We start from the raw sequence: 115,343 nt of genomic DNA, 5'->3' as shown, positions 1-115,343 counted from the left end.
CTGCGCCTTCCTCATCCACGGCGCGCGGCTGCTGCATCTGGACCGGGTGCTGGAGCGTGAACTGGCCGTCGTCGCCGCCGAGAACGAACTCGCCGCCCACACCGCAACCGCACGCCGTCCCGAGGACCTCACGTGATCAAGTCCGAGTACTTCTTCTGGCTGGTCGGCGCGGTCTTCCTGGTGATGGCGGCGCAGATGACCGGCGACCGCACCAACCCCAGGCGCTTCGGTTCGGCGTCCTTCTGGGGCCTTCTGGGCGCCTCCTTCTTCTACTCGACCGGTGTGGTCGACAAATCGCTTCCTGCCGAGCCGCTCGGTGCCGCCGTCCTGGTGCTGATCGTCCTCGGCGGCTTCGGCCTCACCGGCAAGGGCACACCGCACACACCGCCCCGCGAGGAGCGGGCCGCTTCGGCCGCGCGGCTCGGCAACAAGCTGTTCCTCCCGGCCCTCACCATCCCGGTCGTCGCGATGCTCTGCGCGACGCTGCTGAAGAAGGTGAAGATCGGCGGCGAACCTGTCCTGGAGCCGGGGTACGAGACGATCCTGGGCCTCGGTATCGGGGCAATCGCCGCGCTGGTGGTCGGCATGATCGTCCTGCGCGAGCGCCGCATCACGGTCCCCCTGCACGCCGGGCGCAACATGCTCGAATCCATGGGGTGGGCCCTGGTGCTGCCCCAACTGCTCGCGGTGCTCGGGACCATCTTCCAGACGGCGGGCGTCGGCGACCAGGTCGGACGGATCACCGAGGCGATCCTTCCGGACGGCCAGCGTTTCATCGCGGTGCTCGTCTACTGCTGCGGCATGGTCCTGTTCACGATCGTCATGGGCAATGCCTTCGCAGCCTTCCCCGTCATGACAGCGGCGGTCGGCTGGCCCGTCCTGATCCAGCAGATGCACGGCAGTATCCCGGCGATCCTCGCCATCGGGATGCTGTGCGGCTTCTGCGGCACCCTCGTCACGCCGATGGCCGCCAACTTCAACCTGGTCCCGGCCGCGCTGCTGGAACTGGACGACCAGTACGGGCCCATCAAGGCCCAACTGCCCACGGCGGCGGCGCTCCTTGTCTGCAACATCGCCGTCCTCGCGCTGTTCGCCTTCTGACCGCCACGCCCGCCTTCTGACCGCACCGCCCTCCGAAACGAGCCCCGCCTTCCGAATCGCCCCGCCTCCTCCTCAGCTCCGTTCAGCTCAGTTCGTTCAGTACCGCCCCGCTCAAGGAGTACCGCCATGCCCCCCACCTCCCCGGTCCCGGCCTCCGTGCTGCCCCGTGAGTACGCGCGTCCGTTCGCGGAGCTGGCGCTCCACAACGTGGTGCGCGAGTACCCGAACGCCCCGGCCCACCTGTACGCAGGCCCTGAGGAGATCGTCGCGCCGCGCGAGCTGCACCCCGCGTTCTACGGGTCGTACGACTGGCACTCCACCGTGCACATGCACTGGCTGCTCGTCCGGCTGCTGCGCCGCTTCGGCCCGGCCGCGCACGGCGGGGACCGGAGCGGCGCGGACGCGCTGCCCGCGACCACGGCGAGCCGGATCACCGAGGTGCTGGACGTCCATCTGACCCCCGCCAACATCGCGGTCGAGGCCGCCTATCTGCGCCGCCGCCCGTCGTTCGAACGCCCCTACGGCTGGGCCTGGCTGGTGGCGCTCGCCGCCGAATGCCGGGCGCTTGGCGGCGCGGCGGGCGACCGGTGGGCCGACGCGCTCGCCCCCGCCGTGGACGCCGTCGGGGATCTGCTCCAGTCCTGGCTGGCCAAGGCTACGTATCCGGTCCGGCACGGAGTGCACAACAACAGCGCCTTCGGGCTCGGGCTCGTCCTGGACGCGGGCGAGCGGGCCGGGCTCGCCCGTCCGGTGCTGGACGCGGCGGCCGGCCGGCTGACCGACTGGTTCGCCGGGGACCACGACGCGCCGCTCCACTGGGAACCCTCCGGCCAGGACTTCCTGTCGCCCGCGCTGACCGAGGCGCACGCGATGCTGCGGGTCCTGCCGGCCGCGGATTTCCCCGGCTGGCTCGCCGGTTTCGTACCGGCGCTGACCAGCGGTGACCCGTGCTCCCTGCTCACCCCGCCGGTGATCTCGGACTACGCCGACCCGCAGATCGGGCATCTGCTCGGCCTCACCATGAGCCGGGCGGCGGGGCTGCGCGCCATCGCGGCCGCGCTGCCCGCGGGACCGGCGCGCGAGGCCGTGGAGGAGTCGGTCGCGGCCCATCTGGCGGTGGGGCTCCCGGCTGTCTCGTCGGGCGAATTCAACTCCGACCACTGGCTGGCGACGTATGCCGCGCTGGCCCTGGACACACCGCCCGGACACTGACCCTGATCACCGGCGCGGCACTCCGGCGCCGGCTCCGCAGCCGTCCGTCCGGCAGACCCGATGTCAGTGGGGTCTGGTAGGAATTTGGCTGTGAGCAGCGACGACGAGCAGCCCGGGACCCCTGCCGACGGGGGCCCCGAGCAGCTTGCCCTCATCAGGGAGACCGTACGGCGCACGAAGGTGCCCCGGGCCAAGCCGCGCACCTGGCGCGGGGCCGCTCTCGCCAAGGAGCTGCCCGTGGCGAGGGTCGTGGTGAACAAGGGCGTGCTCCACCTCGACCAGTTCTTCGACTATGCCGTACCGGAAGAGCTCGACGAGGCGGCCCAGCCGGGTGTGCGGGTGCGCGTCCGCTTCGGCGCCGGCAGCCGCAATGTGCGTGCCGGCCGCCGGGAGGGCGGTGGGCTGATCGACGGGTTCGTGGTCGAGCGCCGGGCCGATACGGACTACTCGGGAGCGCTCGCCGCGCTGGCCGGGGTGGTGTCGCCCGAGCCCGTCCTCAGCCCTGAACTGCTCGGGCTCGCGCGGGCGGTCGCCGACCGGTATGCGGGCAGCCTCGCCGACGTACTGCAACTGGCCGTGCCACCGCGGAACGCGCGGGCCGAGGGGAAGCCGTCCCCCGAGCCGCTGGAACCACCGCCCGCACCGGAGCCCGGCACCTGGGCCCGGTACGGACAGGGGCCGGGCTTTCTGCGGGCGCTGGCGTCGGGCGGGGCGCCGCGGGCCGTGTGGACCGCGCTGCCGGGACCGCACTGGCCGCAGGAGCTGGCGCTCGCCGTCGCCGCCGCGCTGTCCTCGGGGCGGGGCGCGCTCGTCGTGGTGCCCGACGGACGTTCGGCGGCCCGGGTGGACGGCGCGCTCACGGAGGTCCTCGGCCCCGGGCACCACGCGCTGCTCACCGCCGACGCAGGACCCGAGAAGCGGTACCGGCAGTGGCTCGCGGTGCGGCGTGGCGCCGTGCGGGCCGTGGTCGGCACCCGGGCCGCGATGTTCGCACCCGTCCAGGATCTCGGTCTGGCGGTCATCTGGGAGGACGGGGACGCCAGCCACAGCGAACCGCACGCGCCGCTGCCGCACGCCCGCGAGGTCCTGCTGCTCCGCGCCGCGCACGACAAGTGCGCCTTCCTGCTGGGCAGTACGAGCTGCACGGTGGAGGCCGCCCAGCTCGTCGAGACCGGCTGGGCCGCCCCGCTCGTCGCGGACCGGGAACAGGTGCGGGCCGCCGCTCCCCTCGTACGGACCGTGGGTGACCTCGATCTGGCGCGGGACGAGGGGGCCAGGGCGGCCAGGTTGCCCAGCCTCGCCTGGCAGGCCGTGCGGGAGGGCCTCAAGAGCGGCCCGGTCCTGGTGCAGGTGCCGCGCAGAGGCTATGTGCCGAGACTCTCCTGCGAGCGCTGTCGTACGCCCGCGCGCTGCGCGCACTGCTCGGGCCCTCTGGAAGCACCGGACGAGCGGGCGCTGACCTGCGGCTGGTGCGGGCGCGACGCGGCCGGCTGGCACTGCCTGGAGTGCGGCCACACGAGACTGCGGGCGCAGGTCGTCGGCGCGCGGCGGACCGCCGAGGAGCTGGGCCGGGCGTTTCCGGCCGTGCCCGTACGGACGTCGGGACGCGACCAGGTCCTGGACACCGTGGACGGGCGGCCCGCCCTGGTGGTGAGCACACCGGGCGCCGAACCGGTCGCCGAAGGCGGATACGCGGCGGCGCTGCTCCTTGACGGCTGGGCGATGCTCGGCCGGCCCGACCTGCGCGCGGGCGAGGAGGCGCTGCGCCGCTGGATCGACGCGGCCGCGCTGGTACGGGGGCAGAGCGAGGGCGGCACGGTGGTGGTCGTCGCCGAGCCGACACTGCGCCCCGTACAGGCACTGGTCCGCTGGGACCCGGCCGGGCACGCGGTGCGCGAGCTGGCCGACCGGGCCGAGCTGGGCTTCCCGCCCGTCTCGCGGATGGCAGCGGTGTCGGGGAGGGCGCAGACGCTGGAGGAGTTCCTGGAAGCGGTCAGGCTGCCGCAGGACGCCGAGGTACTGGGACCCGTGCCGATCGTCGCCGCCGACCCCAACAGGCCCCGCAGACCCGGCGATCCGCCACCGGGCGAGAGCTGGGAGCGGGCGCTGGTCCGGGTGCCGCCGGGGAGCGGAGCGGCGCTCGCATCGGCGCTGCGGACGGCACAGGCGGCACGTCTGACGCGGGGCAGCGACCCGGTACGGATCAGGGTCGACCCGCCGGACATCGGCTGACGCCGAACGGCCCTTCGGTGCTTGCCGGTTGGGGTGCCTGAGCCACGGGCGGCATCTGCGTTTCCTGCGGCACCTGCGTTTCCTGCTTCACCTGAGTCTCCTGCGACACCTGAGTTCCTGCGAGACCTGAGTTCCTGCGAGACCTGAGTCCGGGAACTCCGTCGGCACCGGAGTCCGGGAACTCCGTTGAGTCCGGGAACTCCGTGCTCCCGGCACGCGACTGCCCCCGGCGCGGTCCGGCGCGAGGGGCAGTTGATGCGGGTGGGCAGCGGCGAAGTGCCGGTGCCGAGTGGCCGGGTCAGCCGTTGCGCGGCCCCGGGAAGGCACTCGGGCGTGCCTCTTCGCGCAGCGAGTGGCCGCCCGCCGTCGGCTGGGGCGGCATCGAGCGCGCGGCGGGCACCGACGGCAGGGCGGGTGACACCGGCAGGGCGTGCGGCGGGGCGGCCGGCTGACTGTCCTCGTCGGTGGCGGTGTTCTCCGGCTCGGCGTTCGCCGCAGCCGCGACCGCGGCGGCCGCCGAAGCCCGCCGGGTGCCGTATCTGCGGTGCACCGCCTGCTTGGTGACGCCGAGCGCCGAGCCCACCGCGTCCCACGAGAAGCCCAGCGATCGGTCGAAGTCCACCGCGGCTGTCACCAGGGTCTCGACGCTGTCCCGGAGTTCCTGGGCCAGGCGGACGGTCGGGGCGGGAGCCCTGCCGTAGACGACGAAGCCCGTGGAAGGGCCTGAGCGGCGCGGGCGGTAGACATTGCCCAGTTGAGCGGTGAGGGTGCGCAGTGCGTCCACCTGTCGGCGGACCCGCTCGATGTCTCTGACCAACAGGTGCAGGCTGGCCCGCGCTTGGGCGTCGTGGGTTGCGTGGTCGGCCATGAACAAGCCTCTCGAACCGGCGTTGAAAAGGATCGGGCCGCGCATACGGCCCACTTTCATTTCGGTCAATCTCTCTTGACCAACGCTCCACCTGCTGTTCTGGTCACGCTGCGGGGGCGTATGGGCATATGCGAGGGGCGCGCGGCGGTGCGTACGCCCCCTCTGAACGGGCCCGTAGACTGGTGCGCTGCTCGTAGTCGTGCGCAGTCGGTCCGAGAGGCATCCAGTGAAACTCGTCTTCGCAGGCACCCCCGAGGTCGCCGTCCCCGCCCTGGACGCCCTGATCGCATCCGGCCGGCACGAAGTGGCCGCTGTGGTGACCCGCCCCGACGCCCCCGCCGGGCGCGGCCGCAGGCTGGTGGCGAGCCCGGTCGCGCAGCGCGCCGAGGAGGCCGGCATCGAGGTGCTGAAGCCGGCCAGGCCGCGGGACGAGGACTTCCTGGCACGGCTGCGGGAGATCGGCCCCGACTGCTGCCCGGTCGTGGCGTACGGGGCGCTGCTGCCCAAGACCGCCCTCGACGTGCCGGCGCGCGGCTGGGTCAATCTGCATTTCTCGCTGCTGCCGGCCTGGCGCGGTGCGGCGCCCGTGCAGCACTCGATCATCGCGGGCGACGAGGTGACCGGTGCGTCGACCTTCCTGATCGAGGAGGGGCTCGACTCGGGTCCGGTCTACGGGGTGCTCACCGAGGAGGTGCGCCCCAGCGACACCAGCGGCGATCTGCTCACCCGGCTGGCCTTCGCGGGATCGGGCCTGCTGGTGGCGACCATGGACGGGATCGAGGACGGCACCCTGCACGCGGTGCCCCAGCCTGCCGAAGGGGTCTCGCTCGCCCCGAAGATCACCGTCGAGAACGCCAGGGTGGACTGGTCCGCCCCCGCGATGCGGGTGGACCGTCTGGTGCGCGGCTGCACGCCCGCGCCCGGTGCCTGGACCGTCTTCCGGGAGGAGCGGCTCAAACTGGTCTCTCTCGCGCCGGTCACCGACCGCACGGACCTGGCCCCCGGCGAACTGGCCGTCGCCAAGAACAGCGTCCACGCGGGCACCGGCTCGCACGCCGTGGAGCTGCTCTGGGTCCAGCCTCAGGGCAAGAAGCCGATGCGCGCGGCCGACTGGGCGCGCGGTGTACGGATCGTCGCCGGGGAACTGCTCGGCGAGTAGGCGCGCGGCGCAGCACTCCGCCGTACTCACCGGAGCGGCAGGAGTGGCAGGAGCGGCCGAGCGCGCGGCCGGAGCGTCACGCGCGGCGGGCAGGGGGCGCCCGGGTGAACGGCCCGCCGTGCCAGACGTACGCTGAGAGGGTTCGTCCCCCTCACCCTCAGCGGAGCACCTTTCACGTGACCGACCAGCCTCGTCGCCGTCCCACGCAGCAGCCGGGACAGCAGCGGCCGAAACAGCAGTCGAAGCCCTACCGCCGCCCGCAGAAGGACCCGGTGCGGCTCCTCGCCTTCGAAGTGCTGCGGGCGGTCGACGACCGGGACGCGTACGCCAACCTCGTGCTGCCGCCCCTGCTGAAGAAGGCCCGCGAGAAGCCGGACTTCGACGGGCGGGACGCGGCGCTCGCCACCGAGCTGGTGTACGGGACGCTGCGCCGGCAGGGCACGTACGACGCGGTCATCTCGGCCTGTATCGACCGCCCGCTGCGGCAGGTCGACCCGCCGGTGCTCGATGTGCTGGCACTCGGTGCGCACCAGCTGCTCGGTACCCGTATCCCCACCCACGCCGCGGTCTCGGCGAGCGTGGAACTGGCCAGGGTCGTGCTCGGCGACGGTCGGGCCAAGTTCGTCAACGCCGTGCTGCGCAAGGTGGCGGCGGACGACCTCGACGGCTGGCTGGAGCGGGTCGCCCCGGCCTACGACGAGGACGCCGAGGCCCATCTCGCCGTGGTGCACTCCCACCCCCGCTGGATCGTCTCCGCGCTGTGGGACTCGCTGGGCGGCGGCCGCGCCGGGATCGAGGACCTTCTCGAAGCGGACAACGAACGCCCCGAGGTGACCCTGGTCGCCCGGCCGGGCCGCTCCACCACCGACGAGCTGATGGAGACCGTCGGCGAGGACTCGGCGCTGCCCGGCCGCTGGTCGCCGTACGCCGTCCGGCTCGCGGAGGGCGGCGAGCCCGGTGCGATCGAAGCGGTGCGCGACGGGCGGGCGGGCGTCCAGGACGAGGGCAGCCAGCTGGTGGCCGCCGCCCTGGCGAACGCGCCGCTGGAGGGCCGCGACGAGCGCTGGCTCGACGGCTGCGCGGGTCCCGGGGGCAAGGCCGCCCTGCTGGCCGCGCTCGCCGCGCAGCGCGGCGCCCTGCTGCTCGCATCCGAGAAGCAGCCGCACCGGGCCCGCCTCGTCGAGCGGACGCTCGCGGGCAACCCGGGCCCGTACCAGGTGATCGCCGCCGACGGCACCAGGCCGGCCTGGCTGCCCGGCTCCTTCGACCGGGTGCTGATGGACGTGCCCTGCACCGGGCTCGGCGCGCTGCGCCGCAGGCCCGAGGCCCGGTGGCGGCGGCGCCCCGAGGACCTGGAGGGGTTCGCCCCGCTGCAGCGGGGGCTGCTCCGCGAGGCGCTGAGCGCGGTACGGGTCGGCGGTGTCGTCGGATACGCGACCTGCTCACCGCACCTCGCCGAGACGCGGATCGTGGTCGAGGACGTCCTGAAGGGCCGCGGCGGTCAGCCCGTCGAGGCCGAGTGGATCGACGTCAGGCCGCTGATGCCGGGGGTCGCGGCGGTGGGCGAAGGCCCCGACGTACAGCTGTGGCCGCACCTGCACGGCACCGACGCCATGTACCTCGCACTGCTGCGGCGCACTGCCTGAACCCGACGGGCAGTTGCTGCCGTGAGCTCATCGCTCCGTGTCCATGTGGGACATGGTGCAAGGGCGCAGTTACGGCAGGTCGCGGCGCATCAGGTCGGCGTAGGTCTCGCGACGCACGACGGCGCGGTGCTCGCCGTCGCGGACGAAGACCACCGGGGGGCGGCGCGCGCCGTTGTAGTTGTTGCTCAGCGCGTAGGTGTAGGCGCCGGTGACCGGTACGGCGATCAGGTCGCCGACGCTCGGGTCGTCGAGCGGGACGCCGGCGCTGAGGGTGTCGCCCGACTCACAGTGGCGACCCACCAGTCGGCACATCTCGCCCGCGCCGGTCGGGCGGGTGGCGACGGCGGCCTCGAAACGCTGCTGGTAGAGGGATACCTCAAGGTTGTCGCCCATACCGCCATCGACGGCGACGAAGGTGTGGCCGGCGCCGCGCTTGACGGAGACGACGCGGTAGAGCGAGACGCCGGACTCGGACACCAGCGAACGGCCCGGCTCGATCAGGAGGCGGGCGTCGGCCGGCAGCAGCCGCTTCGCGACGTCGGTCATGGCGTCGAGGTACGCCTCCACCGTGGGTGGCCGGTCGGTGTAGGTGTACCGGGAACCAAGGCCGCCGCCCAGGTCGTAGACGGCGAACTCGCCAAGTTCGGCGACTGCCTCGACGGCCTGCGCGAAGGGTTCGAGGTCCAGGATCTGGGAGCCGATGTGGACGTGGACGCCGTCCAGCCGCAACCGGTCGCCGGCGCGCAGCCGCGCGATCGCCTCCCGGGCCTGCGGGAGGAGCAGGCCGAACTTGGAGCCGTTCTGGCCGGTGGAGATGGCCTCATGCGTGTCGGGGTGGATGTCGGGAGTGACCCGGACCAGCACGCCCTGCTCGCCGCCGGTGTCGGAGAGGATCTTCTCCAGCTTGTCGATGTCGTCGAAGTTGTCGATGACGATCTCTCCAGCGCCCGCCTCGACGGCGAGGCGCAACTCCTCCTCGGTCTTGGCGTTGCCGTGCACGACCAGACCGGTCGGGTCGGCGCCCGCGGCGAGGGCGAGGGTCAGCTCGCCGCCGCCGACGACGTCGATGCCGAGGCCCTCCTCGGTGAGCAGCCGGTAGACGGCCGTGCAGGGGAAGGCCTTCGAGGCGAAAGTGGCCCGGGAGTTCGGCCAGCGGGCGGCCAGACCCTCGGCATACTGGCGGGCACGGGCGCGGATTGCGGCCTCGTCGACGATCAGCGCGGGGGTGCCGTAGATCTCGGCGAGTTCTGCCACCGGGACACCGCCGAGTACCAGCGCGCCAGTCCCGTCCTGGGTCGTCCCCGGGGGGAACAGCCCCACCAGCTCCCGGCCTGCCTGCGTCGCCGCCATCCGCGCTCCTCGTGACATTGGTTGGTCCCGCTCTCCGAAGTGACTCCCCTTATATTTGGGCTTTCGTTGGGTCGAAGCATCGTTGACATCATCAATATGGGGCGCTCAGACTTGGTGTCTGCAACAATCGCTGAGCCGGAGACGCACATGCAGGAGTCTGGCGCGCGGCGGCACCTGCCCGCCCGCCAACTGGTGGACAACATCGGCCCGGCGCTGCTGCGCTTGATCCAGGAGGGGACCGGCTGCGACGGGCCGCTGACCGAGATCGCCATCTACGCCCCGGGTGCACCGACGCAGCTTGGGCCGGGGTGTGTGGTGCTGGGCGTCGGCGTGACCACTGAAGCCGAGCTGCGCGAACTGACCGCGGCGATGGAACGTGGCGCCGCGCGAGTGGTGGCGGTGAAGGCCCCGGTGCCACCGTCGGCGGACGAAGAGCTGACGATCATCGAGGTCAACCAGAACGCGTCCTGGATGCACGTCGCGACGACCGTTCGTGAGCAGTTGCTCGAATACGCGAGGATGCGCGTGCGCTCCGTCAGCAGCGGCTCGGAGCTGTTTTCCCTGGCGAACGCGATCTACGAGGCTCTCGGCGCCCCGGTCACCATCGAAGACCGCTTTTCCGCGCTGGTCGCCTGGTCGGAGGGCCAGGACAAGACCGATGCCGAGCGGATCGAGACCATTCTGGGGCGGGCGGTGCAGCCGAGGACGCTCGCCGAACAACGCGAGCGCCATGAATTCGAGCGCCTCCATGCCAGCAGCGAGCCGGTGTACATGGAAGCGACCGAACCGGACCAGCTGCCGAGGGTAGCCATCGTTGTCCGGGCCGGCTCGGATGTCCTCGGCTACATCTGGGCCGCGGTTGCCGGGCCGCTCGACGAGGCGGGCACCGCTCGGCTGCGCGAATTCGCGTCGATGGTCGCGTTGCAGATGGTCGGCTTGCGAACCGAGACCAGCTATGCCCGTCAGCAGCGCGGCGAGCTGGCTGCCGCGGTACTCGGAGGGTCGGCCGATCGAGTGGAGGCGAGCCGGCTGCAATTGGGCTCTGGACCGGTCTGTGTACTGGCTGCGGCCCCCAGGTTGATCGGGACCACGGACGCCGACGCGGCGACCGCTGACGAGCTACGCCGGTTCGCTGACACGTTGGAGTACTTTCTGGCGGCCGTGCACTCCCGGTCTGCCTCGGTGGTGGGCACAGGCGCGGTGTACGTACTCGTTGCCTGGCCTCCGGAACACACCGCGGCACTTGAGTCGACCATCAACCTGGCACGTGATTTCCTCGGGCGGACACCGCTGGCCAGTGACTATGTGGTCGCCATCGGCGGCCCGGCCGACTCGCTGGGCCGGATCGCCGCCGTGCGGGCGCAGACAGACGCCGCACTGCGGGCGCTACGGCACCCGACCTTCCAGGGGCCGGCTGTGCGCACCGTGGAGGACATGGCGCTGCCGGTGTTGTTGCTCCATCTCGCCGACGTTACTGAGTCGCTCGGCCTCCCGGATACCAGCGGAGCTCTGCACCGGCTGTGTCAGGAGGATGGCCAGGACGGTCTGCTGACGGTGACCCTGGCCGCCTATCTCGCCGCCGCGGGGGCCACGGACATCGCGGCGGCCAAGCTGCACATCCACCCCAACACGATGCGCTACCGGCTGCGCCGGATCCGCGAGGTCTCCGGGCTGGATTTCACTGATGCCGACGCCGTGCTGCTCGCGCACCTCCAGCTTCGGGTGCGCGAGCTGCGGATGAGGATTGCCTGATTGCTCACGCTATGGACGGAATGAGCGCGTGTAGCGGCATCCATCCAGGTCGACCCACAGCACTGAGCCGTTGAGGGCGGGGCCGGCTGTCAACCGCTCCGGCAATCGCGGATCGGCTCCGACGCGGAACGTTCCGTCATCGAGTGCGATGAGTTCCGGTTCATCGCACGGCGCTTCGACGCCGGTCGCAGCGATCATGTGCAGTCGCCCCGCCCGTTGCACGATCCTGAAGCTGGGATACCAGGGCGTGTAGCTCCGGTAGTGACCGGCGAGCGGATGCGGGGTTGTGGCCGGCGTGGGGTCAGGACCGAGCGTGGGGTCGGGACCGAGCGAGTCGGGTCCGCAGAGCCACTGCGGCTTCCCGGCGACGGTGCTCAGCGAATGGTGGTAGTCGGACCAGTCCGGGTGATCACATGCCAGCCGCCCGTCCCCTGCGTCGTACAGCTTGCCTGTTGTCCCGTTCGAGGTGAGAGAGAGGCCATGGTCCGCAGTGGCGTCGACCCGGATCCGGCGCGATCCCGCTCCGTAGCTTCCTGTGTAGCGATGAGCGTCTGCGATTATCTCCCGGTCGAACAGCGCCGGTTCCGGCGAGGCGCCTTGTACGACGGAAAGCACATGCCGGCCGAAACGGTCGATTATCTGGCAGTCGCCGGGCGCATTGGTCAGCACTGCGACGCCGTATCCACCGTCGATATCGGCGGCGAGAAACGAGCGGTATCCGACCATTCCGCCGGCGTGCATCAGCCAGGTATGGCCGTCGATGATTTCCACGTCCACGCCAAGTCCATAACCACTCCGATGTTCCGCCGAACCGCCTGCGTCGACACGGTCTGTGATGATCTGCTCGAACCGCTCCGGGCTGAGGATCCTGGTGCCGGCCACGGTGCCGCGCCCCAGGAGCATTCGAGCGAACACGCCCAAGTCGGATGCGGTTGCAGTCACATTCGCATCGGCCGCCGAATAATCGAGAAAGGTGGCAGGCGTGAGCGGGGCCGACGGCAGTGGCGGTGCGGCGTCGTGCCGGAACCGGTATCCGGTGGCGAGGTGGGCTATGTCTTCGTGAATGATGTGCGCTGTCGATTCACGCATTCCCAGCGGGTGCAGCAGCCGCTCGGGCATGGCGTCCGCGAGCGATTTCCCTGTGACATGCTCGATGATCAGCCCCAGCAGGTTATAGCCTTCGTTGGAGTAGTGGAACATCTGCCCCGGTTCGACACACGTCGTCGCATCACGCAATGCGTAACCGCGAGCGGCGGCATCGGGAAGCGCATCAGCCCCGGCCACCAGACCCGAAGTGTGCTGCATAAGGTGGCGGACTGTGATTTTTCGCGACCCGCCGTTCGGGGTGAACCACGGCAGATAGTCAGCAACCTGCGCCTCGAAATTCACCTTCCCCTCATCTGCCAATTGCCCGAGCAGGAACGCGGTGAAGGTCTTGCTGACCGAACCGATCTCGAACCGCGTGTGATCAGAAACTGGAGCACCGGATTCCGTGTCAGCGAATCCCTCTGTGATGAGCATGGATTCGCCGGTTGCGGTGACAATGCTGATGGCGAGCCCGGGCACCGGCCACGATGTGCGCAGCTGCTTTGTCAGCTGGGAGATCATGGGTCGCATGTTCATCAAATTCCCGCCTTCTGTGAACCGGATCCTGTGTACCTGTCAGGCCCGAGCTCGACGTTCGAGTAATCCATTTCCGCGTCCGGTCGGTGGCCCTTGACGAATCGGCGACACAGCGGGTACAGCGCCACGCCCAGGAGTGCCACCGCGAGACTCGTGAGGAACGTAGCGGTCTCATCGACTGCTGAAATCCACGCCAGATACACGATCATTCCGGTAGGGAGCGCGACCACCAGGACAGCGCCGGGCCAGCCGCCGGGAACACGAACCGGTCGGCGCATCTGCGGATACCGCCAGCGAAGGACCAGGAAGGCGACGAATTCAAGCAGGATGGACGACAGGGTGAGGAGCACCGTGGCCCGCAAAATCGAACTGAAATCGACAGCAGCGAGGACAATCACGACAATGCTGCTCGCCAGAAGAGCACCTACCGGCGTGTCGAATCGTCTACTGTCTCGTGCCATCCAACGAGGCAGATAAGCATCTGCTGCAAGCGCGCGCGGAATTCGTGTGCTCGTCAGGAGGATCGCCATGAACAAGCCGGCCAGGGAAAGCGCCGAGCCCAGGGAGATCAGCACCTTGAGCCAGCTTCCGCCCAAGATATCGCCGACCGTGATGAAATCGCCTTGAGCCCAGGCGGCGGGCGAACCCCGATGAAGGCCACTGCTGATGGCGGCGATCGTGGGCAAGAGGTAGGCAGCGATGATCAGCGGAACCGAAATGATCAGGGCGCGCGTGTAGGTTCGGTGCGCGTCGGCAACCTCACCCAGCACGGTACTCGGACCGTCGAAGCCAAGGTATAGCCACACGATCACGCTGAGCGCGCCGGCCACCGACGAGCGCGCGCTTTGACCTGGAATCATGAAGGGTGAAAAAACATCGGTTCCGTTGTTGATCGCTTGATAGACACCGATAACTGCCAACACGGCGAACGGTGCGAGAATCAGCACCATCATCCCGACTGAATATTCGCTCACGGCCTTGGAGCCGCGATAGTTGAGGTAGGCCATCGGGATAATGAGGGCGACGGTGACGATCCAGTGCAGGTCCACCACGAAGCCACCATGGAACAGGGACAGAATTACCAGTCCCTTCCCGCGCGTGATGGCGGGTACCCAGGTCGCCAGGTAGTCGACGAGCAGGATCGGATACAGGGTGAGATTCAACACTGAGCCGACCGTATTCCAGATACCGAACACAAATGCCGGAAAATTTCCGAGCGCGAGTTTTGTCCAGTAATAGTAGCCGCCGTTGACCGGTATCGCGGCGCTGAGTTCCGCTGCCACCAATGCGTTCGGGACACCGAAAATAATTGGCACCAGGATAATCATCATCAAGGTCATGCCCGGCCCGGCGCTGGAAATAGAAGCTTCCAGCCCGAAGGGACCTCCGGAAACCGTGAAGAAGAAGATGCCGACCAGTGGCAGCACGCCGATCGCACGTTTCCCCGTCCCCGGCGCCGATGGCGCGATATCGGTTGGGGTCAGTTCAGTCATACTGGTCTCCGCTAGTCGATCCGAGCCGGGCATCTGCCCCTATAGGAGCCCTTAGACCCTGAAGAAGTAGCTGGGTCACGTCAGATATGGGCGGTTGGGCACCTGATCGACATAACGTATGGGGCATCGTCGAAGCGGTCCTCGTCGTGCGCGTCAAAGCCGTACCCCGGTAGTTGTCGCTTCCACCAAACGCTGGACTCCGCAGCCCCTGTCACCTCTGGTGCACTCGATGGCCAGGATCGTGAGACCAAACCGGGTCGACCACGGATGAGACACCTGAGGACTTCCGGGCCAGGCCATCGGCTGTGGTAGGGAGAAGCGGGAACCTGCACCTCCCGGCGCCGGTGTATGCGAGGTTTGCGCGGTGTGTGCGGATCCCCGGTCCACCGCGGTCCCTGCCGTGGCGGGCAACTGCGCCGGGGCATGGCAGGCTTGGGGCATGGCCGTGCAGATCAACCCCAGCATCCTGTCCGCCGACTTCTCCCGACTCGCGGAGGAGGCGAAGGCCGTCGAAGGTGCCGACTGGCTCCACGTCGATGTGATGGACAACCACTTCGTCCCCAATCTGACCCTCGGGGTCCCTGTGGTGGAAGCGCTCAGCCGGGCCTCGGACACGCCGCTGGACTGCCACCTCATGATTGAGGACGCGGACCGCTGGGCGCCGCAGTACGTCGAGGCGGGCGCGGGCTCCGTCACCTTCCACGTGGAGGCCGCCGCCGCCCCCGTACGGCTCGCGCGCGAGATCAGGGCCAAGGGCGCACGCGCCTCCATGGCGCTGAAGCCCGCGACGCCCATCGAGCCCTACGAGGACCTGCTCCCGGAGCTCGACATGCTGCTGATCATGACGGTGGAGCCCGGCTTCGGCGGCCAGTCCTTCCTGGACATCATGCTGCCGAAGATCCGCCGCACCCGTGAGCTGATCTCCAAGCACGGACTCGAACTCTGGCTCCAGGTCGACGGCGGGGTCTCCGCGTCGACGATCGAGCGGTGCGCGGAGGCCGGCGCGGACGTCTTCGTCGCGGGCTCCGCGGTGTACGGCGCCGACGACCCGGCCGCGGCGGTCCGGATGCTCCGCCACCAGGCGCAGGAGACGACGGCGACGGCGGGCTGGGCCTGCGGCCACTGAGCGGCCAGGAGATGAACGCGGCCTTTCGGGGCTGATCAAGTGATGCCGGGTCTGACAGGATGGCGGGTCCGGGAGTGAACAGCAGTAGTGAGGAGATCGCGGTGTCTGCAATGTCGGCGGGCAGATCAGCCCTGCGGATGGGACCCGCGGAGCTGGTGCAGGCGGCGGCCATGGCCCGTCGCTTCTACCTGGAGGGAAAGTCCAAGATCCAGATCGCCGAGGAGTTCGGCGTCAGCCGGTTCAAGGTCGCCCGGGTCCTGGAGACGGCGCTGGAGCGCGATCTCGTACGGATCGAGATCCGGGTCCCCGCCGAGCTGGACGCGGAGCGCTCCGACGCGCTGCGGGCCCGTTACGGGCTGCGCCACGCGGTCGTCGTCGAGTCCCCGGCGGACGCGGCGGACGACGCCCCCGATCCGGAGAACCTGGGTGAGGTCGCCGCCGATCTGCTGGGCGAGCTGGTCACCGAGGGCGATGTGCTGGGCCTCGCCTGGGGTCGCTCCACCATCCACATGGCGGCGGCGCTCAATGTTCTCCCGCCGTGCACGGTGGTCCAGCTGACCGGTGTGTACGACGCGGGGACCGCCGAGCGCGGCTCCGTCGAGGCGGTACGGCGTGCCGCCCAGGTCTCCGGGGGCGAGGCGCACCCCATCTACGCCCCGATGCTGCTGCCGGACCCGGCCACCGCCGCCGCGCTCCGCAACCAGACCGGTATCGCGCGCGCCTTCGAGTACTTCGACAAGGTGACCGTCGCCGCGGTGTCCATCGGCTCCTGGGAGCCGGGCATCTCGACGGTCCACGACATGCTCAGCGACGCGGAGCGGGCGCACTACGCCTCGCTCGGGGTCGCCGCCGAGATGTCCGCGCACCTCTTCGACGCCGAGGGGCGGCGGGTCGGCCGCGACCTGGGCGAGCGGTGCATCACCGTCGAGGCCGACCGGCTGCGCCGGATCCCCGAGGTCGTGGCCATCGCGGGCGGCCAGCGCAAGGCGGCGGCGATCGGGGCCGTCCTGAAGTCGGGCCTCGTCACCAGCCTGGTCACCGACACGGCGGCCGCCGACTTCCTGCTGACGGAGACCGGACCCGGACCGCGCCCGGCGCTGGACCGCGCGGACCCCGACGGGGTCTGACCCCGGACGGGTGCGCTGACCGGCAGGCCTCGCGCCCCCGCGATCAGGCCCGGCCGCGTGCCTGCTTGAAGCGGGCCAGGCCGTCGGAGAGTTCGAGCAGGGGCCCGGGATAGTCGTACGCGGCGCGCTCCGGCCCCCGGAGCTTCCACGGCTCGTGCGCGGCCGCCCCCACCAGACCGGCCAGCTCGGGCACCCAGCGGCGGACGTAATCCCCCTGCGGGTCGTACCGCCTGCCCTGGGTCACCGGGTTGAACACCCTGTTCGGCCTGCTGTCCGTGCCGGTGCCCGCCACCCACTGCCAGTTGAGCTGGTTGTTCGCGACATCGCCGTCCACCAGCAGCTCCAGGAAGTACCGCGCACCGACCCGCCAGTCCACGTACAGCGTCTTGGCGAGGAAACTCGCGGTGAGCAGCCGCCCCCGGTTGTGCATCCAGCCCTCGTGCCGCAGCTGCCGCATCGCGGCGTCGATCACCGGATATCCGGTGCGTCCCTCCTTCCAGGCCGTGATCTCCCGCGCGGCGGACCGTTCGGAACGCCAGCGGTCGTGCTGCGAGCGGTAGTCGGCGGAAGCGGCCGCCGGGCGCGCGGCGAGCACCTGGTGGTGGAAGTCCCGCCAGCACAGCTGCCGTACGAACGCGTCGGCGCCCGCACCGCCCCTCCGGGACGCGCCGTGCACCAGCTCCACGGGGGAGAGGGTGCCGAAGTGCAGATGCGGCGACAGACGGGACGTCAGATCGCCCGGCAGGTCGTCGTGGTGGTCCTCGTACCCGGCGAGCCCGTTCCGCTGCCAGGCCGACCAGCGGGCGCGGCCCTCGCGCTCGCCGCCGGCGGCGAGACCTTCCGAGACCCCGGACACGTCCGTGCGGGACGGCAGCCGCTCCGACCGGGCGGCCCCGGGCACCCGTACCGTGCGCGGCGCGCCCTGGACGGTGCGCAGCCGCTCCTCGGACCAGCGCCTGAAGTACGGGGTGAACACCGCGAAGTGGTCCGACGACGCGGGGGTGACCGCACCCGGCGGCACCGCGGTGATCACCGCGTCATGGACGCACAGACGCCTGCCGTCCGCCTCCAGCGCCGCGCGCAACCGCTCCTCCCGGTGCTGCGCGTACGCGCTGACCCCGGCCGCCATGTGCACATCGGCGGCGCCCGTCTCCGCGGCCACCCGGCAGACCTCATCGGTCACGGCGCCCGACCGTAGGACGAGCCGGCCGCCGCGCTCCCGCAGCCCCGCGTCGAGGCCGGCCAGGCAGTCGGCCAGGAACGCCTGCCGGTTGGGCGCGGCGAAGCCCGCCGACTCGATGGCCCGGTCGCGGACGAACAGCGGCACCACCTCGTCCGCCGACGCGAGGGCCGCGCGCAGCGGCGGATTGTCGTGCAGCCGCAGGTCGGAGGTGAACAGGGCGACCGACACGCTCATGCGCCACTCCTCTTCGGTTTCCTGGCAGATTTCAGCGGGCGCCGGGGGCGGGCTCCTGACGGCCCTGGCTCGCGCGGTCCGCCGCTCCGGCGATATTGCGGGCCATTCCGCCGAAGACGACGGCATGGAAGGGCGCGACACTCCACCAGTACGCGTGTCCGAGCAGCCCCCGGGGGTGGAAGAGGGCGCGCTGCCGGTAGCGGGTGCGTCCCCGGCTGTCCCGGTCCACGGACATCTCCAGCCAGGCGAGTCCCGGCAGCCGCATCTCGGCCCGCAGCCGCAGCAGGCGGCCCGGCTCGATCGCCTCGACCCGCCAGAAGTCCAGCGAGTCGCCGACTCTGAGCCGCTGCGCGTCCCTCCGCCCGCGGCGCAGGCCGACCCCGCCGGCCAGCCGGTCCAGCCAGCCGCGCACGGCCCAGGCGAGCGGGAAGGAGTACCAGCCGTTGTCGCCCCCGACGCCCTCGACGATCCGCCAGAGCGCTTCCGGGGCCGCGTCCATGGTGAGTTGGCGCCGGTCCGTGTAGAGGCTGCCGCCCGCCCAGCCGGGGTCGGTGGGCAGCGGATCGCTCGGGGCGCCGGGCAGCGAGGCGGACGACCAGCGGGTGGTGACCTGGGCGTCCTGGACCCGCTGGAGCGCCAGTTGGAGCGCCCTGGCGAAGCTGAATGGCACACCGGGGCCGTCCGGCACATACCGCGCGATGTCGTGTTCGCGGCACACGACTTCGTAGCGCAGCGACTCGGCGAGCGGCCGGGCGAGCGAGCGCGGAACGGGGGTGACCAGGCCGATCCAGTGGCTGGACAGGCGCGGCGAGAGCATCGGCACCGGCAGGATGAGCCGGTGCGGAAGGCCGGCGACCGAGGCGAACCGGCGCATCATGTCGCGGTACGTCATGATGTCGGGTCCGCCGATGTCGAAGGCCCGGTGCACATCGGCCGGCATCAGCGCACTGCCGACCAGGTACCGCAGCACGTCCCGGACGGCGATCGGCTGGATCCGGGTGCTGACCCAGCTCGGCGTGACCATGACCGGCAGCCGCTCGGTGAGATACCGCAGCATCTCGAAGGACGCGGAGCCGGAGCCGATGATGACCGCGGCGCGCAGCACGGTGGTCGGCACCCCCGACGCGAGGAGGATGCGGCCGACCTCGGCCCGCGAGCGCAGATGCGGTGAGAGCTCCTGCTCCGGTACGCCGTCGGGGGTGAGGCCGCCCAGATAGACGATGCGCCGGACACCGGTGGCCCGGGCCTGCTCGCCGAAGATCCTGGCCGCCCTGCGGTCCGTCTCCTCGAAGCCGGAGCCGGTGTTCAGCGCGTGCACCAGGTAGTACGCCACGTCGATGCCCCGCATGGACGCGGCCACCGACGCGGCATCGGTGACATCTCCCCGTACGGCTTCCGCCCGTCCGGCCCAGGGGTGGTCCCGCAGTCTGTCCGGGGACCTGGACAGACAGCGGACGCGGTGGCCGGCATCGAGCAGTTCGGGCACCAGCCGGCCACCGATATAGCCCGTAGCCCCGGTCACCAGGCAGTGCAGGGCGGGTGAGCCGGGCGCGGGTGCCGCTTCACCGTCGCTCATGGAGACCTCCGTGGCATGTCGGTTTCATGGTCTTCTGTGCTGTTCTCTTCCTCCACTGTCCCTGCTTCTTCCCGGCAGGGGCGTCCGGCGAGAGAAAAGCGCCCCGAGGACGTCTACTGAGAAGTCCGGACGAGTGAAGGGTTGCCACCCCATGACGGACCACCGGGGCCGCCGCTGCGATGTCATCGTGATCGGCGCGGGGCTGGCCGGCCTCGCCTGTGCCGCTGATCTGTGCCGGGAGGGTCTGTCCGTCAGCCTGCTGGAGGCATCCGACACGCCCGGCGGCAGAATGCGCACCGACCGGCACGAGGGATTCCTCCTCGACCGGGGCTTCCAGGTCTTCAACACGTCGTACCCCCAGGTCAAACAGCGGATGTGGCTCCGAGGGCTGCGGCTGCGCCCCTTCACGCCCGGAGCCCTGGTGTACACGCCGTCGGGACGGCTGCGGTTCAGCGACCCGACCCGGCGGCCGGGCGTGGCGGTGGATCTGCTGTCGCTGCGGCCGGTCGCGGGCCGCCGCGACCTCCTGGCGCTCGGGCTGCTCTCCGCGCGCGACCTGTTCGGGCCGGCCGGCGCGGTGAAGCGTGCGGCGGACCGTACGACGCGCACGGCGCTCGCCGACGCCGGGATCTCCGAGAAACTGATCGACACGTTCTTCCGGCCCTTCCTCTCCGGTGTCTTCCTGGAGGACAGCCTCGAAACCTCGTCGCGCTTCTTCCATCTGGTCTGGCGCAGCATGCTCCGGGGCACCCAGTGCCTGCCCGCGGCGGGGATCGGCGCCGTACCGGCGCAGCTCGCGGGCGCGCTGCCGCCGGGGGTGCTGAGCCCCGGCACCCCGGTGCGGGCGATCACGGACGCAGGTGTCGAGCTGCCGGACGGCACGGAGCTCCACGCTCCCTGTGTGGTGGTCGCGACCGGGCCGGCCGCGGCGGCCCGGCTGCTGCCCGGCCTCGTCGTACCGGACACCCGCACCGTCACGACCTACTACCACGCGGCCCCGCAGCCGCCGCTGCACGAGCCGACCCTGCTGGTCGACAGCGCGCGGCGCTTCCTCAACACCTGCGTACTGAGCGAGGTCGCCCCCACCTACGCCCCGGCCGACCGCTCCCTGATCTCCACATCGGTCCTCGGTCCCGGCGGGCCGGGGGAGGAGGAGAGGCTGCGCGGCGTGCTCGCCGAGGTGTACGGCACCGACACGTCGTCCTGGGAGCTCCTCGCCCCGTACACGGTGGAGGGCGCCCTGCCCGCCATGACCGCGCCGTGGCCGCTGAGCCGCACGACGCGGGTGGCCGCCGGGCGTCATGTGTGCGGAGACCACCGCGCCACCGGGTCCGTGCAGGGCGCGCTCGCCTCCGGGGCACGTGCGGCGCGCGAGGTGCTCGCGGACCGGAGCGGACAGCACGGAGAGCACGAAGAGCACGGGCAGCACGGGCAGTACGGGCAGCACGGGCAGTACGGACCGGTCTGAGCCGCGCACCGGTCCGCGACACGCACCGCCGCCCCGGCCGGTTCGGCTGAACATACGAGCCGCCGTACCCCGCCCCTGGTGGAAGCCACAGAAGAGGGGGCGCGCATTCGCCACTCGGGGTCCCATCGGCGATGATGGCCTAGGAGCCGCAGCCTGATCCTGTGCCGGACGGCGCTGACTTCCCGCCCGCCCATTCTGTATAACCGCAGGTGAGAGAGTTAGTATGCGTTTCCTCAATGATCTCAAGCCGCCGTACGACCTGACGTACGACGATGTGTTCATGGTGCCGAGCCACTCCGCTGTCGGCTCACGTCAGGGCGTCGATCTGTCCGCCCCCGACGGCACCGGCACCACCATCCCGCTCGTCGTCGCGAACATGACGGCCATCGCGGGCCGCCGGATGGCCGAAACCGTCGCCCGGCGCGGCGGCCTGGTCGTCATCCCGCAGGACATTCCGATCGAGGTCGTCACCGAGGTCATCTCCTGGGTGAAGACGCGTCACCTCGTGCTGGACACGCCCATAGTGCTCGCCCCGACGCAGACCGTCGCCGACGCGCTGTCCCTGCTGCCTAAGCGCGCCCACAACGCGGGTGTCGTGGTGGACGAGGACAGGCGGCCGGTCGGTGTCGTGACCGACGAGGACCTGGCGGGCGTCGACCGCTTCACCCAGCTGTCCGAAGTCATGTCGTCCAAGGACCTGGTGCTCCTCGACGCGGACATCGACCCGCGTGAGGCGTTCAACCGGCTCGACGGCGCCAACCGCCGCTACGCGCCCGCCGTCGACACGGACGGCAGGCTGGCCGGCATCCTGACCCGCACGGGCGCTCTGCGCGCCACCCTCTACACCCCGGCCGTCGACGCTCAGGGCAGGCTGCGGATCGCCGCCGCCGTCGGTATCAACGGCGATGTCGCGGGCAAGGCCAAGCAGTTGCTCGACGCCGGCGCCGACACGATCGTCGTGGACACCGCGCACGGCCACCAGGAGTCGATGATCGCCGCGGTCAGGGCGGTGCGGGCACTCGACCCGCAGGTGCCGATCGTCGCGGGCAACATCGTGGCCGCCGAGGGCGTACGTGATCTCATCGAGGCCGGCGCCGACATCATCAAGGTCGGCGTGGGCCCGGGCGCCATGTGCACCACCCGGATGATGACGGGCGTGGGCCGCCCGCAGTTCTCCGCCGTGCTCGAATGCGCCACGGAGGCGCGGAAGTTCGGCAAGCACGTCTGGGCCGACGGCGGGGTCAGGCACCCGCGTGACGTGGCGATGGCGCTGGCCGCCGGTGCGTCGAACGTCATGATCGGCTCCTGGTTCGCCGGGACGTACGAGTCCCCGGGCGACTTGCAGCAGGCTGCCGACGGCCGCTGGTACAAGGAGTCGTTCGGGATGGCGTCGGCCCGCGCCGTCCGCAACCGTACGAGCGAGGAGTCGGCCTACGACCGTGCCCGCAAGGGCCTGTTCGAGGAGGGCATCTCCACGTCGCGGATGTTCCTCGACCCGGCCCGCCCGGGTGTCGAGGACCTGATCGACTCGATCATCGCGGGCGTCCGCTCCTCCTGCACCTACGCCGGTGCCAACACCCTGGAGGAGTTCGCCGAGAAGGCGATCGTCGGGGTGCAGAGCGCCGCAGGCTACGCCGAGGGCAAGCCGCTGCACGCCAGCTGGGGCTGACCGGTTCGGGCTGACCGTACCGACGCCGAGCCGGCCTCCGCACCTGCGGAGGCCGGCTCCGGCGTTTCCGCGCTCCGACGCGCTCTCCCCATATCCCCTCGCAACCCCTCGCGCCCCCCGTATCTCCCGTAGCACTGCTGTCCCCGCGTCTCCGATCACCGCTCTCTGTCACCGCCTTGTGTCACCGCCTGTGTCATCGCCCTGGCCCGTCGTTGACGGCGCAATGGCCGGATTCCCGCGTATGGAGTGCCCCGTAACGGGTAATCGGGAACTGCGGAAGCTGCCGGAGAACGAGAGAGGGAGTACACCGTGCCCCTGGCGACCACTGTCCCGGCCGGATTCGCCCCGCACGCCGGCCACCAGCCCGTCGGCCATCCGCACGCCGGCCACCCGCCGGGCCGGGCGCCCGGACAACTCCCTTACGTGGCATACCCGTCGAAGGTCGCGTCGTACGAGGCGCGCGAACTCTCCCGGCTCTTCTTCGCCACCCTCGACACAGCGGAAGAGGGCACCCACGAGCACCAGTACGCGCGCAACACACTGATCGAGCTGAACCTCTCGCTGGTCAGGTTCGCTGCCACCCGCTTCCGCAGCCGCTCCGACCAGATGGAGGACATCGTCCAGGTCGGCACCATCGGGCTGATCAAGGCGATAGACCGGTTCGACCTCTCCCGCGAGGTGGAGTTCGCGACATTCGCGATGCCCTGCATCATCGGTGAGATCAAGCGCTTCTTCCGTGACACCAGCTGGTCCGTCCACGTGCCCCGGCGCCTCCAGGAAATGCGGATCACGCTGGCCAAGGCGTCCGACGAGCTGTTCCAGACCCTGGACCGTTCCCCGACGCCCTCCGAACTGGCCAGGCACCTCGGGATGGACGAGGAGGAGATAGTCGAAGGGCTGGTCGCGGCCAACGGCTACACCGCCGGCTCCATCGACTCCACCGTCGAGGACGGCGCGGACAGCGGCGCCAGGACCCTGGCCGACCGGCTCGGCGAACCCGACAGCGGCCTGGACCTCGTGGAGAACCTCGCCGTGCTGAAACCGCTGGTGGCCCGGCTCGGTGCCAGGGACCGGCGCATACTGCGGATGCGGTACGGCGACGAGCTGACCCAGTCGCAGATCGGAGCCGAACTGGGCATCTCCCAGATGCATGTGTCCCGGCTGCTGGCACGGATCACCGCACAGCTGCGGAGGGAACTGCTCGGCCCGGAGTGACCGTCTCAGCCGACCGCCTGCCCGGCCGGCGGATGCGACCAGATCGCCCGGACCGTTTTGCCGGACGCGCGCGGGCTGATCTCGACCCGCCCGGCCAGCCGCAGCACCATGTGCCACCCGAACCCGCCGCCTCCCGAGAAGTCGGGCTCACGGGCGACGGGGTGCGCCGGGCTGTCGTCGTCCATCTCCACGACCAGCACGCCGGGCTCGGCGCTCAGCCGCAGGTGCCACCAGCCCGCGGTGTGACGTGCCGCGTTGGCGGCGAGTTCGCTGATCACGAGCAGCACAGCGTCGACATCGGCCCAGGGGCAGTTCTGGGACAGAAATCGGCTGGCGGCATCGCGGGCCGTGGCACTGTCTGCCAACGGCGAATCCATGACAACCACGGGCGGCTCCTCAGCATCTCCCGCTCGCTTACCCCGCCAGTGCCAGTCCATCACTCCCGGGTTCCGGGTTCGCCCCCAGCGGAATCGGTACGCCGCGGAGCCCTGACCCGCTGCCCGCTCGCGGGCACGCAACGGATCGCCATCAGCAGGCACAGAGACGCAACGAATCGTGCAGTGATGCGCAATGGAGGCGCCTTGTCCGCATGGAGCCGCTGAACGTACCGTCGGTCTGTCCCCAGAATCCCCTTCTGTACCGTCCGAGGTCTGCCATGCCGCCGCTGCGCACCGCCCTGCTCCAGAGTTCCGGCCGTCCCGGCGACGTCGCGGGGAACCTCACCGCGCTGGACGAGGCAGCGGGCCGGGCCGCGGCCTCCGGCGCCGGACTGCTGGTCTGCCCCGAACTGTTCCTGACCGGATACGCGATCGGTGAGGACGTGCCCCGGCTGGCCGAGCCCGCCGACGGCGCCAGTGCGCTGGCCGTCGCGGACATCGCGGTACGCCACGGGATCGCCGTGCTCTACGGCTACCCCGAACGCCACGGCGCGCAGATCCACAACGCGGCCCAGCTGATCGACGCCGAAGGCCACCGCCTGGCCAACTACCGCAAGACCCATCTCTTCGGCTGCTTCGAGCAGAAGTGGTTCACGCCGGGGGACGCCCCCGTCGTCCAGGCGGAGCTGGCCGGGCTCCGGATCGGGATCATGATCTGCTACGACGTGGAGTTCCCGGAGAACGTCCGGGCGCACGCACTCGCCGGCACCGATCTGCTCCTGGTCCCCACCGCCCAGATGCACCCCTTCCAGTTCGTCGCCGAGTCCCTGGTGCCGGTCCGGGCCTTCGAGAACCAGCTGTACATCGCGTACGTCAACCGCACCGGCCCCGAGGGCGACTTCGACTTCGTCGGCCTCAGCTGTCTGGCAGGCCCCGACGGGACCGTCCGCACCCGCGCCGGACGCGGCACCGAGCTGATCACCGGCGACGCCGATCCCGCGCTGCTGCGCGCCTCGCGCGAGAACAACCCGTATCTCCGCGACCGCCGACCGGACCTCTACCACTCGCTGGTCTGAGCCCCGCTCGTACCGCGCGCCCCTGCATCAGCCACTTCAGCACTTCCGCTACTTCAGCCGCTTCCGCGACTTTCCGTGCAAGGAGCCCGTACCCCATGACGTCCACGGTGCCCAACACCGCCGTTCAGCACGCCGACGGCCAGCCGCCGATCACCATGTTCGGACCGGATTTCCCCTACGCCTACGACGACTTCCTCGCGCACCCGGCGGGCCTCGGCCAGATACCGGCCACCGAGCACGGCACCGAGGTCGCCGTCATCGGTGGCGGGCTTTCGGGGATCATCACCGCGTACGAGCTGATGAAGATGGGCCTCAAGCCGGTGGTGTACGAGGCTGACCGGATCGGCGGGCGGCTGCGCACCGTGGGATTCGACGGCTGCGACCCCTCGCTCACCGCGGAACTGGGGGCCATGCGCTTCCCGCCGTCCTCCACGGCGCTCCAGCACTACATCGACCTGGTGGGTCTTGAGACGAAGTCCTTCCCCAACCCGCTGGCCCCCGGCACCCCTTCGACAGTGGTCGACCTCAAGGGCGAGTCGCACTACGCCACGTCCGTGGAGGACCTTCCGCAGGTCTACCGCGATGTGATGCACGCCTGGAACGCCTGCCTGGAGGAGGGCGCGGACTTCTCCGACATGAACCGCGCCCTGCGCGAGCGGGACGTACCGCGGATCCGGGAGATCTGGGCACGGCTCGTCGAGCAGCTGGACGACCAGACGTTCTACGGCTTCCTCTGCGGGTCCGAGGCGTTCTCCTCGTTCCGGCACCGGGAGATCTTCGGCCAGGTCGGCTTCGGGACGGGCGGCTGGGACACCGACTTCCCCAACTCGATCCTGGAGATCCTCCGGGTCGTCTACACGGAGGCGGACGACCACCACCGCGGGATCGTCGGGGGCTCGCAGCAGCTGCCGATGAGGCTCTGGGAGCGCGAACCGCAGAAGACCGTCCACTGGCCGTCCGGCACCTCGCTCGCCTCGCTGCACGGTGGGGAGCCCCGCGCCGCGGTGACCCGGCTGCACCGCACGGCAGGCAACCGCATCACCGTCACGGACGCGTCCGGCGACATACGCACCTACCCGGCGGCCGTCTTCACCGCGCAGTCCTGGATGCTGCTCTCCAAGATCGACTGCGACGACACGCTCTTCCCCATCGACCACTGGACGGCGATGGAGCGCACCCACTACATGGAGTCGTCCAAGCTGTTCGTCCCGGTGGACCGGCCCTTCTGGCTCGACGAGGCGCTGGACGACAACGGCAACCCGACCGGCCGCGACACGATGTCGATGACGCTCACCGACCGGATGACGCGTGGCACCTACCTGCTGGACGACGGCCCGGACCGGCCCGCCACGATCTGCCTCTCGTACACCTGGTGCGACGACAGCCTCAAGTGGCTGCCGCTCTCCGCGCACGAGCGGATGGAGGTCATGCTGAAGTCGCTCGGCGAGATCTACCCGAAGGTGGACATCCGGAAGCACATCATCGGCAACCCGGTCACCGTCTCCTGGGAGGACGAGCCCTACTTCATGGGCGCGTTCAAGGCCAACCTGCCCGGCCACTACCGCTACCAGCGGCGGCTGTTCACCCACTTCATGCAGGACCGGCTCCCCGAGGACCGGCGCGGGCTGTTCCTCGCGGGCGACGACATCTCCTGGACGGCGGGCTGGGCCGAGGGCGCCGTGCAGACCGCGCTCAACGCGGTCTGGGGCGTCATGCACCACTTCGGCGGTACGACCGACGCGGCCAACCCCGGGCCCGGCGACCTGTACGACGAGATCGCGCCGGTCGAACTCCCCGAGGACTGAGCCCCTGGACCCCCTGGGCTCTGAGCACGGGGGAGCGCGGGGAGGCCGTGCGCCGGCCGGCCGGTCAGATCCCGGCCGCGCGCGCTGCCGCGTACACCTCGGCGGCCACGTCGGTCAGTTCGTGCGCGTCACGCATCGTGCTCTGGAGGTCGAGCAGGAACTCGGTGGCCACCCCGGTCTCCGCATGGGCCGCCAGATCCTCGACGATCTGCGCGGTGCTGCCCTGGAACGGCTTGCGGTCCCCGCCCTCGTACGGCTTCACGCTGTGGGTCGCGTTGACCCGGACCGTCACGGTCAGCGGGCGCTCGCGGCCCCGTTCGCCCGCCAGGTCCTGGATCTTCCGCCACTCCTCGGCCAGGGCGCCGGGCCCCAGGGCAACCGGAATCCAGCCGTCCGCCCGGTCGACCAGCCGCCGGAGCGCGCGCGGGCCGCCCGCCGGCAGCCGGACCGGGATCGGGCGGGCCGGCTTGGGGCCGACCACGGCGGGCGCGATCGTGGTGAACTCCCCTTCGTACGCCACCGGATCGGGACCCCACACCGCTGCGAAGACATCGAGCAGCTCGTCCAGGAGCGCGCCCCGCTTCGCGAAGGGGGCCACGGCCGCCGCCGCGTACTCGTCGTGGGACCAGCCCGTCCCGATCCCGGCCACGACCCGGCCGCCGCTCGCCGCGTCGAGCGAGGCGAGGGAGCGGGCCAGCTGGAAGGGCACATGCAGCGGCGCCACCAGCACACTGGTGCCCAGCTCCGCCCGGCCGGTCGCCGCGGCGGCCAGGGTCAGGGTCACCAGGGGATCGGCCACCGAGCGGTACTGCTCGGGCCAGGGCAGCCCCGGGACGCCGTACAGCCCCTGGGTCGCGGGCTCCGGGAAGAGGATCCGCTCGAAGACCCACAGCGACTCGAAACCGGTCTCCTCGGCCGCGCGCGCCACCGCCGGGACATCACGCCCGATGGCGTACTGCTTCATCTGAGGAAGGCCGAGACCGAGCGGGACCGCCATGGTGAACTCCTTCGCCGGGAGAGCCGGCGCTGCCGGGTGGGTCAGCGCAGGGGGGTGAGCAGATACCGGCCGACCAGGCCGGCACTCGCGTCCATCCCCTCTCTGAACTCCTCGGCCAGCACCGGTTGTTCCCGCAGGCTCCAGAGAATCCGGGCGGCCGACCAGGCGGCGTCGCGGGCCCGCTCCAGACTCCACGAGCCGATGAGATGGGTGAGCGGGTCGATGATCTCCAGGAGGTCAGGACCCGGCATCAGCTCCTCGCGGATCCGCTCCTCCAGCCGTTCGAGTAGCTGGCCCACCCGGTGGAAGTCCCCTTCGAGCGCGGCGGGTTCGCAGCCGAGGAGACGGCAGGCGTCGATGACGGCGAGCGCCAGATCGTGGCCGATGTGCGCGTTGATGCCCGCGAGCGCGAACTGCAGCGGCCGTACGCCGGGATGGTGGCGGTACTGGAAGAGCGGCCGCCAGCAGGCGGGCGGCCGGTGCCCGTCGGCCACCGCTCCGACCGCGGCCAGATAGCGCTCCGCGAACACCACGTCGAGCGTCGTGGCGCGGCGCGGATCGGGGAACTGCCGTCCCTCGATGCGCTGTCCGACCTCTTCGGTGACCGTCAGATAGATGTTGTTGAAGACCGCCACCCCGTCCGCGGCCGGCCACGACGAGCGCAGGGCCCGCATCCTGGCCACCACACCGTCGACCGAACGCCGCTCGGGGACGGTCCGGGCCGCGCGCTGTTCCGTCTGTGTCATGGGGGCAGCCTGGCAGCAGCGGGCCGCCGGACGGCGGCATCACGCCCGTACTTCCTCAGAACGGGCGAAGCCGGAAAGGCTCCAGCGAAAGGCCTCAGGCGTCGCTGCCCGGCTCCGGCTCCGCGCCGCCCTCCGGCTTCTCGTACGAGGAGGTGCCCGAATCCAGCAGCGGCGTCTGCGACTTGAGGTGCGGCGGTGCCATGGCCCGCAGCGCGTGGTAGCCGGTGATGACCACGATGGTGCCGAGCGCGATCCCGCTGAGCTGGAAGTTGTCCGTGATCTTCAGTGAGACACCGCCGACACCGATGATGATGCCCGCGGCCGCCGGTACGAGATTCAGCGGATTGCGCAGATCCACCTTGCCGTTGATCCAGATCTGCGCGCCGAGCAGGCCGATCATGCCGTAGAGGATCACGGTGATCCCGCCGAGCACGCCGCCCGGGATGGCGGCCACCACGGCACCGAACTTGGGGCAGAGGCCGAAGAGCAGGGCGAAGCAGGCGGCCGCCCAGTACGCGGCGGTGGAGTACACACGGGTCGCGGCCATCACGCCGATGTTCTCGGAGTACGTGGTGTTGGGAGGGCCGCCCAGACCGGTGGAGAGCATGGAGGCGACACCGTCGGCGGCGATGGCGGTGCCCAGCTTGTCGTCCAGGTTCGAGCCGGTCATCTCGCCGACGGCCTTGACGTGCCCGGCGTTCTCGGCGATCAGCGCGATGATGACGGGCAGCGCGACGAGGATCGCCGACCACTGGAAACTCGGGGCGTGGAAGTGCGGCAGCCCGACCCAGTCCGCGTGGCCCACTGCGGAGAGGTCGAGACGCCAGTGGTCGGTGACCTTGCCGGCCGAGTCGACCGAGTGGATCTTCCCGAAGACCCGGTCGGACAGCCAGGAGAGGCCGTATCCGAAGACCAGCCCCAGGAAGATCGCGATCCGGGACCAGAAACCGCGCAGGCAGACGACGGCGAGACCGGTGAAGAGCATCACCAGGATCGCCGTCCACTGGTCCTGCGGCCAGTACGTGGACGCGGTCACCGGCGCCAGGTTGAAGCCGATCAGCATGACGACCGCACCGGTGACCACCGGCGGCATCGCGGCATGGATGATCCGCGCGCCGAACCGCTGGACGGCCAGACCCGCCGCGAAGAGGACCGCACCGACGACGAAGACCGCACCGGTGACGGTGGCGCTGCTGCCTCCGGTGGCGCGGATGGTCGCGGCGACGCCCACGAACGAGAGCGAACAGCCGAGATAGCTGGGGACCCGGCCACGGGTGGCGAGCAGGAAGATCATGGTCGCGACACCGGACATCATGATCGCGAGATTCGGGTCGAGCCCCATCAGGACGGGCGCCACGAACGACGCACCGAACATCGCCACGACATGCTGCGCGCCGAGCCCGGCGGTGCGCGGCCAGGTCAGCCGTTCGTCGGGGCGTACGACGGCCCCCGGGGCGGGGGTCTTCCCGTCCCCGTGCAAGGTCCAGCGCACGCCCAGGCCGCCCATGATCGCTCCCATTCGTTCAGTTCTCTGCTGATTCTCTGTCTCGCCCGGCAGCTGATCGTGCACTTCGCGGCAGAAATGGCCAGAGCAATGTTAATCCGGAGCCCGGCCCTCCCTTTACCGCCGGGAAGCAGGTCCGGTCACCGCGGGGAAGCGGCTCCGGTCACCGGCGGAGAGCGGCCCCGGTCAGGCCTCCTGCTCAGCCCCGGCCACCGCCACCACGCGGTTCGTCGAGCGCAGCACACCCGCGGCCAGCACCAGGCCGAACGCCAGCACGGTCACCAGGATGAAGGAGCCCACCAGCGAGGTCGCATTGGCGATCCCGCCGATCGCCGACGGCGCGATGAGCCCCGAGGTGTACGTGATGGTGGCGACGCCCGCGATGGCCTGGCTGGTGTTGGGGCCGCTGCGCCCGGCCGCCGCGAAGGCCAGCGGGACGACCACCGCGACCCCGAGCCCGATCAGCGCGAAACCGCCCACCGCCGCCCAGGGGTTGGGGGCCAGTACGACCCCCAGCCCGCCCAGCGTGGCCAGGACCCCGCCCGCGCGTACCGTCCGTACCGCGCCGAAGCGGTCGACCACCCGGTCCCCGGCGAGTCTGGCCACCGCCATGGTGAGCGAGAAGGCGGTGGTGGATCCGGCGGCGACGCCCGCCGATGTGTCCAGCGTGTCCCGCAGGAAGACCGCCGACCAGTCCAGGCTCGCGCCCTCAGCGAAGACCGCGCAGAAGGCGACAGCGCCGATGACCAGCGCGGACCTCGGCGGCAGCGCGAAGCGCGGCGGCGGTGCGTCGTGCTCCGTGCTCCGCAGGTCGAGTACCCCCTGGCAAGCGGCGAGTCCCAGCACGGTGAGGGCCGCGGCGGCGATGCAGTGATGGAGCCTGGCGTCGCTGCCCAGATGGGCGGCGAGCGTGCCGGCGGCCGACCCGATCAGGGCGCCCGCGCTCCACATGCCGTGCAGCCCGGACATGATGGACCGGCCGAGCCGGTTCTCCGTCTCGACCCCCAGTGCGTTCATCGCCACGTCCGCCATGCCCGCGGCGGCGCCGTAGAAGAAGAGCACGGCGCAGAGCGTCACCAGATTCGGTGCGAAAGCGGGCAGCGCCAGTGCCAGCGTCCACAGCGCGAGCAGCCCGCGCAGCGCGTTGCGGGCCCCGAACCGGTGGGTGACCGCACCCGAGACCGGCATCAGCAGCGAAGAACCGATCGCCGGAAAGGCCAGCGCCAGACCGAGCTGGCCCGCGCTCACCCCGGCGTGCTCCTGGATCCAGGGGACGCGGGTCGCGAAGCTGCCGGTCACCGCGCCATGGACGCAGAACACGGCAGCCAGGGCGTACCGCGCCCGCTTCACTCTGCGCAGGCTGAAGCCCGCCTCGGCAGTCATGCGCCCTCCCCGAGCGTCGTTCGCTGTCCCGTACCCCTGATGCGGCTCCCGGTACCGCCGGGTGCCGTGCCCGGCCGTAAACTATCAGGCAACCTGCCTGATAAATAGATCTGGAAGGATCCCGGCCATGCCCGCATCCTCGATCACCGCTCGGGCCGTCAACGACCGCATCGCCCTCGACCTGCTCCAGGGAGAGGGCCCGTTGACGGCCGGGCAGCTCAAGACGCTCACCGGACTCTCCCGGCCGAGCGTCGCCGACCTCGTGGAGCGGCTTCAGACGGCCGGGCTGATCTCCGTCGTCGGCGAGGCGGGCGCGGAGCGGCGCGGCCCGAACGCCCGGGTGTACGGGATCGTGGCCGACCGGGCGCACCTCGCGGCCCTCGACGTACGGACGGGAAGCGTCGCCGTGGTCGTCACCGACCTGCTCGGCGCGGTACTCGCCGAGGCCACGCTGCCCATCGGAGACGGTGCGGGCCCCGGCCCCGCCGACGCCGTGGAGGAGGCGGCCGCCCTGCTGGAGCGCACCGTGCGGCAGGCCGGCGCGGCCCGGCTGCACAGCGTCGGGATCGGCGCCCCGGGCCTCATCGACCCGGCCACCGGCGAACTCCGCAACTCCAGCGGGCTGCCCGCCTGGCACCGCAGCCTGGTCGGCGCGCTCCAGGAGCGGCTGCCCGCCACCGTCCTGGTCGAGAACGAGACCAATCTCGCCGCCCTGGCCGAGCAGCGGACCGGCGCGGCCCGCGGGCTCGACACCTTCGTCCTGCTCTGGCTCGGGCACGGCGTCGGCGCCGCCCTCGTCCTCGAAGGGAAACTGCGCCGGGGCGCGTCGGGCGGCGCGGGGGAGATCGGCTTCCTCCCGGTTCCCGGCGGGGGGCTCCCGTCGGCCACCGACTGCGGCGAGGGGTTCCATGGCCTGGCGGGCAGCGCGGCGATCTGCGCGCTGGCCGACCGGCACGCCGTCACGGCGGTGCCGGAGGTACGGGAACCCCCGGCGGCCGCCGTCGTGCGGGCCGCTCCGTCGGCGGGCCGCCGCGGCGAGGACTTCCTGGAGGCGCTGGCCGGGCACATCGCCCTCGGCGCCGCAGCCGTCGCCGCGGTGGTCGACCCGGGCTGTGTGGTGCTGGGCGGCGAGATCGGCCACGCGGGGGGCGCGGACCTCGCGGCCCGGGTGGAACGGCGCCTGGCCGCACTCTCCCCGCTGCGTACCGAAGTGCGGGCCGGGACTCTCGGCGGCGCGGCGGTGCTGCACGGCGCACTGCTGACGGCGCGGGACGCGGCGCAGGACGATCTGTTCGGCGGCTGACCGGCCGCCCGGCACGCGCTGTGACCGGACGGTCGCAGTTGCCTGTGAGCCAGCCCACATCGGCTCGCCCGCATGGCCGACGGCCGGACGTGGCAGACTTGCCGTGTACCAGCAGCAGCGCACTCCGGGGTCGGTGTAATTCCGAACCGGCGGTTATAGTCCGCGACCCGTCCGCATCCAGTGGGCGGTTGACCAGGTGTAATTCCTGGACCGACGGTGAAAGTCCGGATGGGAGGCAGTGCGCGGCGGGCCGTATTGGTACGCCGTAGCCGGTGGCGTGTCGTCTCGACACAGCCTCCTCCGGTCCCGGCGTTCCTGTGTGGTCCCGCTCTCTGTCGTCATCGACAGGCCCCGGAGTCCGTGCCCGAAGAGGCAGGAGGACCCGGTGGCCACCGCAGCCGTTCCGTCGCCACAGGCGGTCGACGCCATGCGCCGAGCCATCGCGCTCGCGGCGCGCGGACTCGGATCCACCAGCCCCAACCCCGTCGTCGGGTGTGTCGTCCTCGACGCGTCGGGCGAACCGGCGGGCGAAGGCTTCCACCAGCGGGCAGGCGGTCCGCACGCCGAGGTCAACGCACTCGCGGCGGCAGGTGACAGAGCGCGCGGCGGCACCGCGTACGTCACGCTCGAACCCTGCAACCACACCGGCCGCACCGGCCCCTGCTCCCAGGCGCTCATCGACGCCGGCGTCGCCCGCGTGGTGTACGCGGTCGCCGACCCCAACCCGCAGGCCACCGGCGGCGCCGACACCCTGCGCGCGGCCGGGATCGCGGTCACGGCGGGCGTGCTGGCCGACGAGGCCGAAGCGGGCAACACCGCCTGGCTCACCTCGGTACGCCTCGGCCGCCCCCATGTGACCTGGAAGTACGCGGCGACGCTCGACGGCCGCACCGCGGCCGCCGACGGGACGAGCCGCTGGATCACATCGGCCGAGTCCCGCGCCGACGTCCACCGGCTGCGCGCCGAGTCCGACGCGGTCCTCGTCGGCTCGGGAACCCTGCGCGCCGACGACCCGCACCTCGCCGTCCGCGGTATCGAGGGTGCCACCCAGCCGCTGCGGGTGGTCCTGGACACCCACGCCCGCTCCCTCACCCGCACCGCCCGGGTCCTGGACGACGCGGCACCGACGCTGGTCGTCGTCGGCAAGGGCGTCACCACGCCCCCGCTCCCCGGAGCGAGCGCCGCCGAAGTGGCGCGGCTGCCGTACGACGGGGCCGGTATCGCCGTCGACGCGCTGCTCGCCGAGCTGCACGCGCGCGGTGTCCGCTCCGTACTCCTCGAAGGAGGGCCGACGCTGGCCGGCTCCTTCGTCGCCGCGGGCGCCGTCGACCGGGTCGTCGGCTATCTCGCCCCTGTCCTCCTCGGCGCGGGCCCCGCGGCCCTCGCCGACGCCGGAATCACCACCATCACCGACGCGTTGCGACTCGACGTCACCGAGACCGTCCGCATCGGCCCCGATCTGCGGATCACCGCCACCCCGAAGGAGCGCTGAGCGCCGTGTTCACCGGAATCGTCGAAGAACTGGGTGAGGTCACCGCCGTCGAGAACCTCGGCGACGCCTCCCGCTTCCGCCTGCGCGGACCGGTCGTGACCGAGGACGCCAAGCACGGCGACTCCATCGCCGTCAACGGCGTCTGTCTCACCGTGGTCGAATCCGGCGGTGGCGAGTTCACCGCCGATGTCATGGCCGAGACACTCAACCGCTCCAGCCTCGGCGCGCTCGCCACCGGCTCCCGGGTCAACCTGGAACGCCCCATGGCGCTCGGCGGCCGCCTCGGCGGACACCTCGTCCAGGGCCATGTGGACGGCACTGGCACGGTCGTCGAACGCAAACCGTCCGACAACTGGGAGATCGTGAAGATCTCACTCCCGTCGGACCTCTCCCGGTACGTCGTGGAGAAGGGCTCCATCACCGTCGACGGAGTCAGCCTCACCGTCGTCGACGCCGGGCCTGACTACTTCACCATCAGCCTCATCCCCACCACCCTCGCCCTGACCACCCTCGGCATCAAGCAGGCGGGCGACCCGGTCAACCTCGAAGTGGACGTACTCGCCAAGTACGTCGAGCGGCTGCTCGGCGCCGACGGCACCCGGGCCACACCCGAACCGGAGGGCCGCTGAAGTGAGCGCACTGACCTGGCTGAACACCGAGGCGTTCACCGTGCTCGGCCAGCACATCCTGTGGTCCGACATGATCGGCAACACCATCGGGCTGATCGCGCTCGCCCTCGGCTGGCGCCGCTCGGTGCTGACATGGCCCGCGCAGTTCCTGTCCGGCGTCATCCTCGTCGGCGCATACTCATCGGCCCATCTCAGCGGCGGAGTCGGCAAACAGCTGCTGGTCATCGGGATCGCCCTGTGGGGCTGGTGGTCCTGGACCAGGGGCAGGCAGCAGGCCCAGGACGGCAGCATCGCCGTGCGGTTCGCGACCTGGCGTGAGCGCGGGCTGCTGCTGGCGGGCGCCGTGGTCGGCACCGTCGCCGTGGCCGCGCTCTTCCTGGCCGTTCCCTCCCTGTCCTGGAGCCCGTGGGCCGACGCCTACATATTCGTCGGCACCCTGGTCGCGATGGTCGCCCAGGCGCGCGGTCTCGTCGAATTCTGGTTCGCGTGGCTGCTCGTCGACCTCGTCGGCGTCCCCCTCGCCTTCCACAGCGGCCTGGCCTTCTCCGGTCTGGTCTACGTGGTCTACTTCGCGCTCGTCCTCTGGGGCATGCGCGACTGGTGGCTGCGATCCCGTACGAGCGTCAAGCCCGCCCTGGAAGGAGCAGCAGCATGACTGCCGAGCCCGTCTGGTACTCGACCGACAACGCCGAGGACCTCTCCCTCGACCCCGTGGAACAGGCCGTACGCGACATCGCGGCGGGCCGGCCGGTGGTGGTCGTCGACGACGAGGACCGCGAGAACGAGGGCGACCTCGTCATCGCGGCCGAGAAGGCCACCCCCGAGATCGTCGCGTTCATGATGAGCGAGTGCCGTGGACTGATCTGCGCACCCATGGAGGGCGACGAGCTGGCCCGGCTCAACCTCCCGCAGATGGTCGAGAACAACACCGAGTCGATGAAGACGGCCTTCACCGTCTCCGTCGACGCCGCCACCGCGCACGGGGTCACCACCGGAATCTCCGCCGCCGACCGCGCGACCACCCTGCGGCTGCTCGCCGACGGCCGGGCCGGCGCCGGGGACTTCGTACGCCCCGGGCATGTCTTCCCGCTGCGGGCCAAGCCCGGTGGCGTGCTCGTGCGCAACGGGCACACCGAGGCGGCCGTCGACCTGGCCCGGCTGGCCGGTCTGCGCCCGGCCGGCGCGATCGTCGAGATCGCGGGGGAGGACGGGGTGATGCTGCGCCTGCCCGAGCTGGTCCCCTTCGCCCGCAAGCACGGCCTCACGATCATCTCCATCGAGGACCTGATCGCCTACCGCCGCAGCTCCGAACCGCGGGTACGCCGCGAGGCGACCGTCCGCCTCCCCACTGCCTACGGCGAGTTCACCGCGTACGGCTACCGCTCCATCGCCGACGGCATCGAGCATGTCGCCCTGGTCCACGGGGAGATCGGGGACGGCGACGACGTCCTGGTGCGGATCCACTCCGAGTGCCTCACCGGCGACATCTTCCACTCGCTGCGCTGCGACTGCGGCCCCCAGCTGGAAGCCTCCATGGAGCGCATCACCACCGAGGGCCGCGGCGTCGTCGTCTACCTGCGAGGCCACGAGGGGCGCGGCATCGGGCTGCTGTCCAAGCTGCGCGCCTACGAGCTCCAGGAGCGCGGCCGCGACACCCTGGACGCCAACCTGGAACTCGGGCTGCCCGCCGACGCGCGCGACTACGGCGCCGGAGCGCAGATCCTGGCGGACCTCGGGGTACGCAGCCTGCGGCTGATGACCAACAACCCCGAGAAGACCGCCGCCCTCGTCCGGCACGGCCTGGACGTCACCGGCCGGGAGGCCATGCCCGTCCAGGCGGGCGAGCACAACCTCCGGTACCTGCGCACCAAGCGGGACCGGATGGGACACGACCTGCCCTGGCTGGACACCACGTCCGCCTGCGGCAACCAGTAGGACCGGGCCAACAGCAGACCAGCCGGCCCGAGAACGAGAAGCACGAGGAGAGACAGACATGAGCGGCAAGGGCGCACCCGAACTCACCGTGAAGAACTGCGGCGACCTGCGCGTGGCCGTCATCGCGGCCCAGTGGCACGAGAAGGTCATGGACGGCCTCGTCGACGGCGCACTGCGCGCCCTGGGCGAGCTGGGCATCGACGAACCGACCCTGCTGCGGGTCCCGGGGAGCTTCGAACTCCCGGTGGTCGCCAAGGTCCTCGCGGGCCGCGGCTACGACGCGATCGTCGCTCTCGGCGTGGTCATCAGGGGCGGCACCCCGCACTTCGACTATGTCTGCCAGGGCGTCACGGGCGGCCTCACCCAGGTCTCGGTCGACACCGGCGTCCCGATCGGGTTCGGCCTGCTGACCTGCGACACCGAGGAACAGGCGCTGGACCGGGCCGGCCTCGAAGGATCCAACGAGGACAAGGGGCACGAAGCGGTCACCGCTGCTGTCGCCACCGCGACCACACTGCGCACGGTCAGCGAACCCTGGCGCTGAGTGGGGACGGGGACCCCGTACTCTTAGCAGCATCATGGCGAACAAAACCTTCGAAGAGCTCTTCTCCGAGCTCCAGCTCAAGGCCGCCAACGGCGACCCCTCCACCTCCCGCACCGCCGAACTGGTGGGCAAGGGCGTGCATGCCATCGGCAAGAAGGTCGTCGAGGAGGCAGCCGAGGTGTGGATGGCAGCCGAGCACGAGGGCAAGGAAGCCGCAGCCGAGGAAATCTCGCAGCTGCTGTACCACGTTCAGGTGATGATGGTCGCCCGTGGGATCTCACTCGACGACGTCTACGCCCATCTCTGAGCACCCGCCCTCGTAGATCCAGCACGCTCTCCGTCTCCGTACGTCCAGACAGTCAGCACCCCAGCACCTCAGCACCCCGTAATCACTCCGCACGAAGGAAGCCGACCTCATGCTGCGCATCGCCGTCCCCAACAAGGGTTCTCTCTCCGGGCCTGCGATGGCGATGCTCCATGAGGCCGGCTACCGGCAGCGCAAGGAGTCCAAGGAGCTCGTCCTCGTCGACCCGGTGAACCAGGTCGAGTTCTTCTACCTCCGCCCGCGCGACATCGCGATCTACGTCAGCTCCGGCAAGCTCGACATCGGCATCACCGGCCGCGACCTGCTGCTGGACTCCGGGGCCGAGGCGGAGGAGATCCTCCAGCTCGGCTTCGCCCGCTCGACCTTCCGGTACGCCACCAAGCCCGGCACGGCGAAGGGCCCGGCGGACTTCGGCGGCATGACGATCGCGACCTCGTACGAGGGAATCGTCGCCAAGGCCCTCGCCGAGCAGGGCGTCGACGCGGCAGTCGTCCACCTCGACGGCGCCGTCGAGACGGCCATCGAGCTGGGCGTCGCCCAGGTCATCGCGGACGTCGTGGAGACCGGCACCTCACTGCGGAACGCCGGACTCGAAGTCATCGGCGAACCGATCATGAAGTCCGAGGCCGTCGTCATCCGCCGGATCGGAGCCGACGCCGACGAGCCCAAGGCGCAGCAGTTCCTGCGCCGCCTCCAGGGCGTCCTGGTGGCCCGGAGCTACGTGATGATGGACTACGACTGCCGGGTCGAGTTCCTGGAGCAGGCCGTGGCCCTCACGCCCGGCCTGGAGTCGCCGACCATCTCCCCGCTGCACCACGAGGGATGGGTCGCCGTCCGCTCGATGGTCGCGGCCAGCGAAGCCCAGCGGATCATGGACGACCTCTACGCACTCGGCGCCCGCGCCATCCTCACCACGGCCATCCACGCCTGCCGTCTCTGACCAGCACGAAGGACGAACGGATCATGACCGCCCCCGAACTTCCCGCCCTCCCGGTCACCTTCAGGCCGACCCGTACGCGGGTGGTGCTGCTGTCGGTGGGGACGGTCATGTTCGTCGTCCTCAGCGTCGTCTCCCTGATGCTGGAGACCCTGACGCCGGGTGAGCGTGTCTCGTTCATCTTCACCGCGGCTGTCTTCTTCGGGGTGCTGGCGCTGCTCAGCCGCCCCAAGGTCGTCGCGGACGAGGACGGCGTCACCGTCGTCAATCTCACATCCAGGCGCCGGCTGGCCTGGCCGGAGATCCTGCACGTCAATCTGCGCCCCGGCGACGCCTGGGTCTTCCTCGACCTCAGCGACGGCACCAGCCTCCCCGCCCTCGGCATCCAGCCCGGTATCGGCAAGGCCCAGGCCATCCGCGACGCCCGCGCCCTGCGCGCCCTGGCGGACGCACGCGGCCCGGCCACCGACGACCGGAGCACCCCGGCGGAGTAGCAGGATCCGCCCGCCGGACAGGTACGGACGGCTGAGCCCCTGACGCGCCGGGCCGCTGTTTGATTACTCTGGGGCGGGGCGCCAGGTGCGCCCCGCCCCGCATTCTGTGACCCACGCGGTCCGCGGGGCACCCCTGCGACATGAGGAGTGATTCCTTCCAGCAATGGACGGATCATCCGGTAGTACGTGCGCCGCCCCCCTCCTGGAGGCGGCGGCATGACCATTCCCCTTCTGCTCCTCGGAGCGGCTTTCCTCCTGATCCTCGCCAACGGATTCTTCGTCGCGGCCGAATTCGGCCTCGTCACCGTGGAGCGGCCGGACGCCGAACGCGCCGCCGCGGACGGCGACCGGCGGGCCCGCACCGTCGTACGGGCCCTGCGGGAACTCTCCTTCCAGCTCTCCGGCACCCAGCTCGGCATCACCATCACCTCGCTGGTGGTCGGAATGCTCGCCGAGCCCGCGCTCGCGGAGCTGCTCGAAGGACCGCTCACCGCCACCGGGCTGCCCGCGGGGGCCGTGTCCGGGATCAGCGTGGTGCTCGGCATGATGCTCGCCGCCGCCGTGCAGATGGTGCTCGGCGAACTGGTCCCGAAGAACTGGGCGGTGTCCAGGCCGCTCCAGGTGGCCAGGTTCGTCGCCGGCCCCCAGCACCTCTTCTCGACCGCGTTCCGGCCGGTGATCAGTCTGCTGAACACCGTCGCCAACCGGCTGGTCCGGGCGCTCGGCGTCGAGCCCGCCGACGAGCTGGCCTCGGCCCGTACCCCCGGCGAACTCGTCTCGCTGGCCCGCCACTCGGCGCAGGCCGGCACGCTGGAACAGGACACGGCCGACCTCTTCGTCAGGACCCTCTCGCTGGCCGGGCTCACCGCCCAGCACGTCATGACCCCCCGGGTGAAGGTCAGCGCACTCCAGTCGTCGGCGACGGCGGCCGACGTACTGAACCTCACCCGCGCCACCGGCCTCTCCCGCTTCCCCGTCTACCGGGAGCGCATCGACGAGGTCGTCGGCATGGTCCATCTGAAGGACGCGCTCGCCGTGGCGGTGCAGGCCAGGCACCGGACCTCGGTGGGACGGGTCGCCGTCGCACCGCTCCTGGTGCCCGAGACGCTGCCCGTGCAGCAGCTCCTGGAGCGGCTGCGCACCGAGCAGCCGATCGCCGTGGTGGTGGACGAGTACGGCGGCACCGCCGGAGTCGTCACCCTGGAGGACATCGTCGAGGAGCTGGTCGGGGAGGTCAGGGACGAGCACGACGGCGCCGACGCCGACCGCCCCGAGCTGTCCCCGGCCCCCGCCGAGGACGGCAACCCCGCCTGGGAGGCAGACGGCAGCTGCCGGGTCCTCACCCTGCGGCGGATAGGTCTTGAGGTCCCCGAGGGCCCGTACGAGACCGTCGCCGGACTCGTGGCAGACCTGCTGGGACGCATCCCCGCCCCGGGCGACCGGGCCGAACTGCCCGGCTGGCGGCTCTCGGTCCGCAGGGTCGAGCGCTACCGCGCCGAGCGGGTGCGGCTGGTCCGTACCGCCGATGTGCCCGTCCCGGTCATGGAGGGCGTGCGATGAGCTTCTTCCAGCTCCTCTTCGCCGTCGCCCTGGTACTCGCCAACGGCTTCTTCGTCGGAGCGGAGTTCGCACTCGTCTCCGTACGCCGCAGCCAGGTCGAGCCGCTGGCCGCCGAGGGCTCCGCACGGGCCCGCAAGGTGCTCTACGGCCTGGAGAACCTGCCGCGGATGATGGCCGCCGCGCAGTTCGGCATCACCGTCTGCTCACTGACACTGGGCGCTGTCGCCGAGCCGACCGTCGCCCACCTCCTGGAGCCGGTCTTCCAGGCGGTCCGGCTGCCCGGCGGTCTGGTCCATCCGCTGGGGTACGCGATCGCTCTCGCGCTCGTGGTCTCGCTGCATCTGGTCATCGGCGAGATGGTCCCGAAGAACCTCGCCATGGCCGCACCCGAGAAGACCGCGCTCTGGCTCAGCCCCGGACTCGTCGGCTTCGCCCGGCTGTGCCGCCCGGTGACCGTCGCACTCGGGGCCTGTGCCCGGCTGGTGCTGAAGCTCTTCGGCGTCGAGCCCAAGGACGAGGTCGAGGCGGTCTTCACCAGCGAGCAGCTCAACCGGCTCGTCGAGGACTCGGGCCAGGCCGGCCTGCTGGACTCGGAGGCCCAGGAGCGTCTGGAGGACGCACTGGAGCTGGGCAGCAGGCCGATCGCGGACGTGCTGATCGCCCGCGCCGAGCTGATCACGGTCGCCCCGTCGGTCACCCCGCTGATGATCGAGGAGCTGACCGTGCGCACCGGCTACTCGCGCTTCCCCGTCTGTGCGGACAGCGGCGCCTTCATGGGCTATCTGCACGTCAAGGACGTGCTCGACCTGGAGGACCGGGAGCGGGCCGTCCCCCAGCAGGTCTGGCGTCCGATGGCGACGCTCCGCGCGGAGCTGCCGCTGGACGACGCGCTGACCGTGATGCGGCGCGCGGCCACCCATCTGGCCCAGGTCGCCGACGGATCGGGGAAGGTGCTCGGTCTGGTCGCGCTGGAGGACGTGCTGGAGAAGCTGGTCGGTGAGGTACGGGACCCGGCGCACCGGGAAGTCCCGGCACCGCAGGTGACCCGGGTGTCCGAGCCGCGCACCGACCGCAGCGAACAGGCGCTGGCCGGGTAGGCCCGGCCCCCGGGGCGGGGACCGTTCAGAGCGGCGGCTCCTGCTGCCCGCGACCGACCGGTCCCCGCCCCGAGAGCACCTCCCCGTACGCCTGCATCAGGTCCGGCAGCCGCAGCGTCGACAGATCGTCCCTGCCCGGTGTGGTGGCATACCCGGTCAGGCGCAGATCCCGGTAGGCGCAGCTCTTCTCGTACAGCGTGCGCAGGAACCGGCCGTTGCCCAGCTCGTCGATCCATCCCTGGTCCACCACATGACCGGCGATCGAGCGCAGCTCGTCCAGCGACTCCGCGTCCCACACATCGCCGTTCTCCGTCGCCAGCACCTCGCCGATGGCGGTCAGTTCCAGCGGCCGGTAGCTCGGGAAGTCGACGCGTGAGGTGAACCGCGACGAGAGCCCCGGATTGGTGGCGAGGAGGCGGTCCATGCCCTGGGGGTAGCCGGCCAGGATGACCACCAGATGGTCGCGGTTGTCCTCGGCCCGTTTCAGCAGGACCTGGAGCGCCTCGTCGCCGTAGGCGTCGCCTTTGCTGTAACCGGAGTTGGCGAGGCTGTACGCCTCGTCCACGAAGAGCACCCCGCCGAGCGCGGAGTCGATCAGCTCGTTCGCCTTCACGGCGGTCTGTCCCAGGAACTCGCCCACCAGATCGGCGCGCTGGGCCTCGATGAGATGGTCGCCGCCGAGCAGCCCGAGCGCGTAGAACACCCGGCCCAGGATGCGGGCCACGGTTGTCTTGCCGGTGCCCGAGGGGCCCGAGAAGACGAAGTGGCGTTTCGGCGGCTGCACCGGCAGCCCCTGGCCGGCCCGCAGCCGGGCCATGTTGAGCTGTGCCGACAGCGCTTTGACCTGACGTTTGACCGGTTCCAGGCCGACCATGCGCTCCAGTTCGTCCAGTGCGCACGCCAGCAGTTCGGGGTCGGTGGGCCCGGCGGGCAGATCCGGCGGGAACTGGCCGGCGGGGGAGGGATCCCGGTCCCGTACGGTGCCGGAGGGCGGAGCGGAGCCGCCGAGCGGATCGCCGCCCGGACTCCCGGGGGTCCCGGGCCGGGGATCCCGCCCCTCGGCCGGATCGCCCTCCGCGAAGGCGCTGTCCGCCTGCCCGTCCACGGCGTCCTGCCCGAACCCGGCCAGTGAGACCGCGGCGTAGTCCACCGCGTCGTCGTACCCGTCGCCCTCGGAGATCGCGGCGAGCCGGGCAGCGGTGTCCATGAACGCGGGATCCACCCGGTGCACCGCCCGGTACAGCGGCAGGGCCGCGGCACTGCGCCCGGTCCCCTCATGGGCGCGGGCGAGCCAGTAGCGCAGCTCCTTGCGCTGCGGCTGCTCGCTGCGGCAGCGCATCAGCGCCGCCGAGAGCAGTGGTTCCGCCTGCCCGTACATCTCCAGGCGCACCCGCGCCATCCCGCCGAACAGCCCCGCCTCGATCCCCAGGACCGGATCGTCGACCAGCGAAGCGGTGTAACGCACCAGCCGCTCCCAGTCCTTGGCGAGGTACGCGCGGCAGGCGTGCAGGAACCGCACCTGCGGATCGGTGTCGACCGGCGGCAGCCCCGCCAGCGCCCGGTCCAGCTCCGGCACATGGCGTCCGTCCAGCCAGTGCGAGGCGTGCGCGAGGAGCAGATCGCGCGGGCTCTCAAGGACCGGCTGCACCCACCAGCCCAGCCAGTACCAGGAGTTGAGGGTGCGGCGCAGCCTGCCGCGCTGCTCGCCGAACCGCTCCCGGTGCCGGAACATCCGCAGTAACGCGGTGGTGGTGTCCACCCGCAGCGCATGCAGTCCGAGCCAGCCGTCCGCCATCCCCGGATCGAGCCGCACCGCGGCCCGGAACTCCTCCTCCGCCTGTGGGTACGCCCCCATCGTGTAGGCGTCCACGCCTCTCAGCCAGGCAAGATCGGCCGGGGCGTGCGAGCCCTGCGTGCCGAAATCCATCACGTCCCCCACAGACCGTGCCCCCGTACCGTGCCGCCGGGCTCGGCGCCCTGCGACCTGTGAACCGCTGTGCAGCGGACGGGAATTGACCGGCGCCGCCCGAAGGGCATCGTACCTGCGCAGAGGCCCGGTACCGAAGGGTGCCGGAGTACTGGGTGCCAGGGGGAGAGGGCTTGCTCACGGTGACCGAGGGTGAGCGATCAGCGAGACCGGGAGTCCGGTTGGGGAGGGAATGGGCAGAACGAAGCCCCCGATCACGGGGGAACAACCGGGGGCTTCGCGTCTGCGGCGGCTTCGAAAAGCCGCACATTGAGAACGTAAGACCTGTACGGGCCCTGGGTCAAGCGGAGTTGAAGCACTGGAACGGCGGTTTTCCGCCGGGCGCCGGTCCTGGGGAGAGGTCATGACTATGCGTGACCAAATGGATCGCTCACGCGGTCACTGAGGGAGTCCGGAACCACTCGTAACCCTTGTAACACTCACGTACCAGCAGATCCGCGAATGGCCGGGAAGGGTCCCCGGCGAAGTGCCGGGCCTCCGCCGCCGTCCAGCCGTCCCAGAAGTCCGTCAGGGCCGGGCCGTCGCGGTGTCGGCCCCGTGCCCAGGACGCGGCAGCGCCCCGGTCCATCCAGAGCAGCTGGGCGAGATACGGGCGCAGGGCCCGGCGGCCCGCGCCCACCCCTTCGACAATGACGACGTCAGTGGCGTCGATGGTCCGCTCGGGACCGAAGCGGCGCAGCGTCCAGTCGTACGGCGCGTACCGTGCGGCCTCGCCGCGGGTGAACGGTACGATCACCTGCGCGTGCAGCCGCCCGGTCCAGTCGAACAGTTCCTGGTGAGTGGCGAGATCATCCAGATGGAGTACGGGCACACCACCCAGCGCTTCGGCGAGCGTGGCCGAGAACGTGCTCTTCCCCGAGCCCGCGTGGCCGTCGACCGCGATCAGGCGAACCGGCCCGCAGGAGACGGGCCGTGCACGGATCGCGGCGGCGAGGTGGTCGAGGTCTCCCATGGGGCCAGCCTAGGAGCAGTTGGCGGCGCCGCAGGTCACGCCAGTGGTCGATACCAATATTGGTGGCAGGACGCGAGGCGAATCACTGGCAGAAACGCGTCGTGAGCCGGGATAGTTGCCCCACTGTCGCGCACTCGCCGCCCCATCCGTATCCGACTGGGGGTCCATCAAAGTGACCAGTACCACTCCGCGTAGAACCGTCCTCGCCGCGGCGGTCGCCGCCGCGGCCGCTGCCGCAGGTGCCGCTGCCGCCGCACCCGCCGTCGCCGCCCCGGCCGCCCCGGACGGCGCGCCCGCCACCCCGCACACCCCGCAGGCCGCCGGGGGAGGGCCCGTGACCCCGCTCGTGGACAACAGCGCCTGGGCCTCGTACAGCGACTGGCGCTCGGGAACGGCCGACGGCACCAAGGCTGTTCCCGGCCGCCGCTCCGGGCTGGTGATCACGGCCCCCGCGGGCCGCACCGACTACACCGATCCGCACACCGGGAAGACCGCCGCCTGGGAGTACGCGACCTGGACCTCACCGGTCCACCGCTCACGCGTCCCGGCCACCGAGGCCGTCGCGTCCTGGAACGCGCACACCCCGGCAGGCACCTGGATCCAGGTCGAGCTGCGCGGCAGCTACACCGACGGCACCGAGACCCCCTGGTACGTGATGGGCCGCTGGGCCTCCGGCGACGCGGACATCCGCCGGACCTCACTCGACGGCCAGGGCGACGGCAAGAGCTCCATCTCGACCGACACCTTCGCCATCGGCGACGCCGCGAGCGGGCTCCGGCTGGTCTCGTACCGGCTGCGGCTGACGCTGTACCGCACCCCGGGCACCCGGGTCACGCCCACCGTCCGGCGAGTCGGGGCGATGGCGTCGGACATCCCGGACCGGTTCACCGTCCCGCCGTCGGTGCCGCGGATCTCCCGCGAGCTGACCGTCCCGCGCTTCTCGCAGGACATCCACGCGGGCCAGTACCCGCAGTACGACAACGGCGGCGAGGCCTGGTGCAGCCCCACCTCGTCCTCGATGATCATCAAGTACTGGGGGCGCGGGCCCACCGCCGCCGACCTGGCCTGGATCGATCCGTCGTACGCCGACCCCGAGGTCTGCCAGGCGGCCCGCTACACCTATGACTACCAGTACGAGGGCTGCGGCAACTGGCCCTTCAACGCCGCCTACGCGGCGACCTACGAGGGCATGAGCGCGGTGGTCACCCGGCTGGGTTCGCTCGGCGACCTGGAGACCCTGATCAGGGCGGGTATCCCGGCCATAACGTCACAGTCCTTCCTCAAGGAGGAGCTGACCGGCGCCGGTTACGGCACCTCGGGCCATCTGATGACGGTGATCGGCTTCACGGCCGACGGCGACGTGATCGCCAACGACCCCGCCTCACCGGACGACAACGCGGTCCGCCATGTGTACCGGCGCGCCGAGTGGGAGAACATCTGGCTCCGCACGAAGCGGCACGACGCGAACGGCAAGGTCGTGAGCGGCACGGGCGGTGTCTGCTACCTCTACTGGCCCACTGACCTGACACCGGGTCAGCACCGGGTTCTGCGGTCGCTCGGGCTGGTGTGACCATGCGGGGCCCCGCACGGGTGTGACCATGTGGGGTCCCACGGCCGCCTCGACGCCTCGACGGCGAAAGACGCAGGAGTCGTCAGTGGACGGACTCGCCACGTACGCATGGACGTACTCGTGTCTATGCCATGCGCTCAAGCAGGCGGGCCGAGACGGGGTGGTTCAGCGGCCGGCTGTCGGCGAGGCGCTCCACCTCACCGACAGCCAGCTCTCCCATGCGCAACAGCTCGGTTCCCAGGGAGCCCGCGACGTGAGGCGTCAGCACGACATGCGGGTGATTCCACAGCGGGCTGTCCGCGGGCAGTGGTTCCGGATCCGTGACGTCGAGTACCGCGTACAACTGTCCGCTGCCCACCGCGGCCGTCAGCGCGGCGGTGTCGACCAGCTCCCCCCGCGCGGTGTTGATCAACGTGGCACCGGGACGCATCGACGACAGCCGCCGCGCGTCCATGAGATGCCGCGTCTGCGGTAGCGAAGGCGCGTGCAGGGAGACCACGTCGCTGGTGGACACGAGCTCGTCGAGCCCGAGCAGCCGTGCGCCCAGCGTCCCGGCCTCCGCCTCCGTGAGGTAGGGGTCGGCGACGACGCGTTCGACGTCGTAGTTCCGCAGCAGGGCGAGGACGCGGCGGCCGACGGCGGAGGCGCCGACGACCCCGATCTGCTTGCGGTAGTTGCCCACCGGAACGGAGCTGCCGGGCGGGTCCGTCTGTGCGTGGCCGGACGCCTGCCGCGCGAGCAGCGGCAGGACACGCTTGTTGGCCAGGACGATCATGGCGACCGTGTACTCGGCGACAGGGACGGCATTGGCGGCGGCGGCCGAAGAAACGGCGATACCCCGCTCCCAACAAGCTGCCGTGACATGGTGTTTGACCGATCCGGCGGCATGGACAACGGCGCGCAGGCGTGGTGCCCGTGCCAGTACCTCGGCTGTGAGGGGCGGGCATCCCCAGCCGGTGACAAGGATGTCGACGCGCGCGAGAGAGGCTTTCGACCGGGGCGAGGAGAACTCGTGGAGCACCGGAGCCGGGTCGAGGTCCGCGGCCCTGCCGAGACGCCGCAGCTGCTCGTCGTCGAACAGGCGCCCTGCCAGGCCTTCCTGCATGGCGAGGGCAAGTCGGGGTCGGTTGTCGCTGGTCACGCGTCTCCTCGGCCGGGGGCTTGATGTGCAGGTGCCGGGACAATCCAATGACCGGTCGGTCGGCAGCGTCAACGATCACCCGGCTGACCGAAAGGAACCGAAAGCGAAGGGACGGGATGGCCAACAGGCGGGCGGCCGGCTCTCAGACGGCGCCGCAGGAGGAGCGGACCACGAGCTTGGGCAGCAGCGCCATGCGCCGGGTCGCCACCTCATCACCCGGCGCGGCGATGCGTCGCATCACGGTGTCCACGGCGGTGCGGCCCACATCGAACTTGGGCGGGGCCACCGCGGTCAGCGGCACCTCGGCAAGCGCTGCCACCTCATCGTCGTAGGAGATGACCGCGAAGTCACCGGGGACATCCAGCCCGCGCTCCATGACGGCCCGTACGACCGCCGCCGCGTTTCCGTCCGCGTGCACGACGACGGCTCGGGTCCCGCTGTCCAGACAGCGGTCCACCAGTGATGCGACGGCGGCTGCGTTGCCCTTCGGGTCGAGGTCGCTGCGCGGCAGTTCCGTGCGTTCCACTCCGCCGTCGGTGAGCCCCAGCCTGGCCAGCGCTTCCGCGTGGCCGTCGAAGAGCCACCGGGCCGTGGGGCTGCGGAGCCCGCCCGCCGCGGCCACCCGGGTGTGCCCCAGGGAGACCAGATGTTCCACCGCGAGTTCGGTGCCCGCCGCATGGTCGGTGCGCACGTACTCGATGTGCGCGGCGGCCGTCCCCGACAACGAACGCTCGACCAGTACGGTCGGCACGTCGAGTCCGCTCAGCCACTGCGTGGTCTCCGGATCCTCGTCAGGGGGCTGGGCGGTCGCGATCAGCAGTCCGTCCACCCCGCGGTTCAGCATCCGGTCGACCTGCTCGCGTTCGATGCCGTGGTCGTAGTGGTTGATGGCCAGGACGATACGGGCACCGTGCTGCCCGGCAGCGGACTCCGCCCCCCGGAGCACAGCCGGGTAGTAGTACACGGAGGACGGGACCACCAGGCCCACGGTGGCGCGGTGGGTGTCGCGCCCGCCCGCCTGCTTGCCCCGCGCCGTCCTGCGAGCCGGCTGCGACTGCTTGCCGGGGATGCTCGCTCCGCCGTAGACCCGCTCCAGCATGCCGCGGTCGACGAGCGTGCCGATGTCCCGGCGCAGGGTGACCGTGGAGACGCCGAGCCGACCGGCCATGTCCGTCACGCGCACACAGCCCTGACTCCGGGCCACCTGCATGATCGCCTCGTGGCGCTCGACCGCCATCATCACGTGCTGTCCCCCCGAATCGGCTGACACTTACCCGGCCATGGGCTCCCCGGTCACCGGGCGTGGAGCGTACTGGCTTTTCCAACCGATCGAAAGCCTCCGCTTTCACTCTCCCGCACCTTTCTTCGTTTCCCTTCGACTTATTGCCACCTCCTTGACCGAACGGTCATGCTGGCGATCATTTCCGTACCGCCGCGACTCAGAACGAAATCGAGGTGCCGCGCATGAACCTGTCGCACCAGCCCTTGCCCCCCGAGGTGCGGGAACTCTCCCCGTACACCGGGTTCGGGCGGGCCCACTGGCTGGCACTCGCGGACCAACTCCTCGTGGACGCACACCGGTTCGCCACTCCGTCGGGCGCGCGCATCGTCCTGCCGGGCCGTGCCTCGTCCTCGGGTCGGGACTCGGACCAGCTGGAGGGTTTCGCACGGACCTTCCTGCTGTTCGCCTTCCGCGTGGCGGGCAGTGCGGGAGAGGCACCGGCCGGGCTGCTCCAGTCGTACGCCGACGGTTTCGCGGCAGGTACCGACCCCGCTCATCCCGAGGCGTGGCCGAGACTGGCGCAGGACTGCCGTCAGACACTCGTGGAGGCGTGCTCGCTCGCGCTCGGTCTGCACCTGACCAGGCCGTGGCTGTGGGACCAACTGCCCTCCGCAGTGCGGGAGCGGATCGTCGCGTGGTTCCAGGGTGCCTGGGGGCTGGGCATCCCGGACAACAACTGGCACATGTTCCGGGTGATCGTCGGCGAGTTCCTGGCGAGCGTCGGCGGGGCGCACGACCGCGCCGAGATGGACACCGACCTCGCCAGGATCGAGGAGTTCTACGTCGGAGACGGGTGGTACCGCGACGGCGGCGATGCCCGGAGAGCCGACTGCTTCGACCACTACTGCGGCTGGGCCATGCACACGTATCCCGTGCTGTGGGCCTTGATGGCCGGGGAGCGCGGCGAGGCACGACTGCCTGTCCTGCGAGAGCGGCTGAGACGGTTCCTGGGCGACTTCACGCTGTTCTTCGGTGCCGATGGTGCGCCGGTGCACCAAGGGCGCTCCCTGATCTACCGGTTCGCCGCCGCAGCGGCCCCCTGGGTCGGTGCGCTGGCCGACGCCACACCGCTCACTCCGGGCCAGACCAGACGGCTGGCCAGCGGCGCGTTGCGGCACTTCACCGACCGCGGCTTCCGCGACAGCCAGGGGATCGCCACGCTGGGCTGGTACGGGGAGTTCCCGCCGCTGGTGCAGGGCTACTCGGGGCCGGGCTCGCCGTACTGGTTGTCCAAGGGCTTCCTCGGCCTGTTGCTGCCGGCGGATCATCCGTGCTGGACCGCGGTGGAGGAACCGCTCCCCGTCGAGCGCGCCGACCAGGTCAGGTCCCTGCCGGCGCCCGGCTTCGTCCTCTCGGCCACACGAGCCGACGGAGTCGTCCGGCTGTTCAACCACGGCAGCGACAACCGGCTCCTGCCCGGCGCCGCCGCCGACCCTCACTACGCGCGTCTGGCGTACTCGACAGTCACCGGCCCCGCCCATCCGGAACCCGGGCAGCAGCACGCGGACAACCACGTCGGTCTGCTGGACAGCGAGTGGGGGCTGTCCCAGCGCCACCGCATCCACCGGCTGCGCGTCGTCGACCGCCACGCCGCGTCGTGGCACCGTCCGCGCTGGCCGGCCGCGCCGGACGGACAGGGCCCCGCCGGTGTGGCGGACGCCCGTATCGAGACGGCGAGCGTGGTGTGGGGCGCGTACGAACTGCGAGTCCATCTCGTGGACGCTCCTCCCGGCCTGCCGCTCTACGAGAGCGGGTGGCAGGTCGCCGGGGAAACGCTCGTACCGCAACCGGTCGGCGGGGACCGGTCTTCGGCCGTCACCGCCGCGGGGCTCACCAGTAACTTCGTCGCTCTGCACGGCCATGGCCAGGTACGGCTTGCGAACGACGGAACCACGAGCGCGTTCGGAGCGAAAACCGCGTTCCCGTACACCACCACCGAGCGCGCCGAACGCCGCACGCTGCATGTGGCCCTGGTGGGGCTCACCGGACAGGGCGCGCCGGCGCAAATCCCCGACGTGCGGTGCCGGATCGACGGAACCACGGTCACTGCACGGTTCCCCGACGGGACCCGGGTCCTCGTCGCCCTGGGGCCGGTACCCGCGCGCTCGCCCCAGTTGGGGGGACGGGTACTGGAGGGGCCGGTGCGGTACGCGCGCCTGACTCCCGGCGAGCGTTCGGTCGTCGTCGCCCGTTGAACGGTCGTCGCCCAGCGGACGAACGACCCAACGGCCCGAGCGTGCGGCGGCTTTGATCATCCTCCGGATGATCGATGTTGAACGGTTGAAGCAAGTTTCTGGCCGAGTTCCGAAGCGATCTCGTACAGTCCGGGCACTGCTCACCCGCGCAGTGGCGCAGCCCGGACGAGTTGCCGCCGCTGCCGTTCCGCTCCGTCTCCCCGACGCCGTGGCCCGGGTGCCCGTCATTCCCGTATCGCAAGGAGGACATCGTGTTGTCCATCGGAAACGGTCGGCGCAGGCTGAACACCCTCGCGGTGGCCGTCTGCCTCGTGGCAAGCCTCGGGGCCTGCACCGGCGGGACCACTGACATCAGCGGGGGCACGGGCGGCAACGGTGCTGCGTCGCTGACCATGGCCGCCGATGCCGCCACGACCTGGGCCCGCAACTTCAACATCTACTCACCCGCCAGCGACAAGAGCCCCGCGCTGCGACTGCTCTTCGAACCGTTGGTGCGCGTCGACTACACCCATGGCGCGAAGGCGGACCCCTGGCTGGCCAAGTCCTTCGACTGGAACAGCAAGGGCACCGAACTCACCTTCCACCTGCGCACCGATGTCGCCTGGTCGGACGGCAGGAAGTTCACCGCCGACGACGTCGTCTACACACTGCGCCTCATGCTGGAGCACCCCGAACTCAACCGCGCCGGCGTCACCTACAAGAAGGTGACCAAGGTGGACGGTTCGACCGTCAAGGTCACCTGGGACCACGCGGCCTACTCCGAGCTCAGCAGCTTCGGGACCGGCAGTCTGGACATCGTTCCGCGGCACCAGTGGGCCCACAAGGACCTCAAGACCTGGACCAACAACAATCCGGTCGGTACCGGGCCGTACACCCTCGCCGACTTCAACAGCCAGCAGGTCACCTACAAGGCCCGCGACGACTACTGGGGTGCCCGGGTGGCCGTACCGGCCATCAAGATCCCGGCGGTCCTCGGCGACGCGACCAAGCCCAAGATGCTCACCGGCGAACTCGACCTGGCCACGACCGCATGGGCCGGCGCCGACAAGGACTTCGTGGCGAGGGACCCGAAGACGAACGTCTACGCGGTGTACGCGACGGGCGGCAGCACGGCGCTGTACTTCAACAACGCCGTCGCCCCTTACAACAACGTCCATGTGCGGCGCGCCCTGTCCGCGGCGGTGGATGCCCGGAAGATGCTGTCGCTCAACGACACCGGCCAGGCACCCGCGAACATCACCGGGCTCGACGAGCAGGCCTACGGCGACGTCATCGCCCGCGAGTACCGCGGCAAGGTCAACCGGCAGGACATCGCGCTGGCCAAGAGGGAACTCAAGGCCGGTGGCTACACGGTCAGGAAGGGCGAGCTCGTCAAGGGCGGCAAGTCCTATCCCCTGGAACTGAAGATCATCCAGGAGTACGCCAACTGGCAGGCGTACGCGCGCGGCTTCGCGGACCAGGCGAAGCAGGCCCTCGGCCTGAACGTCAAGGTGCTGCCGGTGCAGTCCTCCAGCTTCGACCCCGAGGTCAACGAGGGCGACTACGGCATGGCCTTCAACTATGCGGGGAGCGGCACCGGGGTCTTCAACTCCTACTCCGCCATGCTCGACAGCTCGTACGCCCAGCCGATCGGCAAGAACTCCAACTTCGACAACACCGAACGCTGGAAGGACCCGCAGACCGACCGTCTCCTCCACCGGCTGAGCGAGACGGACGACCCGGCACGGATCAAGGAGATCTCGGCCGAGCTGGAGAAGATCGTCGCCGATCAGGTGCCCCTGCGCCCGCTGTTCCAGAGCGTGTGGTTCCTGGACATCAACACCAGCCGCTGGAAGGGCTGGCCCAAGCCCGGCGTCGACAACTACGTCCCGCACTTCATCAACGGACCGGACTTCACCCTGACCCTCCAGCACCTCAAGCCGGCCGAATAGGAACAAGGACCGCGCCATGACCGAATGCACCGCGGAGGAGAACCCCTCCGCTGCCCCCTCCGCCGCGGCCGGGACCCCTCCTGCTCCGGCCGCAGCGCCCCGGCGCCACCGTTTCTCCGGCCGGTGGCGGCCGCTGCGCAGACGACTCGGCTTCTACCTGGTCGCCGCCTGGGCCGCGATCACCGCGAACTTCCTCATTCCGCGCCTGATGCCCGGCGACCCCGCGGAGGTAATTCTCCGCCAGTTCCAGAAGACCTCCGGGGGAGAGCCGCTGCCGCCGGGGGCCATCGACAACATCCGGGCCCTGTTCGGCGACCCGAAAGCGAACCTGTTCCAGCAGTACGCCGACTACCTCGGCAACCTCGCGCATCTGAACCTCGGCGTCTCCGTGAGCCGGTTCCCCGTGCCCGTCTCCGACCTGATCATGACGGGCCTTCCCTGGACCCTGATGCTGGCCGGGATCTCCACAGTCCTCGCCTTCGTCATCGGGATCGTCCTCGGCGTCGTCGCCGGATGGCGGCCCGGGCGCCTCGCCGACTCGGTGATGGCCCCGCTCGCGATGTTCACCACCTCCGTGCCGTACTTCTGGATCGCCCTGCTCGCGGTGTGGTTCCTCGGCTTCAAGCTGCGCTGGTTCCCGCTCTCCGGCGGGTACGCACCCGACGCGACTCCCGGATCGATCGGCTACGTCCTGAGCGTGCTGCACTACGGAACTCTGCCGGTGGCGACGATCGTCCTCGCCTCCGCCGGAAGCTGGCTGGTGGGCATGCGCAACATGACGGTCACCACAGTCAGCGAGGACTACGTCCAGCTCGGGCGCGCCAAGGGGCTGTCCCCCTGGCGGGTGATGACCCGCTACGGCGCCCGCAACGCGATCCTGCCCAGCTTCACCAGCTTCGCCCTGGCTCTCGGTTCTGTCGTCGGCGGCTCCCTGCTCACCGAGATGGTCTTCTCCTACCCCGGTATCGGATTCCTGCTGTTCGACGCCATCGACAAGCGGGACTACCCCCTGATGCAGGCGGTTTTCCTGCTCGTGACCCTGGCGACCCTGTTCACCAACTTCGTCGCGGACTCCCTGTACACCCTGCTCGACCCGCGCACCCGGGAGGTGAGCTGAACCATGAAGGACTTCCTGCACAGCTGGAAGGTCCGCACGGGCCTCGCGATCCTGTGCCTGTACGGCCTGTTCGCGATCTTCGGCCCCGGCCTCGACGCACTCCTCGGCCTGGACCCGCACGCCATCGACTACACGGCCATCCAGCAGCCGCCCTCCACGGCGCACTGGCTGGGCACGACGACCGGTGGGGAGGACGTCCTCGCGCAGCTCCTCGTCGGAACCCGCGGCTCGATCACGGTCGGGCTGATCGCCGGGACCATCAGCACCGCCATCGCGGTACTGGTGGGAGTCATCGGTACGTTCGCGGGCGGCCACGCCGACGGATTCGCCAACTTTCTGACGAACCTCTTCCTGGTCGTCCCCGTCTTCCCGCTGATCCTCGTTGTCGCCGGATATCTGCAGGGCGGCGGGGTGCTGATGATCGGGCTCCTCATCGGCTTCTTCGGCTGGCCCGGTGGCGCGCGTACCCTGCGGGCGCAGACCCTGAGCCTGCGCCGGCGGGACTTCATCATGGCGATGCGCATGCTCGGTGAGCGCCGATGGCGTCTGGTCTGGGTCGAGGCGATGCCGCACCTGGCCGGCTGGATCTCCGCGATGTTCCTGCATGCGGTGGTCGGGGCGGTACTCGCCGAGGCCGGGCTCGCCTTTCTCGGCATCACAAGCCCTGACGCGGTCAGCTGGGGCACGATGATCCAGCAGGCCAACCAGCAGTCGGCGTTGCTGCGCGGAATGTGGTGGTGGTTCGTGCCGCCGGGAGCTTGCATCGCCCTGCTCGGCCTGGCCGCCGGTCTGGTGAACTTCGGCATCGACGAGATCGCCAACCCCCGTCTCAAGGCAGCACGGCGCAGCCTCGTCCGCCAGGTCGACCGGCGCGCCGGGGCGGCTGCCCGGCCGGCCCCGACACCGGCCGCCCCGCGCACCCAGGAGGTCCCGTCATGACCGGCGCCGTACACCCCGACAGCACGGGCGCGGTCGACCTCGCACAGCGCCGGCACGACCTCCTGCTCGAAGTGAAGGACCTCACCGTCGAGTACGTCAGGCCCGCGCCCGACCCCGGCGTCGTGGCCTGCCGTGAGCTGACCTTCCATCTGCGCCGGGGCGAAATCCTCGGTGTCGCAGGTGAGTCAGGATCGGGCAAGTCGACGCTGATCACCGCGCTGACCCGCTTGCAGCGGATGCCGGCTGTGACCACGAACGGCTCGATCCTCCTGCACCGAGAAGGCTCCGACCCCCTGGACCTGGTGGCGCAGCCGGAGCGCGTGCTGCGCCGCCTGCGGTGGAGCGAGATCGCGATCGTGATGCAGTCCGCCATGGACGCTCTCAACCCGGTGATGCGGCTCGGCGCGCAGTTCGCCGATGTCCTGCGGGCCCACGATCCGACGATGGGCAGGAAGGCGGCGTGGGAGCGGGCAGCCGAACTGGTCGCCCTGGTCGGCATCTCCGCGGACCGCCTTCGCGCCTATCCGCACGAGCTGTCCGGCGGCATGCGCCAGCGCGCCTCGATCGCGCTCGCCCTCGCCTGCGAGCCGTCCCTCATCGTGATGGACGAACCCACCACGGCCGTCGACGTGGTGATGCAGCGCCAGATCCTGTCGCAGGTGCTCCGGATGCGCGAACGGCTCGACTTCGCCGTGGTCTTCGTCACCCACGACCTGTCCCTGCTGCTCGAACTCGCCGACCGGATCGCGATCATGTACGCGGGACGCATCGTGGAAGAGGGCCCGGCGAAGGCTCTCTACGCCGACCCGCAACACCCCTACACCCGTGGTCTGCGGGACTCGTTCCCACCGCTCTTCGCGCCCAAGCGGCAGCTGACCGGAATACCCGGCGTTCCACCGAGCCTGCTGTCTCCTCCTGCGGGATGCGCCTTCCACCCGCGCTGCGATCGGGCGTTCGCACCGTGCGACACCCGCACCCCCGAACTCGTAACGGCGGGAGACCGCCAGGTTGCCTGCCATCTGCATACGAGCGACGCGCCGCCGGTGGCCGAGCGCGCGGAACAGTCCGCCCCACACGAGGAGTTGAACCGGTGACGACCGCCGTTCCCGCGCAGGCCCGTGGGCTGGTGCCCGTACTCGAAGCGGTCGGGGTGAGCCGCCACTTCGACGTCACCCGTGGCCTCGGCCGACACCAGGTGGTGCGCGCCGTGGAGAATGTCCATCTCACGCTCCACCGGGGTGAGATCGTCGCGCTGGTGGGCGAGAGCGGCAGCGGCAAGACCACACTCGCCCGGCTCCTCGCCCTTTTCCACGGTGCCACCGCGGGGGAGATCCGGCTGAACGGCACTGCCGTGCAACCGGATACCAAGGCTGCGCGGGCCTATCACTCGGCCGTGCAGATGATCTTCCAGGATCCCTTCGGCTCGCTCAACCCGCAGCGCAGGGTCCGGCACAACCTGGAACGAGCACTGCGGCTGCACGGCCATGCGGCGGCCTCGAAGAGCGAACGCAGGCTCCAGGTCCTCGATCTCCTGGAGAAGGTCAACCTTGCACCGGCCGGGCAATTCATCGACAAACTGCCCCATGAACTCTCCGGCGGCCAGCGTCAGCGCGTCGTGATCGCCCGCGCTCTCGCGGTCCGTCCGAGTGTCCTGATCGGTGATGAGCCGATCTCGATGCTCGATGTGTCGATCCGCCTGGACATGCTCAATCTCCTTGCCCGGTTGCGGGACGAGGAAGGGCTCAGCCTGCTGTACATCACCCACGACATCGCCAGCGCCCGCTATCTCGCGGACCGTATTCATGTGATGTACGCGGGACAGGTCGTCGAGTCCGGGCCCACCGAAGACGTCATCCAGCACCCCAAACACCCCTATACGAAGCTCTTGCTGGATTCCTCTCCCGACCCGGAGCGGCTCCTTTCCCCCGACGCGGGCAGCGCCTTCGACATCACCTCGTCGCAGGGGGAACCACCGAGCCTCATCACCCCGCCGTCGGGCTGCCGTTTCCACCCGCGCTGCCCGTTGGCGCATGCCGAGTGCGGGCAGGTCGCACCGCCCCGGGTCACCTTTCCGTCCGGGCAGGAGGTGGACTGCGTCCTGCACGCCTGAGACCGTCCGGCCCCCGGTGACCTCCACCTGCCGCGACGAGTGGTCAGGGGGCGCCGCCCGGCCGCGGGCCCCGGTAGCCCGGCAGGGAAGACCGGTCGATGCCGACTTCGTAGCGGATGCGGGAGCTGACCTTGTTGCCCCTGACCTGGGCGCCCGTGGAATGGATCGCCAGGCCGATGGCATGGTCGGGGGCGGCGGCGAAGACGTTGCCGGTGACGGTGGCGTGCTGGACGTCCTCGAACATCAGGGTCTGTGAGGCCTTCAGGGTCCCGCAGTAGTTGTTCCTGACTCTGATGTCGTACGTGTGGCCGCGGCCGTCGCCCTCGCCGTCGTTGGGGCCCTCGGCCATCAGGCACATGTTGTCGATCCGCTCGCACCGGTTGCCCTCGATCAGGACGTGGTGGCTGGGCGGGGTGTCGCTGGCGAAGGTCTGCATGCAGTCGGCGTGGCCGTACCGGTTGGAGGCGCCGGTGATGGTGTTGTGCTGGATCTTCAGGTCGTCGCCGAAGAAGCGCAGGCCATCACCGTCGCCGCCGTGCGGGCGGGTCACGGTGTTGTTCCGTACGGTGATGTCGTGGCCGGTCATCTCGATGCCGGGGGCCTGCGGGGTGTCGACGGCGTACCCCTCGACCACGACGTGGTCGGCCTCGACGGTGATGCCGTCGACGGTGCGGCCGTTGCCGCGGTGGACAGCCGGGTGCCCGGCGGTGCCGCCTTCGGTGATGACGAGCCGTACGGATCGTGACACCACGGAGTCTGCGGCGGAGGCCGGGGCCAGGGGCTGTGCGGTCGCGGCCGTGAGCGTCGCCAGCAGGGCGGCTCCGGGGAGGAGCCGGCTGCGGATGCCGTTCGGGCGGCGGGTCGTGGTCGTCATGGTGCGTGAGCGTAGGAGCTGTCCCGGGGAGGGGTCCCGAGGAGGAGCCCGGGCCCGGCGGCCGGCGTCAGCGGGGCATCAGGCGGCGTCGATCAGCGACAGGTCCATCGGTACGAGACTGGTCGACACCATCAGGGCGCGGATCAGGTGGTCGTTGAGCGCGTTGCCGACCGGCTCGCCCACCTCCTCGCGGGTCAGCCAGGGCACCCCGTCGCGGGACAGCCGCAGACGTACGGCGTTGACCAGGTGCTCGACGCGTTTGTCGGTCCAGCCCGCCCCCGGCTGCAACTCAGCCAGCTGGGCGGCTGTCTGCTTCCACGTCAGCGGCTGCGGGCGGGGCTCGTGCAACAGGTAACGGCGTCCCAGCGCGATGAGGGCCAACTTCTCCTGTTCAGTGAGCAGCCACACCCGGGGCGGCCGGGTGACGTCACCGTGGCGCGGTGCCGGACGCTCGTCCTCGGGACCGGTGACGAAGACCTCCAGCAGGTGCTCGCGGCCTCGCGAACCACCCGCGAACAACGGGGTGTAGCCGGTCGCGAGGGGAAACGGCTCCTCGCCCCCGAACAGCAGCCGGGTCCCGGCGCAGCGGATCGGCAACCGCCCGTCGTTCCGTACCCACCACTGCCCGCCCCGGTGGGTGAACGTGCCCTGGTGACGGCTCACCCGGGCATCGTCCTCGCCCAGACAGATGTGCACATCGGGCCGGTTGCGGCCGAACAGCACCTCACGGCCCTCACCCGGGCCCAGTGCCATGCCGCCGGTGAGCGCCAGTGCGTAGAGCGTCCCGGGCACGGGGCCTGAGGCGCCCCTGGCCAGACTGCCGTAACCGGCGGGCAGGGTGCGCCCGTCGGCGGGGCGAGCCGTCGTGGGGCGCACGGTCACTTGCTCTCCGGCAGCTGCTCGGCGAGGTTCTGCACCACGGTGGCCGACAGCTTCTTGGCGGTGTCGCAGAGCCGGCCGGCCGACTGCGGTGCGTATACGGTCAGTTCGACGAACTCGACGATGTCGTCGCCGACGGCGGTCGTATACGTACGGTGCGGGGTGCGCACGACACAGCTGTCGTCGCCGGATTCCCCCGGGGACACATAGCTCTTCCGCCCGGCGACCCGTGCCGGCTTTCCGTTGTCCGACAGTTCGTTGTCCCGGTTGAACAGGACGTCCACGCCCGCGTCGCCGGTGGACGAGGACCACCCGCACTGCCAGTTGCCGAAGCCCCGCTCCGGGTGCTGCGTCTCGACACCGGCCGCCTTCTCGATGGCGGACGCGTCCAGCAGTGAGCATGCGTCGCGACGGGCCAGGGAGGCCGCGGCGGCGGTTGAGGAGCGCCGCGGAACCGCGCCCCGGTCCAGCACACCCACCGCCACGTCGGTGCCCGCGTCGGCCAGTTCGCACGGTTCGGGTGCCCCCGCCGCACGCCGCTTTGCCACGATCACGACCTGTTCGTGGTCAGCGGTCGCGATGTGCCGCTCGCACTCGTCCCCGTCGCGTGCGTACGACCCGACGGTGACGTTGCCGACCCGCCGGGTGGGCACGTCGCCACCGAACTGTGCCGGGGCCCTGTCGAAGGCGAGTTCCAGGTCGGCGAGTTCGTCCCCGTTGCCGGTCTCCACCACGACGTCGCAGCGGTTGAACTCTCCGTAGGCCGGGTCGAGCCGGGTCTCGCCGAACCGGCTCAGCGACGCCGCGTCGAGCAGTCCGCAGGGGGCCGCCGTAGCGGCGTCGCCGATGGTCCCGGCCCGGCCCGCGCCGGCCGTGGCCGAGGACTTGGCACCGTCCGTATGCGTCCGGCTGTCTTCCCCCGCGGTCCACGGGTGCAGGCCGGCGGCCGCGATCGCCGCCGCCGCGACCAGCGCCCCCGACGTGATCGCGAGCGCTCGGCGCCGACGGCGTACGACCCGTGGCAACCGGCGTGTGACGGACAGGAGGGGACCGATCGGCAGAGTGCGGCCGTCGTTCAGCTTCGCCGTGATCTCCGGCGCAGGCGGGGCGGCCCGGGTCAGCAGCTCGTACGCCCCGGTGGCGTCGGGCCGGTTCCGGGGCTCCAGCTCCAGCAGCGCGGCCAGTGGCCCGGTGAGCAGGCCGGCCCGGACCGCGGGTTCGAGGTGCCCCTCGATCGCCCGGGCCACATACGCCATGGGGTGCTCGGCCTGCCCGTACGGCGACTGGCCCTCGACCGCCGCGTACAGGGTCGCGCCCAGGGAGAACACATCGGACTTCTCGTCTCCCCGCTTCCCCCTGACCAGCTCGGGCGCCAGATAGCGGGGCTTGCCCCGTACGACACCGGTTGTCGTCCGGGTGGCCTCGCTCCACAGCGCCCGGGAGATCCCGAAGTCGGTGAGCCTGGCGATGCCTTCGTCGGTGACCAGGATGTTCTCCGGGGTCACATCGCCGTGCACCACGCCCGCGCTGTGGGACTTCGCGAGCGCGGCCGCGATCTGGCTGCCGATCGCCCCGGCCTCCTGGGGCGGGAGCAGACCCCGCTCGTGGACGATCTGCGCCAGGCTCTGCGCGGGCACGTACTCCATGACGATCCAGCAGGTGTCGGCGTCGTGGTCGTAGTCGAAGACCCCCACGATGTTCGCGTGGTGCAGCCGCCCGGCGTTGCGCGCCTCCTTCATGAGCTGCTGCGTGGACCGGTCGTCGTCCGGGTGGGCGAACTTGACCGCGACCTGCCGCTCCAGCCGTTCGTCCCAGGCCCGCCACACGACGCCCATCCCGCCCTTGCCGATGGTCTCCTGCAACAGATACCGGCCTGCGACCTTGATTCCTGCCTCTGGCGTCATCAGCACCGCCCCGTCCTCACCCCTCGCGCCGCATGACACCACACGGTCCTCCGTCGGTCACGGAGTGTACTCGGCGGTGATCTGTCCAGCAGGGCTTCCGGCGGACCGGCACAGGATCCCTCCAGGGCACGGCGATTACCTCCCCGTTGACCCAACTGGGGCGCGGCGCAGAGCATTTGAGGTGTCGTTTGATGCCGTGCCTCACCTGCCGCCGTCCCTTCGGCGGCGTCGCATCCGGCGGGCCGTTCCCAGGTCAACGGCTCCACGGCCTGAAGAACTTGGCCCTGAGCGGTCTGCCATACTTCGGGCCTACGAGGGCAGTGGCAACCTCCTGAGCAGTGGCGGAACAGGGCCGGACGTGAACCAGAGCGGACCGTACATACATCAGCGCACCCCGACCGAGCGTTCCCAGCTCCGTCGCACGGACCTCATCGCCACCGGGCGGAGACTGTTCGCCGACACGTCGTACGACGCACTGTCGATGGACGACATCGCCCGGCACGCGGGGGTCGCGAAAGGGCTCATCTACTACTACTTCAAGAGCAAACGCGGCTACTACCTCGCCGTCGTCGAGGAGTCGGTGGCCGAGCTGGTCGCCCGCGCGGCCGGCGAGACCGAGCTGCCCAGGGCCGACCGCGTGCACCGCACCGTCGAGGGCTATCTGCTCTACGCCCAGAACAACCGGGCGGCCTTCCGCACCATCGTGACCGGCGGCGTCGGCTTCGACACCCAGGTGCAGGCGCTGCGCGGCGCGGTCCGTGAGGAACTCATCGCCACCATCGCGGAGGGCGCCTACGGGCACCGGGACATCCCGCTCCTGGCCAGGCTCGCGCTGCTGGGCTGGCTGAGCGCCGTGGAGGGCATCACGCTCGACTGGCTCGGCCACCAGGAACTCGACCGTGCGCAGATCCGTGAGCTGCTGGTGCGGATGCTGCGCAACACCCTGGACACCATCGGCGAGTTCGTCGCCGAGTGCCCGTCGCCGCCGCCCCCGGAGTGAGGCCGGGGGACGCGCTCAGGGGGTGGAGGCCGGCCGGCCTCCACCCCCTCATGCGGAGAGGAGCTAGCTGACGGCGTGGATCAGTTCACCGTTGGAGGTGTCGCCGCTCAGCTCCCAGAGGAAGGTGCCGCCGAGGCCCTGCTGGTTCTTGTAGGCCATCTTCCCCGCGATGGTGGCCGGGGTGTCGTAACTCCACCAGTTCGAGCCGCACTTGGCGTACGCGGTCCCGGCGACGGTCCCGGTGGCCGGGCAGCTGGTCTTGAGGACCTTGTAGTCCTCGATCCCCTGCTCGTACGTGCCGGGGGCCGGGCCGGTCGCGGTGCCGCCGGGGGCGTCCTGGGTCACGCCGGTCCAGCCGCGGCCGTAGAAGCCGATACCCAGCAGCAGTTTGTCCGCGGGCACGCCCAGGCCCTTGAGCTTGGTGATCGTGGCGTCGGTGTTGAAGCCGGCCTTCGGGATGCCGGTGTAGGAGGTGAGCGGGGAGTGCGGGGCGGTCGGCCCCTGTGCGTCCCAGGCCCCGAAGTAGTCGTACGTCATCGGGTTGTACCAGTCGACGTACTGCGCGGCCCCCGCGTAGTCGGCGGAGTCCATCTTGCCGCCGTCCGAGGCGTCGGCCGTGATCGCCGCGGTGACCAGCGACGACGAGCCGAACTTGGCGCGCAGCGCGGCCATCACGTTCTTGAAGGCCTCCGTTCCGCTGGTGTCGCAGGAGAGGCCGCAGTTGTTCGGGTACTCCCAGTCGATGTCGATGCCGTCGAAGACATCCGCCCACCGCGAGTCCTTGACCAGGTCGTAGCAGGACTGCGCGAAGGCGGCGGGGTCCTTCGCGGCCTCACCGAAGCCGCCGGACCAGGTCCAGCCGCCGAAGGACCAGAGGATCTTGAGGTTGGGGTGCAGCTTCTTCAGCTCGCGCAGCTGGTTGAAGTTGCCCGCCACCGGCTGGTCCCAGGTGTCGGCGGTGCCGTCCACGCTGGAGGACGCGTCGTACGTCTTCTGGTAATCGGCGTAGGCGTCGCCGATGGCGCACTTGCCGCCGGTGACGTTGCCGAACGCGTAGTTGATGTGGGTGAGTTTGTCCGCCGAACCCGAGGTCTGGATGTTCTTGACCTGGTAGTTGCGCTGGTAGACGTCCCAGTCTGCGAAGTACCCGACGACCTTGCTGCCCGCGGCCGCCGCGGTGCCCGCCTCGGTACTCGCGGCCGTCCTGGTGGCCGTCCCGGCACGGTGCTCGCCGGCGGACGCCGTGCCGGCGCCCGCGAGCAGGGAGACGCCGAGGGCTGCCGTACAGGCGGCGGCGAGCAGGGACCGGACCCGGGCCCTTGGGTGGAATCGTCCGAACATGCTGTCTCCTCGTGGGGGAGGGGGACGGAAGGTGGGGGGAGCTGTCTGGTGCATGTGTTTGGCATGAACGCGGAAAGCCGATAGCGGGAAGATAGAAGGACTAGACCAGTGCGGTCAATGGTTCGGACCAATTTCCGCCCCGTGACGGAAGTCCGCCGATCGGGCATACTCAAGCCGCCACAGCCTCTGGTCAGCCTCTTCCGCGATCCGGGAGGGCAGCATCGGCTGAAGGCGAGATCCGGCGGCGTTGCCACACCCTGGCCACGCGTACGCCGCAGCGCCCGACAGGGAGGAGAGCGTCGCCATGTCCGACCGCGCCCCGCAGTTGGTGGACCGTCAGTTGCCCACCGAGGAGTCCCGGGACCTGCTCGCGCTGGTGCGCGACATCGTCCAGCGGGAGATCGTGCCCGGTGCGGCCGCCGAGGAGGAAGCCGGCCGGTTCCCCCGCGAGGTCTTCACCCTGCTCTCGGATGCCGGACTGCTCGGCCTCCCCTACGACTCCGCGTACGGCGGCGGTGACCAGCCGTACGAGGTCTACCTCCAGGTGCTCGAAGAGCTGGCGGCGGCGCGGCTCACCGTCGGCCTCGGCGTCAGCGTCCACTCGCTCGCCTGCCACGCCCTCGCCGGATACGGCAGCAAGGAGCAGCGGTCCGCGCAGCTGCCCGCGATGCTCGGCGGGGGACTGCTCGGGGCGTACTGCCTCTCCGAACCCGCCTCGGGCTCGGACGCCGCGTCGCTCCGCACGAAGGCCGTGCGGGACGGCGACGACTGGGTCATCACCGGCACCAAGGCGTGGATCACACACGGCGGGATCGCCGATTTCTGCACGGTGCTGGCGCGCACCGGCGGCGAGGGGGCGCGCGGGATCTCGGCGTTCCTGGTGCCGGGCGACGCCGCGGGGCTGTCCGCCGCCGTCCCCGAGAAGAAGATGGGGATGAAGGGCTCGCCCACCGCCCAGCTGCACTTCGACGCCGTACGGGTGTCGGGCGACCGGCTGATCGGGGAGGAGGGCCAGGGCTTCGCCATCGCCCTCTCCGCGCTCGACTCCGGGCGGCTGGGGATCGCCGCCTGCGCCATCGGCGTCGCCCAGGCCGCGCTGGACGAGGCGGTGCGGTACGCCACGGAGCGGCAGCAGTTCGGCCACCCCATCGCGGACTTCCAGGGGCTGCGCTTCATGCTCGCCGACATGGCCACCCAGATCGAGGCGGGCCGGTCCCTCTATCTCGCGGCCGCCCGGCTGCGGGACGCCGGGCGGCCCTTCTCGCGGCAGGCGGCCATGGCCAAACTCTTCTGCACGGACGCGGCGATGCGGGCCACCACCGACGCGGTCCAGGTGCTCGGCGGCTACGGCTACACCGCGGACTTCCCGGTCGAGCGGTTCATGCGGGAGGCCAAGGTGCTGCAGATCGTCGAGGGCACCAATCAGATCCAGCGGATGGTCATCGCCCGCCACCTCGCGGGTCCTGAGTCCCGCTGAACTGACCCGGCTGGACGGTCGTCGCGGTCAGGCGTGCCCACTCCTGGTCGCGGCGGCCCGGGAGGGTCCGGCCGGCCCGTCCCCACTGGCTGACCAGGGCCTGGTAGATCGGCGCTTCCGCGCTCTGCGGAAGGGATTCTTGAGGGGCGGACGGGAGGAGCCGGCGCAGTCCGGTCCCGGTCCGGGTCCCGTAGTGCAGAAGAGTCATGCACGGTCAACGCGGAGCGGCGGCGCGCGGTCACCGCCCCGCGCCGTCGGGCGTCTGTTCGCGCCGTCAAGGGCGGTGCGCACGCCGCCCGTCCGGGGCCGGCCGGATCCCGCCACTCCGCGGGCCGGCCGGATCCGGTGCGATCCGGGTCTGGCAGTACGTGCCATTTCTGACGTACCGTCATCTTCCCTGTCAGCAGGAGGATGCCGTGACCGACGACCGTCCCATCGCGCTCGACGAATACCCCGTCCATCAGGTGCCGTTGTCGATGAAGCACGTCGCGACGGGAGACCGTAACGCCTATGACCGCTGCATCTTCCATGTCTTCGACCACCGGGGCCGGGCGCTGCTCGTGGTGGGACTCGGCGTCTACCCCAACACGGGTGTGATCGACGCGTACGCGACCCTGCGCACCGGCGACCGGCTGCACGCCGTCCGCGCGTCGGACGCACTCACCGACGACCGGATGAACCTCTCCGTCGGCCCCCTGCGCATCACCGTCGACGTCCCGCTCCAACGGCTGACGCTGCACTGTGCGGCCGACCCGGCCGACCCGGACTCGCTCTCGTACGACATCGAGTGGACCGCGGACTTCCCGGCTGTCTGGGAACCGCACCATGTGCAGCGGCGCGGCGAGCGGCTGATGCTCGAAGGCCGCCGCTTCGTGCAGGCCGGCAGCTGTTCCGGGGTCATCCGCGCGGGCGGCGAGGAGATACGGGTCGGGGCGGGGGAGTGGACCGGCACCCGCGACCGGAGCTGGGGTGTGCGGCCCATCCCCGGCGAGGAGGGCGGGCGCGCCGAGGCCGAGTACCGGCCCGAAGGGTTCCACTGGCTCTGGATCCCGGTCCGCTTCGACGACCGCTTCGTCCTGGTGATCGCCCAGGAGGACGCCGACGGCTACCGGACGCTGAACGAGGCGCTGCTGGTCCGCGACGGGGGCCATGACGTCCAACTCGGCTGGCCGCGCACGGAGATCGAGTACCGGCCCGGCACCCGCCACCCCGAACGAGCGGTGATCCACCTCACGGGACCGGATGGGCGGCCGATGGAGCTGACCGCCGAAACGCTCTGCTCGTCGCCGCTGGCGCTCGGCGCGGGCTACCCGCCGGCCACCGACTGGCAGCACGGCACTTGGCAGGGGCGCGGCTGGACCGACCGGCGCAGCTACGACATGAGCGACCCGGCAGCCCATCCGGCCGCCGCCTACGGCGTCACCGACCACGCCGCCCGCTTCACCCTCGACGGCCGGGTCGGCCACGGCATCTTCGAGCACGGCAGCTTCGGCCGCCACGACCCCAGCGGATTCACCGGATACGCGTCGGTCGCTCCCTGAACGTACGCCCAACGGCCTTGTCCGGCGGCGCTGTACGCCGGCCGGGCGCCGCGGGCAGCCGCGCGTCCGCACTCCCTCCGCACCCCCTTCCCGAGCGAGGAGCACCGCCATGACCACGGCACCACGCCCCCGCACCACCACCCGAGACCCGCAGGAACTGGGCCGCAGGCTCGCCGTCTGGCTCGGCACCCGGCTGCCCGGCGCCCGGGTCGGCGACCTCACGACCCCCGCGTCGAACGGCATGTCAAGCGAGACCCTGCTCTTCGGTATCGACGGCCCCGCCGCCCCGGTGGACTCCTGCGCCCTGCGCCTGGCCGCCGACCCCGCCGCGTACACCGTCTTCCCCGCCTACGACATGGAGCGGCAGTACCGGGTGATGAGCCTGGTCGCCGCGCACACCGACATCCCGGTGCCGCGCGTCCTGTGGCTGGAAACGGACCCGGGGCCGCTGGGCGCGCCGTTCTTCGTGATGGAACAGGCCCACGGCAGGGTCCCGCCCGACGTCATGCCCTATACGTACGAAGGGAATTGGCTGTACGCCGCGACCGACGCCGAACGCGCCGCGCTGGAGGAGGGGACCCTGCGCGTCCTGGCGGGGCTGCACCGGCAGTTCCCCGCCACCGAGGCGGAGTTCCTGCTGCCCGCAGGGGAAGGCAGTCCGCTGCGCCGCCATGTGGACGAGCAACGGGCCTACTACGCCTGGGTGGTGGACGGTCTGCCGCCCTCACCGCTCATCGAGGCGGCCTTCGAGCGGCTGGAGGAGTTGTGGCCCGGGGACGAGGGGCCCGCCGTCCTGTGCTGGGGAGACGCCCGGATCGGCAACATCGTGTACGACGGCTTCGAGCCCGCCGCCGTGCTCGACTGGGAGATGGCCGCATACGGCCCCTGCGAACTGGACCTCGGCTGGACCGTCTATCTGCACCGCTTCTTCCAGGACCTCACCGAGGGGTCCGGGCTGCCGGGCCTGCCCGGCCTGCTGCGCCGGGAGAACGCCGAGCGGCGGTACGCCGAACTCACCGGCCACACACCGCGCGACATGGACTTCCATCTGCTCTACGCGGCGCTGCGGCACGCGATCGTCATGCTGCGCATCGCCTACCGGCAGGTGCACTTCGGCGAGGTCCGGGTCCCCGCGGACCCGGATGCCATGATCCTGCACCGGGCGTCTCTGACCGCCCTGGTGGAGGGAACGTACGACTGGTCAGGCGGCTTCGCGCACCGGCCTGGCGGCCTTGACGGGGCGTGAGCCCGGCCCGCCGACGTGCGAGAACGGCTGCTTGCGCCAGTCCAGTCCCTGAGGGAGCGTCAGCAGGAGTGCGGTGTCCTGCTCCTGGGCCTCCAGGGACTCGTCGGCGGGCTTGGCGTCCGACGCCGCACGGCCGGTGCCCACGCACGCGGTCAGCCCGAACGGATTCCAGGGGCTTGCGCAGAGCGCGTGCTCGGGCAGGGCGACCTCGCCCGCGAGGAGGGCGATCGGCTGCGCGCAGTCCGGGCAGATCACCCGGTACATCTCATAGGTGTCGTAGGCCGCGAGACCTGGATCGTTCTCGATGGCCGCGAGCTCCGCGGGCTCGATGGAATCGACGCTCTTCAGCTTGTGCATGGAGATTCTCCCCCTCGGGTGGGCCGACCAGATAACTGTGGTCTCGACCACAGCAAGCACTTCCCGCCCGGTGTCCGCGGTAACCGCGCGTTCCCCGCGGACACGGCTCCAGGCCTGTGGCCTTCGTCACACGAACGCGTCAGGGGACCCTTACCGGCCCTCTCCAGCTGTGCCGGAGAGGGCCGGGGCCATAGGTTGATCCGTATGGAGGAGCTGGATCGCCGCATCGTGGAATTGCTCGTCAAGGACGGGCGGATGAGCTACACCGACCTGGGCAAGGCCACCGGCCTGTCCACATCGGCGGTGCATCAGCGCGTACGCCGTCTCGAACAGCGCGGAGTCATCCGCGGTTACGCCGCCGTGGTCGATCCGGAGGCCGTGGGACTGCCGCTCACCGCGTTCATCTCGGTGAAGCCCTTCGACCCGAGCGCCCCGGACGACATCGCCGAGCGGCTCGCCGGGGTCCCCGAGATCGAGGCCTGCCACAGCGTGGCGGGCGACGAGAACTACATCCTCAAGGTGCGCGTCCCGACACCGCTCGCCCTGGAGAACCTGCTGACCAGGATCCGCTCACTGGCCGGGGTCTCCACCCGTACCACCGTCGTGCTCTCCACCCCGTACGAGGCACGGCCCCCGGAGATCTGAGCCGCCCCGCCGCCCGGGGTGCCCCCCTGCGCGAACCGGTGCTCCGCAGGCGGGAGACTGTTCTCCATGACCGAGAGCACCGCCCCCCAGGCCGACCACCGCACCGTACTGCTGCGCGGTGGGGACATCCACAGCCCCGCCGACCCCTTCGCCACCGCGATGGTCGTGGAACGCGGGCACGTCGCCTGGGTGGGCTCCGAAGGGGCGGCCGACGCCTTCGCCAAGGGCGTCGACGAGACCGTCGACCTCGAAGGGGCCCTGGTGACCCCGGCGTTCACCGACGCACACGTCCACACGACATCGACGGGACTCGCCCTCACCGGCCTCGACCTGTCGGCCGCGCGGACCGCGCAGGAGGCCCTGCGGCTCGTCCGGGAGCACGCGGCGGACCGCCCGGGTGACCGGGTGCTGCTCGGCCACGGCTGGGACGAGTCCGGCTGGCCGGACGGGCAGCCGCTGTCCCGCACCGCGCTCGACGAGGCGGCCGGTGGCCGGCCGGTCTATCTGCCCCGGGTCGACGTCCACTCGGCCGTGGTCTCCAGCGCCCTGCTCGATCTGGTCCCGAGGGTCACCTCGCTGCCCGGCTACCGGGCGGACGCCCCGCTCACCGGCGCGGCGCACCACGCCGTGCGTGCGGCGGCCCACGCGCAGATCACCCCGGAGCAGCGCACCGAGGCGCAGCGCGCCGCCCGCGAGCGGGCCGCCTCGCTCGGTATCGGCTCGCTCCACGAGTGCGGCGGGCCCGACATCTCCGACGAGGACGACTTCACCGGGCTGCTCCGCCTCGCCGCACAGGAGAAGGGGCCGCGCGTCTTCGGCTACTGGGCCGAGCGTGTCGCCGACGCCAAGGACGCCCGGCGCATCAGGGAACTGGGCGCGGTCGGCGCGGCCGGCGACCTCTTCGCCGACGGCTCGCTCGGCTCGCACACCGCCTGCCTGCACGAGCCGTACGCGGACGCGGCGCACACCGGCACCGCGCACCTGGACTCCGCCGACATCGCCGCCCATGTCACCGCCTGCACCGAGGCCGGGCTCCAGGCGGGCTTCCACGCCATCGGGGACGCCGCGCTCACCGCGGTGGTCGACGGGGTGCGGGCCGCCGCGGAGAAGCTCGGCCTCGCCCGGGTCCGCGCCGCCCGGCACCGCGTCGAGCACGCCGAGATGCTCACCCCGGAAACCGTCGCCGCCTTCGCCGAGCTGGGTCTCACCGCCTCCGTGCAGCCCGCCTTCGACGCGGCGTGGGGCGGCGCCGACGGGATGTACGCCCAGCGGCTCGGCGCCGAGCGGGCCGGCACCCTCAACCCGTACGCGGCCCTGCTGCGGGCCGGTGTGCCGCTCGCCTTCGGCTCCGACAGCCCGGTCACCCCGCTCGACCCCTGGGGGAACGTCCGGGCCGCGGCCTTCCACCGGACCCCCGGACACCGGATCTCCGTACGCGCCGCGTTCACCGCCCACACCCGCGGCGGCTGGCGGTCCATCGGCCGGGACGACACCGGCGTCCTGGTGCCCGGCGCCCCCGCCGACTACGCGGTCTGGCGCACCGCCGACCTGGTGGTGCAGGCCCCCGACGACCGGGTGGCCCGCTGGTCGACCGACCCGCGCTCCGGCACCCCGGGGCTGCCGGACCTCACCCCTGGCGCCGAACTCCCGGTCTGCCTGCGGACGGTGGTCTTCGGACAAACTGTCTTCGTGAGGCCGAACGAGTGACATCGCGGCATTTCGTGCGGCCGATCGATGCCGGAAAGTCTCTCCCGCCACCTGCGGCTCTTCCGTACTGACCTGGTCATTCATCCGAACACCGCAGGTCGGGCGAGTATTGACAGGAAGCGGCCGCCGGCGGGTAGGTTCGGCCGAGTCCACCACAGGACGTCCGACCGGCAAACCTCCACGCAGTCGTCGAACGCCGCTGGGTCATGGGGCGGTACACCGGAAGGCGTGCCACCACTGGGAGCCAGGTTCAGCGCCCGCGCCTCGGGGGCGAGGGAGGTTTCAGCCGGAAGGGGGTCCGCCCTGCTCCTCAGGAGTTCGCGGGCAGGTGCGACCCGGGTGGGGCCCGGACGTTCAGTAGACAACGGCTCTCGGTCGACCCGCAGCCAGCGGGCCCCAGGTCGGCCCGAAGGACGCCGGGCCCCGATCCGAAGTTCCCCTCCCCTCTCGGGAGTCGGGCCTGCCGATGCGGCTGCGTTCCACCATCCCGGCGCTGGATAGGGTGATGGCTCGGCACACAGTGAGGGGCAGTAGTGAACGACGGCGGTGAGCGGCGATTCGGTCCGCTCGGCAAGGCCTTGGTCATCATTCCGACCTACAACGAGGCCGAGAACATCAAGCCGATCGTTGCCCGGGTTCGCGCCGCGGTGCCGGAGGCGGACATTCTGGTCGCCGACGACAACAGCCCGGACGGCACCGGGAAGATCGTTGATGAGCTGGCGGGGGACGACCCGCAGGTCCAGGTGCTGCACCGGAAGGGCAAGGAAGGCCTCGGCGCCGCGTATCTCGCCGGCTTCCGCTGGGGCATCGAGCACGGGTACGGCGTCCTCGTGGAGATGGACGCCGACGGTTCGCACCAGCCCGAGGAACTTCCCCGCCTGCTCACCGCGTTGAAGGGCGCCGACCTGGTGCTCGGCTCGCGGTGGATGCCGGGCGGACGGGTCGTCAACTGGCCCAAGTCCCGGGAACTGCTCTCGCGGGGCGGCAGTACGTACTCGCGGCTGCTGCTCGGCGTACCGATCCGCGATGTCACCGGTGGTTTCCGGGCGTTCCGCAAGGAGACCCTGCAGGAACTCGGCCTCGACGAGGTGTCGTCCCAGGGGTACTGCTTCCAGGTGGACCTCGCCCGGCGGGCCGTCGAGGCGGGCTGCCATGTCGTGGAGGTCCCGATCACCTTCGTCGAGCGCGAGATCGGCGACTCCAAGATGAGCAAGGACATCGTCGTGGAGGCGCTGTGGCGGGTGACGGCCTGGGGGGTCGGCTCGCGGGCCTCCCGCCTGCTGGGGCGGGAGCCTTCCTGAGCTCCCCAGCACGTCATCCGTGCGCGCCTGCAGGCACACTGGGAGCATGACGACCGGCACACGGCCCCCGACCGCTCCCAAGCGCTCCCGGGCGCGCACCTTCGTACCGCTGGGCATCGCCGTCTGGGTGGTCCTTGAGATCTGGCTGCTGCTCCTGGTGGCCGACGCGGTGGGCGGGCTCACCGTGCTCTTCCTGCTCGTCGGCGGTCTGGTGCTCGGCGCCGCCGTCGTCAAGCGGGCCGGGCGGCGGGCCTTCCGCAATCTGACGGAGACGGTCCAGCGGCAGCAGTCGGGAGCGCCGCCGGCGCAGGAGCGCGAGGGCGGGAACGGCTTCCTGATGCTCTCGGGGCTGCTGATCATGCTCCCCGGGCTGATCACCGATGCGGTGGGGCTCCTGCTGCTGGTGCCGCCCCTGCGGTCGGCGCTGAGCCGGTACACCGAGCGGACCCTGGAGCGCCGGATGGGCAGGGCGGCGCCGGGCACCGTCGGCGACGCCTTCCAGCAGGCGCGGATGCACCGCCCGGACGGCAAGGTCGTCCAGGGCGAGGTCATCAAGAACGACGACCGCCCCGGCTCCCACCGGGACGACGAGGGCCCCCGCCCGCCGCTGACGCCCTGACGCCGCCCCGCAGGACATACCAGGAGCTGCGGGCCGCGCGCCCCCCATGCAAAGAGCTGAGGGCTCCGGCACACCCTGAAGTGTGCCGGAGCCCTCAGCTCCTGATGTGGTCGTGCTGTACGCGAACGCCTGGGCGTTACGCGGACTTGCGGCTGTCCCGCGGATGCACGGCAATGTTCATGGCGCCGGAACGAAGGACGGCCAGCCTCTCGGCCAGCACCTCCTCCAGCTCCTCGCGGGTGCGCCGCTCCATGAGCATGTCCCAGTGCGTGCGCGCGGGCTTGCCCTTCTTCTCCTCAGGGCCGTCCCCGTCTACCAGGAGTGCTTGGGCGCCGCACGCCTTGCACTCCCACTCGGGCGGAATGTCCGCCTCTACAGAGAACGGCATCTCAAAGCGATGTCCGTTCTCGCATGCGTACTCCACCGCCTGGCGCGGAGCCAGGTCGATGCCGCGGTCGGTCTCGTAGCTGGTCACCACGAGGCGCGTGCCGCGAAGAGCTCGCTCACTCATGAATCGTGCCTCCCGGGCTTGTCGCCCACAGGACAGGTGTCGCTGTCGTCGTCATCCGGTCAACGTCCGGTCGGCGGTAAAGATTCCCGTTGCGGGTCATACGTCGCCCGTCGTGCCGCCCCTTGTTGTACCCACCAGTGCCCTCTTTGTCACATCTACTCAGAGATGTCACCCTGCGATTTCGGCTGATGATCCCGCAGTAACGGTCCGTCCGGTGAGCCAAAGGCGTACACTACCGGCCTTTCACTTCAATGCCTAAACCCGCTGCGGTGCCGCGTTTCCCGCCGCTGCCACGGCCTCCCTCACAGGTACCCGCGCCAGCAGGAAGAAACCCAGTACGAAGAAGATCACCAGCGAGATGATCGCCGCACGGTAACTGCCGGTCAACTGGTAGGCGAGCCCGAACACCAGGGGGCCGAGCCAGCTCAGGCCGCGGTCGCTCATCTCGTACGCCGAGAAGTACTCGGCCTCTTTGCCCTCCGGCACCAGATGGGAGAAGAGCGAGCGCGAGAGCGCCTGGCTGCCGCCGAGCACCGCGCCGATCGCCGCCGCCAGCACGAAGAACCAGACCGGCGCACGGGCGGGCAGGAAGTACCCGGCACCGAGGATCAGCGTCCACACGGCGAGGGAGCCGAGCACCGTACGCTTCGCGCCGTAGGTCCGCGCCAGCCGCCCCATGCCGAGCGCGCCCGCCACCGCCAGCACCTGCACCAGCAGAATCGCGGTGATCAGGGTGGTCTGGCCGAGGCCCAGCTCTTCGGAGCCGTACACGGACGCCTGCGAGATCACCGTCTGGATGCCGTCGTTGTAGACGAGGTACGCGAGCAGGAACGAGAGAGTCAGCGGATAGCGGCGCATGTCCCGCAGTGTCCGCAGGAGCTGCCGCCACCCGGCACCGACCGCCCCACGGCCCGCTGCCGCGCCCACCCGGCGGTCGCGCAGCCGGCGCAGCGGTATCAGGGTGAAGGCGCCCCACCACACCCCGGCCGTCGCCAGGCAGATCCGTACGGCGGTGGACTCCGACACCCCGAAAGCCGCGTGGCCCGAGTAGAGCACCAGATCCAGCACCAGGACGAAGGCGCCCGATGTGTACCCGAAGGCCCAGCCGCGTGAGGAGACGGTGTCGCGCTCCTCCGGCTCCGCGATCTGCGGGAGGTAGGCGTTGTACAGGACCATGGAGACGGCCAGTGAGGAGTTGGCCACGATCAGCAGCAGCGAGCCCAGCAGATAGCGGTCGCCGTCCAGGAAGAACATCCCGGCTGTGGCCCCGGCGCCGAGATACGCGGCGCCCGCGAGCAGCGGTTTCTTCCGTCCCGTCCGGTCGGCGACGGCGCCCGCCAGCGGCATGACGAGCACCGCCACGACCACGGAAACCGAGACGGTGTACGCGAAGACGGACCCCGCGCGCAGCGGGACGCCGAGCGGATGGACGTAGCCGTGGGCGTCCGCCGCTGCCCGGGCGACCGAGGTCAGATACGGGCCGAGGAACACCGTGAGCACGCTGGTCGAGTAGACGGAGGACGCGAAGTCGTAGAAGTACCAGCCGTGCTGCTCGCGCTTCCGGTCGGCCGCGGTGGTCGCTCCGGCCGTACCGACTGTGCCGTTCGCGGTGCCAGCGCTCAAACCGCGCCCCCTGATCGTCAGTTCCACGCCCCCCGCGCGGTGAGGACCGTGCGCAGTGACTCCAGCTGATCGGTCATGATGCCATCCACGCCCAGGTCGAGGAGGGCGGCCATCCGCCGGGGGTCGTTGACCGTCCAGACGTGCACCTGGAGCCCGCGGGCGTGCGCGGTGCGCACGAAGCGCCGGTCGACCACCCGGATCCGGCCGTGGAATTCCGGCACCTGGGCGCAGACAGCTCCCGTACGCAGGGCGGCCGGGACCCCGTAGGAGCGCAGCCGCAGCGCCGCGATGCCGCTCATGCCGTACGAGGTGGCGAGCCGCGGACCCGCGAGGCGGGCCGCCGCGGCCACGCGCTTCTCCGAGAACGAGCCGACGCACACCCGGTCCCAGGCGCCCGTGCTGCGGATCAGGCCGATCAGCGGGACCAGCGCGGGCCCGGCCTTGATGTCGACGTTCCAGCGGGCGTCGGGAAACTCTTCAAGCAGGTCGGCGAAGAGCGGCAGCGGTTCGGTGCCCGCCACCCGCGCCCGCCGGACCTCGCTCCACGGCAGGGAGGCGATGGGGCCTCGCGCGTCCGTCATCCGGTCGAGCGTCGCGTCGTGGAAGGCGACCAGCCGGCCGTCGGCCGTGGTGTGTACATCGGTCTCGAAGTAGCGGTAACCGGCGCGGTCAGCCAGCCGGAAGGCGGCCGCGGTGTTCTCCAGGCCGTCCGCCGATCCGCCCCGGTGGGCGAACGGGATCGGGCCCGGGTGGTCCAGATAGGGGTGCTGGGTCCTCGTCACTCGGGAAGTATCGCCTCCGCCGTGGCGCGGGCCAGCGGCGCCCGGTCGGCGGCCGGGTCGGGCAGCGCGCACACCCGCAGGAAGAGCTGGGCGAGCGGCCCGATGGAGAGGGCGTACACCACGGTGCCCACCCCGAGGGTCCCGCCCAGGACGAAGCCGGTGGCCACGACGGCGATCTCGATGGCGGTGCGCGAGAGCCGGATCGAAAGGCCGGTGAGGCGGTGCACCCCGGTCATCAGGCCGTCCCGGGGGCCGGGGCCGAAGCGGGCGGAGATGTACAGGCCGGTGGCCGCGCCGTTGAGCAGGATGCCGGCCGCCATCAGCGCGATCCGGCCGGGCAGGCCGTGCACGGCCGGGACCAGGTCGAGGGTCGAGTCCATGGCGATGCCGATGACGAAGACGTTGGAGACGGTGCCGAGCCCCGGGCGCTGCCTGAGGGGGATCCACAGCAGCAGTACGGCGGCGCCGACGATGATCGAGACGGTGCCGATCGTCAGACCGGTGAGCCTGGCCAGTCCCTGGTGCAGCACACCCCACGGCTCAAGGCCGAGGCCCGCGTCGACGAGGAGGGCGGAGCTGACGCCGTACAGCGCCAGACCGACGTAGAGCTGCACAAGCCTGCGTATGACATTCCTGGACAATATGGTCCTCCATGAGGGTGGGTAGCCGCAGTGGACTGGTACGTGACACTCTGTGGCTTGGGTTACGAGGCCAACCATGGCCAATTCCGGGAAGGTGGACTGAATTCCATGACGCAGTGGACTTCGGCGGTCGGCGCGGCGCAGCTGGCCCGGCAGCTCAGCACCCAGCAGTCACGGCCGGCCGGCCCCGGCACGCGCAGGCCGCCCGCCTACCGGGCGCTCGCCGACGGCATCAGGGTGCTCGTCCTCGAAGGCCGCGTCCCGGTGGCCGCACGGCTGCCCGCCGAGCGGGAACTGGCGGTCGCGCTGGCGGTGAGCCGCACCACGGTGGCCGCCGCCTACGAGGCGCTGCGTACCGAGGGCTTCCTGGAGTCCCGCCGGGGCGCGGGCAGTTGGACCGCGGTCCCGGCCGGCAACCCGCTGCCCGCCCGCGGCCTGGAACCGCTGCCGCCCGAGACACTCGGCTCGATGATCGACCTCGGCACCGCCGCGCTGCCCGCGCCGGAGCCCTGGCTCACGCGCTCGGTCCAGGGCGCGCTCGAAGAGCTGGCGCCGTACGCGCACACCCACGGCGACTACCCGGCGGGGCTGCCGGCGCTGCGCCAGAAACTGGCCGACCGCTACACGGAGCAGGGCATCCCGACCATGCCCGAGCAGATCATGGTGACCACCGGGGCGATGGGCGCCATGGACGCCATCTGCCACCTGTTCGCCGGGCGCGGCGAGCGCATCGCCGTCGAGTCGCCCTCGTACGCCAACATCCTCCAGCTGATGCGGGAGGCCGGGGCGCGGCTGGTGCCGGTCGCGATGGCCGAAGGGCTCAGTGGCTGGGATCTGCCCAGGTGGCGGCAGGTGCTGCGCGACGCGGCCCCCCGTATCGCCTATGTGGTGGCCGACTTCCACAACCCGACCGGCGCGCTCGCCGACGAGGACCAGCGGCGCGGTCTTGTGGACGCGGCCCGCTCGGCCGGCACCGTCCTGGTCGTCGACGAGACGATGACCGAGCTGCTCCTCGACGAGGAGACCGAAATGCCCCGCCCGGTCTGCGCCTTCGACCCGGCCGGCAGCACGGTGCTGACGGTGGGCTCGGCGAGCAAGGCGTTCTGGGCCGGTATGCGGATCGGCTGGGTGCGCGCCGCGCCCGACGTGATCCGCAGCCTGGTGTCCGCCCGGGCCTACGCCGACCTGGGCACCCCTGTGCTTGAGCAGCTGGCCGTCAACTGGCTGATGAGCACCGGGGGGTGGGAGCAGGCCGTCGATATCCGCCGCTCGCAGGCCAGGGAGAACCGCGACGCGCTGGTCGGCGCCGTCCGCAGGGAGCTGCCCGACTGGGAGTTCGACGTGCCGCACGGCGGGCTGACGCTCTGGGTGCGGACGGGCGGGCTCTCCGGCTCCCGGCTCGCCGAGGTCGGGGAGCGGGTCGGCGTCCGGGTCCCCTCGGGGCCCCGGTTCGGGGTCGACGGGGCCTTCGAGGGGTATGTGCGGCTGCCGTTCACCGTCGGGGGCCGGGTGGCCGACGAGGCCGCGCTGCGGCTGGCGGCCGCCGCGCGGCTGGTCGGGACCGGCGCGAGCACCGGCACCGAAGCCCCGCGGACGTTCGTGGCCTGAGCCCTTCTCGCCGAACCCCTGTCAGCCCCCTGTCACCTCCCGTCGCCCCGGGGGTCCCGTCAGCCCTCGGCCGCCACCGGCGCCGCCTCCATGGGGCGCGGCCCGGTCTCCAGCCGGTCGGCCTCCAGCGGAGCCGCCTCCACCGGGGCCTTCTCCATCGGCGCGGGCTCCGCGGTGGCCTGCTGCGTCACCGGTGCCGGTTCCGGCGCGCCCTGCCGGCCGGGGAGCAGATCCAGTACGGCCTTGCGGTGCGCCTCACTGGTCGCGTCGTCGTACGGGTCGGGAGTGGCCGGGACCTGGAGCCGGAGCACCGGCCCGGACCCGAGCCGCGCATAGCCGCGTCCCGGCGGGGTGCCGGGCGTCGGCGTGGTGTGGGGCGGCGTGCCGAGCAGGGCCTCGATCTGGTCCTCGGGCGCCGATCCGAGCACGACGCGGGCGCGGGTGTGGCGCCGGACGGCGTCGCTCAGCGCGTCCACCGTGTCGGACTGGTCGGCCACCACCACCGTGACGCCGGCCGCCCTGCCGTGCCGCAGGGGGACCTGCAGCAGCTCCTGGGGGTCGGTGCGCCCGTCGGCCGCCGCCAGATGCCCGAAGACGCTGGGCCGGTCGAGCAGGATCCACAGCGGGCGCCTGGTGTCCTCGGGCGTGGGATGCCCGGACTGCCTGGCGCGGTTGGCCGCGATCAGCCGCCGCTCGGTCTCGTGCGCCGCCCATTCCAGGGTGCTCAGGGCCCCGGCGAGTCCGCACTCGACGGCGAGCACCCCGTCGCGGCCGGTGAGACAGGCGTACTCCCCGGTCCCGCTGCCCTCGATGATCACCACGTCGCCGTACCGCAGGGCCTGGAGCGCGATCGAGCGCAGCAGTGTGGTGGTCCCGCTGCCCGGCTCGCCCACGACGAGCAGATGCGGTTCGGTCGAGCGCGCGCCGGTCCGCCAGACGACGGGCGGTGCGTCGGCCTGCTCCTCGCCGTCCCGCACCGGCACCGTGCGCCGCACCGCGTCCGGGTCGGTGAAACCGAGGACGGTCTCGCCGGGCCCGGTGACGAAGGGCTGCGCCGCGATCGTGGTGGACAGGGCGGGCAGCACGCTCATCGCGAGCCGGTTGTTCTCCTCGTCCCAGTCGAAGCGGTATTCGCGCCCGCGCCCTGACTTGGCGTGCAGGAGCTGCTCGATCCGGGTGCGGGACGCGGCTTCGCCGTCGGTGAAGTGCGCCGGATACGCGACGTGCAGCGCGGTGAGCCGTCCGTCGCCGTCGAAGGTGTAGTCGCTGAACGCCTCGTCCCACGCGCCTCCGTGGCAGAAGAGGGGAGCCGGGTCGTCGGGGACGGAGAAGTACGGCACCAGGGCCTCGTACAGCGCCTGGAGCCGGGCGGTCTCCGCCTCGTCGGGCCCGGTCTTCACCACGGTCCGCTCGTGCCCCTGCCAGGCGGCCGCGGCCATCACCGTGATCAGGGCGAGCAGCGGCCCGTACGGGATGAGCGCGACCACCAGGACGCAGGCCGCGACGAGGAACAGCACGGGACCGCGCCGGTCCTTGGGTGTCGCGGCCCACCGCTGTCGCCCGGCCGAGGCCAGCTTGCGCAGGCCACGCCCGATGGTGATCAGTGGATGGAGCACGTCGGTGGCGCTGTCGGCGGCCGTCCGCGCGATCTCGCGGCTGCGGGTGATCGATGCGCTGCTGCTGCTCAGAATGCGGGGAAGTGGTCGCCGGGCCACGTCTGTCTCCTGGGGTGGGTGGGAAACGGTTACCGAGGGTCAGAACTTGATTCCGCCCAGCATGCTGGCCAGGCTCGCACCGCCGGCCGTGATGCTCGGTGCGATGGCGGTACCCGCGACGTAGAAGCCGAAGAGGGCGCAGACGAGCCCGTGGGAGGCCTTGAGTCCGTCCTTCTTGAAGAAGAGGAAGGAGATGATTCCCAGCAGTACGACGCCTGAGATGGAAAGGATCATGAGTGTTCTCCTGGTTGGGGGGACAGTCACCATGAGTTCTTCCAGGTTCACAGAAAGTATCTATGCGATAAAAGGTGCAAATGGGTTAAATATCAGGTAATTCACCTGACTGGTCGATGGGGATGTACGGGCCGTGCCAGGCTCCCGGGGCGGGCAGTAATCTGTCGGTTCACTCGTACGGCTCACCTGCCGTACCCCGAGGTCACGGCATGGAAGGCGGTACGCGCGATGAGCGAGGCTCCGGACCCCGAGGTGGTCGAGCTGGCGACGAAGGTCTTCGACCTCGCCAGGCAGGGGGAGGCCGACGCGCTCGCCGCGTACGTCGACGCGGGGGTCCCGGCGAACCTCACCAACGACCGCGGCGACACCCTGGTGATGCTCGCCGCCTACCACGGCCACGCGGCGACTGTGGAGGCCCTCATCACCCGCGGCGCCGAGGCCGACCGGGCCAACGACCGGGGCCAGACCCCGCTGGCCGGTGCGGTCTTCAAGGGCGAGGACGCGGTGATCCGCGCCCTGCTCGCCGGTGGCGCCGATCCGGAGGCCGGGACTCCGTCCGCCGTGGATACCGCGCGGATGTTTGGGAAGACGGAGCTGGTGGAGCTGTTCGGCGCCCGCTGACCGGCCTGTCGTAAATGTGGTCGCGGTGGCGATTTGGCTGGGTCATCATGACGTCGCGGGTCCACATCGGACCACCGACGAGAGGCAGAGGAAGATGAACTGCACCAAGCAGATGGCAACGGGCGGCCGGACATGTTGTTGCGCGGCCAGGTAGTCCACGTATCCCGGTTGCGTCTACAGCTTGATGTGAGGCCTCTTCCATGAACGATCCAGTCATAGCGCCGAGCGGCACCTTGCTCGGCCTCCTCCAGCGGGGCCGCGGCGACGGCACGCTGCACGCGCTCGCCGCACCGCGCAAGGAAGCGCTGGCCGCCCTGAACCACTGCGTCCTGAGCGACCCCCGCCACGACTGGCAGGTCGAGAACCGCTCGCTCTACTACGCGCGCCTCTACCTCGACCTCGACGGCGGGCTCGGCGAGATCGAGCGGCACCTCTTCGTCCCGGACGACCACTTCGTCACCGAGGACAGCAGGACCGGGCTCGCCCTCGCGGTACTGGGTCACCTCGCCTCGTACGACAGGGACGACGCGCTCGCGCTGCTGCGGCGGTACGCGGCGACCGGCTCCAACTGGGCCTGGGCGCTCGACGAACTCGCCCTGCGTGACGACGACGCGGGGCTGCGCGCTCTGGCCGTGCCCGTACTCGGCCGGTTCCCCGCCACCCCGCAGGGCGAGGCCGAGCTGGCCGCCGCCGTGCGCGACGCCTACGAACCCCGGCCCTGGTGGCTGTGGGCCGATGATCCGCGGGATTCGGTGGGCGCCCGGGTCAGGGCCGCCGCGGAGCAGGGGTCCTTCGACCGCTGGCAGCGGCAGATGCGCCCGACGGGCCCCCGCCCCGGCTGGAGCGTGCAGGCCGTCTTCGACTGGGCGCAGCAGGGACTGGAGCGCGGCAGCGAACTGCATCTGCCCGCCGCCCGCTGCCTCACCGCCGTGGCCGGTCCCGGGGACCGCGCCGCGATCGTCGAGGCCGCCCGCAGCGGTACGGACGGAGCCCGCTGCGCGGCGCTGCACTATCTCGCCGAGGCGCGGGACCCCGCCGTGCTGGACCTCATCGAAGCCGCGGTGGAAAGCCCCTCCCGTACCGTCGCGGAGACGGCCGTGGCCGCCTTCGAGCGGATGTGCGGCGACGAGGCGGTGGACCGCGCGCGCTGCTGGGTGCAGCGGCCCGACGAGCTGGGTGCGTCGGCCGCCGGTGTGCTCGCCGGGCGCGGCGGGGTGCAGGACGCACACCTGGTGCTCGGCGCGCTGCGCGAGACCGTCCGGGCCGACGGCCCCGACGCGGCCCTGCTCTGGACGCTCGTCGACGGGGCCGGCCGGCTCGGCATCGCCTGTGCGGCGCCCGTCCTGCGCCATGTGTACCGCGAGACGGCCTCCTCTCATCTGCGCGGCAGCGCGGCCCGCGCGCTCGCCGCCACCGACCCGTCCTTCGGCGCCGGATTCGCCGTCGAGTGCCTGTGGGACTGCGAGGAGACCACCCGGGAGGTGGCCGCCCTGCACGCCGAGACCGGCGATGTCCGGGTGGTCGACCGGCTCCGCCGGCTGGCCGCCGATCCCGCCGAGGAGGCCGAGGTGCAGACCGCGGTCCGCAACCGGATCGGCACCGAGGGGACCGCGGTCTGACGCGGCCACGCCGCCCGCCCCACCACCGGGCGGGCCCCCGGCCGCCGGATCACCCGACGTCCGGCTGCGAACACACCGGGAAGGAACTGGCGTACGCCGTGGGGTTGTTGGGGCATAGGTTGTGCGCTGAACAGCCGACACCTCGGCCGGACGCCGTGACGCCCCGTCCACCCTGTACACCCGACGGGCGGGCCAACGCAGCCGGCAGGATCAAACGGGCGTCCGGTCCGGGGCGCCGGGCGACGGCGGCGCCGGACGGCCGTGTACGGGAACGAACACCACCGGAGTCCCCGGCACCGCCTGCGCCGCAGCCCCGAGCCGGTCCTCGGGGACGACCCCGATCACCGGGTAGCCCCCGGTCACCGGATGATCGGCGAGGAAGAGCACCGGCAGCCCGTCGGGCGGCACCTGCACCGCGCCCAGAACCATTCCCTCACTGGGGAGTTCGGCGCCGTCCGCGCGTTCCAGGGGCGGGCCCTCGGTGCGCAGGCCGATGCGGTTGCTCGCGGCCGAGACCCGGTAGCCGGCCTCCGGCAGGGCCCGCAGTGCCGCATCCGTGAACCGGTCCGCACGGGGGCCAAGCACCAGCGGGAGCACCAGCTCGTCCGGGGGAGCAGGCAGCGGGACCGCGTCCACCGGGCCCGGCGGCGGTTCACCCGGGACCCCCAGCGGCAGCAACTGCCCGGCCTCCAGCGGTGCGGGGCCCAGACCGGAGAGCAGATCGGTGGCCCGGCTGCCCAGCACCGGCCGCACGGCGACGCCACCGCCGAACGCCACATAACTGCGCAGCCCCCCGACCGCCCCGCCCACGTCGAGCACGGCACCCGCCGGCACCCTTACCGGCGCGCCCCAGGCGGCGGGGCGGCCGTCGATCCGTACCGGACAGGGCGCACCGGTCACGGCCGCCGTGACATCCGTACGGACCCGCACCGCGGTGCCGTCGAGTGTGGTCTCCAGGGTGGCGGCGCCCGCCGCGTTACCGGCGAGAAGGTTCGCCAGCCGGTGCGCGGCCGGGTCCAGGGCGCCCGAGCGCGGAACGCCGAGATGCGCGTGGCCCGGACGCCCGAGGTCCTGCACGGTGGTGAGCGCCCCGGCACGCACGACCTCCAGCGCATCCGGAACTCCCGCATCCGGCACCCCGGCGCCCGGATCTCCCGGGCCGGTCGCCCTCATGCCGCCTCCTCCGTCGTGAACCGCACCCGCGCGCCCGGGACCAGCAGCGCCGCGGGCTCGCGGTCCTGGTCCCACAGCACCGCGCCGGTGGTGCCGATCAGCTGCCAGCCGCCGGGGGACGAGCGGGGGTAGATGCCCGCGTAGGTGTCGGCGAGAGCGACCGAACCGGCGGGCACAGCCGTACGGGGCGTGGCCCTGCGCGGCAGCCGGAGCCGGTCGGGAAGACCGGACAGATAGCCGAAGCCGGGCACGAAACCGCAGAAGGCGACCCGGAACCGGAGGCCGCCGACGATTCCCGGGACGTCCTCAGGCGCCACCTGCCAGTGGTCCGCCACCTCCGCCAGATCGGGGCCGTCGTAGCGCACGGCGATCTCGATCTCAGGACCGCCGGTCCCGGCGGACGGCGGCACGGTCCAGGTGGTGAGCCGGGCGGCGAGTTCCCGGGGGCGGGCCAGACCGTCCAGCAGTACGGTCCGGGCGGCCGGCACGATCTCCGTCACCGGGGGAAGCTCACCGGCGTCGCGCCTGCGCAGCAGCTCGGCGTGGAACGCCTCCGTCTCCGGCGCCGACTCCAGCTCGACGAGCAGGGCGTGTTCGCCCACCGGCAGCACCCTCACCGGCACGGCCCCCCGTGCGGCCGGCGCCCTCCGCCGCGTGGCCGGGCCGTCATGCGAAGGGCTCCAGCACCACACCGGCGGCGAGCAGTTCCCGGCGGACCCGCAGTGCGATGTCCGCCGCCCCCGGGGTGTCGCCGTGCAGACAGAGCGACCGCGCGTCGACGGTGACGGGCTCCCCGGTGACCGCGGCCACCGAGTGGTCGCGCACCATGGCCAGCGCCCGGGCGACCACCGCCTCCGGCTCGTGCACCACCGCCCCGGGCCTGCTGCGCGGAACGAGTGTGGCCTGCGCGGTGTACGCGCGGTCGGCGAAGGCCTCCGGCACCGAGGCCAGCCCCGCGTCCGCTGCTGCCGCCAGTAGCCGGGAGCCGGGCAGCCCGAGCACCGGCAGCGCGCCCCCGGCGAGCCGCACGCCCGCGACGACCGCGCCCGCCTGCTCCTCGTCGTGGACGGTGCGGTTGTAGAGCGCGCCGTGCGGTTTGACGTACGACACCCGGCTGCCGGCGGCCCGCGCGAAGAGCTCCAACGCGCCGATCTGATAGGCGACTTCGTCGGCCAGCTCACCGGCGGGGACATCCATGGCGCGCCTCCCGAAACCCGCCAGGTCGCGGTACGAGACCTGGGCGCCGATCCGTACACCGCGAGCGGCGGCCAGTTCGCAGACCCGGCGCATGGTCGACGGGTCGCCCGCGTGGAAACCGCAGGCGACATTGGCACTGGTGACGACGGACAGCAGCGCCTCGTCGTCGGTGAGCGTCCAGCGGCCGAACCCCTCACCGAGGTCGGCGTTGAGATCGACCACGGCCGGGGCGGCGGCGGTCGGGGCGGTCGTGCTCATACGGCTCCCTCCGGGAGCGGGACGGGGTTCGCACCGGGGCGGGATCCGGGGCGGGATCCGGGGCGGACCGAAGGTGGTTGCTGGGTGCACCGGACGGTGGACAGGGCATGGTCCGGGGGTGGTTCACGGGGTGGACAGTCGTGGCCCCGGAGGTGCGTACGGGCGGATCCGGGCCCGGTCCGGGGAGCACGAAGCCTAGCCGCCGCAGGCCGAGCGGGCCCGGTGGACAGGCGCCCCATCCGCGCCGTTTCGACCGTTGTCAGTGCGAGGACCTAATCTGTGCAACGTGACTTCGCCTGCCCCGACGGAATTCGTTCCGCCCCAGCTCAGCGCGGGGCCGCGCCCCGCACCGGGCCCGGCCGCCGACGAAGGGCTGGCGCGGCGGCTGCGCGCGCTCGCGTGCACCGCCCCACTGCACGACCTCGATGTGCGCAAGGCCAATCTGGCCGGCGAGTACACGGTCTACGCCATGGCCGAGGTGGCGCTCGCCGCGATCGACCTGGTCACGCTCAACATGGACTTCGACACCGGGGCCGACCACGACCAGATAGTGGCCAGGCTGCTGCCGCGCGTCGCGGCCCAGGCCCCGCGCCGCCCGGCGGAGGAGCACGAGCGGGTGGCCCGCTGGGTGCTGGAGAACCTGATCAATGTCGGCAGCGTGGACCGCGGGTTCCGCGCGGTCTACGGCACGTTCGGTCCCGACGGGGAGTACGTCCGCCGCGACTACGACTTCAAGCTGGTCGAGGAGGTGCCGGGTCACGGCGGCACCGTCTATCTGCGCACCACCGACGAAGCGGTCAACGTCCTGGTGGGCGCCCTCGACACGGACGTCACCAGCGCACAGATCGCCGCCGAGGTGAAGCTGGAGGTGCTGATCAGCCGGGGCAGGCTCGCCGACGCCCAGCTCGCGGCGGAGCAGGCCCGCTACCGGACCGTGCAGTACGCCGAGACGCTGCGCAGGACCCTGGAAGCGACCCGGCGCAACGTCCGCGCGGTCGACTGGCTGCGCACCGTGCCCGACATGATCGACGAAGCCCTGGACCACGTGGCCGACCGCTACCGCCATGAGAACGCGATCCTCACCAACATCCGCAAGGCCAGGGACGAGACGGAGGAGCCCGAGCACAAGCGGCGCGCCGCCGAGCTCGTCGACATCGTCAAGGACTGCATCCGCCGCCACACCCAGCTCCAGTCCCGGCTGCTGGAGGCCGGGCCGCTCTTCCGCGCCGAGCAGGACCGGCAGGCATTCGCCCCGCCGACGGCGAGTTCCGGACTGGATCTGTACGGACAGCTGGTCGCCCCCGTACTGCCACTGCCGCTGGAGCAGGCCATCCGGGTCACCGACGCGTTCTTCGCCCGGGGCACCGGGCTGCGTACCCCCGTGTCGGTACGGGTCGGGGACCTGGTCGACATTCTGCTGACGCCGCCGGCCGAGCGGGAGCACCTGGGCGCCGAGATGCCCGAGCCCGACCTCATCGCGACACCGGACGACAGCCGGTTCAGCGAGGAGCAGCTGGCAGCCGCGATGGAGCTGCTCGACCTGGAGCACGACGCCCCGCGCCGGCTCTCCGGTCTGCTGGCCGAAGCCCGGCTGCGGGATCCGGAACTGCCGTATCTGGTCGCCCTGCTGGCCATCCACGCGGCCAGCCCGCCGGTCGGCACCGCGTACCGGCAGGGTGAGGAACGCCTGCTCTTCGCCGTGGACGACGGCACCGATCTGGACGACTCCGAGTTCGGCGGTGCGGATCTGATAGTGGGGACGGCCCTCCTGGACACCGTCGGAATGGCCGCGGGCCGTACGGAGTCCGCATGAACCTCCGGCAGCCAGGACCCGGGGAGCAGCACAGAACGACACCGACCGAGGAGCAGCAGCTGTGAGCGAGACCCACGCCGAGCACACCGCGTGGAGCGAGCCCGACCAGGGCGGCGCCGCCGTGCCGTCGGCCGGCCCGGCGGTGACCCCGGCCGACGCCGCCGACGCGGCGCGCCTCGTCGCCTTCGGACTCCAGCCGAAGCTGCTGCCCGCCCGTGACGCCGAGTACGCGGAGCTGCTCCGCCGCTACCGCGAGGCGCCCGCCTTCGCCCGGCTCGCCGACGCTGTCGCCACCGGGCTCGGCCTGGTCGTCCTGGAGGTATCGACCCGGGCGGGCATGGCCGTCGCCGCAGGGGAGGACTCGGTCTTCGCCGTACGCATGGGCGACTACGCGCGCCGCGCCGCCGCCGACTCCGCCGACCGCTTCCTGCACGGGCTGGCCCATCTCGCCGTCGCCGCCATGTCCTTCCCGCGCCCCGAAGACCTCGCCGACGACGGGTACATCGGCCGGATCACGGTCAATGGCGTCGACGCGTTCGTCCGCCAGGCCTGCCGCCGGCTGGAGGAGCGGGCCGATGAGCAGGGCGAGAACAGCGACCCGGCCACCGATGCCCCCGGGCTCGAAGCCGCCTGGCGGATCTACGCGAGGCGCAGCTCCACCGGAGCGACCAAGGACGCCAGGCGGCTGGCCGGTTCCACCACCGGGATCGTCGCCAAGGCCGTTGTCTTCCTCACGGATTCGGGGTTCCTGCAGCGCACCGGCGACGACGCCGGAGGCGCGTACCGCACCACCGCCCGCTACCAGCTCCAGGTCCGCGACATGGCGGGCAGCGCCGCCATGGCCGAGCTGCTCGACCTGGGCGTCGTGCCGGTGACCGACGGAACGGCCACGCTGCTGCCGCCCTCCGGGACCGACGACCTCGAACTGACCGCCGACGCAGGACTCCCCTTCCACTCCTGACCAGCCCCAGAGCCAGATCCCGCACCACAACGACGAGAGTCCGCCGCCATGTACGAGCTGTCCCGGGTCCGCCTCTACTCCATCGGACCTGCCGGTGCGCGCTACGCCGACACCGTGCTCGACCTGCGGGGAGTGGGCGCCCCCGTGCCCCACCCGGCTCCGGCCCAGGCGGAGTTCTTCGAGGAGGAACCGGTCGGCCCGCCGCGCCGCCCCGCGCCCGCGGGTGTCCTCTTCCTGGAGAACGGCGGCGGCAAGTCGGTCCTGCTGAAGCTGATCTTCTCGGTGATGCTGCCGGGCCACCGCAACACACTCGGCGGCGCCAGCTCCGGCGTTCTGCGCAAGTTCCTGCTCGCCGACGACTGCGGCCATGTCGCCCTGGAGTGGCAGCACACCCTCACCGGTGAGCTCGTCGTGGTCGGCAAGGCCAGCGAGTGGCGCGGCCGGCAGGTCTCCAACGACCCGCGGAAGTTCGCCGAGGCCTGGTACTCGTTCAGGCCCGGCCCCGGGCTGAGCCTCGACTCCCTTCCGGTCGCCGAAGCCACCACCGTACGGCCGCCGGTGGAGGGTGTCTCCGGGGCGCGGGGCAGGCGCCGCACCATGAAGGGCTTCCGCGACGCGATCACCGAGGCCGGCAAGTTCTATCCCCATCTGGACGTCCACTGGGAGGAGATCCACGACCGCTGGAACGAACACCTCGGCGATCTGGGCCTCGACCCCGAACTCTTCCGCTACCAGCGCGAGATGAACGCCGACGAGGGCGAGGCAGCCGGTCTCTTCGCGGTCAAGAAGGACTCCGATTTCACGGATCTGCTGCTGCGGGCCGTCACCGACACCCGGGACACGGACGGACTGGCCGACCTCGTCGGCAGTTTCGGGAGCAAGCTCGGCCGCCGCGCCGAACTCACCGCGGAGCGTGACTTCACCGCGGGCTCGGTCGATCTGCTCGGCCGCATCGTCGACGCCGCGGCGGCGCGCTCGCGGTCCAGGGACGTCCACGCGGGGGCCGAGCGCCGTACGCGCACCCTCGCCCGCAGGCTCTCCGCCCGCGCCGCCGACGAGCGGGGCCGCGCGTCCGACCTCGCCCAGCAGGTCACCTCCGCCGCCCACACCGTCACGCAGGCCGAGGACGCCCGCGGCCGCAGCGCGCTGATCGCCGCCGAACTGGCCTACCGGCACGCCTCATTGGCGCTCACCGTCGCCGAGAAGTCCGCAGCGGCGCAGCGCAGGGAGCTGGCCGACGCGCGGACGTTCCACTCGGCCTGGCAGGCCGCCGAGGCGGTGCTGCGGCACCGCGCGGCAGCCGACCGGTCCGCCCGGGTCGCGGTGGCCATCCGTGAGGCCGAGCGGGACGCCGCCCCGGCCCTGGCCGCCCGGGCCACCGCGGCGGCCGACCTGGTCCGCGCACTCCACTCGGCGGCCGAGAGCGGCGAGCAGCTCGCCAACGAGGAGGAGGAGCGCGCTGCCGTGCTCCAGACGGCGGGCGAGGCCGCCCACCGCGACGCCACCGCCGCGGCGACCGAGGCACAGCGCGCCCGCAGCGAGGCCGGGCACCTGCGCCAGCGCCTCACCGAGGTCGGCCAGGAGACCTCCGAGGCCGTTCGCGCGGGCTGGCTGGACGACACCGCGCCCGACGCGGATCCTGCGCGCGCCGCACTGGCGGCCAGCGACGCGGAGAAGACAGCGGTCGCCGCCTGGGACACGGCTCGCGAGCAGGCGCGCACCACGGCGGACGAGGCCAGGGAGGCCGCCTCCCGGGAGAGCCGGGCCGACCTCGCCGCCGCCCGGGCCGCGGACGCTGCGCGGGCCGCCGAGCAGGCGTACGAGGCGGAGCTGCGCACCGCCGACTCCATCGCGGCGGAGCCCCGGCTGGCCGAACTGCTGAGCTTGCCCCCGGCATCAACACCCGTATCCGCATGGGTATCTGCACCGGCATCAACACCGGCATCGGTCACGACTGCGGGGCTGCCCCAGCCCCGCAGCGGATCCACGCCGCAGGAAGCGGACCGGCCCCGGAGAGGGACCGGCGCAGGCCAGGCCGACGAGACCGGGGCAGGGGCCTCCGGAACCGCCGGGCCGCAGGACGCACAGGCCGCCGCAGCCGCCCGCGCACCGGAGAGTCATGCCGGCACCCTGACCAGCGGCCGGCTCACCGCAGCCGAGCTGGACCGCAACGCGGAAGAGCTCAAGGAACTTCTCGACGGGGGCGTCGCATCGGCCGAACGCCAGCTCTTCGAGCTGCGCACCGCCGCCGCGGACGACTCCCGCATCCTCGGCGCACTGGGTGACGGTGGGCTGCTGCCGCCGGGACCCGATGTCCTTGCCACCGTCGAATTCCTGGGCGAGCACGGTATCCCCGCACTGCCCGGCTGGCGCTATCTCGCCCAGGCGGTGGACCCCGCCGACCACGCGGCGGTGCTGGCCGCCCGCCCGGAGCTGGTCGACGGTGTGGTGATCACCGACCCGGCCGCACACAGCCGGGCCCGCTCCGTGCTGAGCGGGGCCGCCCTGCTCCCGCGCTCCGCGGTCGCCGTCGGCACCGCGTCCGCGCTGCTGGCACCGGTACCGGGCCCCGGCCCGTCCGGAACAGGCGACGGTGACGTGTTCCTCGTACCGCCGAACCCGGCCATGCACGACGAGCACGCCGCCGACGAGGAACGGCAGGCGCTGCGCTCCCGTGCGGGCCGGCGCGACGAGGAGATCCGCACGCTCGCTGCCCGGCTGGGCGGCGACCGGACGCTCGCCGCCCGGCTCGGCTCCTGGCGGTCCGCCTGCCCGCCCGGGACGCTCGACGAACTGGCCGCTGCCGCGAGCAGCGCGGAGGAAGCGGCCGGGACCGCCACCGCCGCACTTGAGGAAGCCCGTACGGCCCGGGCCGAGGCGGACGAGGCTGCCGCCGACGCCGCCCGGGTGCGCGACGAACGCCAGGACGCCGCACAGCGCGCCCGGCGAGTGGCCGACGCGCTCTCCGGACTGGCCTTCCGGCTCCGCGAACGGGCGGGCTGGCAGGTCACCCTGCGCGAACTGGGCGACGAGGCGGCCGAGTCGGAAACCCGGGCCGCGGCCTGCCTGGAGCGTGCCAGGGCCGCCGACGAGGACCGCAGGGCCGCCCAGCGGGCCGCCGACGACGCGCGCCGCACCGCCCGCGCGCTGCGGGCCGAACGGTCCGAAATCGCCGGAGTGCCCGAGGACCTGCCCGAACCGGAAGCGGGCGCACAGCGCTCCGCACTGCCGGCCCTGCGGGAGGCCTACCGTGCCGCATCGCAGCTGTACGAGAAGGTCGGCGTCGGAGCCGACCTCCGGGCCGAACAGGCCAGGGCCGAGAGCGACGAGAGCGCGGCCCGCGCCGAGCTCGACCGGCTCTCCAACAAGGTCCGTACCCGCGCCTCCCAGCTGCTCGAATCGACCGACGGCGCCGACGGCCCGTCCCGGCAGGCAGCCGCGGCCCGCGCGGAGTCGCTCGTCCAGATGCTGGAGACACGCGCGTCGACCGCCAGCGAACAGCTCGGCCGGCTGCGCGGCGAGGCCGAACGGCTCGCGCCCGCGGACGGTGCGGACGCCCACACCGAGCTGCCCGACGCACTGGTACCGGCCGACGCGGACGCCGCACAGACCCTGCTGCGGACCGCCACGGCAGAACTGGGCTCCCGCACCGACGCGTTGGAGACCTCCCGCGCGGCCCACGCCGAACTGCTGCGCGCCCACCGGGCGTCGGAGGACGCGGCGGGCGGATTCGACGAGTCGGCCGCCCTGCTGCGGGACCTGCTCCGCGACCCGCACCAGGACGACGAGGGCGCCGAATCCGCGCCGCCCGAGCCGTATCCCGGCAGCCAGGAGGAGGCCAGGGAGTCGGCAGCTGAGGCCCGCCGCTCACTGCGTGCCTGCGCCGGCGACCTGTCGGCGGCCGAGTCGGCCGTGCGGGAGGCGAGTGACATCCTCGTACGGCATGCCAACGCCACCCGCTACGAGCAGGTCCGCACCCCGGCACGCCAGCAGATCCGTGAACTGCCCGCCGCCGCGCTCCCGGAGCACGCCGAGAAGTGGGCGGCGGCCTTCGCGCCCCGGCTGCGGGTGCTCACCGACGAACTGGAGCAGCTGGAGCGCAACCGGGACTCGATCGTCGACCGGCTGCGCGGCCTGGTGGAGTCCGCGCTCACCACACTGCGCTCCGCCCAGCGGCTCTCCCGGCTGCCCGAAGGCCTCGGGGAGTGGTCGGGCCAGGAGTTCCTGCGCATCCGTTTCGAGGAGCCCGACCAGGCCACCCTTGCCGAACGGCTCGGTGAGGTCGTCGACGAGGCGACCAGGGCGGCCCTGAAGAAGAACTCCGATCTGCGCAGGGACGGGATGTCACTGCTGCTGCGGGCCGTCCAGGCGGCGCTCGAACCCAGGGGCGTGGCCGTCGAGATCCTCAAGCCGGACGCGGTGCTCCGGGCCGAGCGGGTCCCGGTGGGGCAGATGGGAGATGTGTTCTCCGGCGGACAGCTGCTCACCGCGGCCATCGCCCTCTACTGCACGATGGCCGCCCTGCGCAGCAACGACCGTGGCCGGGACAGGCACCGGCACGCGGGCACGCTCTTCCTCGACAACCCGATCGGCCGGGCGAACGCCACCTATCTGCTGGAGCTCCAGCGCGCCGTCTCCGATGCTCTCGGCGTCCAGCTGCTCTATACGACGGGGCTTTTCGACACCACGGCGCTCGCCGAATTCCCGCTGGTCATCAGGTTGCGCAATGACGCGGATCTCAGGGCGGGGCTGAAGTACATCAGCGTGGAGGAGCATCTGCGGCCGGGTCTCCCGCAGCAGGACCCCGGTGGGGAGCAGGTGCACGGCGAGATCACCGCGACCCGGATGTTCAAACGGGCCCAGGCGGCACAGAGCGCCCAGCCGTCCTAGCCGTCTCAGCCGTCTCAGCCGTCCTGGCCGTCTCAGTCGTCCTGGCCCTCCGGGCCGGCTCAGGGCGGTTCGGCTCAGGGCCTGCCGGTTCAGGGCGGTTCGGCTCAGGGCCGGCTGGTTCAGGACCGGCCGGCTCAGGGCTGGGGCGACAGCCGGGCGGAGCGTTTCGTACGTATCCGCTCGGCGTCCCCCTCCTGCCGAGGGGCCGAACGCCGCGCCGAACGCCGGGCCGCCCGCCGCTCCTTGCGGAGTCGGCGGGCGGTGCTGCTGGGAACGGACGTCACACCATGGCGCTGGTTCCACACCTGCCGGGTGATCCAGACGTCCAGCACCGCCCAGGTCGCGACGACCGTACTCGCCACACTGCTCAGCACCATCGGGAAGGCCAGCCAGGAGCCCGCCACGGTGGAGAGGAAGGCCGTCACCGCCTGGATCAGCGTCACGGACACGATGAGCACGGCACGCACCGCGCTTCCGCGCACCGGATCCGGCAGCCGGTACCGTCCGACCGGCTCCTCGACCCACAGCGTCCGCAGGGGGGCCTCGCCCTCTTCGATGGTCATGCTCTCTTCACCCTCGACCTTCACGCCTCGGCGCTGTCCGACTCCAGAACGGATGCCCGGCTTGGGTCGGTTCAAGCGTCCCCGCCCGTGGTGCGCCCCTCGTACGGAAGGACGAAGAACTGCCGTCAAAGATTCCCGCAACCCATAGAATTCCAGCCATCTGAGAAGGTGTGGAAAGTGCTGTCCTGTCAGGGTTATCTGACCGGATCAGGGAAGACGATCTGCTGGGATACCAGGACATGGCATGATCAACTCCCCTACGGGCGGCCGAAAATAGTCCGGACGTCCCTTCGAGTTGCTTGTGCGGCAGTAGTAGGCTCACGCCGTTTGTTGACGGAACACCACCCCCGCCGGGCGGGGTTGAGCTGGGGGAGGCCATGCGCTTTCGCGGGAAGTCCATCCGCAGGAAGATCGTGGCGCTGTTGCTGGTCCCACTTGTCGCGTTGACGGCGATCTGGACGTTCTCCGTCTACGTCACCGGCCGGGACGCCCTGCAACTGATGCGCACGGGAACCGTCTACAAGAGCGTGGCGCACCCGCTCACCGCTTCCCTCCAGTCGGTCGAGAAGGAACGTTCCCTGACCCTGCGCCAGCTGGTCGATCCGGGAGCCTCGGACATCCAGTCCGAACTGCGCACCCAGCGCGCCGACACCGATGCGGCCGTCGCCCAGCTGCGCCGTGGCGCAGCGCGGAGCGACGCCCGTTCCGCGCTGGGCGGGAACTCCGAACGGCAGCTGCGTACGGTGCTGGACGGGTTCGCCGGACTCGGCTCGCTGCGGCAGAACGCCGGCGACCACGAGGTGACCCGCCGCGAGGCGTACGACCAGTACAACCGGCTCTGCGACCAGGCGCTCGACTTCCTGGCCGGCCTGCCCACCCTGCAGAACTCCGGCCTCGACAAGGAGGCGCGCGGCCTCGTCGGTGTCACCCGGGCCCGTGAGTCCCTCTCGCGGGAGGACGCGCTCCTCGGCTCCGCCCTGACATCCGGACGGCTCGACTCCAGGGACCTGCGTGACATCTCGGACCTCGTCACCGCCCGCAAGATGTACTACACGGTCAGCCTGCCCTCGCTGCCGGGCGGGGCGAGCGACGCGTTCAACGCCTACTGGAGCGGACCCGCGACCATCCCGGTACGCACCGCCGAATCCACGGCAATCGACAAGAACCCCGGCAGCTCCACCATCACCGGATCAGCGTCCCGCTGGAGCACGGACGCCGACCGCACGCTCAGCCATCTCGACACGCTGGCAACCGACGCCCGCAAGGACTTCCTGGGCCGGGTGAGGCCCGCCGCCGTCGGCGTCTTCGCCAAGGCCGCGATCGCCGCGCTGCTCGGCATCGGCGGACTGCTGGTGTCCCTGGTGGTGTCCGTGCGCATCGGGCGTGAACTGATCCGCGACCTCAGCCGGCTGCGCAAGGAGGCCCATGAGGTCTCCGGGGTGCGGCTGCCCGCTGTGATGCGCCGGCTCGCCGCCGGGGAGCAGGTCGACATCGACACCGAGGCGCCGCGCCTGGAGTACGCGAAGGACGAGGTCGGCCAGGTCGGCCTGGCCCTCAACACCGTCCAGCGGGCCGCCGTCGAAGCAGCCGTGCGCCAGGCGGACCTGCGCCGCGGGGTCTCCGACGTCTTCGTCAACCTGGCCCGCCGCAACCAGGTCCTGCTGCACCGCCAGCTGACGCTGCTGGACGCCATGGAGCGCCGTACGGAGGACACCGAGGAACTCGCCGACCTGTTCCGGCTCGACCACCTCACCACCCGGATGCGGCGGCACGCCGAGGGCCTGGTGATCCTCTCCGGAGCTTCCCCGTCCCGGCAGTGGCGCAAGCCGGTCCAGCTGATGGACGTGGTACGCGCGGCGGTCGCTGAGGTCGAGGACTACGAGCGGGTCGAGGTACGGCGGCTGCCGAGGATCGGGGTCGGCGGCCCGGCCGTCGCCGACCTCACGCACCTCATCGCCGAACTCCTGGAGAACGCCACGGTGTTCTCACCTCCGCACACGGCGGTGCAGGTGCTGGGCGAGCGGGTCGCCAACGGCTTCACCCTGGAGATCCACGACCGCGGACTCGGGATCGCGCCCGACGCGCTGCTCGACGCCAACCTCCGTCTCGCCGAGACCCCCGAGTTCGAGCTGTCGGACACCGACCGCCTCGGCCTCTTCGTGGTGAGCAGGCTCGCGCAGCGGCAGAACGTGCGGGTCTCGCTCCAGCCCTCACCGTACGGCGGCACCACCGCCGTCATCTTCATCCCGGTGGCGCTGCTCACCGATGCTCCGGACACCGATGCCCCGGACGCCGACGGCACGGCCGCCGGATCCGGGGCCGATGGCGCCGGATTCCGCTCCGACCGCCGGTCCGCCCACCGGTCCGGATCGCGCTCCGGGCTCGCGCCGGTGCCGGCCGCGGGTCGTACACCGGTGTCCGTGATCGACGGGCCGGTCGAACTGGAGCCGCCCGTCGACGCGTTGACCTTCGACGACACGGCGGACCTGGACGACGAGGACAGCGTGCCGGGCGGGATCTTCCGCAACCGCGCAGTGGCCCCGGCGCCCGACCAGCACCAGCAGACCCCCGACGAAGGAGCGGCGCCGCAGAGCGCGACACGTCCCGCAGGCCCGGTCGGACTGCCCCGGCGCCGCAAACCCGGACAGCCGACTCTGGTCTCGGACCACGGGCGCAGGGTCGACATCCCGGAACCGTCACGGACCGAACCGTCGCGGACCGAGCCCCGGCGGACCGAACTCCCGCAGCGCGAGCCCCGGCGGGCCGAACCGCGCCGGACCGAACTCCCGCAGCGCCGGACCGAACCGCGCCGGGCCGAACCGTCGAGGGCTGAGACCGACCGCCCACAGTCGGACCGCCCACAGTCCCGGCCCCCGCAGCCCCAGCCCCCGCGTACCGGCCCCCCGGTGGCAGGCCCCGGCGGGTTGCCGCGCCGGGTGCGCCAGGCGAATCTGGCCCCGCAGCTGAGGGGTGTGCCCGCAGTCGAGCCGGATGCCGCGGACGACGACGACGAACGCGACGCGGACGAGGTACGCAGCCGGATGGCATCGCTCCAGCGTGGCTGGCAGCGGGGCCGCCGCGACAACTCCGCACAGGACTCGGCAGAATCAGCCGCAGTCGGCACCGGACCGGCCGACACAGCACCAGGAACCACATCGGAGGGGACCGGTCGATGACCGTACCGAACGCAGCAGCACATAACGCCGCAGGGGGCCCCGGCGAGCTCAACTGGCTCCTCGACGAGCTCGTCGACCGGGTCGGCAGCATCCGCAAGGCGCTGGTCCTCTCGGGAGACGGCCTGGCGACCGGCACTTCGAAGGACCTGACCCGGGAGGACGGCGAGCACCTGGCGGCCGTCGCCTCCGGCTTCCACAGCCTGGCCAAGGGCGTCGGACGCCACTTCGAGGCCGGCAAGGTCCGCCAGACCGTGGTGGAGCTGGACGAGGCCTTCCTCTTCATCACGGCGGCCGGCGACGGCAGCTGCCTGGCCGTGCTGTCCGACGCGGACTCCGACGTCGGCCTGGTGGCGTACGAGATGACGCTGATGGTGAAGCGGGTCGGCGCCCACCTCGCGACGGCCCCGCGGAGCGGGCTCACCGCAGGAGGGTGAGGAGAACGCCATGAGCGACGCGGGCCGGCCACCGGCGCACCACTGGTTCGACGACGACGCGGGCCCCGTGGTCCGGCCGTACGCCATGACGCGCGGCCGTACCGGCTCGGACGGCGGCCACCGCCTCGACCTGATCGCGCTGGTCATCCCCGAGCCGGCCGCCGAGGATACGGGCAGGGACCAGACGCTCTCGCCCGAGCATGTGGACATCGTCGAACGGTGCAGCACCGCACCGCAGTCCATCGCCGAACTCGCCGCCGACTTCGACCTGCCCGTAGGGGTGGTGCGGGTCCTGGTCGGCGACCTCGTCGACGACGAACTCGTCCGTGTCACCCAGCCAGTACCGCCGGCGGAACTGCCGGACGTCAGCATTCTTCGCGAGGTAATCAATGGCCTTCGGGCGCTCTAGCCGCAACCAGCAGTTCGTCGAGCCGGTGACCCTCAAGATCCTGGTGGCGGGCGGCTTCGGCGTGGGGAAGACCACCCTGGTGGGCGCGGTCAGCGAGATCAGACCGCTGCGCACCGAGGAGACCCTGAGCGAGGCGGGCCGCCCGGTGGACTCCACCGACGGTGTGGAGCAGAAGACCACCACCACGGTCGCCATGGACTTCGGCCGCATCACGCTCAAGGAGGACCTCGTCCTCTATCTGTTCGGCACACCGGGCCAGGACCGCTTCTGGTTCCTCTGGGACGAGCTGGCGCAGGGCGCGCTGGGAGCGGTCGTCCTCGCCGACACCCGCCGCTTAGAGGACTGCTTCGCGGCCGTCGACTACTTCGAGCGGCGCTCCATCCCGTTCACCGTGGCGGTCAACTGCTTCGACGATGCGGACCGTTACCCGGGGGAGACCGTACGGTCGGCGCTCGACCTCGACCCCGAAGTGCCCGTCCTGATGTGTGACGCGCGGGAGCGCGAGACGGTCAAGGAGGTCCTGGTGGCCGTCGTGGAGCACGCCATGGCCCTCGCCTCCGGAGCCCGCGCGCACGCCGTCACCTGAGCCGTACGCCCCGGCCCGGTCCAGTTCTGGTTCAGCTGGTTCCGTCCTGGTTCCGTCCTGGTTTCAGCACGACAGCCGCTCAGCGGACGGCGATCACCGACGATCCGTGCCCGAACAGCCCCTGGTTGGCGGTGATCGCGGCCCGCGCCCCCGGCACCTGACGCGTGCCGGCCCGGCCGCGCAGCTGCCAGGTCACTTCGCAGACCTGCGCGATGGCCTGGGCGGGCACCGCCTCACCGAAGGAGGCCAGACCGCCGCTGGTGTTGACCGGTATGCGCCCGCCGAGCGCGGTGGCACCCTCCCGTACGAGCTTCGCGCCCTCGCCCGGTGCGCAGAGCCCGATGTCCTCGTACCACTCCAGCTCCAGGGCGGTCGACAGGTCGTAGACCTCGGCCAGCGAGATGTCCTCGGGGCCGATGCCCGCTTCCTCGTACGCCGCCCGTGCGATGGAGGCGCGGAAGGACTCCGCGGGGGCCGCCACTGCGGTGGACGAGTCGGTGGCGATGTCCGGCAGGTCGAGGACGGTCCTCGGGTAGGTCGGCGTGACGGTGGACACCGCACGGATACGGACGGGGTCGGCCACCCCGTGCCGGCGCGCGAACGCCATGCTGGTGAGTACGAGAGCGGCCGCGCCGTCGGAGGTCGCACAGATGTCGAGCAGCCGCAGCGGGTCGGCGACCACCGGGGACGCGGCCACGTCGTCGAGACTGACCGGCCTGCGGTAACGGGCGCTGGGGTTGAGCACACCCGCCGCCGCGTTCTTGACCTTCACCCGTGCGAAGTCTTCGAGGGTGTCGCCGTGCACGGCCATCCGGCGGCGGGCGTACAGCGCGAAGTACGCCGGGTTGGTGGCGCCCAGCACCCGGAACCGCAGCCAGTCCGGGTCGTCGGGCCGCTCACCGCCCGCAGGGGCGAAGAACCCCTTCGGCGCGGAGTCCGCGCCGACCACCAGCGCCACATCCGCCATCCCGGCGAGGATCTGGGCCCTGGCCGTGCTGATGGCCTGCGCCCCGGAGGCGCAGGCCGCGTACACGCTGGTGACACGCGCTCCCTGCCACCCGAGCGCCCGCGCGAAGGTCGCCCCCGCCACGTACCCGGGATAGCCGCAGCGCACCGTGTCCGCGCCGACCACCGACTGCACGTCCTGCCAGTCGATCCCGGCGTCCGCCAGCGCGGTACGGGCCGCTGCGGTCCCGTACTCGACGAAGCTCCGCCCCCACTTGCCCCACGGGTGCATCCCGGCACCCAGGACCGCTATGTCGCCGCTCATGAGCGCGCCTCCGGTGTCCGCACCGGTCGCCAGTGCCAGGTGGTCCAGGTGGTGTCCGTGTCCTCGTTGAGCACGCCGGGCACGGCTTCGACGACGGCGCCGACGGCCAGATCCGTGAGTGCCACGCCCGGTGCGGCCTGCCCGAGCACGACCATGCCCTCCGCTTCGAGCTCGACGGCGACCAGGGTGTACGGCTCCCACTCCACGCCGGGATCCGAGACGTACGGCGCGGGCGGCCGGTACCGGCCGTCGGTGTACGACCAGACGCGGCCACGCTTGGAGAGCGGCACCTCCGCCAACTCCCCGCCCTGACAGCCGGGATTACGGCAGAAGGTGTCCTCGCGCGGGAAGAAGACGGCGGAACAGGCCGAGCACCGGGTGCCCAGCAGCCGGAAGTCGTCCTCCCCGGCATCGGCCGTGAACCATCCGGCCACCACGGGTGTGCGGGTGCGCGTCAAAACCCCTCCCGGCATCAGCTATCTGACGGAACGTCAGAAGTGTTCAGTGTGGCATGGGTCAGCCGTTCTCCGCGAGCCACTTGGCGGCGGTGGCGGCCAGTTCGTGGTCCCGGCCCGCCAGCATCGTCCGGATCATCCGCACGTCTCCCCGGAGCGACCAGGCCGGGTGGCCGAACGAGGCCGGGTTGTTCCCCTCGATGAGGAAGTGCGCGGGCCAGGCGGTCCCGTACCCGATGAGCGGCAGCGCGGCCGCATACCGCTTCCGGCCGCGCGCCAGCCCGTAGGTGCTCAGCGCGAGCCCCGTCAGCGTGCCGGTCAGATGCACCCACCGGGTCGCCGCACGGGAGTGCATCGCGACGTAGTAGGGCCAGAATTCCTCGTACGAATCAAACGTCCGCTGCGTCATGGGGAGACGGTAGGCCCCGGCGATGTGCCGGGGAAGAAGCGGGCGGCTCACCAACGGCCCGGCGGGCCGGGCTGCCGGTCAGGACCGTCGGGCGCGCATGGGGCGACGTCCGATGGGCGAGACGCCGGTTGACCGCCCGAGGGTCCCACCTGCTAGCTTCTGCCCCGTGTTCATGTCGCATTTACCAGAAGTCCGCTCCGTGAGGTCACCTTGACCCGCTGATCGTGACCTCTGCCGCTACCGCACGCTGCCTGGACTGCCGACGCCTTCAGGCTTCCCACCGCTCCCCGTCTCGCGCCCGGCGCCGTGACGGCGCTCCGCCGTCGGCACCACCGACAGCCGCGCGCCCGCGCCCTCTCGCCCCGACGTGGAGCCCCTGATGAGTACCAACGACACATCCCCCCAACCGGGCATATGCGGGGCTTCGGCCACGGGCCCTGAGGGGGTGGGCCCATCCGGTGCGGCGGGCGTCGACCTGGAACCCATCGTCTCCGCGTCGTCCCGGCGCCGCAGCGTGCCGCGCTGGCTCCGACGCGCCTCCGGGCCCTTGCTGCTGCTGGCCCTGTGGCAGGTGTTCAGCGCCACCGGGGCACTCCAGCCGGACATCCTTGCCTCCCCGGGCACCATCGCCCGTACCGCGGGCGGGCTGATCGCCGACGGCACGCTGCCGTCAGCGATGGCGGTCTCCGTGCAACGCGTCGCCGTCGGACTGGCGCTGGGCGCGACGGCCGGGGTCGGTCTTGGGCTGCTGTCCGGGCTGCTGCGGATCGGCGAGGACCTGATCGACGCTGTGGTGCAGATGCTGCGCGCGGTGCCGTTCGCCGGGCTCATCCCGCTGCTGATCGTCTGGCTGGGCATCGGTGAGACGGTCAAGGCGACGCTGATCGCCTTCGCCGTGGCCTTCCCGCTGTACATGAACACCTACGCCGGGATCCGTGGCGTGGACCAGCAGTTGATCGAGGCCGGCGCCACGCTGGGACTGGGCCGGTGGGGCCTGATCCGCCATGTCGTGCTGCCCGGGGCGCTGCCCGGCGCCCTGACCGGGCTGAGGTTCGCGCTGGGCTCGGCGTGGCTGGCCCTGGTCTTCGGCGAGACGGTCAACGCCGGCGACGGCATCGGCTTCCTGATGGATCAGGCCCGTGAGTACTACCGCACCGACGTCATCGTGGTCTGCCTGATCGTCTACGCCTGCCTCGGCCTGGCCGCCGATGTCGTCGTCCGCACGCTGGAAAGGCTGTTGCTGCAATGGCGACCGACGTTCACGGGGAAGTGACCGCCGACCGGGCGGTCGTCGAGATCGCCGGTCTGGCCCGGGCCTTCGACGGCCGGGCCGTCCTCGACGGGCTGGAGCTCACGGTACGGCCGGGCGAGTTCGTGGCCCTGCTGGGACGCAGCGGCTGCGGCAAGAGCACGCTGCTGCGGATACTCGCCGGGCTCGACCGGGACATCGACGGCACCGTGCTCGTGCCTCGCCGCCGGGCGGTGGCCTTCCAGTCGCCCCGCCTGATGCCGTGGAAACGCGTGTGGCGCAACGTCGTGCTGGGCCTGCCGGGCCGCCCCTCGCGGGAGACCGCGGTACGGGCGCTGGCCGAGGTCGGCCTGGAGCACCGGGCGGATGCCTGGCCCAAGACACTCTCCGGCGGTGAGGCCCAACGCGCCTCGCTGGCACGGGCGCTGGTCCGCGAACCGGACCTGCTGCTGCTCGACGAGCCGTTCGGCGCACTCGACGCGCTCACCCGGATCAGGGCCCAGCAGCAGGTCGCCGAGGTGTGGCAGCGCAGAGGCTGCGCCGTCCTGCTCGTCACGCATGACGTGGAGGAAGCGCTGCTGCTGGCCGACCGGGTCCTGGTGATGCAGGACGGCGTCATCGCCCATGAGCAACCGGTGGACCTGCCACGCCCGCGCGACGTGGGCGCGCCGGAGTTCACCCTGCTGCGCGCCGGGCTGCTGGCCGAACTCGGCGTAGCGGCGGCCCAGGCCCCCTTCTGACCGTCCCCGCGACACATCTCCACTCAACCCGAAGAAAGACTCCCCATGAAACGACGCTGCCTCGGCGCCCTGCTCATCCCGTTCGCTCTGCTGACCACGGCATGCGGAGGGAAGTCCGCGGACACCCACACCAGGACCACTCTCAACGTCGGTGACCAGACGGGCGGCGACCGGGCCATGCTGGAAGCCTCCGGCGAGCTCGACAACATGCCGTACAAGATCAACTGGTCGAACTTCGCCTCCGGGCCGCTGCTGCTGGAAGCCGTCAACGCCAAGGCGGTCGACCTCGGCTGGACCGGCAACACCCCGCCGGTGTTCGCCGCCGCGTCCAAATCGAAGATCACCGTTGTGGGCGCGATGCACAGCTCGGTGGCGGGCACGGCCATCCTGGTGCCGAAGAACTCGCCGCTGAAGAGCGTCCACGATCTCAAGGGCAAGAAGATCGCGGTGATGCAGGGCACCACCGGGCACGACCTGCTGCTCGGCGTGCTCAGGAAGGCCGGAATGTCGATCAAGGACGTCAAGGTCGACTACCTCCAGTCCGCCGAGGCGAAGACCGCCTTCAAGCGGGGAGACGTCGATGCCTGGGCGGCGGCAGACCCGACCACCACCCAGGCGCTGGACGGCGGGAACGCCCGGGTCCTGGTGAGCGGACAGGGGCTGGTCAACGGTCTCACCTTCGATATCGCCTCCCCCTCCGCGCTGGCGAACAAGGGCAAGTCGGCAGCCATGAAGGACTACATGCAGCGGCTGCAGCGCGCCCGGAAGTGGGTCTACCAGCACCCGCAGCAGTGGGCGAAGGTGTGGGCCAAGGACACCGGCGTGCCGTACAAGGTGGCGCTGGACGCGGTGCGGCGTACGTCGGGCACGACGGTGCGGGTCGCCGTGGACCGGGCCGCCGTCGCATCGGAGCAGCAGATCGCCGACGAGTTCGCGGGCCTGAAGCTGATACCCGAGCGGTTCACGTTCTCCGACTTCGTCGACACCCGGTTCAACGCCGGTGTGCCGCCGTCCACCACCCCGCCCCACGCGTTCTGAAAGGCCGGACGACACGCCCGTACCGCCGTCACCGCCCCTGCCCGCGGGCGGTGACGGCCGGAGGGCACGAGGCGCCCTCACGAAGGTGAGCCGGAACCCGAGCCCATGGAGGGCACTCCGGAACCGGCGGTGTCAGCGGTGCCCGGCCACCGAACGCCACGCGACCGGGAAGTCGAAGTAGCGGTCGGGGTACACCTCCGGCTGGTAGGTGAAGTGCCACCATTCCTCGGGGAGGTTGACGAAGCCGACGGCGCCGAGTGCGGTCCGCAGCATGTCGCGGTTGGTGCGCTGGACGCCCTTGATCCGCGGGTCGTCGGTGTGCGCGAGGGTGTCGAAGCAGTCGAACCCGGTCCCCATGTCGATGGAGTTGTCCGGGAAGCGCTGCGCCTTCGGCGCGTAGCAGGGAGCCAGCGGCTGCCCGTGGCGGTACGGGCGGGTCGGCAGCGCCGGGAGTTTCACCAGCGTGAGATCCATGGTGCTGCCCCGGCTGTGGCCGGACTTCGCCGCGATGTAACCGTCCGCGAAGAGCCGCGACTTGTCGACCTGCGGATAGAACTCGGCCTTCATCGCCAGGGCATTCGGGTCCTCGGCCCAGCGCACGAAGCGGTCGACGGCGCGCTGCGGCCGGTAGCAGTCGTAGACCTTGAGCGAGTAGCCCCGGCGCAGCAGCTCCGTCTGGGCCCGGTGCAGGGCCTGCGCGGCGGGGCGGGTGAGGATGCACAGGGGCTGGTCGTAGCCGTCGACCGGTGCGCCCGTGAAGTTGTGCTCGTACGGGTAGCGCATCTCCTGGATGATCGTCGGGTCCACGGAGCGCAGCGCGACGAAGTCCCGGGGCGCCCGCGGCTCCCGCTGCGCCCCGGCGGCCGGTGTGACGGAGGAGAGGGCGAGCAGGGCGGCGGCGGCCACGGCCAGGGACCGTGCGGCGGATGTCAGTCGTGTCATGGGCATTCCATCTATCAGGTGAACGGCCCGCAGGGGAAGCACGATCGGCTACAGTCCGCGCTCATGAACGAGCCTGCCGACGAGCATCGCGACGAGCCTGTCAGGGATTCCCACTGTTCGAGCTGTGGCGCTCCGTTCGCCGCCGCCGCCGGATGGCCCCGCACCTGCCCGTCCTGCGGGACCACGGCCTACCGCAACCCACTGCCCGTCGCCGTGGCGCTGCTGCCGGTACGCGACGGGCAGGGCACCGGACTCGCCGTCATCACCCGGACCAACGAGCCGCAGGCCGGCGGGATCGCCCTGCCCGGCGGCTTCATCGACGGCGTCGAAACGTGGCAGCACGCGGTCGTGCGTGAGCTGCGGGAGGAGACGGGCATCACCGCCCGGCAGCAGGACGTACGGCTGGCCGACGCGCGCAGCTCGCCGGACGGCCATCTGCTGCTCTTCGGCCTGCTCCCGGAACGTGCGGCGGCCGGCCTTCCGCTGTCCGAACCCACCGACGAGACAACAGGCTGGCACATCCTGCGGGCCCCCACGGACCTCTGCTTCCCGTTGCAGACCGCGGTAGTCCGGGGCTGGTTCGCCGGACGGTACAGCTGAATCCGGGCCGGGGTCCGGCCCTTGCCGGTCCAGGACACACGACTCTCCGCACCAGGCCCGGACCACGCTGAACCTGCCGTCCGGACGACAGCCCCTACGTCCCGAGCCCCCGCACCCGCACCCGGCATCCGGGCTCCACCGCGCCCTCCGCCACCACGCGCCCCACCACCACCCGGCCGTCCTCCAGCGCCGTGGTGTAGCGCTCGACCTCCGGCTCCTCCCACCCGTCACCGGCGTCCCGTACGACCACCCCGCCCCCCGTACGCCCGGCGGCCGGCGCCCAGACCTCCAGCTCCGTACCGCCGTCGTCACCCCGTACCGGAATCACCGAACCGGCCCGCGCCAGCAACGGTACGCGCGACAGCGGCGCGTCCAGCACCACCTGCCCCGGCCCCTCGTGGGCCGCGCCGGTCGCCGTGTCGTACCACCGGCCCCGCGGCAGCCGCACCGCCCGCCGGTCGCCGCCGGGGTCGAGGACCGGCGCCACCAGAAGGCAGTCCCCGAGCAGGAAGGCGTCCTCGCACTCCCGCAGCGCGCGGTCCCCCGGCGAACTCCACCAGACCGGCCGGACATACGGGGCGCCGGTCAGCCGTGACACGTGCGCCAGCGTCACGAAGTACGGGTGCAGCCGCTCCCGTTCCACCAGTGCCGCCTTCGCGTGCACCAGCGTCTCCGGGCCGAACTCCCACGGCTCCCTGCGCCCGGCCCGGATCGCCGAGTGGGTGCGCAGCAGCGGCAGGAAGGACGCCAGCTGGAGCCAGCGCAGATACAGCTCGGGGGAGGGGCTGCCGTCGAAGCCGCCCACGTCGGGGCCCGAGTACGGCACCCCGCACAGCCCGAGACCCAGCACCAGCGACAGCGAGGCACGCAGCCCCGGCCAGCCCGTCGTCACATCGCCCGACCAGGTCCCGCCGTACCGCTGCATCCCCGCCCACCCGGAGCGCGAGAACAGAAAGGGGCGCTCATCGGGGCGCAGCGCCCGCAGCCCCTCGTAACCGGCCCGCGCCATCGTCAGACCGTAGACGTTGTGGGCCTCCCGGTGGTCGCCGCCGCGGCCCTCCAGAGCGTGCCGTGACGAGAGAGGCAGCGTCGGATCCCCGAACGGGACGATGGAGGCCGGCTCGTTCATGTCGTGCCAGAAACCCGCGAAGCCCTGCGCGAGCCGCTCCGCGTACAGCCCGCCCCACCAGGCACGTACCTGCGGCGCGGTGAAGTCGGGGAAGACGCACTCACCCGGCCAGACGACCCCGCGCGCCGCGCCGCCCCGCGCGTCCCCGACGAAGGCGTCCGCGGCCAGCCCCTCCTCGTACACGCGATTGCCCGGCTCGGCCGGCACCGCCGGATCGACGATCGAGACCAGCCGTATGCCGTCCCTGAGGAGCTCTCCCGCGAGGCCGGGAAGGTCCGGGAAGTGCTCGCGGTCGACGGTGAAGACCTGATGCCGGTCGAAGTGGTCGATGTCCAGATGCAGCGCCGTCAGAGGCAGCCCGTGCTCCCGGTATCCGGCGACGACCCTGCGGACCTCCCGCGCACTGCCGAAACCCCACCGCGCGTGCTGCGGTCCCAGCGCCCAGGACGGCGGGAGCGCGGGCCGGCCGGTCAGCGCCGTCCAGCCCAGCAGGACCCGCGCCGGGGTGCCGGCCACCACCCAGCAGCGCAGCGGACCGCCGCCCATCCGCACCTCGCTGGAACCCGGCCTGTCATGCCCGGAGCCCGCGCCCTCCTGACCCTCGGACAGCACCACCCGGCCCTCCCGGGTGTTGTCGTGGAAGACCAGATGAGTCCCGGCGTCGGCCACCACCAGCTGCACCGGCATCGTGATGTACAGCGGGTCGTCACCAGGTCCGAAGCCACCGCGCGGGTCGGTGTTCCACAGGTGGTACGTGCCGTCGCGCAGCCGGGGCCCCGACGCCCGCCCGCCGAGCCCGAAGAAGCGCGCGTCGGCCGGGACCTCGGCCCGCTGCACCCAGCGCGCCGCACCGCCGGACACCGGCTCCCACCAGCGCGGCGGCAGCTCACGGCGGATCCGCACACCGCCCGGAGTCAGGATCTCCACGGCCCCCTGCCGGGACACCGTGACGGTCACCCGCTCCGACACCACCCGCCACCCGCCGTCCTTGTCCGGTTCGAGGACGGCCCGGGGGTCCGCCTCCGGGCAGCCGGCCAGCGCGTACGAAGGAGTCGGCTCCGCGCCGTCCCACCCCCAGAAGACCGCGCCGCCCACCGCGACCCGTACCAGCAGCTCCGAGCGGGCGAAACGGATGACACCTCCGCCCGGCCGGTGCTCCACACCGGTCACCGCGCCGGGCACCCGCGCCCGCTCGGGGCCGGGCGGCGCGAGCGCCGCCGCGTCCGTGCGCCGTCTGCGCAGGGCGGTGCGCAGGGCCAGCCGCCCCCGAGCCGAACCGAACGCCTTCACCGAGCGAACCAGGCCGCGACCGTCCATGCTGATCACACTGCCACCCCGGCCCCGGGACGCGAGGGCCGTTCAACCGTCGTTCACCTCGCCCTTGACCAGATGTTCACCATGCCGACGCCGGTCGGCCCGCCCTGGTGCGCAGGACGATCACATGGCATCGTCGCTGCCAGCCGTGTCACGCGCACACCCCTCGCACGTGCGCGCCCACACGCGACACCACGCGTACAGCCCGGGAGCCGCCCCATGAACCCATCGAACACCGCGCCCCTCTGGCAGCCCAGCCAGGAACGGATCGACGGTGCCAGGATCACCCGCTTCCAGGCGTGGGCCGCCGAACGGTACGGCGCACCCGCGGACGGCGGGTACGCGGCACTGCACCGCTGGTCGGTCGAGGAACTCGCCACCTTCTGGGAAGCGGTCGCCGACTGGTTCGGCATCCGGTTCACGACCCCGTACGAGAGCGTGCTCGCCGACCGCTCCATGCCGGGCGCCCGGTGGTTCCCCGGAGCCACCGTCAACTACGCGGAACACGCCCTGCGGACCGCCACCGACCCGGACCGCGCGCAGGAGCCCGCCCTGCTGCACGTCGACGAGAGCCAGGATCCGCAGGCCGTCAGCTGGTCCGAACTGCGCCGCCAAGTAGGAGCGCTCGCCGCCGAACTGCGCGCACTGGGCGTACGCCCCGGCGACCGCGTCAGCGGCTACCTGCCCAACATCCCGCAGGCCGTCACCGCGCTGCTCGCCACCGCCGCGGTCGGCGCGGTGTGGACCTCCTGCGCCCCCGACTTCGGCGCCCGCAGCGTCCTCGACCGTTTCCAGCAGGTCGAACCGGTCGTCCTGTTCGCCGTCGACGGCTACCGCTACGGCGGCAAGTCCCACGACCGGCGCGACACCGTCGCCGAACTCCGCGCCGAACTGCCCACCCTGCGCGCCGTGATCCATGTGCCGCTGCTCGGCACCCCGGCCCCGGACGGCGCGCTCGACTGGTCCACCGTCACCTCCGGCGACGTGGAGCCGGTGTTCGAGCAGGTCCCGTTCGACCACCCGCTCTGGGTGCTCTACTCATCGGGCACGACCGGACTCCCCAAGGCCATCGTGCAGTCCCAGGGCGGCATCCTGATCGAGCACCTCAAACAGCTCGGCCTGCACTGCGACCTCGGTCCCGGCGACCGCTTCTTCTGGTACACCTCCACCGGCTGGATGATGTGGAACTTCCTCGTCTCCGGTCTGCTCACCGGGACCACGATCGTCCTGTACGACGGCAGCCCCGGCTTCCCGGGCACCGACGCGCAGTGGCGCATCGCCGAAACCACCGGGACAACACTGTTCGGCACGTCCGCCGCCTATGTCATGGCCTGCCGCAAGGCGGGCGTCCAGCCCGCCCGCGACCACGACCTCTCCCGCGTCAAGTGCGTAGCGACGACCGGCTCCCCGCTGCCGCCCGACGGCTTCCGCTGGCTCCACGAAGCGGCGGGCGAGGATCTCTGGATCGCCTCGGTCAGCGGCGGTACGGACGTGTGCAGCTGCTTCGCGGGCGCCGTGCCCACCCTCCCGGTCCACATCGGGGAACTCCAGGCGGCCTGCCTCGGGACCGACCTCCAGGCCTGGGACCCGCAGGGCAGGCCGCTCATCGACGAGGTCGGCGAACTCGTCGTCACCAACCCCATGCCGTCCATGCCGATCTGCTTCTGGAACGACCCCGACGGCAGCCGCTATCTGAGCAGTTACTTCGAGACGTACCCCGGAGTCTGGCGGCACGGCGACTGGATCACGATCACCGGACACGGCTCCGTGATCATCCACGGACGCTCGGACTCCACTCTCAACCGGCAGGGCGTCCGGATGGGATCCGCCGACATCTACGAAGCGGTCGAGCGGCTCCCCGAGATCCGCGAGTCACTGGTCATCGGGGTCGAAGAGCCCGACGGCGGCTACTGGATGCCGCTCTTCGTCCACCTCGCGCCGGGCACCCCGCTCGACGACGGCCTGCGGCTGCGCATCAAGCAGACGATCCGCGAGCAGCTGTCGCCGCGCCATGTACCCGACGACATCATCGAGGTCCCCGGCGTCCCGCACACCCTCACCGGCAAGCGCATCGAGGTTCCGGTCAAACGGCTGCTCCAGGGCGCGGCGCTCGACAAGGCGGTCAACCCCGGCTCGGTCGACAACCTCGAACTGCTGCACTTCTACGAGAAGCTGGCCCGCGACCGCGGCTGACCACTGCGGCTCACGACGTCGCCGCCGGCCCAGGGACGCTCTGCGAACACGGCACGACCGAACCCTCAGCCCCCGTACGTGGCCTCGGACTCGCCCAGCACCTCCGCGAAGTCCGAGGCCAGCGCGGCCGCTCCGGCCTCGGTCAGGGTGGCCACCGTGATCCGTACGGCCGGGGGAGTCGCGATACGGAACCGCGCCCCCGCCGCGATCCACCAGCCGCGCGACCGCATACCGTTGACCACCGCGGACTCGTCCCGCACCGGCACCCAGACATTGAGCCCGCTCGCCCCGTGCGCCGGAATCCCCAGTTCCGCGAGGTGCGCGACCAGGGCCCCCCTGCGCTCCGTGTACGTCCGTCCGGCCCGTTCGACCAGTGTGCGCACCGGCGCATCGGACATGGCCCGCGCGACCGTCTCCTGCAGCAGATGGCTGACCCACCCGGACGTCAGCAGCATCCGGCCGTCATGGCGGGCCAGCGTCGTCGCATCGCAGGCCACCGCTGCCCAGCGCAGATCGATCCCCAGATGCTTGGAGACGGTCCGCACCTGCGCCCAGCGGGCCAGACCGCCCGAAGCCAGCGGGAACGGCGCCACGCCCGCGACATCGGCGTTGTGGTCGTCCTCGACGACCAGCACATCGGGAAACCCCGCCAGCGCATCGAGGAGCGCCGCCCGGCGCGCAGCCGAGAAGCAGCCGCCGACCGGACTCTGCCCCCGCGGACTGCACACCACGGCGCGCGCACCGGCCCGCAGCGCGGCGCGCAGGGCGTCCGGGCGGATGCCCTCGTCGTCCACCGCGACCGGAGCGATCCGCAGCCCCAACGCCGGTACGAGATCCAGGAGATGGTGAAATCCCGGATCCTCGACGGCGACCGTGTCACCCGGTTTCAGCTCCACCGAGAGCAGCCGGGCCATGCAGTCGAGCGCCCCGTGCGAGAACGTCACCCGCTCGTGCGGCACCCCGTCCCGCGCGAACCACTCCCGCGACAGCTCCTCCAGGGCGGGCAGCCGCGGCGAACCCCGGTGCGAACCCTGTACGGGGTCGACCCGCCCGGGCGGCAGCAGTACGGGGAGCAGCGCCGGGTCCGGATACCCGCCCGCCAGGTCACGTACCCCCGGCGGCACCTTCGGCGGTCGCCGCGAACCCACCGCCGGGGCCTGCGCCACCACCGTGCCGCCCCGCCCGCGCGTGATCACGATGCCGCGCTGCCGCAGCTCCCGGTACGCCATCGCGACCGTGCCCGGGCTCACACCGAGCCCCTCGGCAAGCCTGCGCACCGGAGGCAGGGCGTCTCCCGGGCCCAACAGGCCCTCGGTCACGCCCTGTTCGACCGAGGCCGAAATGTCCCTGGCCGTCGTACCACTGATCCCATATTGTGTTACCACGTAGCTGAGTATGTATCAGTACATAGGTCTGGTCAAGGGGGAACAATGAAAACGAGCCGGCGCCGAGCCGCACTGTACGAACGGATCCCGGGCGGCGAGGACGGCCGCCGGATGCTCTGGATCGCCCTCATCAACAAAGCGGGGACCGGACTCTGGATGGGCGCCGCCGCGCTCTACTTCACTCTTGTCGCCGGCCTCTCGGTCGCCCAGGTCGGCATCCTCATGGGGGTCTCGGGGGCCGCCGGCATCGCGGGCGCACCGCTCGCCGGCCATCTCGCCGACCGGTTCCCCCTCACCCGCGTCCTGGTGGCCGCCCAGGTCCAGCAGGCACTGGCCCTGCTCGCGCTGCTCACCACACACAGCTTCACGCTGATGCTCCTCTACTCCGCCGTCGGCAGCCTCGGCGACCGCGGGTCCAACGTCCTCACCAAGCTCTACTCGGCCCGGGTGGGCGGAGCCGACCGCATCCGCTACCAGGCGGTCCAGCGCACGGTCTCCAACGCGGGCTGGGCCATCGGCGGCCTCGCCGCGGCCGTCACCCTCGGCGTCGGGACCACTCACGCCTACTACGCCCTGCTCATCGGCAACGCCGTGTCGTACGCCGTGGTCGCGGCCCTCACCGTGCGCTGCGCCGAACCGCCGGCTCCCTCCCGGGTCGTCACGGGTTCGGCCGGTACGGGTCCGGTCGTCACAGGTTCGGAGGAACCGGCCCTCGCCGCCCCGCCGCCCAACCCCTGGCGCGACCGCACGTACCTCCTCTTCACCGCGACCGAGACGATGCTCTTCCTGGACGACGCCGTGCTGCAGGTCGGGATGCCGCTGTGGATCGTCCACGCCACCACGGCCCCGCACGGCCTGGCGCCCCTGCTGATGGTCCTCAACTGCGTCATGGTCGTCTTCTGCCAGGTGCCGCTCAGCCGGTTCGCCTCCACCCCGCAGACGGCCCGCACCCTCCTGATGCCGCTCGCCGGCTCCTTCACGGCCGGCTGCCTCGCGATGACCGCTTCGTCGCACGGCGGCACCTGGGCAGCCGTCACCGCGCTGATCCTCGCCGCGATCGCGCTGACCGTCGCCGAGATGCTGCACGCCACGGCCTCCTGGGAACTCTCGGTCACCCTCGCCGACGACGAGGCGCAGGGCGCCTACCTCGGGGTGCACGGGCTCGCCCAGTCCGCCCAGCGCAGCGGCGGGCCCCTGCTCGTCACCGCGGTGATCGCCGCAGGTCCGCTGGGATGGCCCGTACTCGCCGCAGGTGTCGTAGCGACCTGCGCGGCGCAGAGCCGTCTGGTGCGGACCCGGCTGTCCGCAACGGCGTTGTCAGTGCCCCCGGCTACTGTGAGTGAGCACTGATCGAGCGCGCTCAGGGGGAGTCATGGCGCAGACACACCGGACCGGATCCATGCGGCACGCACTGCGCCGCGAAGCACCGAGCACCGTCGGCCTGCTGGCCGACGAGCAGGACTTCGCGGTGATGCGGCGCTACCGCACCTTCACCTTCGACGACCACACGGCCTACCTCCAGCAGGTCGAGGGCCTGCTGCGGGCCCTCACCGCCGAGGAGGTGCACACGACGGTCGCTCTCTTCGACCCCGAGGAGTACGAGGAGTTCTGCACGGCGGCCGGGCTCGACCCGGACTCGGCGGACAGCCGGACGCGCTTCACCGCGGGCATCGCGGCGGACGGGGCGACCGTCCAGTACACCGGACAGCCCATCGACCGGCTGGTCCCGCTCCTCATCAACGCCGCAGTGTGCCGGGCCACTCTGGAGTACGCGACGATGGTGCTGGCCGAAGCGGGGGAGTGCGCCGACTGCGGCCAGGACATCGGCGCGACATCGTTCGACCGGGCCTCCCGCGCACTGAAGAGCCTGCTGGACGGGGCGGGCCCCGGGGTCCACCATCTCGTCTGCAGCATTCCCGCCGAGGACGAACCGCTCCTCGCCGTCCTGCACGCAGAGAGGGGCGAAGGCCCCCGCACCCGGCTCGACCGCGCGGAAGGCATGGCCTTCGTGACCGTGCTCGCCGCCGGTATGGCTCTGGAAAGCCCCGGCGGGATTGTCATCCGTACGACGGTGCCGGGCCAGGATGACACGGTCCGCGGCTGGCGGCTCCACCGAGGCCGACTGCAACCGCTCACCGCGGGCGAGGTGTTCAGCGCCTACTGCACCGACGCCGACACCGGCGACCCGGTGGCCCCGGAACCGGGCGTCGACTACTGCGCCGGATACGTGATCCCGGAGGACGACCCGCACCACTGACCTCTGACCTCTGACTCCTGATCACCGACCACCGACGCCCGAGGGGCTCCCGGCCGGACACGGCAGGAAGCCCCTCGAACAACACCACACCACCGGGCGCCGGAACCGCGCGACTACTCGCCGGACAGCACCGCCTGAGCGGCCAGCCGTGCTTCGTCCGCCGAGTCCGCGGCGCGCGCCGCGGCAGCCGCACGCTCGCACTGGGCGAGCGTGTGCTGCGCCAGCGTCGTGCGGACGTACGGAATGGCGGCCGCACCCATGGAAAGGCTGGTCACACCGAGACCGGTCAGCACACATGCCAGCGTCGGATCGGAGGCGGCCTCACCGCAGACACCACAGCTCTTGGCCTCGGCCTTCGCGGCCTCGGCGGCCATCGACACCAGGTCGAGCAGCGCGGGCTGCCACGGATCCTGCAGCCGGGACACCGCACCGACCTGCCGGTCCGCCGCGAAGGTGTACTGCGCCAGGTCGTTGGTGCCCAGCGAAAGGAACTCGACCTCGCGGAGGATGGACCGCGCCCGCAGCGCGGCGGACGGGATCTCCACCATCGCGCCGAACTTCGCGTGCAGCCCCGCCTCGCGGCAGGCGTCGGCGAACGCCTTGGCATCGGCCCGGTCCGCCACCATCGGCGCCATGACCTCCAGATACACCGGCAGCCCCTCAACTGCCCTGGCCAGCGCGGTCAACTGGGCCCGCAGCACATCGGGGTGGTCGAGGAGCGACCGAAGCCCCCGCACACCGAGGGCGGGGTTCGGCTCGTCGGCCGGCGTCAGGAAGTCCAGCGGCTTGTCGGCCCCGGCGTCCAGCACCCGCACCACAACCCGGCTCTCCGGAAACGCCTCCAGCACCGAGCGGTACGCCTCGACCTGCTTCGCCTCCGACGGCGCCTTCGCGGAGTCGTCCAGGAACAGGAACTCGGTACGGAAGAGGCCGACGCCCTCGGCGCCCGCCTCCAGTGCTGCGGCGACATCGTCCGGCCCGCCGATATTGGCCAGCAGCGGCACCTTGTGGCCGTCGGACGTCGCCCCGGGACCGGTCGAAGCGGACAGCGCGGCCTTGCGGGCGGCGGCCGCGGACACCAACTCGGCCCGCTTCTCGTCGCTGGGCCGGACGAAGATCTCTCCCGTACTGCCGTCGACGGCCACGACGGTGCCCTCGGCCAGCTCACCCGCACCGGGCAGGGCCACGACGGCCGGTACACCGAGTGCCCGGGCCAGGATGGCGCTGTGGCTGGTGGGCCCGCCCTCCTCGGTCACGAAACCGAGCACCAGCGCGGGGTCGAGCAGCGCGGTGTCCGCGGGAGCGAGATCCCGGGCGATCAGTACATAGGGCTCATCGCTGTCGGGCACACCCGGCATCGGGACACCCAGCAGCCGCGCGACGATACGGTTCCGCACATCGTCCAGGTCCGCGACCCGGCCCGCGAGATACTCACCGGCACCGGCCAGCAGCGCCCGGTACGAGGCGAACGCGTCGTACACCCCGCGCTCGGCCGAGCTGCCCACGGCGATACGCCGGTCGACATCGGCGATGAGCTCCGGGTCCTGGGCCATCATGGCCTGCGCCTCCAGCACGTGCTGCGCCTCGCCGCCGGCCAGATTTCCCCGCGCGATCAGGTCGGCGGCCACAGCTTTCACGGCCTGCCGGGCACGGCCCTGTTCACGTTCCGCGTCCTCCGCCGGGATCTGCTTGGCAGGCGGTTCGAGAACGGCCGTACCCATGTGCCTGACCTCGCCGATGGCCACACCGTGGCTCACGCCGACGCCTCGCAGCGTTGTCTGCATGTCACCCGTCTCCGTCTGTCGCGGCGCACTCCGGCGCCGGGGTGGTTGGCCGATGCACCGCTGTCACGGCGCCGGTGTCACTGCCAGCTGAAGAGCGACCCGCCGGCCGCGACGTCGCCGCTCTCCACAACGTCCGAGAGGGAATCGGCGGTGGCCTCCAGCGCGACGACCGGGCAGATGGGGGACTTTCCGGCGGCCTCGACCGCGACCGGATCCCAGCGCACCATGGCCTGCCCGCGCGTCACGGTGTCCCCCTTGTTGACGAGCAGTTCGAAGCCCTCGCCGTTGAGCTGAACGGTGTCGATACCGAGGTGCGTCAGTACTCCGTGCCCCTCCCCGTCGACGACGACGAAAGCATGAGGATGCAGGGAGACCACGATCCCGTCGACGGGTGCCACCGCGTCCGAGGGCTCGCGTACGGGGTCGATGGCAGTGCCCGGGCCCACCATCGCACCGGAGAAGACGGGGTCCGGCACCGCGGCCAGTCCAATCGCGCGTCCGGCGAGCGGGGATGTCACGCTGGTCATGTGGGGCCTCTCAGAGGGCGGCGTACTGTTTCAGCAGGGTAAGTCATAATAAGTCCCGGTTCCGCACTGGAGCGGCGGGTTGACAGACCCCGGGGTACCACGCAAGCGATTTGCCTGGCCCCTTGGCGAGCTGTACTGTCGTACTCCTGCCTGGCCCCGTCACGACTTCGAGTCGGGGGTCTGCAGTCTCTCGATCAGCCCAAGAATCTCAACCGCATTCTATTTCCGCATGCCCGCAGAAATAGTGGTCGGAGCGAGAGAAAAGGACTGATAGAGTCGGAACCGCCGGAAAGGGAAACGCGAAAGCGAAGAACTGGAAAGCGAGCCCGGCCGACCGGGAATCGGACACGAAAGAGTCTGATAGAGTCGGAAACGCAAGACCGAAGGGAAAAGCCCGGAGGAAAGCCCGAGAGGGTGAGTACAAAGGAAGCGTCCGTTCCTTGAGAACTCAACAGCGTGCCAAAAGTCAACGCCAGATATGTTGATACCCCGGCCCACCTCTGGTGGGTTGGTGGTTCCTTTGAAAAAGTCCCATTCCGGCCTTCGGGTACGGGGTGGGCAACACACAGCGAGGACGCTGTGGACAGTCGGCCTTATTCCGGTCGATTGTCCCGCTCAACGCGATGTGCACCCGATTACGGGTAAACATTCACGGAGAGTTTGATCCTGGCTCAGGACGAACGCTGGCGGCGTGCTTAACACATGCAAGTCGAACGATGAAGCCTTTCGGGGTGGATTAGTGGCGAACGGGTGAGTAACACGTGGGCAATCTGCCCTTCACTCTGGGACAAGCCCTGGAAACGGGGTCTAATACCGGATAATACCTTCTCCTGCATGGGAGGGGGTTGAAAGCTCCGGCGGTGAAGGATGAGCCCGCGGCCTAT

At 71.4% G+C, this 115,343-nt stretch carries 95 protein-coding genes, 1 rRNA gene and 1 riboswitch (2 of these 97 running past the window's edge); of the genes, 58 read left to right on the top strand and 38 right to left on the bottom strand.

The genetic code is table 11. From position 1 onward, the window contains the following. The 4 genes from OHB13_RS04845 to OHB13_RS04830 all read left to right on the top strand — a co-directional run. Positions 1 to 136, top strand: partial view of a DUF969 domain-containing protein gene (locus OHB13_RS04845; protein ID WP_266858987.1) — the 3' portion only. 602 nt of this gene lie to the left of the window's left edge; only the last 136 of its 738 coding nucleotides appear in the window; its start codon lies beyond the left edge, outside the window; the stop codon is at positions 134 to 136. Next, positions 133 to 1,101, top strand: coding sequence for a DUF979 domain-containing protein (locus OHB13_RS04840; RefSeq protein ID WP_328375882.1), 969 nt, complete (start codon positions 133 to 135; stop codon positions 1,099 to 1,101). Before OHB13_RS04845 ends, OHB13_RS04840 begins: the two co-directional genes overlap by 4 nt. A gap of 126 nt (positions 1,102 to 1,227) precedes the next feature. Beyond that, a complete protein-coding gene (locus tag OHB13_RS04835; protein WP_328375880.1) occupies positions 1,228 to 2,313 on the top strand; it encodes a DUF2891 domain-containing protein in 1,086 nt (361 codons plus the stop codon). Between the two features lie 60 nt (positions 2,314 to 2,373). Further along, positions 2,374 to 4,545 carry a primosomal protein N' gene (locus OHB13_RS04830; protein WP_443062925.1) on the top strand — a complete coding sequence of 724 codons (2,172 nt, stop codon included), beginning with the start codon at positions 2,374 to 2,376 and terminating at the stop codon, positions 4,543 to 4,545. 298 nt (positions 4,546 to 4,843) lie between these two features. On the opposite strand, the gene OHB13_RS04825 is transcribed toward OHB13_RS04830, so the two are convergent. Beyond that, the gene (locus tag OHB13_RS04825; protein ID WP_266858995.1) at positions 4,844 to 5,413 is read right to left on the bottom strand and encodes a hypothetical protein; all 570 of its coding nucleotides are present in this window, start codon (positions 5,411 to 5,413) and stop codon (positions 4,844 to 4,846) included. A gap of 226 nt (positions 5,414 to 5,639) precedes the next feature. Here OHB13_RS04825 and fmt point away from each other — a divergent pair, with 226 nt between their 5' ends. Further along, a complete protein-coding gene (gene fmt, locus OHB13_RS04820; RefSeq protein WP_328375878.1) occupies positions 5,640 to 6,572 on the top strand; it encodes a methionyl-tRNA formyltransferase in 933 nt (310 codons plus the stop codon). 176 nt (positions 6,573 to 6,748) lie between these two features. Beyond that, entirely contained in the window at positions 6,749 to 8,218 is a 1,470-nt protein-coding gene (locus OHB13_RS04815) for an RsmB/NOP family class I SAM-dependent RNA methyltransferase (RefSeq protein ID WP_443062924.1), read from the top strand. Positions 8,219 to 8,287: 69 nt separating this feature from the next. Here the strand turns inward: OHB13_RS04815 and lysA are convergent, their stop codons facing one another. Then, positions 8,288 to 9,568: a diaminopimelate decarboxylase gene (lysA, locus tag OHB13_RS04810; RefSeq protein WP_328375877.1), complete on the bottom strand. Its 1,281-nt coding sequence runs from the start codon at positions 9,566 to 9,568 to the stop codon at positions 8,288 to 8,290. A 147-nt stretch (positions 9,569 to 9,715) separates the two neighbouring features. Here lysA and OHB13_RS04805 point away from each other — a divergent pair, with 147 nt between their 5' ends. Then, positions 9,716 to 11,320 carry a PucR family transcriptional regulator gene (locus OHB13_RS04805; protein WP_328375875.1) on the top strand — a complete coding sequence of 535 codons (1,605 nt, stop codon included), beginning with the start codon at positions 9,716 to 9,718 and terminating at the stop codon, positions 11,318 to 11,320. Between the two features lie 9 nt (positions 11,321 to 11,329). Here the strand turns inward: OHB13_RS04805 and OHB13_RS04800 are convergent, their stop codons facing one another. Beyond that, on the bottom strand, positions 11,330 to 12,928 hold the full coding sequence (locus OHB13_RS04800) for a serine hydrolase domain-containing protein (RefSeq protein ID WP_328375873.1): 1,599 nt from the start codon (positions 12,926 to 12,928) through the stop codon (positions 11,330 to 11,332). A gap of 14 nt (positions 12,929 to 12,942) precedes the next feature. Next, positions 12,943 to 14,436, bottom strand: coding sequence for an APC family permease (locus tag OHB13_RS04795; protein WP_328375872.1), 1,494 nt, complete (start codon positions 14,434 to 14,436; stop codon positions 12,943 to 12,945). A gap of 439 nt (positions 14,437 to 14,875) precedes the next feature. Between OHB13_RS04795 and rpe the strand changes: the two genes are divergently transcribed. Next, positions 14,876 to 15,562 carry a ribulose-phosphate 3-epimerase gene (gene rpe / locus OHB13_RS04790; protein ID WP_266859006.1) on the top strand — a complete coding sequence of 229 codons (687 nt, stop codon included), beginning with the start codon at positions 14,876 to 14,878 and terminating at the stop codon, positions 15,560 to 15,562. A gap of 110 nt (positions 15,563 to 15,672) precedes the next feature. Continuing rightward, positions 15,673 to 16,689 carry a sugar-binding transcriptional regulator gene (locus OHB13_RS04785; RefSeq protein ID WP_164267829.1) on the top strand — a complete coding sequence of 339 codons (1,017 nt, stop codon included), beginning with the start codon at positions 15,673 to 15,675 and terminating at the stop codon, positions 16,687 to 16,689. Positions 16,690 to 16,732: 43 nt separating this feature from the next. On the opposite strand, the gene OHB13_RS04780 is transcribed toward OHB13_RS04785, so the two are convergent. Beyond that, positions 16,733 to 18,106, bottom strand: coding sequence for a cryptochrome/photolyase family protein (locus OHB13_RS04780; protein ID WP_328375870.1), 1,374 nt, complete (start codon positions 18,104 to 18,106; stop codon positions 16,733 to 16,735). A gap of 31 nt (positions 18,107 to 18,137) precedes the next feature. Next, on the bottom strand, positions 18,138 to 19,682 hold the full coding sequence (locus tag OHB13_RS04775) for an SDR family oxidoreductase (protein WP_328375868.1): 1,545 nt from the start codon (positions 19,680 to 19,682) through the stop codon (positions 18,138 to 18,140). A 151-nt stretch (positions 19,683 to 19,833) separates the two neighbouring features. Between OHB13_RS04775 and OHB13_RS04770 the strand changes: the two genes are divergently transcribed. The 3 genes from OHB13_RS04770 (at position 19,834) to OHB13_RS04760 (ending at position 24,034) form a co-directional block, all read left to right on the top strand. Next, a complete protein-coding gene (locus OHB13_RS04770) occupies positions 19,834 to 21,150 on the top strand; it encodes an NAD(P)/FAD-dependent oxidoreductase (protein WP_328375866.1) in 1,317 nt (438 codons plus the stop codon). Positions 21,151 to 21,373: 223 nt separating this feature from the next. Beyond that, positions 21,374 to 22,819 carry a GuaB1 family IMP dehydrogenase-related protein gene (locus tag OHB13_RS04765; RefSeq protein WP_328375864.1) on the top strand — a complete coding sequence of 482 codons (1,446 nt, stop codon included), beginning with the start codon at positions 21,374 to 21,376 and terminating at the stop codon, positions 22,817 to 22,819. A gap of 309 nt (positions 22,820 to 23,128) precedes the next feature. Then, on the top strand, positions 23,129 to 24,034 hold the full coding sequence (locus OHB13_RS04760; RefSeq protein WP_443062923.1) for an RNA polymerase sigma factor SigF: 906 nt from the start codon (positions 23,129 to 23,131) through the stop codon (positions 24,032 to 24,034). A 5-nt stretch (positions 24,035 to 24,039) separates the two neighbouring features. Here the strand turns inward: OHB13_RS04760 and OHB13_RS04755 are convergent, their stop codons facing one another. Beyond that, complete coding sequence (locus tag OHB13_RS04755; protein WP_328375862.1) at positions 24,040 to 24,399, bottom strand: ATP-binding protein; 360 nt, start codon at positions 24,397 to 24,399, stop codon at positions 24,040 to 24,042. A 290-nt stretch (positions 24,400 to 24,689) separates the two neighbouring features. Between OHB13_RS04755 and OHB13_RS04750 the strand changes: the two genes are divergently transcribed. Next, positions 24,690 to 25,487: a carbon-nitrogen hydrolase family protein gene (locus OHB13_RS04750; RefSeq protein ID WP_328375860.1), complete on the top strand. Its 798-nt coding sequence runs from the start codon at positions 24,690 to 24,692 to the stop codon at positions 25,485 to 25,487. 95 nt (positions 25,488 to 25,582) lie between these two features. Beyond that, complete coding sequence (locus tag OHB13_RS04745; protein WP_266859020.1) at positions 25,583 to 27,292, top strand: flavin monoamine oxidase family protein; 1,710 nt, start codon at positions 25,583 to 25,585, stop codon at positions 27,290 to 27,292. A gap of 64 nt (positions 27,293 to 27,356) precedes the next feature. Here the strand turns inward: OHB13_RS04745 and OHB13_RS04740 are convergent, their stop codons facing one another. The 4 genes from OHB13_RS04740 to OHB13_RS04725 form a co-directional block, all read right to left on the bottom strand. After that, on the bottom strand, positions 27,357 to 28,289 hold the full coding sequence (locus OHB13_RS04740; protein ID WP_328375858.1) for an LLM class F420-dependent oxidoreductase: 933 nt from the start codon (positions 28,287 to 28,289) through the stop codon (positions 27,357 to 27,359). Positions 28,290 to 28,330: 41 nt separating this feature from the next. Further along, a complete protein-coding gene (locus OHB13_RS04735; RefSeq protein ID WP_266859024.1) occupies positions 28,331 to 29,035 on the bottom strand; it encodes a DUF5995 family protein in 705 nt (234 codons plus the stop codon). A 94-nt stretch (positions 29,036 to 29,129) separates the two neighbouring features. Further along, positions 29,130 to 30,554, bottom strand: a complete 1,425-nt coding sequence (locus OHB13_RS04730; RefSeq protein ID WP_266859026.1) for a uracil-xanthine permease family protein — start codon at positions 30,552 to 30,554, stop codon at positions 29,130 to 29,132. 171 nt (positions 30,555 to 30,725) lie between these two features. After that, positions 30,726 to 31,922, bottom strand: coding sequence for an MFS transporter (locus OHB13_RS04725; RefSeq protein ID WP_328375855.1), 1,197 nt, complete (start codon positions 31,920 to 31,922; stop codon positions 30,726 to 30,728). 127 nt (positions 31,923 to 32,049) lie between these two features. On the opposite strand from OHB13_RS04725, the gene OHB13_RS04720 reads away from it, so the two are divergent. From OHB13_RS04720 to OHB13_RS04670, 11 genes are all read left to right on the top strand, one after another. After that, positions 32,050 to 33,225 carry an ROK family transcriptional regulator gene (locus tag OHB13_RS04720; protein WP_328375853.1) on the top strand — a complete coding sequence of 392 codons (1,176 nt, stop codon included), beginning with the start codon at positions 32,050 to 32,052 and terminating at the stop codon, positions 33,223 to 33,225. Positions 33,226 to 33,340: 115 nt separating this feature from the next. Then, positions 33,341 to 33,471: riboswitch (FMN riboswitch) on the top strand. 181 nt (positions 33,472 to 33,652) lie between these two features. Further along, complete coding sequence (ribD, locus tag OHB13_RS04715; protein WP_328380213.1) at positions 33,653 to 34,717, top strand: bifunctional diaminohydroxyphosphoribosylaminopyrimidine deaminase/5-amino-6-(5-phosphoribosylamino)uracil reductase RibD; 1,065 nt, start codon at positions 33,653 to 33,655, stop codon at positions 34,715 to 34,717. A 5-nt stretch (positions 34,718 to 34,722) separates the two neighbouring features. Continuing rightward, positions 34,723 to 35,346: a riboflavin synthase gene (locus OHB13_RS04710; protein WP_328375851.1), complete on the top strand. Its 624-nt coding sequence runs from the start codon at positions 34,723 to 34,725 to the stop codon at positions 35,344 to 35,346. Position 35,347: 1 nt separating this feature from the next. Beyond that, complete coding sequence (locus OHB13_RS04705; protein WP_266859034.1) at positions 35,348 to 36,001, top strand: nicotinamide mononucleotide transporter family protein; 654 nt, start codon at positions 35,348 to 35,350, stop codon at positions 35,999 to 36,001. Further along, complete coding sequence (locus tag OHB13_RS04700; protein WP_328375849.1) at positions 35,998 to 37,281, top strand: bifunctional 3,4-dihydroxy-2-butanone-4-phosphate synthase/GTP cyclohydrolase II; 1,284 nt, start codon at positions 35,998 to 36,000, stop codon at positions 37,279 to 37,281. The genes OHB13_RS04705 and OHB13_RS04700 overlap by 4 nt, the downstream gene beginning before the upstream one ends. Before the next feature lie 58 nt (positions 37,282 to 37,339). Continuing rightward, a complete protein-coding gene (gene ribH, locus OHB13_RS04695) occupies positions 37,340 to 37,825 on the top strand; it encodes a 6,7-dimethyl-8-ribityllumazine synthase (RefSeq protein WP_266859038.1) in 486 nt (161 codons plus the stop codon). Between the two features lie 34 nt (positions 37,826 to 37,859). After that, positions 37,860 to 38,132 carry a phosphoribosyl-ATP diphosphatase gene (locus OHB13_RS04690; protein WP_164266345.1) on the top strand — a complete coding sequence of 91 codons (273 nt, stop codon included), beginning with the start codon at positions 37,860 to 37,862 and terminating at the stop codon, positions 38,130 to 38,132. Between the two features lie 109 nt (positions 38,133 to 38,241). Continuing rightward, positions 38,242 to 39,090, top strand: coding sequence for an ATP phosphoribosyltransferase (gene hisG, locus OHB13_RS04685; protein ID WP_266859043.1), 849 nt, complete (start codon positions 38,242 to 38,244; stop codon positions 39,088 to 39,090). A 23-nt stretch (positions 39,091 to 39,113) separates the two neighbouring features. Then, the gene (locus OHB13_RS04680; protein ID WP_328375846.1) at positions 39,114 to 39,581 is read left to right on the top strand and encodes a PH domain-containing protein; all 468 of its coding nucleotides are present in this window, start codon (positions 39,114 to 39,116) and stop codon (positions 39,579 to 39,581) included. 216 nt (positions 39,582 to 39,797) lie between these two features. Next, on the top strand, positions 39,798 to 41,141 hold the full coding sequence (locus tag OHB13_RS04675) for a hemolysin family protein (RefSeq protein WP_266859047.1): 1,344 nt from the start codon (positions 39,798 to 39,800) through the stop codon (positions 41,139 to 41,141). Further along, positions 41,138 to 42,238 carry a hemolysin family protein gene (locus OHB13_RS04670; protein ID WP_266859049.1) on the top strand — a complete coding sequence of 367 codons (1,101 nt, stop codon included), beginning with the start codon at positions 41,138 to 41,140 and terminating at the stop codon, positions 42,236 to 42,238. Before OHB13_RS04675 ends, OHB13_RS04670 begins: the two co-directional genes overlap by 4 nt. A 25-nt stretch (positions 42,239 to 42,263) precedes the next feature. Here OHB13_RS04670 and OHB13_RS04665 read toward each other — a convergent pair whose 3' ends face one another. Beyond that, the gene (locus OHB13_RS04665) at positions 42,264 to 44,165 is read right to left on the bottom strand and encodes an AAA family ATPase (protein ID WP_328375843.1); all 1,902 of its coding nucleotides are present in this window, start codon (positions 44,163 to 44,165) and stop codon (positions 42,264 to 42,266) included. Between the two features lie 430 nt (positions 44,166 to 44,595). Next, on the bottom strand, positions 44,596 to 45,177 hold the full coding sequence (locus OHB13_RS04660) for a uridine kinase family protein (protein ID WP_328375841.1): 582 nt from the start codon (positions 45,175 to 45,177) through the stop codon (positions 44,596 to 44,598). A gap of 172 nt (positions 45,178 to 45,349) precedes the next feature. On the opposite strand from OHB13_RS04660, the gene OHB13_RS04655 reads away from it, so the two are divergent. Then, a complete protein-coding gene (locus OHB13_RS04655; protein WP_328375839.1) occupies positions 45,350 to 46,747 on the top strand; it encodes a peptidase C39 family protein in 1,398 nt (465 codons plus the stop codon). Positions 46,748 to 46,871: 124 nt separating this feature from the next. Here the strand turns inward: OHB13_RS04655 and OHB13_RS04650 are convergent, their stop codons facing one another. Together OHB13_RS04650 and OHB13_RS04645 are read right to left on the bottom strand one after the other, a co-directional pair. Next, on the bottom strand, positions 46,872 to 47,888 hold the full coding sequence (locus OHB13_RS04650) for a hydroxyacid dehydrogenase (RefSeq protein ID WP_328375837.1): 1,017 nt from the start codon (positions 47,886 to 47,888) through the stop codon (positions 46,872 to 46,874). A 142-nt stretch (positions 47,889 to 48,030) separates the two neighbouring features. Further along, the gene (locus OHB13_RS04645) at positions 48,031 to 49,158 is read right to left on the bottom strand and encodes a substrate-binding domain-containing protein (RefSeq protein WP_328375835.1); all 1,128 of its coding nucleotides are present in this window, start codon (positions 49,156 to 49,158) and stop codon (positions 48,031 to 48,033) included. Between the two features lie 194 nt (positions 49,159 to 49,352). Between OHB13_RS04645 and OHB13_RS04640 the strand changes: the two genes are divergently transcribed. From OHB13_RS04640 to OHB13_RS04615, 6 genes are all read left to right on the top strand, one after another. Then, positions 49,353 to 51,365: a DUF2264 domain-containing protein gene (locus OHB13_RS04640; RefSeq protein WP_328375833.1), complete on the top strand. Its 2,013-nt coding sequence runs from the start codon at positions 49,353 to 49,355 to the stop codon at positions 51,363 to 51,365. Between the two features lie 251 nt (positions 51,366 to 51,616). Next, positions 51,617 to 53,296: an ABC transporter substrate-binding protein gene (locus OHB13_RS04635; RefSeq protein ID WP_328375831.1), complete on the top strand. Its 1,680-nt coding sequence runs from the start codon at positions 51,617 to 51,619 to the stop codon at positions 53,294 to 53,296. Positions 53,297 to 53,312: 16 nt separating this feature from the next. Continuing rightward, complete coding sequence (locus tag OHB13_RS04630; RefSeq protein ID WP_328375829.1) at positions 53,313 to 54,413, top strand: ABC transporter permease; 1,101 nt, start codon at positions 53,313 to 53,315, stop codon at positions 54,411 to 54,413. A 3-nt stretch (positions 54,414 to 54,416) separates the two neighbouring features. Next, the gene (locus OHB13_RS04625; RefSeq protein ID WP_328375827.1) at positions 54,417 to 55,352 is read left to right on the top strand and encodes an ABC transporter permease; all 936 of its coding nucleotides are present in this window, start codon (positions 54,417 to 54,419) and stop codon (positions 55,350 to 55,352) included. Next, positions 55,349 to 56,446, top strand: a complete 1,098-nt coding sequence (locus tag OHB13_RS04620; RefSeq protein ID WP_328375825.1) for an ABC transporter ATP-binding protein — start codon at positions 55,349 to 55,351, stop codon at positions 56,444 to 56,446. The genes OHB13_RS04625 and OHB13_RS04620 overlap by 4 nt, the downstream gene beginning before the upstream one ends. Further along, positions 56,443 to 57,462, top strand: coding sequence for an ABC transporter ATP-binding protein (locus OHB13_RS04615; protein WP_328375822.1), 1,020 nt, complete (start codon positions 56,443 to 56,445; stop codon positions 57,460 to 57,462). The genes OHB13_RS04620 and OHB13_RS04615 overlap by 4 nt, the downstream gene beginning before the upstream one ends. 43 nt (positions 57,463 to 57,505) lie before the next feature. On the opposite strand, the gene OHB13_RS04610 is transcribed toward OHB13_RS04615, so the two are convergent. The 3 genes from OHB13_RS04610 to OHB13_RS04600 form a co-directional block, all read right to left on the bottom strand. Next, positions 57,506 to 58,336 carry a right-handed parallel beta-helix repeat-containing protein gene (locus tag OHB13_RS04610; protein ID WP_328375821.1) on the bottom strand — a complete coding sequence of 277 codons (831 nt, stop codon included), beginning with the start codon at positions 58,334 to 58,336 and terminating at the stop codon, positions 57,506 to 57,508. 78 nt (positions 58,337 to 58,414) lie between these two features. Beyond that, positions 58,415 to 59,218: an FHA domain-containing protein gene (locus tag OHB13_RS04605; RefSeq protein ID WP_328375820.1), complete on the bottom strand. Its 804-nt coding sequence runs from the start codon at positions 59,216 to 59,218 to the stop codon at positions 58,415 to 58,417. After that, complete coding sequence (locus tag OHB13_RS04600) at positions 59,215 to 61,119, bottom strand: serine/threonine-protein kinase (protein WP_328380212.1); 1,905 nt, start codon at positions 61,117 to 61,119, stop codon at positions 59,215 to 59,217. The genes OHB13_RS04605 and OHB13_RS04600 overlap by 4 nt, the downstream gene beginning before the upstream one ends. A gap of 358 nt (positions 61,120 to 61,477) precedes the next feature. On the opposite strand from OHB13_RS04600, the gene OHB13_RS04595 reads away from it, so the two are divergent. Beyond that, positions 61,478 to 62,119 (top strand): TetR/AcrR family transcriptional regulator, encoded by a 642-nt coding sequence (locus OHB13_RS04595; RefSeq protein WP_328375818.1) that lies wholly within the window; start codon positions 61,478 to 61,480, stop codon positions 62,117 to 62,119. 63 nt (positions 62,120 to 62,182) lie between these two features. Here OHB13_RS04595 and OHB13_RS04590 read toward each other — a convergent pair whose 3' ends face one another. Continuing rightward, positions 62,183 to 63,460, bottom strand: coding sequence for a glycoside hydrolase family 18 protein (locus tag OHB13_RS04590; RefSeq protein WP_328375816.1), 1,278 nt, complete (start codon positions 63,458 to 63,460; stop codon positions 62,183 to 62,185). A gap of 304 nt (positions 63,461 to 63,764) precedes the next feature. Between OHB13_RS04590 and OHB13_RS04585 the strand changes: the two genes are divergently transcribed. The 3 genes from OHB13_RS04585 to OHB13_RS04575 all read left to right on the top strand — a co-directional run bounded on the left by OHB13_RS04585 (position 63,765) and on the right by OHB13_RS04575 (position 67,724). Then, complete coding sequence (locus tag OHB13_RS04585; RefSeq protein ID WP_266859080.1) at positions 63,765 to 64,937, top strand: acyl-CoA dehydrogenase family protein; 1,173 nt, start codon at positions 63,765 to 63,767, stop codon at positions 64,935 to 64,937. Between the two features lie 416 nt (positions 64,938 to 65,353). After that, positions 65,354 to 66,478: a hypothetical protein gene (locus tag OHB13_RS04580; protein ID WP_406348910.1), complete on the top strand. Its 1,125-nt coding sequence runs from the start codon at positions 65,354 to 65,356 to the stop codon at positions 66,476 to 66,478. A 109-nt stretch (positions 66,479 to 66,587) separates the two neighbouring features. Further along, positions 66,588 to 67,724: a phosphotransferase family protein gene (locus OHB13_RS04575; protein ID WP_328375814.1), complete on the top strand. Its 1,137-nt coding sequence runs from the start codon at positions 66,588 to 66,590 to the stop codon at positions 67,722 to 67,724. On the opposite strand, the gene OHB13_RS04570 is transcribed toward OHB13_RS04575, so the two are convergent. Continuing rightward, positions 67,680 to 68,081, bottom strand: coding sequence for a hypothetical protein (locus OHB13_RS04570; protein WP_328375812.1), 402 nt, complete (start codon positions 68,079 to 68,081; stop codon positions 67,680 to 67,682). The two genes, OHB13_RS04575 and OHB13_RS04570, sit on opposite strands and share 45 nt — an antisense overlap. A gap of 204 nt (positions 68,082 to 68,285) precedes the next feature. On the opposite strand from OHB13_RS04570, the gene OHB13_RS04565 reads away from it, so the two are divergent. From OHB13_RS04565 to fxsA, 4 genes are all read left to right on the top strand, one after another. Next, entirely contained in the window at positions 68,286 to 68,726 is a 441-nt protein-coding gene (locus OHB13_RS04565; RefSeq protein WP_164266613.1) for an Lrp/AsnC family transcriptional regulator, read from the top strand. A gap of 66 nt (positions 68,727 to 68,792) precedes the next feature. Beyond that, positions 68,793 to 70,433, top strand: coding sequence for an amidohydrolase (locus tag OHB13_RS04560; RefSeq protein WP_328375811.1), 1,641 nt, complete (start codon positions 68,793 to 68,795; stop codon positions 70,431 to 70,433). A 533-nt stretch (positions 70,434 to 70,966) separates the two neighbouring features. After that, a complete protein-coding gene (locus OHB13_RS04555) occupies positions 70,967 to 71,734 on the top strand; it encodes a polyprenol monophosphomannose synthase (protein ID WP_266859089.1) in 768 nt (255 codons plus the stop codon). A 46-nt stretch (positions 71,735 to 71,780) separates the two neighbouring features. Then, positions 71,781 to 72,353: an FxsA family membrane protein gene (fxsA, locus tag OHB13_RS04550; RefSeq protein WP_328375810.1), complete on the top strand. Its 573-nt coding sequence runs from the start codon at positions 71,781 to 71,783 to the stop codon at positions 72,351 to 72,353. Positions 72,354 to 72,489: 136 nt separating this feature from the next. Here fxsA and OHB13_RS04545 read toward each other — a convergent pair whose 3' ends face one another. The 4 genes from OHB13_RS04545 to yczE all read right to left on the bottom strand — a co-directional run bounded on the left by OHB13_RS04545 (position 72,490) and on the right by yczE (position 75,910). Then, positions 72,490 to 72,864: an RNA polymerase-binding protein RbpA gene (locus tag OHB13_RS04545; protein ID WP_161311542.1), complete on the bottom strand. Its 375-nt coding sequence runs from the start codon at positions 72,862 to 72,864 to the stop codon at positions 72,490 to 72,492. 255 nt (positions 72,865 to 73,119) lie between these two features. Continuing rightward, positions 73,120 to 74,487, bottom strand: a complete 1,368-nt coding sequence (locus OHB13_RS04540) for an MFS transporter (protein WP_266859092.1) — start codon at positions 74,485 to 74,487, stop codon at positions 73,120 to 73,122. A 17-nt stretch (positions 74,488 to 74,504) separates the two neighbouring features. Next, complete coding sequence (locus OHB13_RS04535) at positions 74,505 to 75,269, bottom strand: glycerophosphodiester phosphodiesterase (protein ID WP_328375809.1); 765 nt, start codon at positions 75,267 to 75,269, stop codon at positions 74,505 to 74,507. Next, positions 75,266 to 75,910 carry a membrane protein YczE gene (yczE, locus tag OHB13_RS04530; RefSeq protein ID WP_401609262.1) on the bottom strand — a complete coding sequence of 215 codons (645 nt, stop codon included), beginning with the start codon at positions 75,908 to 75,910 and terminating at the stop codon, positions 75,266 to 75,268. Before yczE ends, OHB13_RS04535 begins: the two co-directional genes overlap by 4 nt. A gap of 108 nt (positions 75,911 to 76,018) precedes the next feature. Here yczE and OHB13_RS04525 point away from each other — a divergent pair, with 108 nt between their 5' ends. Further along, complete coding sequence (locus OHB13_RS04525; RefSeq protein WP_266859096.1) at positions 76,019 to 77,518, top strand: SCO1417 family MocR-like transcription factor; 1,500 nt, start codon at positions 76,019 to 76,021, stop codon at positions 77,516 to 77,518. Between the two features lie 59 nt (positions 77,519 to 77,577). Here the strand turns inward: OHB13_RS04525 and OHB13_RS04520 are convergent, their stop codons facing one another. Beyond that, entirely contained in the window at positions 77,578 to 79,233 is a 1,656-nt protein-coding gene (locus OHB13_RS04520; protein ID WP_328375806.1) for an ATP-binding protein, read from the bottom strand. 39 nt (positions 79,234 to 79,272) lie between these two features. Further along, positions 79,273 to 79,467, bottom strand: a complete 195-nt coding sequence (locus tag OHB13_RS04515) for a hypothetical protein (RefSeq protein ID WP_266859100.1) — start codon at positions 79,465 to 79,467, stop codon at positions 79,273 to 79,275. 228 nt (positions 79,468 to 79,695) lie between these two features. On the opposite strand from OHB13_RS04515, the gene OHB13_RS04510 reads away from it, so the two are divergent. Continuing rightward, positions 79,696 to 80,088 carry an ankyrin repeat domain-containing protein gene (locus OHB13_RS04510; protein WP_266859102.1) on the top strand — a complete coding sequence of 131 codons (393 nt, stop codon included), beginning with the start codon at positions 79,696 to 79,698 and terminating at the stop codon, positions 80,086 to 80,088. 200 nt (positions 80,089 to 80,288) lie between these two features. After that, a complete protein-coding gene (locus tag OHB13_RS04505; protein WP_328375802.1) occupies positions 80,289 to 81,707 on the top strand; it encodes a HEAT repeat domain-containing protein in 1,419 nt (472 codons plus the stop codon). 210 nt (positions 81,708 to 81,917) lie between these two features. On the opposite strand, the gene OHB13_RS04500 is transcribed toward OHB13_RS04505, so the two are convergent. Genes OHB13_RS04500 through OHB13_RS04490 form a run of 3 tightly spaced genes read right to left on the bottom strand, consistent with a single transcriptional unit; the run spans position 81,918 to position 84,299 of the window. Beyond that, positions 81,918 to 82,880, bottom strand: coding sequence for a biotin-dependent carboxyltransferase family protein (locus OHB13_RS04500; RefSeq protein ID WP_266859105.1), 963 nt, complete (start codon positions 82,878 to 82,880; stop codon positions 81,918 to 81,920). Beyond that, positions 82,877 to 83,497 carry a 5-oxoprolinase subunit B family protein gene (locus OHB13_RS04495; RefSeq protein ID WP_266859107.1) on the bottom strand — a complete coding sequence of 207 codons (621 nt, stop codon included), beginning with the start codon at positions 83,495 to 83,497 and terminating at the stop codon, positions 82,877 to 82,879. The genes OHB13_RS04500 and OHB13_RS04495 overlap by 4 nt, the downstream gene beginning before the upstream one ends. A gap of 49 nt (positions 83,498 to 83,546) precedes the next feature. Continuing rightward, positions 83,547 to 84,299, bottom strand: a complete 753-nt coding sequence (locus OHB13_RS04490; protein ID WP_328380209.1) for a LamB/YcsF family protein — start codon at positions 84,297 to 84,299, stop codon at positions 83,547 to 83,549. 322 nt (positions 84,300 to 84,621) lie between these two features. Between OHB13_RS04490 and OHB13_RS04485 the strand changes: the two genes are divergently transcribed. The 3 genes from OHB13_RS04485 to OHB13_RS04475 all read left to right on the top strand — a co-directional run bounded on the left by OHB13_RS04485 (position 84,622) and on the right by OHB13_RS04475 (position 91,999). Beyond that, positions 84,622 to 86,148 carry a hypothetical protein gene (locus tag OHB13_RS04485; protein ID WP_266859109.1) on the top strand — a complete coding sequence of 509 codons (1,527 nt, stop codon included), beginning with the start codon at positions 84,622 to 84,624 and terminating at the stop codon, positions 86,146 to 86,148. A gap of 61 nt (positions 86,149 to 86,209) precedes the next feature. Further along, complete coding sequence (locus tag OHB13_RS04480; RefSeq protein ID WP_266859111.1) at positions 86,210 to 87,109, top strand: hypothetical protein; 900 nt, start codon at positions 86,210 to 86,212, stop codon at positions 87,107 to 87,109. Between the two features lie 48 nt (positions 87,110 to 87,157). Then, positions 87,158 to 91,999 (top strand): hypothetical protein, encoded by a 4,842-nt coding sequence (locus OHB13_RS04475; RefSeq protein WP_328375797.1) that lies wholly within the window; start codon positions 87,158 to 87,160, stop codon positions 91,997 to 91,999. A 134-nt stretch (positions 92,000 to 92,133) separates the two neighbouring features. Here the strand turns inward: OHB13_RS04475 and OHB13_RS04470 are convergent, their stop codons facing one another. Continuing rightward, positions 92,134 to 92,562: a hypothetical protein gene (locus OHB13_RS04470; protein ID WP_266859115.1), complete on the bottom strand. Its 429-nt coding sequence runs from the start codon at positions 92,560 to 92,562 to the stop codon at positions 92,134 to 92,136. A gap of 377 nt (positions 92,563 to 92,939) precedes the next feature. Between OHB13_RS04470 and OHB13_RS04465 the strand changes: the two genes are divergently transcribed. The 4 genes from OHB13_RS04465 to OHB13_RS04450 are packed head-to-tail and all read left to right on the top strand — an operon-like array spanning position 92,940 to position 97,167. Then, a complete protein-coding gene (locus tag OHB13_RS04465) occupies positions 92,940 to 95,738 on the top strand; it encodes a nitrate- and nitrite sensing domain-containing protein (RefSeq protein ID WP_328375795.1) in 2,799 nt (932 codons plus the stop codon). Beyond that, complete coding sequence (locus OHB13_RS04460; RefSeq protein ID WP_266859119.1) at positions 95,735 to 96,172, top strand: roadblock/LC7 domain-containing protein; 438 nt, start codon at positions 95,735 to 95,737, stop codon at positions 96,170 to 96,172. The genes OHB13_RS04465 and OHB13_RS04460 overlap by 4 nt, the downstream gene beginning before the upstream one ends. 10 nt (positions 96,173 to 96,182) lie before the next feature. After that, entirely contained in the window at positions 96,183 to 96,581 is a 399-nt protein-coding gene (locus tag OHB13_RS04455; RefSeq protein ID WP_266859120.1) for a DUF742 domain-containing protein, read from the top strand. Further along, positions 96,562 to 97,167 (top strand): GTP-binding protein, encoded by a 606-nt coding sequence (locus OHB13_RS04450; protein ID WP_266859122.1) that lies wholly within the window; start codon positions 96,562 to 96,564, stop codon positions 97,165 to 97,167. Before OHB13_RS04455 ends, OHB13_RS04450 begins: the two co-directional genes overlap by 20 nt. 79 nt (positions 97,168 to 97,246) lie before the next feature. Here the strand turns inward: OHB13_RS04450 and OHB13_RS04445 are convergent, their stop codons facing one another. From OHB13_RS04445 to OHB13_RS04435, 3 genes are read right to left on the bottom strand one after another with little or no spacing between them, the layout of a single operon-like run. Continuing rightward, positions 97,247 to 98,437 (bottom strand): lipid-transfer protein, encoded by a 1,191-nt coding sequence (locus OHB13_RS04445; protein WP_328375792.1) that lies wholly within the window; start codon positions 98,435 to 98,437, stop codon positions 97,247 to 97,249. Beyond that, complete coding sequence (locus OHB13_RS04440) at positions 98,434 to 98,895, bottom strand: Zn-ribbon domain-containing OB-fold protein (RefSeq protein WP_266859125.1); 462 nt, start codon at positions 98,893 to 98,895, stop codon at positions 98,434 to 98,436. The genes OHB13_RS04445 and OHB13_RS04440 overlap by 4 nt, the downstream gene beginning before the upstream one ends. 58 nt (positions 98,896 to 98,953) lie before the next feature. Next, the gene (locus tag OHB13_RS04435; RefSeq protein WP_328375790.1) at positions 98,954 to 99,301 is read right to left on the bottom strand and encodes a DUF962 domain-containing protein; all 348 of its coding nucleotides are present in this window, start codon (positions 99,299 to 99,301) and stop codon (positions 98,954 to 98,956) included. Positions 99,302 to 99,680: 379 nt separating this feature from the next. Here OHB13_RS04435 and OHB13_RS04430 point away from each other — a divergent pair, with 379 nt between their 5' ends. The 3 genes from OHB13_RS04430 to OHB13_RS04420 are packed head-to-tail and all read left to right on the top strand — an operon-like array spanning position 99,681 to position 102,328. Continuing rightward, positions 99,681 to 100,574: an ABC transporter permease gene (locus OHB13_RS04430; RefSeq protein WP_266859129.1), complete on the top strand. Its 894-nt coding sequence runs from the start codon at positions 99,681 to 99,683 to the stop codon at positions 100,572 to 100,574. After that, positions 100,547 to 101,290: an ABC transporter ATP-binding protein gene (locus tag OHB13_RS04425; RefSeq protein WP_266859131.1), complete on the top strand. Its 744-nt coding sequence runs from the start codon at positions 100,547 to 100,549 to the stop codon at positions 101,288 to 101,290. Before OHB13_RS04430 ends, OHB13_RS04425 begins: the two co-directional genes overlap by 28 nt. Positions 101,291 to 101,335: 45 nt before the next feature. Then, positions 101,336 to 102,328, top strand: a complete 993-nt coding sequence (locus tag OHB13_RS04420) for an ABC transporter substrate-binding protein (RefSeq protein ID WP_328375788.1) — start codon at positions 101,336 to 101,338, stop codon at positions 102,326 to 102,328. A gap of 132 nt (positions 102,329 to 102,460) precedes the next feature. Here the strand turns inward: OHB13_RS04420 and OHB13_RS04415 are convergent, their stop codons facing one another. Further along, a complete protein-coding gene (locus tag OHB13_RS04415; RefSeq protein WP_266859134.1) occupies positions 102,461 to 103,270 on the bottom strand; it encodes a M15 family metallopeptidase in 810 nt (269 codons plus the stop codon). A gap of 63 nt (positions 103,271 to 103,333) precedes the next feature. On the opposite strand from OHB13_RS04415, the gene OHB13_RS04410 reads away from it, so the two are divergent. Next, complete coding sequence (locus tag OHB13_RS04410; RefSeq protein ID WP_328375787.1) at positions 103,334 to 103,870, top strand: NUDIX domain-containing protein; 537 nt, start codon at positions 103,334 to 103,336, stop codon at positions 103,868 to 103,870. Positions 103,871 to 103,964: 94 nt separating this feature from the next. Here OHB13_RS04410 and OHB13_RS04405 read toward each other — a convergent pair whose 3' ends face one another. Continuing rightward, positions 103,965 to 106,316 (bottom strand): glycoside hydrolase family 31 protein, encoded by a 2,352-nt coding sequence (locus OHB13_RS04405; protein ID WP_328375786.1) that lies wholly within the window; start codon positions 106,314 to 106,316, stop codon positions 103,965 to 103,967. Between the two features lie 216 nt (positions 106,317 to 106,532). Between OHB13_RS04405 and OHB13_RS04400 the strand changes: the two genes are divergently transcribed. Beyond that, positions 106,533 to 108,506 carry an acetoacetate--CoA ligase gene (locus tag OHB13_RS04400; protein WP_328375784.1) on the top strand — a complete coding sequence of 658 codons (1,974 nt, stop codon included), beginning with the start codon at positions 106,533 to 106,535 and terminating at the stop codon, positions 108,504 to 108,506. A gap of 65 nt (positions 108,507 to 108,571) precedes the next feature. On the opposite strand, the gene OHB13_RS04395 is transcribed toward OHB13_RS04400, so the two are convergent. Further along, entirely contained in the window at positions 108,572 to 109,891 is a 1,320-nt protein-coding gene (locus OHB13_RS04395; RefSeq protein WP_328375783.1) for an aminotransferase class I/II-fold pyridoxal phosphate-dependent enzyme, read from the bottom strand. Positions 109,892 to 109,936: 45 nt separating this feature from the next. Here OHB13_RS04395 and OHB13_RS04390 point away from each other — a divergent pair, with 45 nt between their 5' ends. Both OHB13_RS04390 and OHB13_RS04385 read left to right on the top strand, forming a co-directional pair. Continuing rightward, entirely contained in the window at positions 109,937 to 111,241 is a 1,305-nt protein-coding gene (locus OHB13_RS04390; RefSeq protein WP_328375782.1) for an MFS transporter, read from the top strand. 22 nt (positions 111,242 to 111,263) lie between these two features. Continuing rightward, the gene (locus OHB13_RS04385; RefSeq protein WP_266859146.1) at positions 111,264 to 112,148 is read left to right on the top strand and encodes a hypothetical protein; all 885 of its coding nucleotides are present in this window, start codon (positions 111,264 to 111,266) and stop codon (positions 112,146 to 112,148) included. Positions 112,149 to 112,261: 113 nt separating this feature from the next. Here OHB13_RS04385 and ptsP read toward each other — a convergent pair whose 3' ends face one another. Together ptsP and OHB13_RS04375 are read right to left on the bottom strand one after the other, a co-directional pair. Further along, positions 112,262 to 113,932, bottom strand: a complete 1,671-nt coding sequence (gene ptsP, locus OHB13_RS04380) for a phosphoenolpyruvate--protein phosphotransferase (RefSeq protein WP_266859148.1) — start codon at positions 113,930 to 113,932, stop codon at positions 112,262 to 112,264. Positions 113,933 to 114,009: 77 nt separating this feature from the next. Next, entirely contained in the window at positions 114,010 to 114,459 is a 450-nt protein-coding gene (locus tag OHB13_RS04375; RefSeq protein ID WP_266859150.1) for a PTS sugar transporter subunit IIA, read from the bottom strand. Positions 114,460 to 115,107: 648 nt separating this feature from the next. On the opposite strand from OHB13_RS04375, the gene OHB13_RS04370 reads away from it, so the two are divergent. Then, positions 115,108 to 115,343, top strand: a 16S ribosomal RNA gene (locus OHB13_RS04370); it runs 1,290 nt beyond the window's last position.

This window comes from Streptomyces sp. NBC_00440 (genome assembly GCF_036014215.1).
Classification (GTDB): Bacteria; Actinomycetota; Actinomycetes; order Streptomycetales; family Streptomycetaceae; genus Streptomyces.
This window is presented reverse-complemented; position numbering and strand designations above follow the sequence as displayed.

Coding starts and splice junctions, on each gene's coding strand:
- OHB13_RS04835 (WP_328375880.1), top strand. CDS start 1,228: ATGCCCCCCACCTCCCCGGTCCCGGCCTCCGTGCTGCCCCGTGAGTAC.
- OHB13_RS04830 (WP_443062925.1), top strand. CDS start 2,374: ATGTCAGTGGGGTCTGGTAGGAATTTGGCTGTGAGCAGCGACGACGAG.
- OHB13_RS04825 (WP_266858995.1), bottom strand. CDS start 5,413: ATGGCCGACCACGCAACCCACGACGCCCAAGCGCGGGCCAGCCTGCAC.
- lysA (WP_328375877.1), bottom strand. CDS start 9,568: ATGGCGGCGACGCAGGCAGGCCGGGAGCTGGTGGGGCTGTTCCCCCCG.
- OHB13_RS04805 (WP_328375875.1), top strand. CDS start 9,716: ATGCAGGAGTCTGGCGCGCGGCGGCACCTGCCCGCCCGCCAACTGGTG.
- OHB13_RS04800 (WP_328375873.1), bottom strand. CDS start 12,928: ATGATCTCCCAGCTGACAAAGCAGCTGCGCACATCGTGGCCGGTGCCC.
- OHB13_RS04795 (WP_328375872.1), bottom strand. CDS start 14,436: ATGACTGAACTGACCCCAACCGATATCGCGCCATCGGCGCCGGGGACG.
- rpe (WP_266859006.1), top strand. CDS start 14,876: ATGGCCGTGCAGATCAACCCCAGCATCCTGTCCGCCGACTTCTCCCGA.
- OHB13_RS04785 (WP_164267829.1), top strand. CDS start 15,673: ATGTCGGCGGGCAGATCAGCCCTGCGGATGGGACCCGCGGAGCTGGTG.
- OHB13_RS04780 (WP_328375870.1), bottom strand. CDS start 18,106: ATGAGCGTGTCGGTCGCCCTGTTCACCTCCGACCTGCGGCTGCACGAC.
- OHB13_RS04775 (WP_328375868.1), bottom strand. CDS start 19,682: ATGAGCGACGGTGAAGCGGCACCCGCGCCCGGCTCACCCGCCCTGCAC.
- OHB13_RS04770 (WP_328375866.1), top strand. CDS start 19,834: ATGACGGACCACCGGGGCCGCCGCTGCGATGTCATCGTGATCGGCGCG.
- OHB13_RS04765 (WP_328375864.1), top strand. CDS start 21,374: ATGCGTTTCCTCAATGATCTCAAGCCGCCGTACGACCTGACGTACGAC.
- OHB13_RS04750 (WP_328375860.1), top strand. CDS start 24,690: ATGCCGCCGCTGCGCACCGCCCTGCTCCAGAGTTCCGGCCGTCCCGGC.
- OHB13_RS04745 (WP_266859020.1), top strand. CDS start 25,583: ATGACGTCCACGGTGCCCAACACCGCCGTTCAGCACGCCGACGGCCAG.
- OHB13_RS04740 (WP_328375858.1), bottom strand. CDS start 28,289: ATGGCGGTCCCGCTCGGTCTCGGCCTTCCTCAGATGAAGCAGTACGCC.
- OHB13_RS04735 (WP_266859024.1), bottom strand. CDS start 29,035: ATGACACAGACGGAACAGCGCGCGGCCCGGACCGTCCCCGAGCGGCGT.
- OHB13_RS04730 (WP_266859026.1), bottom strand. CDS start 30,554: ATGGGAGCGATCATGGGCGGCCTGGGCGTGCGCTGGACCTTGCACGGG.
- OHB13_RS04725 (WP_328375855.1), bottom strand. CDS start 31,922: ATGACTGCCGAGGCGGGCTTCAGCCTGCGCAGAGTGAAGCGGGCGCGG.
- OHB13_RS04720 (WP_328375853.1), top strand. CDS start 32,050: ATGCCCGCATCCTCGATCACCGCTCGGGCCGTCAACGACCGCATCGCC.
- ribD (WP_328380213.1), top strand. CDS start 33,653: ATGCGCCGAGCCATCGCGCTCGCGGCGCGCGGACTCGGATCCACCAGC.
- OHB13_RS04700 (WP_328375849.1), top strand. CDS start 35,998: ATGACTGCCGAGCCCGTCTGGTACTCGACCGACAACGCCGAGGACCTC.
- ribH (WP_266859038.1), top strand. CDS start 37,340: ATGAGCGGCAAGGGCGCACCCGAACTCACCGTGAAGAACTGCGGCGAC.
- OHB13_RS04690 (WP_164266345.1), top strand. CDS start 37,860: ATGGCGAACAAAACCTTCGAAGAGCTCTTCTCCGAGCTCCAGCTCAAG.
- hisG (WP_266859043.1), top strand. CDS start 38,242: ATGCTGCGCATCGCCGTCCCCAACAAGGGTTCTCTCTCCGGGCCTGCG.
- OHB13_RS04680 (WP_328375846.1), top strand. CDS start 39,114: ATGACCGCCCCCGAACTTCCCGCCCTCCCGGTCACCTTCAGGCCGACC.
- OHB13_RS04675 (WP_266859047.1), top strand. CDS start 39,798: ATGACCATTCCCCTTCTGCTCCTCGGAGCGGCTTTCCTCCTGATCCTC.
- OHB13_RS04670 (WP_266859049.1), top strand. CDS start 41,138: ATGAGCTTCTTCCAGCTCCTCTTCGCCGTCGCCCTGGTACTCGCCAAC.
- OHB13_RS04665 (WP_328375843.1), bottom strand. CDS start 44,165: ATGGATTTCGGCACGCAGGGCTCGCACGCCCCGGCCGATCTTGCCTGG.
- OHB13_RS04660 (WP_328375841.1), bottom strand. CDS start 45,177: ATGGGAGACCTCGACCACCTCGCCGCCGCGATCCGTGCACGGCCCGTC.
- OHB13_RS04640 (WP_328375833.1), top strand. CDS start 49,353: ATGAACCTGTCGCACCAGCCCTTGCCCCCCGAGGTGCGGGAACTCTCC.
- OHB13_RS04630 (WP_328375829.1), top strand. CDS start 53,313: ATGACCGAATGCACCGCGGAGGAGAACCCCTCCGCTGCCCCCTCCGCC.
- OHB13_RS04625 (WP_328375827.1), top strand. CDS start 54,417: ATGAAGGACTTCCTGCACAGCTGGAAGGTCCGCACGGGCCTCGCGATC.
- OHB13_RS04620 (WP_328375825.1), top strand. CDS start 55,349: ATGACCGGCGCCGTACACCCCGACAGCACGGGCGCGGTCGACCTCGCA.
- OHB13_RS04610 (WP_328375821.1), bottom strand. CDS start 58,336: ATGACGACCACGACCCGCCGCCCGAACGGCATCCGCAGCCGGCTCCTC.
- OHB13_RS04600 (WP_328380212.1), bottom strand. CDS start 61,119: ATGACGCCAGAGGCAGGAATCAAGGTCGCAGGCCGGTATCTGTTGCAG.
- OHB13_RS04590 (WP_328375816.1), bottom strand. CDS start 63,460: ATGTTCGGACGATTCCACCCAAGGGCCCGGGTCCGGTCCCTGCTCGCC.
- OHB13_RS04585 (WP_266859080.1), top strand. CDS start 63,765: ATGTCCGACCGCGCCCCGCAGTTGGTGGACCGTCAGTTGCCCACCGAG.
- OHB13_RS04575 (WP_328375814.1), top strand. CDS start 66,588: ATGACCACGGCACCACGCCCCCGCACCACCACCCGAGACCCGCAGGAA.
- OHB13_RS04570 (WP_328375812.1), bottom strand. CDS start 68,081: ATGCACAAGCTGAAGAGCGTCGATTCCATCGAGCCCGCGGAGCTCGCG.
- OHB13_RS04565 (WP_164266613.1), top strand. CDS start 68,286: ATGGAGGAGCTGGATCGCCGCATCGTGGAATTGCTCGTCAAGGACGGG.
- OHB13_RS04560 (WP_328375811.1), top strand. CDS start 68,793: ATGACCGAGAGCACCGCCCCCCAGGCCGACCACCGCACCGTACTGCTG.
- fxsA (WP_328375810.1), top strand. CDS start 71,781: ATGACGACCGGCACACGGCCCCCGACCGCTCCCAAGCGCTCCCGGGCG.
- OHB13_RS04545 (WP_161311542.1), bottom strand. CDS start 72,864: ATGAGTGAGCGAGCTCTTCGCGGCACGCGCCTCGTGGTGACCAGCTAC.
- OHB13_RS04525 (WP_266859096.1), top strand. CDS start 76,019: ATGACGCAGTGGACTTCGGCGGTCGGCGCGGCGCAGCTGGCCCGGCAG.
- OHB13_RS04515 (WP_266859100.1), bottom strand. CDS start 79,467: ATGATCCTTTCCATCTCAGGCGTCGTACTGCTGGGAATCATCTCCTTC.
- OHB13_RS04510 (WP_266859102.1), top strand. CDS start 79,696: ATGAGCGAGGCTCCGGACCCCGAGGTGGTCGAGCTGGCGACGAAGGTC.
- OHB13_RS04505 (WP_328375802.1), top strand. CDS start 80,289: ATGAACGATCCAGTCATAGCGCCGAGCGGCACCTTGCTCGGCCTCCTC.
- OHB13_RS04500 (WP_266859105.1), bottom strand. CDS start 82,880: ATGAGGGCGACCGGCCCGGGAGATCCGGGCGCCGGGGTGCCGGATGCG.
- OHB13_RS04475 (WP_328375797.1), top strand. CDS start 87,158: ATGTACGAGCTGTCCCGGGTCCGCCTCTACTCCATCGGACCTGCCGGT.
- OHB13_RS04470 (WP_266859115.1), bottom strand. CDS start 92,562: ATGACCATCGAAGAGGGCGAGGCCCCCCTGCGGACGCTGTGGGTCGAG.
- OHB13_RS04465 (WP_328375795.1), top strand. CDS start 92,940: ATGCGCTTTCGCGGGAAGTCCATCCGCAGGAAGATCGTGGCGCTGTTG.
- OHB13_RS04460 (WP_266859119.1), top strand. CDS start 95,735: ATGACCGTACCGAACGCAGCAGCACATAACGCCGCAGGGGGCCCCGGC.
- OHB13_RS04455 (WP_266859120.1), top strand. CDS start 96,183: ATGAGCGACGCGGGCCGGCCACCGGCGCACCACTGGTTCGACGACGAC.
- OHB13_RS04450 (WP_266859122.1), top strand. CDS start 96,562: ATGGCCTTCGGGCGCTCTAGCCGCAACCAGCAGTTCGTCGAGCCGGTG.
- OHB13_RS04445 (WP_328375792.1), bottom strand. CDS start 98,437: ATGAGCGGCGACATAGCGGTCCTGGGTGCCGGGATGCACCCGTGGGGC.
- OHB13_RS04435 (WP_328375790.1), bottom strand. CDS start 99,301: ATGACGCAGCGGACGTTTGATTCGTACGAGGAATTCTGGCCCTACTAC.
- OHB13_RS04430 (WP_266859129.1), top strand. CDS start 99,681: ATGAGTACCAACGACACATCCCCCCAACCGGGCATATGCGGGGCTTCG.
- OHB13_RS04425 (WP_266859131.1), top strand. CDS start 100,547: ATGGCGACCGACGTTCACGGGGAAGTGACCGCCGACCGGGCGGTCGTC.
- OHB13_RS04420 (WP_328375788.1), top strand. CDS start 101,336: ATGAAACGACGCTGCCTCGGCGCCCTGCTCATCCCGTTCGCTCTGCTG.
- OHB13_RS04415 (WP_266859134.1), bottom strand. CDS start 103,270: ATGACACGACTGACATCCGCCGCACGGTCCCTGGCCGTGGCCGCCGCC.
- OHB13_RS04410 (WP_328375787.1), top strand. CDS start 103,334: ATGAACGAGCCTGCCGACGAGCATCGCGACGAGCCTGTCAGGGATTCC.
- OHB13_RS04405 (WP_328375786.1), bottom strand. CDS start 106,316: ATGGACGGTCGCGGCCTGGTTCGCTCGGTGAAGGCGTTCGGTTCGGCT.
- OHB13_RS04400 (WP_328375784.1), top strand. CDS start 106,533: ATGAACCCATCGAACACCGCGCCCCTCTGGCAGCCCAGCCAGGAACGG.
- OHB13_RS04390 (WP_328375782.1), top strand. CDS start 109,937: ATGAAAACGAGCCGGCGCCGAGCCGCACTGTACGAACGGATCCCGGGC.
- OHB13_RS04385 (WP_266859146.1), top strand. CDS start 111,264: ATGGCGCAGACACACCGGACCGGATCCATGCGGCACGCACTGCGCCGC.
- ptsP (WP_266859148.1), bottom strand. CDS start 113,932: ATGCAGACAACGCTGCGAGGCGTCGGCGTGAGCCACGGTGTGGCCATC.
- OHB13_RS04375 (WP_266859150.1), bottom strand. CDS start 114,459: ATGACCAGCGTGACATCCCCGCTCGCCGGACGCGCGATTGGACTGGCC.